103 protein-coding genes, 2 tRNA genes, 1 other RNA gene and 2 pseudogenes (1 of these 108 running past the window's edge) are annotated in these 115343 nt (G+C 47.1%); 64 read left to right on the top strand and 44 right to left on the bottom strand.

Annotation, left to right across the window (positions count from 1 at the left end; translation table 11 throughout):
* From pseC to Q1B04_RS13560, 8 genes and pseudogenes are all read left to right on the top strand, one after another.
* Positions 1–301: the 3' end of a UDP-4-amino-4,6-dideoxy-N-acetyl-beta-L-altrosamine transaminase gene (gene pseC, locus Q1B04_RS13590; protein WP_299759623.1), read on the top strand. 872 nt of this gene lie to the left of the window's left edge; 301 of the gene's 1173 nt are visible here — the last part of the coding sequence; its start codon lies beyond the left edge, outside the window; it ends in the stop codon at positions 299–301.
* Positions 294–989 carry a pseudaminic acid cytidylyltransferase gene (gene pseF, locus Q1B04_RS13585; RefSeq protein ID WP_299759621.1) on the top strand — a complete coding sequence of 232 codons (696 nt, stop codon included), beginning with the start codon at positions 294–296 and terminating at the stop codon, positions 987–989. Before pseC ends, pseF begins: the two co-directional genes overlap by 8 nt.
* Positions 979–2481: a UDP-2,4-diacetamido-2,4,6-trideoxy-beta-L-altropyranose hydrolase gene (pseG, locus tag Q1B04_RS13580; protein WP_299759619.1), complete on the top strand. Its 1503-nt coding sequence runs from the start codon at positions 979–981 to the stop codon at positions 2479–2481. Before pseF ends, pseG begins: the two co-directional genes overlap by 11 nt.
* 18 nt (positions 2482–2499) lie before the next feature.
* Positions 2500–3543: a pseudaminic acid synthase gene (gene pseI, locus Q1B04_RS13575; protein WP_299759617.1), complete on the top strand. Its 1044-nt coding sequence runs from the start codon at positions 2500–2502 to the stop codon at positions 3541–3543.
* Positions 3544–3546: 3 nt separating this feature from the next.
* Complete coding sequence (locus Q1B04_RS13570; RefSeq protein WP_299759615.1) at positions 3547–4824, top strand: hypothetical protein; 1278 nt, start codon at positions 3547–3549, stop codon at positions 4822–4824.
* A gap of 208 nt (positions 4825–5032) precedes the next feature.
* Positions 5033–5152 (top strand): annotated as a pseudogene (locus Q1B04_RS20035) (hypothetical protein); the annotation flags it as partial.
* Between the two features lie 5 nt (positions 5153–5157).
* Positions 5158–6510 carry a hypothetical protein gene (locus Q1B04_RS13565; RefSeq protein ID WP_299759613.1) on the top strand — a complete coding sequence of 451 codons (1353 nt, stop codon included), beginning with the start codon at positions 5158–5160 and terminating at the stop codon, positions 6508–6510.
* Between the two features lie 79 nt (positions 6511–6589).
* Positions 6590–8077, top strand: a complete 1488-nt coding sequence (locus Q1B04_RS13560; RefSeq protein WP_299759611.1) for a polysaccharide biosynthesis C-terminal domain-containing protein — start codon at positions 6590–6592, stop codon at positions 8075–8077.
* A 17-nt stretch (positions 8078–8094) separates the two neighbouring features.
* Here the strand turns inward: Q1B04_RS13560 and Q1B04_RS13555 are convergent, their stop codons facing one another.
* Positions 8095–9216 (bottom strand): DegT/DnrJ/EryC1/StrS family aminotransferase, encoded by a 1122-nt coding sequence (locus Q1B04_RS13555; RefSeq protein WP_299759609.1) that lies wholly within the window; start codon positions 9214–9216, stop codon positions 8095–8097.
* Between the two features lie 157 nt (positions 9217–9373).
* Here Q1B04_RS13555 and Q1B04_RS13550 point away from each other — a divergent pair, with 157 nt between their 5' ends.
* The gene (locus tag Q1B04_RS13550) at positions 9374–10054 is read left to right on the top strand and encodes a hypothetical protein (RefSeq protein WP_299759607.1); all 681 of its coding nucleotides are present in this window, start codon (positions 9374–9376) and stop codon (positions 10052–10054) included.
* A 37-nt stretch (positions 10055–10091) separates the two neighbouring features.
* On the opposite strand, the gene Q1B04_RS13545 is transcribed toward Q1B04_RS13550, so the two are convergent.
* From Q1B04_RS13545 to ffs, 4 genes are all read right to left on the bottom strand, one after another.
* Entirely contained in the window at positions 10092–10802 is a 711-nt protein-coding gene (locus Q1B04_RS13545) for an ATP-binding cassette domain-containing protein (RefSeq protein ID WP_299759605.1), read from the bottom strand.
* Between the two features lie 9 nt (positions 10803–10811).
* Positions 10812–11015 (bottom strand): fructose-6-phosphate aldolase, encoded by a 204-nt coding sequence (locus Q1B04_RS13540; protein ID WP_299759603.1) that lies wholly within the window; start codon positions 11013–11015, stop codon positions 10812–10814.
* A 102-nt stretch (positions 11016–11117) separates the two neighbouring features.
* Positions 11118–11774 carry a fructose-6-phosphate aldolase gene (gene fsa, locus Q1B04_RS13535; RefSeq protein WP_299759601.1) on the bottom strand — a complete coding sequence of 219 codons (657 nt, stop codon included), beginning with the start codon at positions 11772–11774 and terminating at the stop codon, positions 11118–11120.
* Positions 11775–11885: 111 nt separating this feature from the next.
* Positions 11886–11983, bottom strand: an RNA gene (gene ffs, locus Q1B04_RS13530) — signal recognition particle sRNA small type.
* Positions 11984–12274: 291 nt separating this feature from the next.
* Here ffs and guaA point away from each other — a divergent pair.
* The 5 genes from guaA (at position 12275) to Q1B04_RS13505 (ending at position 18235) form a co-directional block, all read left to right on the top strand.
* Positions 12275–13804, top strand: coding sequence for a glutamine-hydrolyzing GMP synthase (guaA, locus tag Q1B04_RS13525; protein ID WP_299759599.1), 1530 nt, complete (start codon positions 12275–12277; stop codon positions 13802–13804).
* 100 nt (positions 13805–13904) lie between these two features.
* Positions 13905–15605, top strand: coding sequence for an ABC transporter substrate-binding protein (locus Q1B04_RS13520; protein WP_299759597.1), 1701 nt, complete (start codon positions 13905–13907; stop codon positions 15603–15605).
* A 33-nt stretch (positions 15606–15638) separates the two neighbouring features.
* The gene (gene hemL / locus Q1B04_RS13515; protein WP_299759595.1) at positions 15639–16937 is read left to right on the top strand and encodes a glutamate-1-semialdehyde 2,1-aminomutase; all 1299 of its coding nucleotides are present in this window, start codon (positions 15639–15641) and stop codon (positions 16935–16937) included.
* Between the two features lie 136 nt (positions 16938–17073).
* On the top strand, positions 17074–17610 hold the full coding sequence (gene dcd, locus Q1B04_RS13510) for a dCTP deaminase (protein WP_299759593.1): 537 nt from the start codon (positions 17074–17076) through the stop codon (positions 17608–17610).
* A 298-nt stretch (positions 17611–17908) separates the two neighbouring features.
* Positions 17909–18235, top strand: a complete 327-nt coding sequence (locus Q1B04_RS13505) for a hypothetical protein (RefSeq protein ID WP_299759591.1) — start codon at positions 17909–17911, stop codon at positions 18233–18235.
* Between the two features lie 103 nt (positions 18236–18338).
* Here Q1B04_RS13505 and gldC read toward each other — a convergent pair whose 3' ends face one another.
* Entirely contained in the window at positions 18339–18692 is a 354-nt protein-coding gene (gene gldC / locus Q1B04_RS13500; protein ID WP_299759589.1) for a gliding motility protein GldC, read from the bottom strand.
* Between the two features lie 53 nt (positions 18693–18745).
* Between gldC and Q1B04_RS13495 the strand changes: the two genes are divergently transcribed.
* Complete coding sequence (locus Q1B04_RS13495) at positions 18746–19813, top strand: endonuclease/exonuclease/phosphatase family protein (protein WP_299759587.1); 1068 nt, start codon at positions 18746–18748, stop codon at positions 19811–19813.
* 176 nt (positions 19814–19989) lie between these two features.
* Here the strand turns inward: Q1B04_RS13495 and dnaN are convergent, their stop codons facing one another.
* From dnaN to Q1B04_RS13465, 6 genes are all read right to left on the bottom strand, one after another.
* Positions 19990–21114, bottom strand: coding sequence for a DNA polymerase III subunit beta (dnaN, locus tag Q1B04_RS13490; protein ID WP_299759585.1), 1125 nt, complete (start codon positions 21112–21114; stop codon positions 19990–19992).
* Between the two features lie 107 nt (positions 21115–21221).
* Positions 21222–22913: a gliding motility-associated ABC transporter substrate-binding protein GldG gene (gene gldG / locus Q1B04_RS13485; RefSeq protein WP_299759583.1), complete on the bottom strand. Its 1692-nt coding sequence runs from the start codon at positions 22911–22913 to the stop codon at positions 21222–21224.
* Positions 22907–23635 carry a gliding motility-associated ABC transporter permease subunit GldF gene (gene gldF, locus Q1B04_RS13480; protein WP_299759581.1) on the bottom strand — a complete coding sequence of 243 codons (729 nt, stop codon included), beginning with the start codon at positions 23633–23635 and terminating at the stop codon, positions 22907–22909. The genes gldG and gldF overlap by 7 nt, the downstream gene beginning before the upstream one ends.
* 65 nt (positions 23636–23700) lie before the next feature.
* On the bottom strand, positions 23701–24618 hold the full coding sequence (gldA, locus tag Q1B04_RS13475; RefSeq protein ID WP_299759579.1) for a gliding motility-associated ABC transporter ATP-binding subunit GldA: 918 nt from the start codon (positions 24616–24618) through the stop codon (positions 23701–23703).
* Between the two features lie 170 nt (positions 24619–24788).
* Complete coding sequence (locus Q1B04_RS13470; protein WP_299759577.1) at positions 24789–25493, bottom strand: SDR family oxidoreductase; 705 nt, start codon at positions 25491–25493, stop codon at positions 24789–24791.
* 222 nt (positions 25494–25715) lie between these two features.
* Entirely contained in the window at positions 25716–26423 is a 708-nt protein-coding gene (locus tag Q1B04_RS13465) for an SDR family oxidoreductase (RefSeq protein ID WP_299759575.1), read from the bottom strand.
* Positions 26424–26535: 112 nt separating this feature from the next.
* Here Q1B04_RS13465 and Q1B04_RS13460 point away from each other — a divergent pair, with 112 nt between their 5' ends.
* A complete protein-coding gene (locus Q1B04_RS13460; protein WP_299759573.1) occupies positions 26536–27267 on the top strand; it encodes an ABC transporter permease in 732 nt (243 codons plus the stop codon).
* A 65-nt stretch (positions 27268–27332) separates the two neighbouring features.
* A complete protein-coding gene (locus Q1B04_RS13455; RefSeq protein WP_299759571.1) occupies positions 27333–28112 on the top strand; it encodes an ATP-binding cassette domain-containing protein in 780 nt (259 codons plus the stop codon).
* Between the two features lie 80 nt (positions 28113–28192).
* Here Q1B04_RS13455 and Q1B04_RS13450 read toward each other — a convergent pair whose 3' ends face one another.
* The 4 genes from Q1B04_RS13450 to Q1B04_RS13435 form a co-directional block, all read right to left on the bottom strand.
* A complete protein-coding gene (locus tag Q1B04_RS13450) occupies positions 28193–29494 on the bottom strand; it encodes a nucleoside transporter C-terminal domain-containing protein (protein ID WP_299759569.1) in 1302 nt (433 codons plus the stop codon).
* A gap of 111 nt (positions 29495–29605) precedes the next feature.
* Entirely contained in the window at positions 29606–30214 is a 609-nt protein-coding gene (locus tag Q1B04_RS13445; protein WP_299759567.1) for a bifunctional nuclease family protein, read from the bottom strand.
* Between the two features lie 19 nt (positions 30215–30233).
* On the bottom strand, positions 30234–31214 hold the full coding sequence (locus Q1B04_RS13440; RefSeq protein WP_299759565.1) for an electron transfer flavoprotein subunit alpha/FixB family protein: 981 nt from the start codon (positions 31212–31214) through the stop codon (positions 30234–30236).
* Between the two features lie 2 nt (positions 31215–31216).
* Positions 31217–31957: an electron transfer flavoprotein subunit beta/FixA family protein gene (locus Q1B04_RS13435; RefSeq protein ID WP_299759563.1), complete on the bottom strand. Its 741-nt coding sequence runs from the start codon at positions 31955–31957 to the stop codon at positions 31217–31219.
* 66 nt (positions 31958–32023) lie between these two features.
* On the opposite strand from Q1B04_RS13435, the gene Q1B04_RS13430 reads away from it, so the two are divergent.
* Positions 32024–32356: a tetratricopeptide repeat protein gene (locus Q1B04_RS13430; RefSeq protein WP_299759561.1), complete on the top strand. Its 333-nt coding sequence runs from the start codon at positions 32024–32026 to the stop codon at positions 32354–32356.
* A 459-nt stretch (positions 32357–32815) separates the two neighbouring features.
* On the opposite strand, the gene Q1B04_RS13425 is transcribed toward Q1B04_RS13430, so the two are convergent.
* From Q1B04_RS13425 to Q1B04_RS13415, 3 genes are all read right to left on the bottom strand, one after another.
* Positions 32816–33112 carry an antibiotic biosynthesis monooxygenase gene (locus Q1B04_RS13425; RefSeq protein ID WP_299759559.1) on the bottom strand — a complete coding sequence of 99 codons (297 nt, stop codon included), beginning with the start codon at positions 33110–33112 and terminating at the stop codon, positions 32816–32818.
* A 59-nt stretch (positions 33113–33171) separates the two neighbouring features.
* Positions 33172–35403, bottom strand: coding sequence for an ATP-binding protein (locus tag Q1B04_RS13420; protein ID WP_299759557.1), 2232 nt, complete (start codon positions 35401–35403; stop codon positions 33172–33174).
* Between the two features lie 178 nt (positions 35404–35581).
* Entirely contained in the window at positions 35582–39025 is a 3444-nt protein-coding gene (locus Q1B04_RS13415) for a pyruvate carboxylase (protein WP_299759555.1), read from the bottom strand.
* 291 nt (positions 39026–39316) lie between these two features.
* Here Q1B04_RS13415 and Q1B04_RS13410 point away from each other — a divergent pair, with 291 nt between their 5' ends.
* The 3 genes from Q1B04_RS13410 to Q1B04_RS13400 all read left to right on the top strand — a co-directional run bounded on the left by Q1B04_RS13410 (position 39317) and on the right by Q1B04_RS13400 (position 42634).
* Positions 39317–40036, top strand: coding sequence for an SDR family oxidoreductase (locus Q1B04_RS13410; RefSeq protein WP_299759553.1), 720 nt, complete (start codon positions 39317–39319; stop codon positions 40034–40036).
* A gap of 44 nt (positions 40037–40080) precedes the next feature.
* Positions 40081–41382, top strand: a complete 1302-nt coding sequence (locus Q1B04_RS13405) for a deoxyribodipyrimidine photo-lyase (RefSeq protein WP_299759551.1) — start codon at positions 40081–40083, stop codon at positions 41380–41382.
* Between the two features lie 190 nt (positions 41383–41572).
* Positions 41573–42634 carry a PA0069 family radical SAM protein gene (locus tag Q1B04_RS13400; protein WP_299759770.1) on the top strand — a complete coding sequence of 354 codons (1062 nt, stop codon included), beginning with the start codon at positions 41573–41575 and terminating at the stop codon, positions 42632–42634.
* A 50-nt stretch (positions 42635–42684) separates the two neighbouring features.
* On the opposite strand, the gene Q1B04_RS13395 is transcribed toward Q1B04_RS13400, so the two are convergent.
* Entirely contained in the window at positions 42685–43572 is an 888-nt protein-coding gene (locus tag Q1B04_RS13395; protein ID WP_299759549.1) for a manganese catalase family protein, read from the bottom strand.
* 262 nt (positions 43573–43834) lie between these two features.
* On the opposite strand from Q1B04_RS13395, the gene Q1B04_RS13390 reads away from it, so the two are divergent.
* The 4 genes from Q1B04_RS13390 to Q1B04_RS13375 all read left to right on the top strand — a co-directional run bounded on the left by Q1B04_RS13390 (position 43835) and on the right by Q1B04_RS13375 (position 47197).
* Complete coding sequence (locus Q1B04_RS13390; RefSeq protein WP_299759547.1) at positions 43835–44626, top strand: FRG domain-containing protein; 792 nt, start codon at positions 43835–43837, stop codon at positions 44624–44626.
* A 90-nt stretch (positions 44627–44716) separates the two neighbouring features.
* A complete protein-coding gene (locus tag Q1B04_RS13385) occupies positions 44717–45826 on the top strand; it encodes a hypothetical protein (protein ID WP_299759545.1) in 1110 nt (369 codons plus the stop codon).
* 295 nt (positions 45827–46121) lie between these two features.
* On the top strand, positions 46122–47012 hold the full coding sequence (locus Q1B04_RS13380; protein ID WP_299759543.1) for a transglutaminase: 891 nt from the start codon (positions 46122–46124) through the stop codon (positions 47010–47012).
* 110 nt (positions 47013–47122) lie between these two features.
* A tRNA-Glu gene (locus tag Q1B04_RS13375) sits at positions 47123–47197 on the top strand.
* A gap of 463 nt (positions 47198–47660) precedes the next feature.
* Here the strand turns inward: Q1B04_RS13375 and Q1B04_RS13370 are convergent.
* From Q1B04_RS13370 to Q1B04_RS13345, 6 genes and pseudogenes are all read right to left on the bottom strand, one after another.
* Complete coding sequence (locus Q1B04_RS13370; RefSeq protein ID WP_299759541.1) at positions 47661–49040, bottom strand: MBL fold metallo-hydrolase; 1380 nt, start codon at positions 49038–49040, stop codon at positions 47661–47663.
* A gap of 380 nt (positions 49041–49420) precedes the next feature.
* The gene (locus Q1B04_RS13365) at positions 49421–49573 is read right to left on the bottom strand and encodes a hypothetical protein (RefSeq protein WP_299759539.1); all 153 of its coding nucleotides are present in this window, start codon (positions 49571–49573) and stop codon (positions 49421–49423) included.
* 57 nt (positions 49574–49630) lie between these two features.
* On the bottom strand, positions 49631–49933 hold the full coding sequence (locus Q1B04_RS13360; RefSeq protein WP_299759768.1) for a hypothetical protein: 303 nt from the start codon (positions 49931–49933) through the stop codon (positions 49631–49633).
* Positions 49934–50086: 153 nt separating this feature from the next.
* Positions 50087–50293: pseudogene (locus Q1B04_RS13355) on the bottom strand (cation-transporting P-type ATPase).
* 322 nt (positions 50294–50615) lie between these two features.
* The gene (locus Q1B04_RS13350; protein ID WP_299759537.1) at positions 50616–52067 is read right to left on the bottom strand and encodes an L-lactate permease; all 1452 of its coding nucleotides are present in this window, start codon (positions 52065–52067) and stop codon (positions 50616–50618) included.
* A gap of 51 nt (positions 52068–52118) precedes the next feature.
* On the bottom strand, positions 52119–53102 hold the full coding sequence (locus Q1B04_RS13345) for a 2-hydroxyacid dehydrogenase (RefSeq protein WP_299759535.1): 984 nt from the start codon (positions 53100–53102) through the stop codon (positions 52119–52121).
* Positions 53103–53680: 578 nt separating this feature from the next.
* On the opposite strand from Q1B04_RS13345, the gene Q1B04_RS13340 reads away from it, so the two are divergent.
* The 4 genes from Q1B04_RS13340 (at position 53681) to Q1B04_RS13325 (ending at position 57898) form a co-directional block, all read left to right on the top strand.
* Positions 53681–54436, top strand: coding sequence for an SDR family oxidoreductase (locus Q1B04_RS13340; protein WP_299759533.1), 756 nt, complete (start codon positions 53681–53683; stop codon positions 54434–54436).
* Positions 54437–54530: 94 nt separating this feature from the next.
* The gene (locus Q1B04_RS13335; RefSeq protein WP_299759531.1) at positions 54531–55367 is read left to right on the top strand and encodes a restriction endonuclease; all 837 of its coding nucleotides are present in this window, start codon (positions 54531–54533) and stop codon (positions 55365–55367) included.
* Positions 55368–55490: 123 nt separating this feature from the next.
* Positions 55491–57002, top strand: a complete 1512-nt coding sequence (locus Q1B04_RS13330; RefSeq protein WP_299759528.1) for a thymidine phosphorylase family protein — start codon at positions 55491–55493, stop codon at positions 57000–57002.
* A complete protein-coding gene (locus Q1B04_RS13325; RefSeq protein WP_299759526.1) occupies positions 56999–57898 on the top strand; it encodes a ribose-phosphate pyrophosphokinase in 900 nt (299 codons plus the stop codon). Before Q1B04_RS13330 ends, Q1B04_RS13325 begins: the two co-directional genes overlap by 4 nt.
* A 45-nt stretch (positions 57899–57943) precedes the next feature.
* Here the strand turns inward: Q1B04_RS13325 and ppsA (Q1B04_RS13320) are convergent, their stop codons facing one another.
* Entirely contained in the window at positions 57944–60361 is a 2418-nt protein-coding gene (gene ppsA, locus Q1B04_RS13320; protein WP_299759524.1) for a phosphoenolpyruvate synthase, read from the bottom strand.
* Positions 60362–61394: 1033 nt separating this feature from the next.
* On the opposite strand from ppsA (Q1B04_RS13320), the gene Q1B04_RS20030 reads away from it, so the two are divergent.
* Complete coding sequence (locus Q1B04_RS20030; RefSeq protein ID WP_366524700.1) at positions 61395–61586, top strand: integrase core domain-containing protein; 192 nt, start codon at positions 61395–61397, stop codon at positions 61584–61586.
* Between the two features lie 57 nt (positions 61587–61643).
* Here the strand turns inward: Q1B04_RS20030 and Q1B04_RS13315 are convergent, their stop codons facing one another.
* On the bottom strand, positions 61644–63104 hold the full coding sequence (locus Q1B04_RS13315) for a T9SS type A sorting domain-containing protein (RefSeq protein ID WP_299759522.1): 1461 nt from the start codon (positions 63102–63104) through the stop codon (positions 61644–61646).
* A gap of 31 nt (positions 63105–63135) precedes the next feature.
* Positions 63136–64557 carry a tail fiber domain-containing protein gene (locus Q1B04_RS13310; protein WP_299759520.1) on the bottom strand — a complete coding sequence of 474 codons (1422 nt, stop codon included), beginning with the start codon at positions 64555–64557 and terminating at the stop codon, positions 63136–63138.
* A gap of 1198 nt (positions 64558–65755) precedes the next feature.
* On the opposite strand from Q1B04_RS13310, the gene Q1B04_RS13305 reads away from it, so the two are divergent.
* The 3 genes from Q1B04_RS13305 to Q1B04_RS13295 all read left to right on the top strand — a co-directional run bounded on the left by Q1B04_RS13305 (position 65756) and on the right by Q1B04_RS13295 (position 70535).
* Positions 65756–66553, top strand: a complete 798-nt coding sequence (locus tag Q1B04_RS13305) for an AraC family transcriptional regulator (RefSeq protein WP_299759518.1) — start codon at positions 65756–65758, stop codon at positions 66551–66553.
* Positions 66554–66631: 78 nt separating this feature from the next.
* A complete protein-coding gene (locus Q1B04_RS13300; RefSeq protein ID WP_299759516.1) occupies positions 66632–68389 on the top strand; it encodes an alpha/beta hydrolase in 1758 nt (585 codons plus the stop codon).
* A gap of 418 nt (positions 68390–68807) precedes the next feature.
* Positions 68808–70535 (top strand): hypothetical protein, encoded by a 1728-nt coding sequence (locus Q1B04_RS13295; RefSeq protein ID WP_299759514.1) that lies wholly within the window; start codon positions 68808–68810, stop codon positions 70533–70535.
* Positions 70536–70813: 278 nt separating this feature from the next.
* Here Q1B04_RS13295 and Q1B04_RS13290 read toward each other — a convergent pair whose 3' ends face one another.
* Both Q1B04_RS13290 and Q1B04_RS13285 read right to left on the bottom strand, forming a co-directional pair.
* Positions 70814–72658, bottom strand: a complete 1845-nt coding sequence (locus Q1B04_RS13290) for a PLP-dependent transferase (protein ID WP_299759512.1) — start codon at positions 72656–72658, stop codon at positions 70814–70816.
* Between the two features lie 65 nt (positions 72659–72723).
* Entirely contained in the window at positions 72724–72879 is a 156-nt protein-coding gene (locus Q1B04_RS13285; protein ID WP_299759510.1) for a hypothetical protein, read from the bottom strand.
* Between the two features lie 310 nt (positions 72880–73189).
* On the opposite strand from Q1B04_RS13285, the gene Q1B04_RS13280 reads away from it, so the two are divergent.
* Positions 73190–74191, top strand: coding sequence for an endonuclease/exonuclease/phosphatase family protein (locus tag Q1B04_RS13280; protein ID WP_299759508.1), 1002 nt, complete (start codon positions 73190–73192; stop codon positions 74189–74191).
* A gap of 184 nt (positions 74192–74375) precedes the next feature.
* Here the strand turns inward: Q1B04_RS13280 and Q1B04_RS13275 are convergent, their stop codons facing one another.
* Positions 74376–75479, bottom strand: coding sequence for an NAD(P)-dependent alcohol dehydrogenase (locus Q1B04_RS13275; RefSeq protein ID WP_299759506.1), 1104 nt, complete (start codon positions 75477–75479; stop codon positions 74376–74378).
* A 376-nt stretch (positions 75480–75855) separates the two neighbouring features.
* Between Q1B04_RS13275 and Q1B04_RS13270 the strand changes: the two genes are divergently transcribed.
* Positions 75856–76944, top strand: coding sequence for an endonuclease/exonuclease/phosphatase family protein (locus Q1B04_RS13270; RefSeq protein WP_299759504.1), 1089 nt, complete (start codon positions 75856–75858; stop codon positions 76942–76944).
* A 148-nt stretch (positions 76945–77092) separates the two neighbouring features.
* Here the strand turns inward: Q1B04_RS13270 and Q1B04_RS13265 are convergent, their stop codons facing one another.
* Positions 77093–78739: an ABC-F family ATP-binding cassette domain-containing protein gene (locus Q1B04_RS13265; protein ID WP_299759502.1), complete on the bottom strand. Its 1647-nt coding sequence runs from the start codon at positions 78737–78739 to the stop codon at positions 77093–77095.
* 499 nt (positions 78740–79238) lie between these two features.
* Here Q1B04_RS13265 and Q1B04_RS13260 point away from each other — a divergent pair, with 499 nt between their 5' ends.
* Positions 79239–81332: a glycoside hydrolase family 97 protein gene (locus Q1B04_RS13260; protein WP_299759767.1), complete on the top strand. Its 2094-nt coding sequence runs from the start codon at positions 79239–79241 to the stop codon at positions 81330–81332.
* Positions 81333–81524: 192 nt separating this feature from the next.
* Here Q1B04_RS13260 and Q1B04_RS13255 read toward each other — a convergent pair whose 3' ends face one another.
* Entirely contained in the window at positions 81525–82082 is a 558-nt protein-coding gene (locus Q1B04_RS13255; protein WP_299759766.1) for a hypothetical protein, read from the bottom strand.
* Positions 82083–82295: 213 nt separating this feature from the next.
* On the bottom strand, positions 82296–83120 hold the full coding sequence (locus Q1B04_RS13250) for an MBL fold metallo-hydrolase (RefSeq protein ID WP_299759500.1): 825 nt from the start codon (positions 83118–83120) through the stop codon (positions 82296–82298).
* Positions 83121–83332: 212 nt separating this feature from the next.
* Between Q1B04_RS13250 and Q1B04_RS13245 the strand changes: the two genes are divergently transcribed.
* Entirely contained in the window at positions 83333–84331 is a 999-nt protein-coding gene (locus Q1B04_RS13245; RefSeq protein WP_299759498.1) for a hypothetical protein, read from the top strand.
* Positions 84332–84409: 78 nt separating this feature from the next.
* On the opposite strand, the gene Q1B04_RS13240 is transcribed toward Q1B04_RS13245, so the two are convergent.
* From Q1B04_RS13240 to Q1B04_RS13230, 3 genes are all read right to left on the bottom strand, one after another.
* A complete protein-coding gene (locus tag Q1B04_RS13240; protein WP_299759496.1) occupies positions 84410–85126 on the bottom strand; it encodes an SIMPL domain-containing protein in 717 nt (238 codons plus the stop codon).
* Positions 85127–85269: 143 nt separating this feature from the next.
* Positions 85270–85617 carry a hypothetical protein gene (locus Q1B04_RS13235; protein WP_299759494.1) on the bottom strand — a complete coding sequence of 116 codons (348 nt, stop codon included), beginning with the start codon at positions 85615–85617 and terminating at the stop codon, positions 85270–85272.
* A 68-nt stretch (positions 85618–85685) separates the two neighbouring features.
* Positions 85686–85961, bottom strand: coding sequence for a hypothetical protein (locus Q1B04_RS13230; protein WP_299759492.1), 276 nt, complete (start codon positions 85959–85961; stop codon positions 85686–85688).
* A 203-nt stretch (positions 85962–86164) separates the two neighbouring features.
* Here Q1B04_RS13230 and Q1B04_RS13225 point away from each other — a divergent pair.
* A tRNA-Glu gene (locus Q1B04_RS13225) sits at positions 86165–86239 on the top strand.
* A gap of 215 nt (positions 86240–86454) precedes the next feature.
* Here the strand turns inward: Q1B04_RS13225 and Q1B04_RS20025 are convergent.
* From Q1B04_RS20025 to Q1B04_RS13210, 4 genes are all read right to left on the bottom strand, one after another.
* Positions 86455–86568 carry an IS3 family transposase gene (locus tag Q1B04_RS20025; protein ID WP_366524699.1) on the bottom strand — a complete coding sequence of 38 codons (114 nt, stop codon included), beginning with the start codon at positions 86566–86568 and terminating at the stop codon, positions 86455–86457.
* A gap of 44 nt (positions 86569–86612) precedes the next feature.
* The gene (locus Q1B04_RS13220) at positions 86613–86942 is read right to left on the bottom strand and encodes a DDE-type integrase/transposase/recombinase (protein WP_299759490.1); all 330 of its coding nucleotides are present in this window, start codon (positions 86940–86942) and stop codon (positions 86613–86615) included.
* 170 nt (positions 86943–87112) lie between these two features.
* On the bottom strand, positions 87113–87283 hold the full coding sequence (locus Q1B04_RS13215; protein WP_299759488.1) for an IS3 family transposase: 171 nt from the start codon (positions 87281–87283) through the stop codon (positions 87113–87115).
* 32 nt (positions 87284–87315) lie between these two features.
* A complete protein-coding gene (locus Q1B04_RS13210; RefSeq protein WP_299759486.1) occupies positions 87316–87606 on the bottom strand; it encodes a transposase in 291 nt (96 codons plus the stop codon).
* 325 nt (positions 87607–87931) lie between these two features.
* Here Q1B04_RS13210 and gntA point away from each other — a divergent pair, with 325 nt between their 5' ends.
* From gntA to Q1B04_RS13190, 4 genes are all read left to right on the top strand, one after another.
* Positions 87932–88651: a guanitoxin biosynthesis heme-dependent pre-guanitoxin N-hydroxylase GntA gene (gene gntA, locus Q1B04_RS13205; RefSeq protein ID WP_299759484.1), complete on the top strand. Its 720-nt coding sequence runs from the start codon at positions 87932–87934 to the stop codon at positions 88649–88651.
* Between the two features lie 30 nt (positions 88652–88681).
* A complete protein-coding gene (locus Q1B04_RS13200; protein WP_299759482.1) occupies positions 88682–89266 on the top strand; it encodes an urea carboxylase-associated family protein in 585 nt (194 codons plus the stop codon).
* A 251-nt stretch (positions 89267–89517) separates the two neighbouring features.
* Entirely contained in the window at positions 89518–90429 is a 912-nt protein-coding gene (locus Q1B04_RS13195) for a DUF808 domain-containing protein (protein ID WP_299759480.1), read from the top strand.
* 222 nt (positions 90430–90651) lie between these two features.
* Positions 90652–91512 (top strand): bestrophin family ion channel, encoded by an 861-nt coding sequence (locus Q1B04_RS13190; protein ID WP_299759478.1) that lies wholly within the window; start codon positions 90652–90654, stop codon positions 91510–91512.
* Between the two features lie 76 nt (positions 91513–91588).
* Here the strand turns inward: Q1B04_RS13190 and Q1B04_RS13185 are convergent, their stop codons facing one another.
* Positions 91589–92401, bottom strand: coding sequence for a hypothetical protein (locus Q1B04_RS13185; protein ID WP_299759476.1), 813 nt, complete (start codon positions 92399–92401; stop codon positions 91589–91591).
* Between the two features lie 284 nt (positions 92402–92685).
* On the opposite strand from Q1B04_RS13185, the gene Q1B04_RS13180 reads away from it, so the two are divergent.
* From Q1B04_RS13180 to Q1B04_RS13140, 9 genes are all read left to right on the top strand, one after another.
* Positions 92686–94566 (top strand): gamma-glutamyltransferase family protein, encoded by a 1881-nt coding sequence (locus Q1B04_RS13180; protein ID WP_299759474.1) that lies wholly within the window; start codon positions 92686–92688, stop codon positions 94564–94566.
* Between the two features lie 474 nt (positions 94567–95040).
* Complete coding sequence (gndA, locus tag Q1B04_RS13175; RefSeq protein ID WP_299759472.1) at positions 95041–96462, top strand: NADP-dependent phosphogluconate dehydrogenase; 1422 nt, start codon at positions 95041–95043, stop codon at positions 96460–96462.
* A 129-nt stretch (positions 96463–96591) separates the two neighbouring features.
* Complete coding sequence (zwf, locus tag Q1B04_RS13170) at positions 96592–98100, top strand: glucose-6-phosphate dehydrogenase (protein WP_299759470.1); 1509 nt, start codon at positions 96592–96594, stop codon at positions 98098–98100.
* 20 nt (positions 98101–98120) lie between these two features.
* Positions 98121–98849 carry a 6-phosphogluconolactonase gene (gene pgl / locus Q1B04_RS13165; RefSeq protein WP_299759468.1) on the top strand — a complete coding sequence of 243 codons (729 nt, stop codon included), beginning with the start codon at positions 98121–98123 and terminating at the stop codon, positions 98847–98849.
* A 154-nt stretch (positions 98850–99003) separates the two neighbouring features.
* The gene (locus Q1B04_RS13160) at positions 99004–99798 is read left to right on the top strand and encodes a membrane or secreted protein (RefSeq protein ID WP_299759466.1); all 795 of its coding nucleotides are present in this window, start codon (positions 99004–99006) and stop codon (positions 99796–99798) included.
* A gap of 186 nt (positions 99799–99984) precedes the next feature.
* Positions 99985–100176: a cold-shock protein gene (locus Q1B04_RS13155; protein ID WP_299759464.1), complete on the top strand. Its 192-nt coding sequence runs from the start codon at positions 99985–99987 to the stop codon at positions 100174–100176.
* A 408-nt stretch (positions 100177–100584) separates the two neighbouring features.
* Complete coding sequence (locus tag Q1B04_RS13150; protein WP_299759462.1) at positions 100585–101040, top strand: cold-shock protein; 456 nt, start codon at positions 100585–100587, stop codon at positions 101038–101040.
* A gap of 259 nt (positions 101041–101299) precedes the next feature.
* Entirely contained in the window at positions 101300–101503 is a 204-nt protein-coding gene (locus Q1B04_RS13145; RefSeq protein WP_299759460.1) for a hypothetical protein, read from the top strand.
* Between the two features lie 21 nt (positions 101504–101524).
* Positions 101525–102268 carry a PRC-barrel domain-containing protein gene (locus Q1B04_RS13140; RefSeq protein ID WP_299759458.1) on the top strand — a complete coding sequence of 248 codons (744 nt, stop codon included), beginning with the start codon at positions 101525–101527 and terminating at the stop codon, positions 102266–102268.
* Between the two features lie 196 nt (positions 102269–102464).
* Here Q1B04_RS13140 and ppsA (Q1B04_RS13135) read toward each other — a convergent pair whose 3' ends face one another.
* Positions 102465–104879: a phosphoenolpyruvate synthase gene (ppsA, locus tag Q1B04_RS13135; RefSeq protein ID WP_299759456.1), complete on the bottom strand. Its 2415-nt coding sequence runs from the start codon at positions 104877–104879 to the stop codon at positions 102465–102467.
* 444 nt (positions 104880–105323) lie between these two features.
* Here ppsA (Q1B04_RS13135) and Q1B04_RS13130 point away from each other — a divergent pair, with 444 nt between their 5' ends.
* The 13 genes from Q1B04_RS13130 to Q1B04_RS13070 all read left to right on the top strand — a co-directional run bounded on the left by Q1B04_RS13130 (position 105324) and on the right by Q1B04_RS13070 (position 115187).
* A complete protein-coding gene (locus Q1B04_RS13130; RefSeq protein ID WP_299759454.1) occupies positions 105324–106667 on the top strand; it encodes a rhodanese-like domain-containing protein in 1344 nt (447 codons plus the stop codon).
* Positions 106668–106813: 146 nt separating this feature from the next.
* Positions 106814–107461, top strand: a complete 648-nt coding sequence (locus Q1B04_RS13125; RefSeq protein ID WP_299759452.1) for a Crp/Fnr family transcriptional regulator — start codon at positions 106814–106816, stop codon at positions 107459–107461.
* Positions 107462–107647: 186 nt separating this feature from the next.
* The gene (locus tag Q1B04_RS13120; protein WP_299759450.1) at positions 107648–108505 is read left to right on the top strand and encodes a sulfite exporter TauE/SafE family protein; all 858 of its coding nucleotides are present in this window, start codon (positions 107648–107650) and stop codon (positions 108503–108505) included.
* A gap of 109 nt (positions 108506–108614) precedes the next feature.
* Positions 108615–110027 carry an MBL fold metallo-hydrolase gene (locus tag Q1B04_RS13115; protein WP_299759448.1) on the top strand — a complete coding sequence of 471 codons (1413 nt, stop codon included), beginning with the start codon at positions 108615–108617 and terminating at the stop codon, positions 110025–110027.
* Positions 110028–110174: 147 nt separating this feature from the next.
* Complete coding sequence (locus Q1B04_RS13110) at positions 110175–110336, top strand: hypothetical protein (protein ID WP_299759447.1); 162 nt, start codon at positions 110175–110177, stop codon at positions 110334–110336.
* A gap of 12 nt (positions 110337–110348) precedes the next feature.
* On the top strand, positions 110349–110522 hold the full coding sequence (locus tag Q1B04_RS13105) for a rhodanese-like domain-containing protein (RefSeq protein ID WP_299759445.1): 174 nt from the start codon (positions 110349–110351) through the stop codon (positions 110520–110522).
* Between the two features lie 58 nt (positions 110523–110580).
* Complete coding sequence (locus Q1B04_RS13100; protein ID WP_299759443.1) at positions 110581–111138, top strand: YeeE/YedE thiosulfate transporter family protein; 558 nt, start codon at positions 110581–110583, stop codon at positions 111136–111138.
* 25 nt (positions 111139–111163) lie between these two features.
* On the top strand, positions 111164–111577 hold the full coding sequence (locus Q1B04_RS13095) for a DUF6691 family protein (protein WP_299759441.1): 414 nt from the start codon (positions 111164–111166) through the stop codon (positions 111575–111577).
* A 202-nt stretch (positions 111578–111779) separates the two neighbouring features.
* Positions 111780–112118, top strand: a complete 339-nt coding sequence (locus Q1B04_RS13090; protein ID WP_299759439.1) for a hypothetical protein — start codon at positions 111780–111782, stop codon at positions 112116–112118.
* A 257-nt stretch (positions 112119–112375) separates the two neighbouring features.
* The gene (locus Q1B04_RS13085) at positions 112376–113014 is read left to right on the top strand and encodes a TlpA disulfide reductase family protein (protein ID WP_299759437.1); all 639 of its coding nucleotides are present in this window, start codon (positions 112376–112378) and stop codon (positions 113012–113014) included.
* Between the two features lie 68 nt (positions 113015–113082).
* The gene (locus Q1B04_RS13080) at positions 113083–113526 is read left to right on the top strand and encodes a rhodanese-like domain-containing protein (protein ID WP_299759435.1); all 444 of its coding nucleotides are present in this window, start codon (positions 113083–113085) and stop codon (positions 113524–113526) included.
* 160 nt (positions 113527–113686) lie between these two features.
* On the top strand, positions 113687–114610 hold the full coding sequence (locus Q1B04_RS13075) for a sterol desaturase family protein (RefSeq protein WP_299759432.1): 924 nt from the start codon (positions 113687–113689) through the stop codon (positions 114608–114610).
* Between the two features lie 139 nt (positions 114611–114749).
* A complete protein-coding gene (locus tag Q1B04_RS13070) occupies positions 114750–115187 on the top strand; it encodes a hypothetical protein (protein ID WP_299759430.1) in 438 nt (145 codons plus the stop codon).
* Positions 115188–115343 lie beyond the last annotated feature (156 nt).

Raw genomic sequence — 115343 nt, 5'->3', positions numbered from 1 at the left:
CACAGCGGCAGAGGCGCTGCAAGGCGGGGAAACAGGCCACGCCTATCACCTATACGTGATCAAGGTAGCCGACCGAAAAGGACTTTACAATTTCCTGCGGGAGCACGGCATCTACGCGCAGGTGCACTACATTCCCGCCCACACCATGCCCTACTACCGCGGCTTGGGCTACAGCAAAGGTGATTTCCCGGAGGCGGAAAGCTACTACGCCGCCTGCCTGAGCCTGCCCATGTACCCGACGCTGACGCAGCAGGAGCAGGAGTTCGTGATCGGCAAGGTCAAGGAGTTTGTGGGTGCGTAACATCGCCATCATACCGGCACGCGGGGGCAGCAAGCGCATCCCCCGCAAGAACATCAAAGGCTTTTTGGGCAAGCCCGTCATCGCCTACTCGGTGGAGGCGGCGCTGGCGTCGGGGCTTTTCGGGGAGGTGATGGTGTCCACGGACGATGAAGAAATCGCGCAAGTGGCAAGGGAGCACGGCGCCAGCGTGCCCTTCATGCGGAGCCCAAAAGCCTCCGACGACTACGCCACCACGGCCCAGGTGCTTGCGGAGGTGCTGGAGAGGTATGAATCGGCGGGAAGGGAGTTTGACCACGCCTGCTGCATTTACCCCACCGCCCCCTTCGTCACGGCCGATATACTTGGAGTTGCTTACGCTAAGCTCACCAAAGGCGGTTTCGACTCGGTTTTCCCGGTGCTGCGCTACTCTTACCCGATCTGGCGAAGCCTGAAGGTGGAGGACGGCAAGGCCGTGATGAACTGGCCCGAGCACCTGAACAGCCGCTCCCAGGACCTGACTGCAGCCTTCCACGACGCCGGCCAATTCTACTGGTTCCAAGCGGGGAAGTTTCTGGAGAGCGGAAAGATCTTTACCGCCAACTCGGGCGTAGTGGAGCTCTCGGAGCTGGAGGCGCAGGACATCGACACGGAAACGGATTGGCAACTGGCCGAACTCAAGTACAGACTGCTGCACAACATTGAACGATAGAGACAAAGATATAGCTAAGGAGAAGCCCCGCATCGTCTTCCGTGCCGACGGCAACAGCCGCATCGGCCTAGGGCACGTGGTGAGGTCTCTGGCCCTGGCCCGGATGCTCCAGGGTGAGTTCTCTTGCGTGTTCGCCATTCAGGAGCCGGAGGAGCCGCTGGTGCGGCAGCTGCGGGAAGTGTGCGCAGATGTGCTTGTGCTGCCGGAGGGAGAGGTGGGTGAGCTGGAAGCTTATTACCTGGCGGAGAAGGTGCTGCGCCCGACGGACGTGGTGGTGCTCGACGGCTACAGCTTCGGAACGGCTTACCAGCAGGTGATCAAGGCCAAAGGCTGCGCCCTTGTCTGCATCGATGACATACACGCCTATCCTTTCGCGGCGGACGCTGTGATCAATATGGCAGGCGGAATCGCAAAAGAAAAGTATGAAACCGCGCCTTACACCAAACTACTGCTCGGGCCCAGGTATGCGCTGCTGCGGCCTCCTTTTCTTCAGGCAGCCACGTCACCACGGGGTTTACCCGCGCCAGGTGCGCGCGCCCTTCTTAACATGGGCGGCGCTGATCCGCAAAATCATACTTTAAAAATCGCTAAAGACCTGGGGCGCATCCAAAATTTAGCTAAGGTTGAGGTGATAGTTGGCAGTGCTTATCAGCATCTTCCCGAACTGGAGGCGTGGCTGCTACAGAACCCAAAATACAGGTTGCACCGGAACCTGAATGACAAGCAGATGTGCCGGCTGATGCAGTCTTGCGCTGTGGCTGTAACTTCTGCCAGCGGCGTGGCCTACGAGTATGCCTCTGTGGGCGGTTTGCTCTACGTGCTGCAGACGGCCGACAACCAGCAGGGGCTTTACGCATTCCTGACGGGCACAGGTGTTGCCAGGAAGTATGAGGAGCTGCAAAGCACAAGCCTCGAAAACCTGACAGCAGAGTTCATTCAGCAGGTGCGGGTGCAGCGGGGATACTTCGACGGAAAAAGCGACGTGCGGCTGCGGGAGGGGTTTCGCAAACTCAGCCTTGCCGCCATCCTTACACTTAGAAAAGCGACAGAAGAAGACCTGCTGCTGGTTTACAACTGGAACAACGACCCGGAGGTGAGGCGGCAGTCCTTCAACCCGAAGCCCATCCCGCTGACCAATCACCAGGCGTGGTTCAGGGCAAGGCTGGTAGACTCCGCCACGCCTCTCTATATCGCCGAGGCGGCAGGTGTGCCCGCAGCCCAGATCCGCTTCAGCCTCTCGGAGGGCAGGGCCGTGATCAGCTACTTGGTTGCCAGCGCGTTCAGGAGCAAAGGGCTTGGGCACGTGGTTTTGCTGAAGGGCGTTGAGAGGCTCCTGCAGGAACATCCTGAACTAGAACTTGTGGAGGGGCTGGTGCAGAAAGACAATATGGCATCCGTTAAAGCCTTCGAGAAGGCCGGCTTTGCATACGGTGCGCCTGATACGGAGCACCCTCAGGCGCACCGTTTCGTGCTGGGGCTATCAAAGAATTAAATTTAAAGAGAGAAAAACATGACTAGCGATATCAACATAGCCGGCCGTTTGGTCGGGCCAAACCACAAACCTTTTATCATCGCCGAGATGTCGGGCAACCACAACCAGTCGCTGGAGCGCGCCCTGGCCCTTGTGGATGCAGCCGCGCACGCGGGGGCTGATGCCATAAAGCTGCAGACCTACACCGCCGACACCATGACACTGCCTGGAGCCTTTACCATCGAGGATGAGAACTCGCTTTGGAAAGGTCGCGAGCTCTATGACCTGTATAAGGAGGCATACACCCCGTGGGAGTGGCACAAGCCAATCTTTGAGCGGGCAAAGGAGCGCGGCATGATCGCCTTCTCCTCCCCCTTCGACGAGACGGCGGTGGACTTCCTGGAGGAGCTCGGAGCGCCGGTTTACAAGATCGCCTCTTTCGAGAACACCGACCATCCGCTGCTGCGCAGGGTGGCCGCCACGGGCATGCCCGTGATCATGAGCACCGGGGCCGCCACCCTGCAGGAGGTGGCCGAGGCTGTAGAGGTGCTGCGCCAGGCCGGCTGCCTGCAGCTCATACTTTTGAAGTGCACCAGCACCTATCCTTCCACGCCCGCTAACACCAACCTTGTCACCATTCCGCACATGCGCGAGCTTTACAACGTGCAGGTGGGCCTCTCGGACCATACCATGGGAATAGGCGCGGCCGTGGCGGCCGTGGCCCTGGGAGCCACGGTGGTCGAGAAACACTTCACCCTCCGCAGGGCAGACGGCGGCGTGGACTCGGCCTTCTCGCTGGAGCCCGAGGAGCTGCATGCGCTGGTGGTGGAGTCGGAAAGGGCCTGGCAGGCCATGGGGCACGTGCAGTACGGCGTGCAGCGGGCCGAGGAGAAGAGCCGCCTGTTCAAGCGCTCCGTCTACGCGGCCAAAGACATTGCCGCCGGCGAGCAGCTGACCGGCGAGAATATCCGCGTGATCCGTCCGGGGCTTGGGCTCGCGCCCAAGCACTACGACACGCTGCTGGGCAAGCAGGCAAAGCAGGACATAAAGGCCGGAACGCCGCTTAACTGGGATTTGGTGTAACACATGCAAAAATGGTATGCTTTATACAACCGTATTCTCCACCTGCACTTTTCGGACGGTTTTTTAAAACTTCCTGAAAGTGCAAAAGCTGCCGTTTCGCCGAGTTCGCTTGTAAAAAGGCTGCTCAAGATGGCAGGCTATACGTTGGTGCGGCTATTCGGAAATTTATTCCGGCAGGTAGAGCGCCCTCAAAAGTTACAGGGTAAAGTATGGCTATATGTTGTAAGTCAAAATAACTACGACAGCCTGCACTTTTTAAAAGATAATTTACCTGAAACTGTTATGGTAGCAGGCCAAAGCAAAAATATTGGCAGGTATAGCAAAGCAGTAGAGCGCATTTCACTCCGAAAGAAGATCCTGTATTACTATAAATTTTTACCGCTATACTTCTGGTTTTTAAAAAACAAAAAATTAAGCACGCAGCGTTTTGCAGACGTGCTGTATGATGCTGTCGGCTTTTACGAAGTATACTTAACTAAACTACGGAAATATAAACCTGCCGCGATCGTTTTCGCAAATGACCATAACCCCGATGCTCGCGCCATGCTGTTGGCTGCGAAAGCATCAGGCGTCAAAACAGTTTATATTCAACATGCGAGTGTCAGCTCTATATTTCCTCCCCTGGAGTATGATTTAAATTTACTGGAAGGCCAGGATGCATGGGATAAGTATAAATTATGCGGCCCGATAACTGGTGAGGTAAGACTGGTAGGCATGCCGAAAGCAGATGCATTTGTACCTTACCGCAACACGAATCAGATTATCAAAACCATTGGTATAGGAAGTAACCTGATGGATGATGTGGCGGAAGTAGAGAAACTGGTACGGCAGCTGACCCGAGAGTTTCCTGAGCTTCAAACCATACTCCGCCCTCACCCGCGCGATACCCGAAACTTTTCCCGGATTGCATCAATAAGCCCTCAAATAACCCTCTCCGATAGCCGAACTGTAACAACATTTGACTACCTGCGCCAGATTGATGTGCAAATAAGCGGTAACTCGGGTATCCACTTAGAGGCGGTACTGTTAAACGTGTGGTCTATTTTTTACGATTTCAGTCCAAACCAAAAATTGAGTGACTACTATGGCTTTATTGAGCACGGGCTTATAGACATAGCAGACGGGCCAGGAAAGTTGATTCATCTGCTGCACAAGCATCTTAATAGCAAGCCTGATACAGTTGAGAGAGCAAAATACTACAATGCCACGGTAGGTACGGCTTATGATGGCTTCAGCGGCACCCTGGTACTAAAGTATATTGATAAATTTATAAATCATTAATGCTTTGATGGACTAATGCCTGGTTTGATTATCATATTCCAGTGGAGCACCGATTATTTTAGAGTCGACAACCCAACCAGTTAAGCAAATGAGGCCTCAAAAATCCCCTCCAAAAAGAAAAGACAGTTTCCGCTTTTTCAGACTTCTGATATTTCAGTAAAACCGCTTTAGCTAAAAAATTTACTAGTGTAGAAAATCTGTATACCAATCCGACCGTTATGACAATAGCTGGTCGGCGGATGGAGCGCCGGCTGGTGTATACTACTATAAGTTTACCAGCAGCAGAACCAGCAAAGTTTATAAGGGCTGGCTCGAAGTAATAAAATAATCATTTTGTATATATACGATTTCACTTTACTGCATTTCCACCTGCTCTACCCTAAGTCTAAAGCGCTTAGTTTTAACTACGGCGCAGGCGGTGCAGCCAAAATCAACATAAAAAAGTATGAGGGGAGTTTCTTTGAAAAGAAGCGCCCGCGCCCGCAGCAGGTTTTCTGGAAAGAGTGGCAAGGCGTTAGGTTGCCACTCTTTTTTGAGGAGGACGACCAGCAAGAGCTTATCACATACCACCCTGACGGCTCGGCAAGTATAAATTATGATATTATAGCCTCAGCCTTTTTCCTGCTCAGCGGGTGGCAAGAGTATTATGGCCCAGAGCGTGACCGCTTTCATCGTTATACTTACAAAGCCAGTGTGCAGGCCAGGTATAACTTTATCACCAAGCCTGTAGTGAATTATTATTTCGAGATGCTGCGGGAAGTGCTGGAGAAAGTATACGGGGCAAACCTGCAGCACGACCATTGGGGCAATAACGGCATGGCCACCTGCCTTACCTGCAATGTGGACCGCCTGCACAGCGCATGGCACGTGGCTGGCAAGCAACTGCTGTACCATGCCAAAGCGTTTGACCTGACAAAAGTGTTGCTGCAGAAAGCAGTGGGTAAAGACGCTTGGTTTAACCTACCAGAGGTAATGGCTACCGCTGAAAAGTATGGCGCAAAGACCACCTTCTTTTTCCTGCCGAGCAACCAGCGCTACAATGGCCACCCCAATGCTGACCACGACCTGACCAAACTCAAGTACCAGAACCTGATGCAAAAAATATCGGACCGGAGACATGAGGTGGCGCTGCAAGGCAGTTTCGGAACGGCTAACGACCTGGTGCAGCTGAAGTCGGACCGTGGCAAACTGGCACAGCAGGCGCAGGGCAACCGCTTTCACTACCTCTGCTTTCAGCCAGAAACTACCCCGCAGGTGCTACAGCAAAGCAATCTTGCCTACGACTCTACCCTAGGTTTTTCAGAGCATATCGGATTCCGAAATTCTTATTGCCACCCCTTCTACCCTTTCGACTTTAAAAACCGGAAAGCGCATACTTATTTGGAACTGCCCCTGATGCTGATGGATGCTTCGCTGTACGATGTAAATTTTATGCATCTGAAACCGAAAGAGGCACTGGAGAAAATACAGCCGATGCTGGAGGAGGTGCAGAAATTCAGAGGGCTGCTCACCATACTTTGGCATAATGAGAATTACTCCAAATACAACGAGCACCCCGTGCCCAAAGGCGAACCAAGCTGGCGCGAAGTGCTGGAGACAATACTGCAGCAACTAAAAGCGGCCGGCTCAGAATTTTATACGTGTGCGGAGGCAGCAGCCATATCAAAAGGCGGGAAACAAGTATAACACATAAATTCCTCTCAAAGCTCAACTAATTATATAGTATCCATCGCATTTACTATTTTTGCGGTTCACTCTTTAGCCAATGAGCAGAACCTTACAGCGCGAAGGAATCTGGAACACCACTATTTCGTATGCCGGCATCCTGATCGGGTATGTAAACACGGTGCTGCTATTCCCGAACTTTATGGACGAAGCGGAGGTGGGCCTTACGCGCCTGCTGCTGTCCATTTCGGTTATGTACGCGCAGTTTTCCGCCCTTGGCTTCGTGAACATGAGCGTGCGCTACTTTCCGTATTTCAGGGATCCGGAGAAGCAGCACAATGGTTTTCTGTTCCTGCTGCTCTCGGTGCCGCTGCTTGGCTTTATACTTACCACAGCGCTTTTTCTGCTCTTTAAGCCAACAGTTGTTGATTATTACATCAACAACTCACCGCTCATCATCGATTATTATTATTACCTGATTCCGCTCTCGCTGTTCACGCTGCTGTTCAACATGTTCACGGCGTACCTGCGCTCGCTCTATAAAACCATTGCCTCCTCGTTTGTGCAGGATTTCCTGCTGCGCATACTTACTACGGCGCTTATCAGTGTGTATGCTTTAGGCGTGATGGAGTTTCATACTTTTGTGCTGCTCTACATTATCGTGAATTCGGTGGGCGCGCTGGCACTGGCTGGCTATATTATCTGGCTGAAGCAGCTTTACCTGAAGCCCTCGCTGGCTGTCATGAGCATCATCCCCATTCGGGAGTTATTTTATTATGGCTTCTTTACGCTGCTCGGCAATGTCTCCACCACCATCATTACCACCGTAGACCAGGTGATGATCTCCTCCTACAGCCTCTCTGACAACGGCATTTACACTACGGCATTCTTCATGACGAGCGCCATACTTGTACCAGGCCGCTCCATACTTAAAATAGCGCACCCGCAGGTGGCAGAGTACTGGAAGGAGAAGGATATGGCGGGTATGGGCAAGCTGTATCAGAACGTGACCATGATCAACCTGATTGTGGGGCTGCTGATCTTCATTGGCATTTGGGCGAACATAGACAACATCTACGAATTTATGCCCGCTAGTTACCGCGCCGGCAAGTACGTGGTGCTGTTTCTGGCGCTGGCCCGCCTCGTAGACCTGGCCACAAGCCTGAACGGGGCTATTTTAGCTACATCAGACAAGTATAAATGGGATCTGGCTTTTAACATGGTGCTGGCCGGCCTCACCATCTGGACGAACTGGTACTTTATTCCGCGCTATGGCATAGAGGGAGCAGCGCTTGCTTCCATGATCTCGTTGGTGACCATGAACATAGCCCGTCTTTTATTTGTAAAATTCATTTATCACATTCAGCCGTTTACTTGGAGCGCGCTACGTATAACCGCTATCGCTGCGGCTACGCTGGGTGGCTCATACCTCCTGCCCTATCTGGGTAATGTTTTTTTAGATATCATTGTACGATCATTCCTGATCTTAGCCACCTATATGGTATTGGCTCTCAACCTGAATATCTACCCAGAGATGAATGCCTGGCTGCGGAAGGTTATTTACGGCATTACCGGCTGGAAACTATAGCTATACTTTCATCTCCATCAACTATTCTGCTTAACATAATTTAGCACATGCTGACAAATATAGGTTAGCTGATCCTCTTTCAGTTCGGAGTGCATGGGCAGGGCAAGCGTACTTTGGCTGAGCAGCTCCGCCACCGGCAGGTCTCCTTTTTTATATCTTAAATTGCTAAAATCTGGCAGCAAGTGCAGCGGCTGCGGATAGTATACCATACTTGGAATAAAATTGTCGCGCAGGTGCTGCTGTAGCCCATTTCGCATGTCGGGAGCCACTTTTATAGTATATTGCTGATATGTATGTGAGCTGTAAAGTGCACGATTAGGCGCTTGGATTTGCTCTGTCTCAGCAAAAGCATTATCATAAAACCGGGCTATCTCCTGCCTCGATTCGTTATAGCCGTTCAGGTACTTGATTTTTACATCCAGCATGGCGGCTTGCAGCGTTTCGAGGTGCGTACTGAACGTATACTTCCCGCCCATACCGTCGGATATCAGCTGTTGCATCCGCTGCGCCAGTTCAGCGTTGCTGGTAAAGGCGGTTCCACCCTCTCCGGCGTCTGCCGTAGGTTTGGTTGGGTAAAAGGAAGCATAACCGATATGGCCTATTGCCCCAGCCTGCTGCGTCTGCTCATCAGGCCATGTATATGTCGCTCCCAAGGCTTGTGTCACATCCTCCAGCACCCATATTTTGTACTTTGCTGCCAGCTCCAGCAGCTCCTGCATAGGGGCGCACTGGCCAAAAAGATGTACCGGCACAATAGCAGCTGTAGCTGGTGTAAGTAAACGTTCTACCGCAGCCGGATCAAGTATAAAAGTATCTGCAGCTACATCCGCAAAGACAGGTTTCAAGCCAAGCTTTGTGATTATTTCAGGTAACGCTTCGTAGCAAAAGGCAGGAAGTATAACTTCGGCTCCGGCGGGCAGCTGCAACGCCAGCAGAGACAGCTCCAGTGCTTCGGAGCCACTGCCACACGGAACCGCTTTTTGCACTTGCAGATAACTCTCAATGCTTCTGGCAAACGCTTGCACCTGCGGCCCCTCCTCCAAACTCATCGTAGCCATCACGACACTGAAGGCAGCATCAAGCTCAGGTTTTAACTTTGCATACTGCGCCTTTGATGCCGTCATTTTAATGTCTTCCATAGCGGGTTATACTTGGGTGATGTAAAGCAAATATAGGAATATGAACGGCAAATGTTCTGAAGTAAACCAGATAGCTCAGGCTCACAAGTGTTTACAGGTATGAAACCCAGCCTGAATTAAGCTCGTTTAGCTAAAACTGAAACAAATTTAAGTAGCTATGTATAAATTTTGGTATATACTTTTAGCCCTCCCGCTCCTGCTTGTCTCTTGCAACGGCCAGGATGCAGAACAGACTGCCGCTACCGAACAAGCCATTACTGATTATCGAGATTTCGTAACTGGTTTTGAGCAAGATAGCTTAAGCGTAACAAAGCTGCGAGCTATGCAGCAAGCGGAAAATGACTCAGTTTCCTGGGAGGAAGAAAAGGAGAACCTTCAGAATGAATACGAGGAACAAAGAAGCCGTCTTGAAGCCAGCCGACAGAGCTTTAGCGCGGAACAGCGCGCAGAGGCTGACCAACTGGACCAACGGTATAATAACGCACTGGAGAAAAGAGGCCAGCAATACCAGGATGCCAGCCACCGCTATAAACTCCGTAAAGAACTGCTGGGGCTGGAAATTCAGAGTGATGACTTAAGCGAAATCACGGCTGGGAACATTGCCGAAACCTATACCCGCTTTACCTCAAAAGTGCAGGAAAACACAGATAAGTATGAAAACCGGGACTGGCTACTGGTTGATGGCTGGTGGAGCGCATTGAACAGCCGTTACAGAACGCTTGAAGCTAACTTGTCTGCCAGTGTGAAACGAACGATACAGCAAGCTCAAAGTCAGTATAAAGAGATTAGGCCAGTGGAAGATTTAGCCCAAGCTGATTCCCAAGCCGTTCAAATGTAAATCTCACTAAAAGCTAAGATCAGCAAGTATAAATTGCCTAGTATTGGTTTACGAGACTAAACTCCTCTACTTTAGAGTCTAGCACGCGGCCCTGCTCGCATTTAAGTACGCGCTGCGGGTAGCGCTGAATAATCTCGTAATTGTGGGTAGCCATCAATACGGCTGTTCCGTGCTTGTTAATTTCCTGGAAAAGCTTCATGATGCCATCCGCCACCATAGGGTCCAGGTTACCAGTGGGCTCATCTGCAAAAAGTATAACAGGCTCGTTCAGCAGAGCACGGGCCACAACCACACGCTGCTGCTCGCCACCGGAAAGCTGGTGCGGCATTTTATTGGCAGCGGCATCTAAACCAACACGCATCAACACTTCCGAGATACGCTGCTTACGCTTCGACTTATCACTCCAGCCGGTAGCCCGCAGCACAAAAGCTAAATTCTCAGCCACCGAACGATCCGAAAGCAACTGAAAATCCTGGAAAATGATGCCCACTTTTCTGCGCAGATATGGAATCTGTTTGCGGCGCAGCTTGCTCAGCTGAAACTCAGCTACGGCGGCATTTCCGGTTTGCAGTGTTAGGTCGGCGTACAGTGTCTTTAGTAGTGAGCTTTTACCGCTTCCCGTGCGGCCCACCAAGTATACAAACTCCCCTTTCTCAACATCAAAATTTACGTTGCTGAGAATGGTGTTTACATCCTGGTAAATTGTCACGTCGCGTAACGATACCACTGGTGAAGAGGAAAAACTCATAGGTACTGGTTAAATATCTAATTTCTGTAGTTTGCCGAACTCAAGCGAGTTGATCAGGGTAGCCAAGGCTTCTTCTTTGCCTTCCAGGCCATACCTATCGAGGTTCTTGAGTGGTCGGTCAGCCCTAAAGTAGGCAATCAGCACAAAATTTTCGTCGCGGAGCTGTATGTAATCCGGAATTTTGGCCTTGCCTTTTACTTTGATGATGTACATGGAGTGAATTACGAATTAAGAATTATGAATTACGGATCAAGCAAGCGTTATCAGAAAGAACAGTATACCTTCTTGATTCGTAATTCGTAACTCGCAATTAACTTATTTGTTTCCTTTGGCGTGATCTGCCAGGAACTTCTCCAGACCGCTATCGGTCAGTGGGTGCTTCAGGAGACCTGTAATAACATTTAGCGGGCAGGTTACCACATCGGCGCCAACCTCAGCGCACTGTATCAGGTGCATAACGTGGCGCACAGAGGCGGCCAGTACCTGCGTTTGGTAGCCATAGTTTCCGTAAATCTGCACAATCTGCTCTATCAGCTGCATCCCGTCAGTGCCCACATCATCCAGGCGACCGATAAAAGGAGAAACATAGGTAGCTCCTGCTTTTGCAGCTAGTATGGCCTGTCCGGCAGAGAATACTAAAGTACAGTTCGTTTTGATGCCTTTTTCGCTGAAATGGCGGATCGCCTTCACACCGTCGCGGATCATAGGTACTTTCACCACAATGTTCGGGTGCAGTTCTGCCAGAAACTCTCCTTCGCGCACTATTCCGTCAAAATCTGTGGCAATTACTTCCGCGCTAATGTCTCCGTCCACTATCTCGCTGATTTGCTTATAGTGTGCTATGACATTATCATGGCCAAAAATGCCCTCCTTAGCCATCAACGATGGGTTGGTGGTCACGCCGTCGAGCACGCCGAGGTCGTGTGCCTCCTGAATTTCCTGCAGGTTTGCCGTATCGATAAAGAATTTCATAGTGTAGAGATGCTTAATGTTATACGTACAAAGCTAAAGCATTAATCCAGAATCCGGAAAGAAATGTTAGAAATTTGCGTGGCTGCGGGAGCCTTGAGGTAGGGGCAAAAAAAAGTGGCAAACCAACATCGCGCCGCTTCAACCATCTACCCTTGCTGCCTTCCGGCCCTGGGGGAGTTCGACGGGAGCTGGCCGTGCCGATTTGCCGTTACAAAAGTACGAAGAATATCATGAACTGCAAATCCTGAAGTATAAAAAATATCAGTTTAAACCTCCGTATGGGTTAATAATACTGAGGGTGAAAGGATTATAGTTGGCTTTTTTTAAAATCGGGGTTTGGTGCAGGAGCTCTAGTTTGCTTTTGAAATCATTACCTTATAAGCATAAGCCGTCACTTCACACTTTGCCCCTATTTTAAAATTAGCCGGCCATTTAATGCCCTACGCGAGTTAACATCAAAATAAATTGCCTTATACCCCCAAACTACCTTACCTTTGCACATGCCAGAAAAAATTCTCATCCTCGATTTTGGTTCGCAGTACACCCAGCTTATTGCCAGAAGGGTTCGCGAACTTAATGTTTACTGTGAGATTCATCCGTACAACCATGTGCCGGAGCTTACAGAAGAAGTAAAAGGCGTGATTCTGTCGGGCAGCCCCTGCTCGGTACGCGACACTGAACACCCCACCATTGATTTAAGCCAGTTCTTAGGCAACCTCCCTGTGCTGGGTGTTTGCTACGGGGCACAACTGATTGCGCATGAGCATGGCGGAGAAGTATCACCTTCCACTATCCGTGAGTATGGCCGCGCCCGCCTAAGCGAGCTGCACAACGCCGACCGCCTGCTGAAGGAACTAACATTAGGTTCTGTGGTATGGATGTCGCACGGCGATACAATTAAGGAAATTCCGGATAACATTGAGGTAATTGCCAGCACTGAGAGCGTACGCGTAGCTGCTTACAAATTAAAAGGTCAGGAAACGTACGGTATCCAGTTTCACCCGGAGGTAACCCACTCAGACGAGGGCAAAACCCTGCTGCGTAACTTTGTGGTGCACATCTGCGGATGCCAGCAAGACTGGACTTCTGAGCAGTTTATTGATGCCACAGTGGCTGAGCTTAAAGAGCAGATCGGCAACGATAAGGTAGTACTTGGCCTTTCAGGAGGGGTGGATTCCAGCGTGGCTGCCATGCTGATTCACCAGGCAGTTGGTAAAAACCTGTACTGCATATTTGTAGACAATGGCCTGCTGCGCAAAGACGAGTTCGAAACCGTATTGGACTCTTACAAGCACATGGGCCTGAACGTAAAAGGCGTAGACGCGAAAGACAAGTTTTACAGCGCCCTTGCCGGACTTACAGATCCTGAGCAGAAGCGTAAAGCTATTGGCCGCGTATTTATTGAGGTATTTGATGATGAAGCGCACCAGATTGAGGATGTGAAGTGGCTGGCGCAGGGCACCATTTACCCGGACGTAATTGAGTCGGTGAGTGTGAAGGGGCCATCTGCCACCATTAAATCGCATCACAACGTAGGCGGCTTGCCAGACTTTATGAAACTGAAGGTGGTGGAGCCACTGAAAACACTTTTTAAAGATGAAGTCCGTTTAGTAGGTAAAGCCTTACATATTGACGATATCATCATCGGCCGCCACCCTTTCCCGGGTCCAGGTTTAGCCATCCGTATACTTGGCGACATCACGCCAGAGAAAGTGCAAGTGCTGCAGCAGGTAGACCATATATTTATCAGCAACCTGAAAAAATCAGGCCTGTACGACGAAGTTTGGCAGGCAGGCGCCATACTTACACCAGTGCAGTCGGTGGGTGTTATGGGTGATGAGCGTACATACGAGAACGTGGTAGCCCTACGCGCCGTGACAAGTATAGACGGCATGACCGCAGACTGGAGCCGCTTACCTTATGAGTTCCTGGCCGATGTGTCGAACGAGATCATCAACAAAGTGAAAGGCGTTAACCGCGTAGTTTACGATATCAGCTCAAAACCACCGGCAACTATTGAGTGGGAATAGCAGTCTATAACAAATGAATAGAAAGGCAAAGGATGAAGGACTTTTTGGTAACAGCCGGGGTCTTTTGTCCTTTGCCTTTTGCCCTTAATAAGTTTAAAGTATGAATAGAAGCTTCTGTAAGAAATTAGCAGGCCTTGCGCTGCTGAGTGCGCTGACTTTGCCTGCCCAAGCGCAAACCCAGGACCCAGCAACTACTTATAACAACGGCAAAGTGCTGCTACAGCAGCAACGCTACGATTTGGCGATGGCTGAATTAATGCCGCTGACTACCCAAAGTAGTAACTATGCTCCGGAAGCTTCCTATTTCTACGCACTGGCCGCTTTAAAATCAGGGAAAACAGAGGAAGCCTACCAGATGCTGCTGCAACTGCAAAACCAGCACCCAGACTGGGAAGGAATGGCAGACGCAGATTATTTGCTCGCCAATGTGCTGTTTGAGCAGAATGAACACGAACGCGCATTAAGCAAACTGCAGGAGCTGCAGGGCTCTTCGCTGGCTCAGGATGCGGAAGGCCTGAAAAGATACTACCTGAACCGGCTAAATGACCGGGCAAAGTATGAGACGCTAATGCGCCGTTTCGGCTCCGATAAAACAGTGGCTCGAATTTATGCCGACAAGTTGATTGGGGGATGGTATCGCCCGCAGGACCGCAGGATACTGGAGAGCCTGGTGCAGGAGTTTAAGCTAGACCGCAACCGCTACCTGAGCAAAGACGCCTTGAACAGGCAAGGTTTTGATGTGGCCGTTCTCCTCCCCTTTCAGCTTAATCAGAACTACGCCACCACCGCCCGAAAAAGCCAGTTTATAACAGACATGTATGCAGGCATGAAGCTGGCTCAGGATTCGCTAAAGCAGCAGGGCATACACCTTAACCTGTTCACCTACGACACCGGCTCAGATACAGTAAGCGTTAAGCAAGTACTGCAGCAACCCGAAATGCAAGGAATGAACCTTATCATCGGGCCAGTTTACAAAACTACGGCAAAGGTGGCAGCGCGCTATGCATCAGAGCATAACATAAACGTAATTAATCCGCTGTCGCAGGATGTGGAGATGGCAGCAGGCAGCGGCAACGTCTTCCTTTTCGAATCGTCGGTGGCCACGCAGGCACGGCAGGCGGCAACCTATGCTTACCAAAATTTCTCGCCTAAAACTGCGGTTATACTTTACGAGAACGCGAAGGAGGACACCACTTTTGCCTACCACTACCGCAAGCAGTTTCAGCAGCTTGGCGGTAAGGTTAGGGTATACAAAAAACTAAGGCCAACGGAGGCAACCGCCACGGCGGCGGCATTCAGAGAGCTTAAGTTAGAAGGAGTCGGCCACATGGCGGTTTTCTCCGATAAAATGATAGCCGCTGTAAATGCCACCAGCCTGCTGCAAGGCAAAGCTCCTGAACTACCCCTGATAGCCTATGACAAGTGGCTGGATATTAACCAGGTTACCCTGCAACAGCTTGACTACCTGCAGGTGTATTTTATCAGCCCTAAATATGTGAATAAGCTTAGCCCGGCCAGCAAAAGCTTCCGGGAGAAGTTTACAAACAACTATAACCTGCCGCCGTCGCAGTACGCGTATGCCGGTTTCGAAATGCTATACTACTTTGGTCAGTTACTGAAGCAGTACGGCCCGCAATTTAACAGCCAGTTGGCAGGAGCTGGCATTCAGCCGGGCGTATTGTACAGCGGCATCGGCTATACAGACCAAAACCTGCGCAACCAGCTACAGGCCGACAACCAGTTTGTGCCTATACTTAAGCTGGAGAACCTGGAACTAACAGTAGTTAATCCGGCACTTTAATCAAGAACATCATCTAAAAGATTATTTATACTTATGATACAAGCACCAATCAGCAACGATCTTTTCCTTCGCGCTCAGAAATCAATTCCGGGTGGTGTGAACTCCCCTGTCCGGGCTTTTAGAGCAGTAGGCGGCAATCCGCGCTTTATGGTATCAGCTAAAGGCCCTTACATGTTTGATGAGGACGGCAACCGTTACATCGATTTAATCAACTCCTGGGGACCAATGATTTTGGGCCACGCTGCTGAGGTGGTAAATGAGGCGGTTCAGAAAGCCATACCTAATTCTCTTTCATTTGGGGCTCCTACCCGCAAGGAAATCGAGATTGCAGAGCTGATTGTAAGTATGGTGCCAAGTATAGAAAAGGTACGTATGGTAAACTCCGGCACGGAGGCCACCATGTCGGCTATTCGTGTGGCGCGTGGCTTTACCGGCCGCGATAAGATTATAAAGTTTGAAGGTTGCTACCACGGCCACGGCGACTCTTTCCTGATCTCAGCGGGTAGTGGCGCCATTACGTTAGGCGTGCCAGATAGCCCCGGTGTAACCAAAGGTACTGCCAACGATACACTTACCGCTCCTTTTAACAACCTGGAAGCAGTCCAGATGCTGATTGACGCTAACAAAGGACAGATAGCGGCTATTATTCTGGAGCCTGTGGCTGGCAATATGGGTTTAGTGACGCCTGCTGAAGGTTTTCTGCAAGGCCTCCGATCCCTGTGCGACAAAGAAGGCATTGTACTGATTTTTGATGAGGTGATGACCGGCTTCAGGCTGTCGGCTGGCGGTGCGCAGCAGCTGTACGGCGTAACTCCGGATATGAGCACCATGGGCAAAATAATAGGTGGCGGCATGCCGGTTGGCGCTTATGGCGGTAAAAAAGAGATCATGGACTATGTAGCTCCTGCAGGCCCGGTTTACCAGGCAGGCACTCTCTCTGGCAACCCTATTGCCATGGCAGCAGGCATGGCCATGCTAACCTACCTGAACGAGCACCCGGAAGTATACACGCAACTGGAGCAGACCACCAATAAGATGGTAACAGGTATGCAGCAGAACCTTCAGAAGCTAGGGTTGACTTATACGATCAACCGCATAGGCTCTATGTTCAGCATTTTCTTTACAGATAAGCCTGTGTTTGATTTCGAGTCTGCCAAGACATCCGATACGGCCTTGTTTGGCCGTTACTTTAACGGCATGCTGCAGCGCGGCATATACCTTGCCCCGTCTCAGTACGAAGCTCTGTTCGTGTCTACAGCCATAGACGATGAACTGGTAAAGCAGTATGTGCAGGCAAACTACGAAGCGCTACAAGAGACAGTACAGCAATAAGGAATACATTAATTTATACCGAAACGGCAGCTCATCAAAAGGCTGCCGTTTTTGTTTCTCCGCTAACAATTCAGCAATTTAACGACTCAAGAATCGAGCAATTTCCTTACTTTTGCATTCCAAAACACCCACCAATATGATTTTATCAGACAAGCAGATACTGGAGGAGATAGAGAAAGGTACCATTCTGGTGGAGCCTTTTGACCGCTCTTGCCTCGGCACCAACTCTTATGACGTACATTTAGGCCGTTACCTGGCGCGTTACAAAGACGAGGTGCTAGATGCCCGTAAGCACAACGAAATAGACGTTTTCGAGATACCGCAGGAAGGTTTTGTGCTGGAACCAGGAAAGTTATACTTGGGCGTAACGCTGGAGTATACCGAAACCCATGCACATGTTCCTTTTCTGGAAGGCAAGTCCAGCGTAGGGCGTTTGGGAATTGACATACACGCCACAGCCGGTAAGGGCGATGTAGGCTTTTGCAACACCTGGACACTCGAGATTTCTGTGTCCCAGAAAGTGCGTATATACCATGGCATGCCTATTGGTCAGCTTATATACTTTGAGGTAAAAGGTGGAATTGAGAACTACTATAACACCAAGCAAAACGCTAAATACAATCGCCGCACCATTACTCCTGTGGAGTCGATGATGTGGATGAACGAGTGGTAATCATACTTCAATAAAATAGAAAAAGCCCGTTTAATTAAGTTTAAACGGGCTTTTTGGCATGGTATCTGCACTATATTAGACATAAAAATATTTGCAGCAGCCGGAATCTTTCACCCTTTTTAGCTCGTTGTAAGTATAAGAAACTAGAAAATAAAACTTAAGAAGGAAGGATAAGATTATGAAAAAAATAGCAATAATGGTTTGTATGATGTTTGGGTGCACGTTTGCAACTAAAGCTAATGGGGATAGGTCTTCTAAGGCAGTAGCTGCAGCCAGGGCACAGAATCTGTCAAATCAAATGATAAAAGAGCTACGTTTGAATAACTTCCAATCCAAAAAAGTAAAGGAAATAAACTTACAGGTTGCAGAGCAAATAACCGCTATCGAGCAGCAGTTTGCCGGTAAGCAGGCTAAAATCGATGACCTTTGCAAGAACATATACGCCGAGCGTGATTTATACTTAGAAAAAGTATTAAGCACTGTGCAGTACAATGATTATTTCGGCGATAGAAAAGTATACAGTGCAGCGGATAAAAAATTTATGGCTACCGTTAATAACCAAAACACTGGTGCCGTAGCCGCTGCTGAAAGCGCTAGCCCTGACATGTCAGTTAGCGTAAACTAATAGCTCCTGTAAGTTTTATCGTAGCATTAATAATATTTCAAAAACACTGAAGCCGTTCCTGACAGGAACGGCTTCAGTGTTTTCATGAGGTGGTAGTAGAAAATTACTGCTTACCTTCCTTATCGTTTTTCAGACGGTCCTGCTCCACATGGTCGGTCAGCTCCTGGCATAAATCACGAATTTTCTGGGCCATTACCTGATCGCTGGTAGCAGTGGCTATACTTTGCGCCATAGCTCCCATTGTATCAATGTAAAAGTACTTCATTTCGTCTACTGGCATATCCTTTGTCCAAAGGTCAATCTTCATAGTGCCAGCCTCATCACGATCCCAAAGTGAGATGTTGATAGCCTTGGCAAAATGGATTTTGTCCCCGGCATCAGTGGCACGCCAGCTAATGGCCTCCGGTATCCGGTTATCGTCTAACGCAATGCTAAAGTATATTTCTGATTTCTTCATGAGCTCAATTTTAAACTTTATAGTATAGGGTTCTCGTAATATGCGTATATCATATGACAGCACAAAGTTACGCGATGCGCCACGGATTTAAAACTCTCTTTCTTTTTTTTACCTTTTTCACCCTCATCGGATGTTCAAAGCTACCTATAACTTCTAAAAAGGATAAGCTGCATACGGTTGCTTTCTACAACACCGAAAAGTTTTTCGACACGAAGGATAACCCAAAAACCAATGACGACCCTTTTACGCCTGAAGGCGAGATGAATTGGACGGAGGAGCGTTATAAGCAGAAGCTAAACAACGTTGCAGCAGTTATTGCAGGTATAGGCGGCAACAATGGCCCGGCTATTATAGGTCTGGGCGAAATAGAAAACCGGTACGTTTTAGATGACTTACTGGCCACCTCTCCTCTTCGCAAACTCGGGTACAACGCCATTCACAAAGATATGGATGACCCTCAAGGTTTAGACATAGCGCTACTGTACAAGCCTAAAATTTTCAAGCCTACTTCTACGCAATACCTTAAGATCAACTTCAAAGATAAAAATTATACTTCGCGTGATATTCTGCAGGTGAAAGGTGAGTTGCAGGGCGAACTGATTACAATTTATATTAACCATTGGCCTCCACGCAGCCGCAGCCGCCGTGGCAGGCAGGATGAAAGTCGCTTGCATGCAGCCGCTGCCACACTGCGCCAGGAAATTGAAAAGCAGCAGAAAGCCGACCCGAATTCAAAAATCATAGTGCTAGGCGATTTTGACGCCGAGCCACGATCCAGTGTTATGCAGCAAACCTTAAAAGCCACAGGCCGCCCTAACCCAGCATATAACAAGGAGCTATTTAACACGCATTACATGGCTTATGTAAACGGCCTTGGCAGTTATACTTACCGCGGTGATTTCCAGATGCTGGACCAGGTAATTATATCAAAATCATTGATTGGCCCAGAGCAAGGGCTTGAGTACGTGCGCGGATCTGCCAAGATCTATGACCCGGTAAACATAAAGTATACGTTGGGCAAGTTTAAAGAGGCACCGAAAAGTACTTATAGCGGCTCTGTATACTTAGGCGGGTATTCAGACCACTTCCCAGTATTCATACAGCTGCGTAAGCAGAGATAATAATTACTTTCAAGCCTGCAAAGTTTGTGCTATAATAATTTTTTGCATTTACTCAGCCATGGCAAACGTAGGCTTTGTTTTAGTTTGAAGTACTACCCTATACTTGTTACAGTATGGTCGCAAACAAAAAAAGGCGAGCCCGAGGGTTCGCCTTTTTCAATATTTATACTTTAAGCTTAAACGTAGTTGTTCAACATTACCGGCATTACCAGCATCAGTACGTCCTCGGCCTCCTCGTTTACAATCGGCATTAGCAAACCAGCGCGGTTTGGTGTAGACAGCTCAAACGTGATTTCGTCAGAATCGATGTTGTTAAGCATCTCCATCAGGAACTTGGCGTTAAAGCCGATCTCCATATCCTCACCATCGTACTGGCAGGTCAAGCGTTCGTTCGCCTCATTTGAGAAGTCAAGATCCTCGGCAGAAACCTGCAGCTCAGAGCCTGACAGCTTTAACCTGATTTGGTGCGTTGTTTTGTTTGAGTAGATAGAGATACGCTTAACAGAGCTCTGTAAGTCTGCACGATCTATAACCAGCTTGTTCGGGTTTTGCACCGGAATTACGTTCTCATAATCAGGATAACGCTCGTCTATCAGGCGGCAAATCATACGGATATTATCGAAGCTGAAGAAAGCGTTAGACTGGTTAAATTCCATCCGCACAGCCGTAGCCTCAGATGGCAACGTAGACTTGAGCAGCGTGAAAGCCTTACGAGGCACGATAATAGATGCTTCCTGAGCCGTGCCAACATCCGTGCGGCGATAACGCAGCAGGCGATGTCCGTCGGTAGCTACGAATGTAACACTCTCTGAACGCAGCTGCACGAAGATACCTGTCATGGCCGGGCGAAGTTCATCATTGCTTACCGCAAAAATAGTTTTGTTGATGGCTCTTGCCAGCACGTTAGACGGTATTTCAATAGAGTTACCACCTTGCACAGAAGGTACACGCGGGAAATCTGTAGCGTTCTCGCCTGATAGTTTGTAACGACCGTTAGAAGAGCTAATCTCGATGGTATACGTCTCTTCGTCTATGGTAAAAGTTACTGGCTGGTCCGGCAGGTTCTTAAGCGTCTCCAGCAGAATTTTAGCGGGAGCGGCAATGCGGCCATTCTCCTTCGCCTCCACTGGCAGTTCTGTGATCATGGATGTTTCCAGATCGCTGGCTGTGATAGTAAGCTTGCTGTTGTTTATCTCGAACAGAAAGTTCTCTAAGATGGGTACAACCGGATTATTGGTTACCACACCATTTATGCTGGATAACTGCTTCAGGAGAGCAGAAGAAGAGACTATGAATTTCATTATGTATACCTATAATGTTATTTAGGCAAAGTTAAAAATATTTCGTTTTTCTCCTAAGCCTTTTGGTACTCGTTTTTTGCTGCAGACTGTGTTATAAGCAGATAATTTCAAAAGCGCTCATACTTGCGCTTGCGCAAATAATATCGAGCCACGCCAAATAAGCCCAACAGCATAATCGGGGCCACCAGGTTCAGCAACTGCCAATAGGTTTTCTCTTCGCGCACCCGCACTTTATCCAGCGGGCGCAAGGCAATCTCCTTGCTGCGGACATTAATCAGCCCCTCCGCATCCAACAGGTAATGCACGGTGTTCATGGCAAGCTCCTTATTGGCAAAGGTCATGTTGTTATACCTGTCAAAACCTAATTCGTAGGCCTGCCCTGTGCGTGGGTTTACATCGTTGCGAACCAGGTCTCCGTCTGAGAAAACAGCAATCTTGCTTTCAACTCCCTGCTCCTGCACGTGTGTTTGCTGTACACCTGCTGGCGCGTTTCGGTTACGGAACAAAGATGTAAACTTGCCCTCCAGTATGTACCCGACCGGTTGTTGCCCCGCCTGGTACTGCGCAGGGTTTACTTCCATGCGTGTTTCCTCGAGGGTGAGCGGCACCGGAGCCTCCATTATGCGGGAGTAGGCAGAAGTATAAACCAGCGGTGCTTTACGGATTCCCTCTGCTTTAACGGTATCCATGGTGCTTACAAACTTGGAATAAACGGCATCCAGGTTACGGGTAGCAGGGTGTTTGCTAAAATTGTTCAGCAACGGGTAAAAGCGCCAATTCACCATCTCTGTCTGCGGCTTATCGCCCAGATAGCCTGTTACCAAAGGTATAAACCCTGAGTTCAAGTCCATGATCAGGTTTGGATTGAGGCGCACACCGTAGCGGAACAGCAGGTCGTCGAGGTTCAGGTTGTACGGCATGGCAAAAGTGCCCCCTGCCCCAACACTGTCCATGTTGGCGTTTATCGGATCGACGAAGAAGACTGCTTTTCCGCCTTTCATGATAAACTGATCAATTTTATACTTGTCGGCTTCGCTGTAAGGCTGTGTGGGTTTGGCTATGATGATGAGATCGAGCCCATCCAATGACGGAATTTGGTCTAACTCGCCACGGGCTACGCGGTAATATTCCTGCAGAGAGCCCAGTAAATCAGTTACCTGCTCTTGCTCCAGCTCACCTTGCCCGGTAATGTAGCCGATAATCTTGTTCCCCTGAAATGCCAGCTTCCGGATAGCCGTGGCCATTTCATATTCCACTCCTTCCACTGATTGGTTCAGGCGCTCATCCGGCGAGGCTGCCAAATTGCCTTTAAGCAGATTTACAGCTGTTTCTTTGCCGTTATACTTTATCACTGCCCCCGGAAAAACCAGGCGCTCCACCTGCTTGCCCTCTTCCGTGGCGCGCAGGTTGGTTGGCATAATGCCCTTCTGCGCCAGCGAAGTATAAAACTCGTTTCGCTGCTGCTCGTCGGTTATCTCTGTTGGGTCAATAAAGTTATAGCGAAGGTTGCCGCCGGCATATATCCGAAACTCATCCAGCGTCTCCCGCACCGACTGCTGCAAGCGCTTAAAGCCTGCCGGAAAATCGCCCTCTAGGTATACATCCACCACAACCTCCTGCTCCAGATTTCCCAGCATCTGCTTGGTTACCGGCGCGATGGTATACCGTTTATCTTCCGTCAGGTCGAGGCGGAAAAAATAGTTGGCTGCAAGTATGTTTAAAAGTATGATGCCTGCCACGGAGGCCAGAAACACCATCACATCGCTGCCGCGTTTGCTCTTGTTTTGCTCCGTTACCATTTTCTGCTCCTCAACACAAGTTTAGTGACTAAGATCATAATGGCGATCACACTCAGAAAGTATAATACATCGCGCGAATCGACCAATCCTTTACTGATGGCGGTGTAGTGGTACGAAATGCCCAGCTGACTGATAAAATAGCTAGAACCGCCCCACATAGGTATAGAGGCAATCGAATCAAAACCGGTGTAAATGATAAAGCATAGAAAGACGGCAATTACAAACGAGATGATCTGGTTATCGGAAATGGCCGAGGCAAACACGCCGATAGCTGCAAAAACACCGGCCAGAAAAACGAGTCCTAAGTATGAGCCAACCACAGCGGCTGAGTCAACATTTCCTTGTGGGTTACCTAATTCGTATACAGAGTAATAGTAGAGTAGCGTGGGCAGCAGCGCAACCAGGGCCAGCAGCAGCGCAGCGAAGTACTTGCCAAGTATAAGTTGCAAGTCGGTAATGGGTTTTGTAAGCAGCAGCTCAATGGTTCCTTCACGCTTTTCCTCGGCAAAGGTACGCATGGTAATGGCCGGAATCAGGAACAGGAAAACCCAAGGTGCCATGTTGAAGAGCGTCTGCATGTCGGCGAAGCCATACTCCAGCACGCTGCTCTCCGGAAACACCCACATAAACATACCGATGGCCACCAGAAAAACCGCTATCACGATGTAGGCGATGAGCGAGTTCAGGAAGCCATTAAATTCTTTTTTTAAGATTGCTAGCATGAATCTTTTCGAACTATGAATGCTGAGTATTGAATGGACTGTAAAGGTTGTCTGTGTTTTTGCGCTTAATTCTCCTGCGTAAGCTGCTGAAAAACTTGCTCCAGGGAGCTCTCTTCCTGCTTTAGCCCCACCAGCGGCCAATTACGCTCAGCAGCGATCCGGAAAACATTGGAGCGAACGTCAGCCTCTTTGCTGGAGGTGATGCGGTACGTATGGTTTTGAGCTATTTCCACGCGCAGGACACCGGCTATACTTTGCAGTGCCTCCGCCTCTACCGCTGCCTCAAACTCCACCAGCGTCACTTTCTCGTTTCTGCCGCTTGTTTGCAGGCTAGCCACATCACTGTCAGCCACCAGTTTGCCACGGTTTATAATCACCACACGATCGCAGATGGCAGTTACTTCCTGCATGATGTGTGTAGAAAAGATAACGGTTTTGTTCTGCCCTATTTGCTTGATCAGCGATCTAATTTCTACTATCTGATTTGGATCCAGTCCGGTAGTGGGCTCATCCAGAATCAATACCTGAGGGTCGTGCACCAGCGCCTGGGCCAGCCCTACTCTTTGTCGGTAGCCTTTAGATAAAGCCCCTATCTTTTTGCCTTGCTCCAGCGTGAGTCCGCAAAGCTCCACCATCTCCTGCACTCTTGCTTTGCCGTATTTCCCCTTAAGGCCATACACCGAGGCTACAAACTGCAGATACTCGTGCACATACATATCAAGATATAGGGGGTTGTGCTCTGGCAGGTAACCAACATGGCGGCGCACAGCTATTGGGTCCTGCACCACATCGTATCCTGCTACTTTCACTGTTCCGGCGGATGGGGGCAAATAGCAGGTGGCAATTTTCATGGTAGTGGATTTACCGGCACCGTTCGGGCCCAGAAAACCCAAAATCTGCCCTTGCTCCACTGTAAACGAGATGTCATTTACGGCATGCTGCGCCCCATAAACTTTAGAAAGGTTCTTTACTTCGACAGACAATGTTCTTAATCTAAGTAGTTTAGATAATTTTTAAACGAAGCGATATCTTCAGGTTCAGAAAGGTTTTTACAGTTAGCCTTAGCGCTATCTAGCACACGCACTACACTACAAACATACTCAAACCCTTAGATTCTGATCCAAAGTTACAAAAGCCTTGCCATACTTATACTTTATTTCTGACGCTTCCCTTTTGGCATCAGCGGTCGAACTTCTATGTCGATGTGGTGGTAATTGGGGTGCGACTCCAGCGCATGTAAAATGGTAGAGGCAATGTCTTCCGGCCGCATCATATTTTCGTTCACCGTTACGCTCTCGATGTTATCAAAAAAGTTGGTTTGCACCGATCCAGGGTAAATGCAGGTCACTTTAATTCCATACTCGCGCACTTCTTTGTATAGCGAATGGGAAATGCCTCTTACTGCATGCTTGGTGCCACAGTAGCCTGACATTTGCTCAATGCCCGTAGTGCCGGCGATAGAAGAAATGTTGATGATATGCCCTTCTTCCAGCTCCTTCATGCCAGGCAGCACCAAGCGCGTGCAGTAAAAAATACCGTTCACATTGGTGTTGAACATGGTGTGCCAGTCATCCAGGCTCATGTCTTCTAAGAAGCCCGCAATACCGAGTCCGGCATTATTTACCAGCACCTGCACATGCGTGCCTAAACGAGCTATGGTTTGGTCAAAAGCAGCTTGGACAGACTCGCTGTGCCGCACATCACACTCAAAATGATGAAAATTATCGTGCTCCAGGTCTGGTGCAGTTCGGCCCCAGCCCGCTACAATGGCACCTTTTTCCAGCAGTAGTTTTACGGCAGCCAGGCCAATTCCTTTGCTTACTCCGGTTACCACTGCTACTTTTCCTTTTAAATCCATAGTTCTACAGGTTAATGATGAACAAGTAATTATTTATTTACGGCTTCTGATCCTGTTACTGATAAGCATTATACTCAAAAGCAGTTACCAGCAATAACAAGGGAAGTATAATCTAAAGCAGACATACCAGCACAAGATCCCCTATACCAGAACGGCCATTTAGCAAGATGAAAGCCAAAAACAGCGCATTTACCGTTGTTTTAAACTCTTAAACTCTCTAACTTAAAGGTCTCCTAGCTGCGGCCTGATCAGTAGTTCTTCCACCACACTATTCTCTGATAACGTGTAAGCTCCCCAAACGGCCATGGCCACATCTTCTGCTTTCACAAATCGCTCTGGCGGCAGGTCCACCCCTTCCCAGCTTGCAGTCAGCGTAGCCCCCGGAAGTATGGCCGTAACCCGCACATTGTGTTCTTTCAGCTCCTCGCGCAGCACTTTGCTCATGCCATACATAGCAAACTTAGAAATGCAGTAAGAGCCTCCGTTTGTGTAAGCCGTTATACTTGCTGTGGAGCACATGTTAAAGATATGGCCAGCGCGGCGCGCAACCATATCATGCACGAAGGCGCGGGTCATATAATAAGCGCTGTACAGGTTGGTGTTGATCATGAAAGGCAGTGCCTCTTCTTCTTCCTCTGTGATTTTACCAGGTATAAACAGGCCGCTGTTATTTACCAGCACATCCACCTGCACATTCAGGCCCTGCACATAGTTAGCAAATCGCTTCAGGGATGTACGGTCGCTTAAATCGGCTTCGTGGTAAAAGACTTTGGAGAAAGTATAATTCTGCTCGATGTCCAGCTTTAACTTTTGCAGATCTTTTTCGTTTCTGGAACAGGTAATAATATGAAAACCTTCTTTGGCGAACTGCTCAATAATGGCTCTCCCGATTCCTTTTGTTCCTCCTGTTACCAAAATATATCGCTGCATGGTCTAGTCTGTTATGTATGTTTTCTAATTTTATCCGTAATATAGGTATTTAACAGTATTTTTGCTTAAGAACGCTGATTTTACCCTGTTTTCAAACCCTGAGTAACGCAAAATGTTGCAGAATTTCGGAAAGTACCTCCTTTTCATGAAGAGCCTCTTCTCCCGAGGAGAATCGCCCAGAATCTTGTTTAACCGCACTATAGATGAGGCGATACTAATCGGAATCAACTCAATCTTCATTGTTGCCATCGTTTCCACGTTTATAGGCGCTGTAACCAGCGTACAAGTTTCCTATAATCTGGTTAGCGCTTTAATTCCTAAGTCCACTATTGGTTTCATGGTACGCGAAATGACCATCCTGGAGCTTGCACCCACTATTACCTCCATTGTACTGGCAGGCAAAGTAGGTTCCAGCATTGCGGGCGGGTTGGGCACCATGCAGATCACCGAGCAGGTGGATGCGCTGGAGGTGATGGGCATCAACTCGGCTTCTTACCTGGTGCTGCCTAAGATTTTGGCTGCCTTGTTTGTGTTTCCGCTGCTGGTTATCATCTCCATGTTTCTGAGCATCTTCGGCGGCTATATAGCTGGCACAGTAACCGGCGAAATCACTGCTCAGGAGTACATCTCCGGCATCCGCAGCGACTTTATTCCTTATAATATACTTTTCGCGCTGATTAAGGCAGTAGTGTTTTCGTTCCTGATCTCTTCTATATCTTCTTTCAGAGGTTATTATACATCCGGAGGAGCCCTGGAAGTAGGTGCGGCCAGTACCTCAGCTGTTACCAACAGCGTTATAGCTGTGCTAATCGCTGACTTTGTTTGCGCACAGCTGCTGCTGTAGCACCTTGTAAAACAGGCTTTAGCAGGTGCGCCCATACTTTATTTTACCGTATTGAATACCCTTACATGATTGAAATACATAACATACACAAAAGCTTTAACGGCAAAAAAGTGCTGGATGGCATTAGCGGTGTCTTCGAGACCGGTAAGACAAACCTGCTGCTTGGTGCCAGCGGCACCGGCAAAAGCGTGCTGCTGAAGTGCATTGTAGGGCTAATTAAACCTGACATTGGCAGTGTAACCTTTGACGGCACTTATTTTACCAACAACAAGCTGGACATCAGGCAGGAAATACGCCGTAAAATAGGCATGCTTTTCCAAAGTTCCGCCCTCTTCGACTCTATGACCGTAGAGCAAAACGTGGAGTTTCCGTTGAAAATGCTGACGGACATGCACAAGGATGAGCGTATGGACCGTGTAAACTTTTGCCTGCAGCGTGTAGGTTTGGAAGGGTCTAACAGAAAAATGCCTTCTGAGCTGAGCGGCGGCATGAAAAAACGTGTAGGTATTGCCCGCGCCATTGCGCCTAACTGCACCTACCTCTTCTGCGACGAGCCTAACTCTGGCCTGGACCCGCTTACAGCGCTCAAGATCGACAAGCTCATCAAAGAGATTACGGAAGAGTATAACATCACTACCATAGTAGTAACTCACGACATGAACTCTGTTATCGAGATCGGAGACAAAATTATGTTTCTGTACGAAGGGAAGAAATTATGGGAAGGCACCAGCGACAACATTTTGGACTCTAATGTGCCGGAATTAAATGACTTTATTTTCGCAAACCGCCTGATGCGAGATGCTAAGAAAGTAGAAGAGGAAGAAGAAAGAAATGAAGCTAGCTAAATAGCCCATTAAAGTATAAAAAAAGGCGTCTCCTGCCGTTTAAGAGCAGGAGACGCCTTTTTTTATACTTGGAAAGCAAGTTAGATGGTATACAGCATACCAGCTATAGTTGCCGTCATCATACAAGCGAGTGATGCACCAAGCAGCGCCAGAAATCCCATCTTAGAAAGGTTTCCTTGCTGGTTAGGAGCCATACTACCGATACCCCCGATCTGAATCGCTATGGAACTGAAATTAGAAAAACCTGCTAGTGCGTAAGTAGACATCACCAGCGCCTTAGGTCCAAGAGATCCCGCTGCTTTCATATTGGCAAGATCAAGGTAGGCCACAAATTCATTTACAGCCGTTTTTTGACCTAACAAGCTACCAACCTGCAGCGTATCCTGCCACGGCACACCCATTATAAAAGCAAATATCCGGAAAACCTGCCCTAGAATATACTGGAAAGAGAAACCGTTGAACTGCCCGTTTGTACTGGCTATTACAAAATCATTCAGGCCTGTTAAGCTGCCTAGCTTTATAAGTATATAGTTTAACAGGGCTATCACTGCTATAAAGGCAAGTAACATACCACCCACGTTTGCAGCAAGTTTCAACCCATCTCCGGCTCCGCGGCTAAGCGCATCAACCAGGTTTACGCCCAGCTGCTCCTCGTTTACCTCTAGTTCGGTGTGAATCTTCTCCGGCTCGGTTTCTGGAACCAGTATTTTTGCCAGAACGATGCCGGCAGGCGCATTCATGATAGATGCTGTAAGCAAGTGTGCCGCAAATATAGCCTGCTGGTTAGGATCATCGCCACCCAGAAAAGCTACATAAGCCGCCAGCACGCCGCCAGCTAGGGTTGCCATACCGCCCGTCATCAAGCACATCAACTCAGACTTAGTCATGCGGGAGATGAACGGGCGAACCAGCAGCGGCGCCTCCGTTTGCCCTAGAAATATGTTGCCTGCCGCCGATAAACTCTCAGCACCAGACATGCGCATGCCTTTAGACATGACCCAAGCTATGCCAAATACAATCTTCTGAAGTACTCCTAAATAATAAAGCCCTGCCGAAACAGTGGAGAAGAAAATGATGGTTGGCAATACCGAGAAGGCGAAGATAAACCCTAACCCTCCGTTATTAGATGGGTTTGCCAAATTGCCGAAGAGAAACTCGGCCCCTGACTGCGAGAAGCTGAGCAGTTTTACAAAAAGCCTACTTACAAAAGCAAAACCATCCGCTACAATAGGCACCTGTGTTACAAGTACACCAAAAAGAATCTGAAGCCCTAGCCCAAAACCTACCAGCCTCCAGTCAATAGCTTTTCTGTTTTTTGAAAAAAGAACAGCTATGCCTACTAATACTAACAGGCCGCCAGCACCCCTAAGAATATCGTACATTTAATGTTGGTTGAAAGACAAAATCGGCCAAAATTAAGCCGATTATCTTATAAAACAAAAAGGTTCGGCACCACAGGGCACCGAACCTTCCGAATTTATACTTTAGGTAAATCAGTTTCGCTTATTCAGCTCATCTCGGATTTTAGCTGCCTTTTCGTAGTCCTCTTTCTCAAGGGCATCGTTCAGCATCTTGTTTAGCTCATCTACAGAGGTTTGGTTCAAAGATTCTTTAGTAGTGCCAGAACTGCTGCTTGCTGATGAGCTGCTTTTCACAGCCATTTCGTCATTTTCCTCTTCCTCCTCATCCAGGTCGCTAAGAATAATTCCTGCCTCTGAAAGTACGCTCTCTACCGTGTAAATCGGCACCCCGAAGCGCAAACCTATCGCGATTGCGTCTGAAGGGCGGGCATCCAGCTCAAATTCTTTAGAGCCGTTTGTGCACACAATTTTAGAGTAAAAAACACCTTCTTTCAGGTCAGAGATCATGATCTCTGTTACGCGTACATCCATTTCCTCGGCAAAAGACTTAAATAAGTCGTGCGTGAGGGGGCGGTTAGGGTTTATCTTTTCAATCTGAATGGCAATAGACTGTGCCTCAAACATCCCGATGATGATGGGCAGCCTTCTGTTTCCTTCTCTCTCACCCAGCACCAGGGCAAACGACCCTGTTTGTGACTGGCTAGAGGAAAGGCCGAGTATCTCTAACTGAATTTTATCCACAGTATCTTTCTTCTAAAGTCTATTTGTCTAAAGCTTTGGCAGCCTCAATTAATTTCGGAACAATCTCAAATGCATCTCCAACAATGCCATAATCAGCGGCTTTGAAGAACGGCGCTTCAGGATCCTTATTAATAACGACAATCACTTTAGAAGAGTTAACCCCGGCCAGGTGCTGGATAGCGCCTGAAATACCAATGGCAATGTACAGGTTAGGGCTAACCGTGATACCTGTCTGGCCAACGTGCTCGTGGTGAGGTCTCCAGTCCATGTCGGATACCGGCTTAGAGCAGGCAGTGGCGGCTCCAAGAGCCTTTGCCAGGTCCTCCACTAAATGCCAGTTTTCCGGGCCTTTAAGGCCTCGGCCACCAGAAACTACTACCTCCGCCTCCGGCAACAGCACACCGCCATCGGTATCCTGCATCACGGTTTCTTTAGGTGCGGCAGCAAAGTCGGCATCTGTCAGTTCAGCTGAAAGGTTCTCTACAGTGGCCGTGTTGCCTGTATTGTGTGCAGCCTCGTAAGAGTTCTTCTTAACAACGATGATTTTCACATCAGAGGTAAGCGCTACATCAGCAAAGGCTTTACCTGAGAACACACCGCGTGTAACCGTGAAAGAACCTCCATCGGTTTTAGGCAGCGATGTTACGTTAGTTGCCAAAGAGCCATTGAGGCGAACGGCTAACTTAGCTCCTACAGCGGCTCCAATGTTGGAGTTAGAGAACACCAGTACTTTGGCGCTTTCCTGCTGCGCGGCTTTCGCGATTACTTTTACATAAGCATCGGCCACAAACTGCGTCAGGCGGTCGTCCGCATCATACAGTACTTTGCTGATGCCCTGCTCCCCTAACCTGGCAAGTGCGTCTTCGTGCACCTCGCCGATAGCTACGGCTGTGGCTGTAGTGCCTAGTTGCTGCGCAACCTGGCCGCCATAAGATGCTGCCTCCAGCGAGGACTTTTTGATCTCTCCGTTAAGACCTTCTACAAATACTAATACAGACATAGTTATAGTACTTTAGCTTCGTTTCTCAATAATGTGATTAGTTCTCCAGCGTTCTCAGGGTCAATCATCTTCACCCCGCCTTTTTTCTCAGGCTTGCTGTAGTTTACGTATTCGGCTTTAGCCTCAGCGCCTGTTGGCTCCTTCACGGCCAAAGGCTTGGTACGGGCCGTCATGATGCCGCGCATGTTCGGGATACGTGGCTCAGACATAGGCTGCTGTGCGCTGGCCACAAATGGCAGCTTCACCTCCACTACTTCCTTACCTCCCTCAATCTCGCGCTCTAGGCGGGCTGTGGTGTCGTCTACCATATCCAGCTTAAAAGCTGGCACTACAGACGGTATACCCAGCAGTTCGCCTACCATGCCATGTACCTGCGAGCCGTTGTAGTCAATCGACTCTTTGCCCATCAGGATCATATCATAGCTGTTTTCTTTGGCAACCGCTGCGATTTGCTGCGCCACAAAGAAGGCATCTACAGGCTTGGCGTTCACTCTGATAGCATCGTCTGCTCCAATAGCCAGCGCCTTGCGGATATTAGGCTCGGCATCTGCCTCTCCTACGTTTAATACTGTTACGGTACCGCCTTTGGCCTCTTTCAGCTCAATGGCTCTTGTCAGTGCGTACTCATCCCACGGGTTGATGACGAACTGTACACCGTTTTTGTCAAATTCCTTGTTATCAGCCGTAAAGTTTATCTTGGATGTAGTATCCGGTACGTTACTGATGCAAACTAATATTTTCATGGTTAGAAATGTTAGCTTTTTAAATTTAGATTTGTGCGAAGTTAATTAAAATATAGCCAATTCGAAATGAACGAAAGCAGATTAGAGCAGCTCTTCAAATTTCTGGAGGACGACCCGAACGACGCATTTACACTATACGCCATCGCGACAGAATATCGTAAAGAACACCCGAAAAAAGCGCAGGAATATTACGAAAAACTGCTGGCCGAACATGAAAACTACGTTGGCACCTACTATCACGCTGCCAAACTATACGAAGAGCTGGGCCAAAATGATGTTGCAGAGCAAACTTATAAGAAAGGAATGCGCATTAGCCGCCAGGAAGGCAACCTTCACGCTTTCTCAGAGCTGCAACAGGCTTACAACAAAATGATGGGCCTGGATTACGAGGATGATTAGCCAGCTGCCAATCTCCTTTAACCGCTTGCTTCAAAAATAGTATGCATGCAGCATATTTACAAGTATACTTCATACTTGCTGCTACGGTTGCGGATTAATTCTTTAACAGCGGGCTTCTACTTTGGTTTTGGAGGAGCAGATATTTGTGCCGGAACGCTTCTCAAGTAAAAGTTATAACCGCTTTAAGTGACAAGTATGCGGCGCGTAAAAAGTTAGTTTGCGGATTATATACCAATCAAAAGCCTCAGGCTCTTCCACTTAACAAAAGGGCCTAGGGCTTTTAACTAGATTCAAGTTTAACCTTCTGATTGACTGAAATTTATACGTAAACCACCATATTACTTATTCTTTATGAACAGAAGCATTTATTCACTTTTAGGTAGGTAGTTAGCACGAGCTGCAAGCTCGCGCCAGCAGAGGAACTGCACTAAGTATAAGTTGTTGCTATACTTTATGCCTTTACTCCCCTACCAGCTCAAAATACCGAACTTTGGTTTTACCGGGCACCAGCTGCAAGCCTTTCGGAATGCCACCATGCGATTCCTTCATGTGGTTCTTGTACCATACTTTATAGCTTTCCTCATCCTCCCAATAAGTCAACAACCATATCTCATTCAGGTTATCCTGGGGCACCATTACATTCATTTTAATAAAGCCGGGGGCATTGTCCACTAAATGCGGCCGGTTAATAAAAGCCTCTCTTACCTCTGGCGCCATGTCGTTGGCAATGGTAAACGTACTGGATGCTATAAACATAAATTTTATTGTAAGTTAATTGAGGATGATTTCAGAACCCCTCTTGAATAAATTAAAGATTACAGGCACACCGTAAAAGTTGAACCCAAGCCGGGTGAACTTTCTACCTTGATGCTGCCACCAAGCGCCTCAGCCTGCACTTTGGTTAAGTATAAACCTAAGCCTTTAGCGTCTTTATTATTGTGAAACGTGTTGTAGAGGCTAAACATTTTATGGCCATACTTTTTCAAATCCAAACCCACGCCATTGTCAGTTACTGAGAAGCAGGCAGCCCCCTTTTCCTCCCAGGATTTGATCGTTATATGAGGCTGCCTTTCCGGTGAGCGGTACTTCAGCGAATTGGAAATAAGGTTGTGCGCTATACTTTCCAAGTATACTTTGGGCGCCTGCAGTTTCTGCACCTGCAGGTCAATATCCACTTTGGCGCCAGTTTCAAGTATAACCGCTTGCAGGTTCTGCAGTTCCTTCTCCACAATTCCTGTCAAACATACTTCCTCGTAAAGTAGCTGCTGCTTTAACTCGCTTTCAAGTATGGTGTTCAGGTCAACAAGGGTTGCCCCCATGTTTCTGATCACGTTATGCATCATGTGCATTACTTCGTGCGCAGTTTCCAGGTCCGGGCTTGCGGCAAACAGGTCACCCAATCCCTCCATGTTGCTTAACGGAGACCGCAGGTTATGGGCAATAATATGGGTGAAGTCTTCTAAGCGGCGATTCTTCGCCTCCAAAATTTCGGCGGTATGGCGCAGCTTGGTATTCAGCTTCTGTAAGTTATCCTTCTGGTTTTTAAGCACAACGGCTATCAGATCTTTTACCAGCTTCTGCGCAATGTCAATCTCGCTATACGACCAGGGCTGTGATTTTTCTTTTACCACCTGCACCCATTTGGCAAAAGATTTTCGGGGATGCATGTAGGTAGCACTTTCCTGGATATGTTTTTCTGGTTTGCCAGCCCAGATACGGGTTTCGGAAATTTCAGGCTTAAAGTATAAAAGGTACTCTTTATTAAACTTGGATATTTCGAGTGCCAGTAAACCACTGGCATACTTCTTTAATTCCGCAGCACCCGTATAAACTGTTGATAGCTGCCTGGTATGAAGCAAGCCGTTCGATACATGATCAGATAGCCAGCCAGCAAGGTCTTTTAAAGCTTTTTCATCTGGCGCATCGCCAGCGGTGTAGTATTGGCCATCAAGCAGCAGCGCGACGCCCGTTGCTTCTGTAAGCCCCAGCAGGTACTGCTTATGCTCTATCAAGCCATCCTGAAAACTATTACTGCTTAACATTTTAGCCAGCAGCTCATCTTTTTTAAGCCTGTACTCCTCCATTTGCTGCAAATCCCTCTGCTCTTCGTGCGCTAGCACCACATTGGCAAAAACCTGCGCAATGTTCAGGCAAAGCTGGCGCTTCCAGTGATTCATGAAAGCAGGCGATTTATGCTGGCAGGATATAATGCCCCAAAGTTTGCCCTCTACAATAATGGATACTGAGAGTGTGGCCTGCACCCCACCCATATTCTGAAGATACTCCAGGTGTATTTCGGATGGGTTCCGTAACTCAGACCGGATAATATTGGAAGGTACTCCGGTTGCCGGGTTTAGGTAGGGTTTTATGTTTACTGCAGTTGCCGCTACGTTAACAATATGTCGAATTGGCTTCTGGAGGAGCAGGTCGCGGGCCTGCGCCGGGATATCCGAAGCTGGAAAATGGTGGTGCAGGTAGGAATGAAGTCCCGGCTTTACTTCTTCGGCAATTACTTCTCCGTTCCAGTCTTCATCAAACTTGTAAAGCATTACGTGGTCATAGGCAGTAATCTCCTGCACAAACTGCACCGTGTGCTGAGACAGTTTTACCAGAGTCGCATTGCGGTTCATCTTGTTAAGGTACTTGCTGTACGTTTCAAGCAGTTCAAAAAGCAACTGGTCTTGCCGTGGCCGCTCGTAAGGCTCGCACTCCAGCACCAAGCTTCCTTCACACATATGCAGATGGCCGAAATACATAGTACCCTGCAGCTGAATCAGCTTTGTGCTCGTCTCCCCCTCCAGTTGCCGCAGTTGCTCTTCCAGCTTTCCATACTCGTCAGAGGTTGTAAGTGATGCAAGTGTCTTACCGATAACATCTGTCAGGTTAGCCTTTAAAAAAGCCCCGATATTCTCACTCGCCTGTTCTACCTTCAGGGTTTGGCTGTTGAGAATAAACAGAAAGCCATGGGGTTGTATCCGTCCGATTATATGAATAGGTTCTTTATCACAGTCGGAGAGATCAACTTTATAGTTTTGGTAATTTTGCATAGAATTTACTGGCACTACTGACGAGGCTGTAATTTACTTATTTAGATTTGAATAAGGGCAACGTGCTTTTATAAGTCTTACTATTTGTTGCTGCTGCGCCTGTTTAAACCTGAGCAGCAAGTATAAAAGAAGGCCAGCTCCTCCTAAAGGAGCTGGCCTTAAAAGTATGTTTCTCCTGCTAAACCAGGGTCAGTACCAGATCATCGGTATTTACCAGCTCGCCCTCAGGCAAGGTTATGCTGGCAACTTCAGCATCGGCCGAAGCAGTGATGGTTGTTTCCATTTTCATGGCTTCTATAATAAAGAGCGGCGTGTTCTTCTTTACCTTCTGCTCTTTCTCCACCAAAATTTTAGACAACATGCCCTGCAGCGGCGCCCCAATCTGTTTCGGGTTGTTTTTATCCGCTTTCTGATGCTCTACACGCTCCACCTTCACCGAGCGGTCGCGCACATCAATGTTGCGGCTCTGCCCATTTAGCTTAAAGAACACCGTACGCATGCCGTCTTCGTTTACATGGCCCATCGACTGGTACTTGATCACGATAGACTTGCCGCGCGCGATATCTATAATAGACTCCTCGCCAGGCTGCAGCCCGTAGAAAAACAGGCGCGTCGGTATTTTAGAGACATCACCATACTGCTCCAAGTGCTTGTGGTACGCCTCGTATACTTTCGGGTAAAGCTGGTAAGACAGAAAATCCGTGAACTTGGCCTCTTTGCCGAACTTCTCCTGAAACTCCGCAAACTCCTTCTCAAAATCAACCGGCTCCAGGTGTTCGTTTGGCCGGTCTGTAAAGGGTTTTTCTTCTTTTAGGATGATGTCCTGTAGCTTTTTCGGAAAACCGCCTACAGGCTGCCCCAGCTCACCTTTAAAAAACGACTGCACCGACTCCGGAAAAGATATCTGCTCGCCTCGGTCCAGCACATCAATGGTGGTAAGACCGTTAGATACCAGGTACAGCGCCATGTCGCCAACTACTTTAGAGCTTGGCGTTACCTTCACCACATCACCAAAGAGTTGGTTTACTTCGGCATAAGTCTCTTTTATCTCTTCCCATTTGGCTCCAAGGCCGAGCGCGTTGGCCTGCGGACGCAGGTTAGAGTACTGCCCACCCGGAATCTCGTGGCGGTATACTTCGGCTGTTCCCGCTTTCAACCCAGACTCAAACGGATAATAATACTCGCGTACTGTTTCCCAGTAGTTGGAGTGCTGGTTCAGGCTCTTCTGATCAAACTCGCGGTGGCGCTCCTGAAAACGCATCACCTCCACCATAGCGTTGAAATTCGGCTGCGAGGTAAGCCCCGACATAGAACCCAATGCCACGTCTACCACGTCTACGCCTGCTTCTATCGCCTTCAGGTACGTTGCCGACTGAACGGAAGAAGTATCGTGCGTATGCAGATGAATCGGGAGTTTGACTGTGTCGCGCAGGGCCGTAACAAGCTCAGCGGCAGCGTAAGGCTTCAGCAGGCCTGCCATATCTTTTACCGCCAGAATGTGTGCTCCGGCATCTTCCAGTTGCTTGGCCAGCTGCAGGTAATACTCCAGGTTATACTTTGTTTTCTTCGGGTTCAGGATGTCGCCGGTGTAACAGATGGTGCCCTCAGCCAACCCTTTAGTACGCTTGCGCACAAAGTTGATGCAGGGCTCTATACTTTTCATCCAGTTCAGCGAGTCGAATATGCGGAAAATATCCACTCCCGTTTCCCAGGATTTCTCAACAAAAGACTCTATCAGGTTATCTGGATACGCTTTATACCCTACTCCGTTGGAGCCCCGGATAAGCATCTGCAACAGTATGTTTGGCACCGATTTCCGGATCTGCGCCAGCCTGTCCCAAGGGTCTTCATGCAGAAAGCGCAGGCAAACATCAAATGTGGCGCCGCCCCATACTTCCATGCTAAAAGTCTGCGGGTGATCTTTGGCGTAGGCCTCCGCAATTTTCAGCATATCAAAAGAGCGCATGCGCGTAGCCAGCAAAGATTGGTGCGCATCCCGGAAGGTGGTATCGGTATAATGTATTTGCGGGTCGTTGCGTAGCCATTTCGAGAACTCATCCGGTCCCAGTTCAGTCAGCAGATCTTTTGTGCCTTTTTCGTAAGGCTTCTGCAGGTTGAAACCGTGCAAATCCGGCTTGCGCAGCACTCTTTCCGGCTCCACCTTTTTCACGTCAGGGTTGCCGTTCACGATCACATCCGAAAGGTAAGTCAGCATCTTGGTTGCCCTGTCCTTGCGCTGCTTAAACACAAACAGTTCCGGGTAGCTCTTCACGAAATCAACGGTGGAATCGCCGGAGATAAACTGCGGATGGTTGATGATGTTTTGCAGGAATTGAATGTTATGTTTCACGCCCCTGATGCGGAACTCGTCCAAGGTACGCGCCATTTTGGTGGCAGCCAGGGCAAGCGTAGGCGCATGCGTAGATACCTTAACCAGAAGCGAATCGAAGAAAGGGCTGATCTTAGCACCTGTGTACACACTGCCCTGGTCCAGGCGGATACCAAAACCGCCGGCACTGCGATAGGCTATAATAGTACCATAATCCGGCTTAAAGTCGTTTTCAGGATCTTCGGTGGTGATACGGCACTGAATAGCTACCCCGTTGGCTCTTATGCTGTGCTGCGGCCCCAGCAGCACCTCCTCGTCATCCAGCCTGTAGCCATCCGCAATGTAAATTTGTGTTTTGATAAGGTCGATGCCGGTGATCATCTCCGTTACCGTGTGCTCCACCTGAATGCGCGGATTCACCTCAATAAAGAAGATGTTTTTAGTGTGCGGCTCCACCAGAAACTCTACTGTGCCCACATTGTTGTAGTTTACAGCCTTGCAAATACGGATAGCGTAGTCGTAAAGCTTCTGGCGCATTTCTTCGTCCAGGCTGATGGCGGGCGCAACCTCCACCACTTTCTGAAAACGGCGCTGCACCGAGCAATCCCGCTCAAAAAGATGCGTGATGTTGCCATAGGTATCAGCTACGATCTGCACTTCGATGTGCTTGGGGTTCTCTACATACTTCTCCAGGAAAACCGTGTCGTCGCCAAATGCTTTGAGCGCTTCGTTTTTCGCCTCAAAAAAGCCCTTCTCCAGCTGCTCATCGTCCCGGATCACGCGCATGCCTCTGCCGCCGCCACCTGCCGCAGCCTTCAGCATGAGCGGGTAGCCAATGCGGTGCGCCTCTTCCAGGGCCGTTTCAAACGTGTCCAGGTCAGGCTCGTTGCTTTGGATAATCGGCACCTCGCAGCTGATAGCTACTTTCTTGGCTGCAATTTTATCGCCGAGCGAGGCCATCACCTCTGGTTTCGGACCGATGAAAATAATGCCGTTATCAGCGCACCGCTGAGAAAAATGCTGATTTTCGGATAAGAAGCCATAGCCCGGATGAATAGCATCCACGTTGTTTTCCTTAGCAATTTTGATGATGCCGTCGATGTCCAGGTAAGGCTGAAGCGGCTGGTTGTCTTTCCCGATCTGATAAGCCTCGTCTGCTTTGTAGCGGTGCAGCGAATAGCGGTCTTCGTAGGTATAGATTGCCACCGTTTCGATGTTCATTTCGGTACAGGCGCGCAGTACCCGAATCGCAATCTCGCCACGGTTGGCCACAAGCACTTTTTTAATTTTCATAGAAGGTGAGATGTAAAAAGTTGATCATTTATACTTGCTAGTGCAGGCTGCTTTAAACTGCAGTCTATGGTTCTCAAGATAATGCTTTTAGGATTAAGAACTATTATATATGGAAGGTTAAATATTGAGCTATAGATCCTGATAATACATGTTTTTCCTTCAGAAGGTTATATAGCACGCAGACCGGTTTTAAGCTGTTTTTTTGTACTTACTGCTTATCTGCTGCAAACAAAGCAAGTGTGCGGAGGTTAAAGTTAAAATCAGAAGACATACTTCCTAAAAAACGCTGCCATGCCATTTAAAGACAAAAACATACTTATTATAGGAGGAACCTCCGGAATAGGATTACAAACAGCCAAATCGCTGCAGGAAAAAGGCGCAAATGTTATCACGGCCTCACGCAAGCAATCTTCAGAAGCGGAGGCTTTGAGTTTACAGCACCTGCCGCTTGATGTTATGCAGTTTGACGACTCTATTTTAAAAGAACTGCCGAACGAGCTGCACGGGCTGGTGTATTGCCCTGGCAGCATCAAACTAAAGCCTTTCGAGCGCCTGCAGGTAGAGGATTTCAGAACCGACCTTGAGTTAAACGTGCTTGGCGCGGTGCAGGTCCTGAAGGCAGTGATGCCGCTGCTCAAGAAAGCGGATGGAGCCAGTGTGGTGCTTTTCAGCACGGTGGCGGCGCAGCTTGGCATGCCTTTTCATACTTCTATAGCCACTGCAAAAGCAGCTGTACAAGGTTTAACAGTGGCACTTGCCGCAGAGTATGCCAACGCTCAAATCAGGTTTAACGCCGTTGCTCCGTCCCTTACCGATACGCCCCTTGCCCAGAGCCTGCTCAGCACACCCGAAAAAGCTGAGGCGTCAGCTAAAAGGCACCCGCTGGGCAGAGTAGGCCAGCCACAAGACATGGCCAGCGCCGCGCTTTTTCTCCTTAGCCAGGATTCCAGCTGGATGACAGGGCAGGTTCTGCACATAGACGGCGGCATGAGCTCCGTAAAACTACTCTAATTTCAGCCTGATTTATACTTCCCATAACGCTTCAGCCTTTACAGATGCTCCTTTTTTGGTTCCGCCGCGACCTTCGCCTGCACGATAACGCCGGATTTTACCATGCCCTTGCCTCCGGCAAGCCCGTGCTGCCGCTCTTCATTTTCGATTGTCTTATACTAGACCAGTTAGAAGATAGAAAAGATGCCCGCGTCACTTTTATACATGACAGCATTACCGAGATGCACCGCAGGTTGGAAGAGCAAGGCAGCACATTGCTTGTAAAGTATGGAAAGCCGCTTGATGTCATCAAAACGCTGCTGCAGCAGTACCCGGTGGAAGGCATTTACACCAACCACGATTACGAACCTTACGCCCATGAGCGGGACACGGAAATAGAAAATTTGCTACATGAGCACGGCCTGAAGTATAAATCTTATAAAGACCAGGTGATATTTGAGCGCAGCGAGCTGATGACCAAAAGCGGCACGCCTTATAAAGTATACACGCCCTACAAAAACGCCTGGAAAAAAGCCTTTGAAGAAAGTATGGCATCACCTTATCCCACAGAAAAACACTTTGATCAGCTTTACGAACATCCCAAAACCCAGGTGCCGCCGCTGGAGAAAATAGGTTTTCAACGGTCTGATATACCCACACTCAAACCAGATCTTACCCCTAAGACATTGAAGGTTTACGACGAAACTCGCAACATACCTGCCCTTGATGCCACTTCCCGCCTCAGCCCGCACCTGCGCTTTGGCACTGTTAGTGTGCGGGAGGCGGTGCAGGTTGCTTTGAAGTATAACGATACATGGCTGCAGGAGCTTATCTGGCGTGAGTTTTTCATGCAACTGCTCCATCATTTTCCGGAATCGGCACAGGAGAGTTTCTCTCCAAAGTTCAGGCACATCAGGTGGCGCAACAACGAAGAGGACTTTGCGAAATGGTGCGAAGGCAAAACAGGCTTCCCGCTGATAGATGCAGGTATGCGCCAGCTCAACGCTACAGGTTTCATGCATAACCGGGTGCGAATGGTAGTGGCAAGCTTCCTGGTAAAAGACCTGCTGATTGACTGGCGCTGGGGCGATGCATACTTTGCCGAAAAGCTGCTGGACTATGAGATGGCAAGCAATGTTGGCAACTGGCAGTGGGCAGCAGGAACCGGCGCAGACGCACAACCATACTTCCGCGTTTTCAACCCAGATAACCAGATCAAAAAATTCGACAAGCAGAACGAATACATTAAGCGTTGGGTACCTGAGTTCGGCACACCTGCTTATCCAAAACCGATGCTAGACCACAACATGGCCCGAGACAGAGCATTAACAGCTTACAAAAAATCGATAGCAGAAGCAGCAGGCTAAAACCATACTTGTATAGTATGAAAAACAGTTTTTTTGCCAACTCACCTGTTTAAAACACATTGTTACGAAAGGGTTTTAGCTCACCTGTTTTAAGTATTACCTATAAAAGGTCCGTCACCTCCAATTTACTCAACACACAACTAATATCATTAGTATATCCAATATAATTAGTAAATATTTGTAAGGTATGATGAAGGCTGATGATTTTTTAAAAGGACGAGGTGCACAGTTTAACCCTGCCAATCCTTACCTGAAACAGGAATACGTTCAAGACCACTTAGAGGGGTTGGACGAGCCAATGGTCAGCAACTCTAAAACGGAGTTTCTGAAGGAGCATCCTAAAAAAGTGGTAAACAAAGTGGATAGTCCGGATCTCGGTCTTGGCTACTCTTTAAACCCATACCAGGGCTGTGAGCACGGCTGCGTTTATTGCTATGCCCGCAACACACACCAGTATTGGGGCTACGGCGCCGGCCTAGATTTTGAGCGCAAGATCATCATTAAAGAAAACGCTGCTCAAACGCTTGCCAAGCAGTTGGAAAGCCCAAACTGGCAGGTGATGCCTATCATGTTGGCCGGAAACACAGATTGCTATCAGCCTATAGAAGCAAAGAAAAAACTGACTAGGACTGTGCTGGAAGTTCTGCTGCAGTACCGCCACCCCGTTAGCATTATCACCAAAAACGCGCTTATCCTCCGCGACCTTGACCTGCTGGAGGAGTTGAACAAGTATGATTTAGTGCATGTGAGCATCAGCATTACGACCTTAGATGAAGAACTGCGACAGAAACTAGAGCCTCGCACCGCCTCTGCTGCCAAAAGGCTGGCGTTGGTAAAAAAGCTGAGTGAGGCAGGCATACCCGTTAATGTGATGACGGCTCCCATCATACCCGGCCTGAACGATTCTGAAATACCGGCCTTGATCCAAGCTGCCGCAGCGGCAGGCGCCAGCAGTGCGGCTTATACTTTGGTGCGGCTGAACGGAAGTATCGGCCCGATTTTCGAAGATTGGATAAAAGAAGCGTTTCCGGACCGAGCTCAAAAGGTGCTGAACCAGATTGCAGACTGCCACGGAGGTCAACTTAACGACAGTCGCTTTGGTGTGCGCATGCACGGCGAGGGACAGTTTGCAGCGCTAATCGCCAATCTATTCAGAATGAGCAAACAGAAGTATATGGCCGGAAGAAGTATGAAACCTTACAACTACACCCATTTCTGCCAACGCAAGGGCAAACAGCTGGGCCTTTTTTAACAAAAAAAGGGGAAGTTTACACCTCCCCTATTCAACCGTTTGCCAAGCTCTTAGGTAAGCTTATCCTTCACTTTATTTAAGACACCGCCCTCACTGCCTGTCATCTGTTCTTTCTGCGCATGTCCGCGTGGGTCAGGTGGGGCAAGCTGCGGCATACCTCCCAGTGGCATAGCAGGTGAAACTTTAAATTCTCCCTTGCCATCTATGGACTGGCCGTTGCCCCAACGGGCGCTTCTCATTTTCTCACCGGATCCCTCATCATCGTTAATCTTAGTTGATACGAAGGCATAGTTAAATTCCTGGTTCTCTTCCGACTGCGGGAACGAGTTTGGAATTGGGTGTACACCGTTCAGCCCTCCTAGCTCTTCCAGCACGGCCAGCCACTGGTTTTGGTGCATGGTATCGCGGGCGATCAGGAACGACAGTAAATCTTTCATGCCTGGGTCATCGGTGGCTTCCCAAAGGCGCGTAGCCAGCACACGGCCAGTCGATTCGGCCATTACATTGGCGTACATATCAGCTGCCAGGTTGCCGCTGCCCACTACCCACGAGCCGTTAAACGGAACTCCGTTGCTATCCACGGCCATGGCTGCCATTCCCGACGAAAGTACGTGTCTCGGATTCATGCCGCCCATCACCGCGCCTATCACCTTGTCTTTTGCCATCTCCTCCTGCAGCGATAGCGGTGCACCTTCCAGGTTAAGAGCAACTGCTGTAGCCAGCATTTCGATATGCGCCATTTCTTCCGTACCCGTTTCCATCAGCATGTCGCGGTATTTCTGAGGCCCTCTCGATCCCCAAGCCTGGAAAAGGTACTGCAGGCAAACCCTGATCTCACCCTCTACACCACCTATGGCTTGCTGTAACATATTTGCAAAAGCAGGGTTTGGCTTCTCAACCCTTACTTTATACTGAAGTTTACTATCATGATAAAACATAAGTTTGTTTTGATATATTGTTAAACATAGTTCAGTCTTACGCTCTGAGTATATTCATGTTATAAATAATATTATACTTTATAAATTTAAAATGAAGTATATTAATATATAGGATTTCAAAAAAATGTACACCAAGTTCATATAAGTAAAACGGTTTTATTGAAGTATATTTAGATCGCATGTAGCTCCTGAAACCATTGAGCAAGGGTGTAGTATATGTGGATCGAGCACCTACGTTTTGTCAGAACTTTAAATTGATTGTGTGGAAACAGGACAGGATATTATAGTTAAAAGTTGGGCTGAGCTTCAGGACGCCCTTTTCAACAACAGTTGGGATGACAAGATTAGCCGTTTCCGTTCCTCTTATGTCTACCGGGGCACCTGGAGCAAATCCTTTGACCTTGGCACAAGTATCATGCGCATCGGCCCGAAGTATGAAGAACTGGAGCCGCACTTGCTGCGCAACTTTCGGAAGTACGCATTCAATAACTCCACCCCCGGAGACTCTATCTGGAACTGGCTTGCCGTAGCGCAGCATCACGGTCTGCCGACCCGCCTGCTCGATTGGACTTATTCGCCATATGTGGCGCTGCACTTTGCCACTGCCGATTTAGATCAGTATGACCAGGATGCCTGTGTTTGGTGTATGAACTATGTTAAGTCGAGCGAGTACCTGCCCTCCACTCTGCGCCATACTTTGCAGGAGGAGGGCTCTAATGTTTTTACCCCAGAAATGCTGGAGCCTGTTGCGCCATCCTTCAAAGCCCTTAAAAGTTTTCAGGATGAGGATTACGTCATATTTCTGGAGCCACCTTCGCTGGATGCCCGTATTGTGCACCAATACGCGCTCTTCTCCATGATGTCTGATGTAAAAGCGGAACTGAGCAAGTGGCTCCTCCAGCACCCTGATCTGTATTTCCGTGTCATTATCCCCAAAGAGTTGAAATGGGAAGTCCGTGATAAGCTGGATCAGGCAAATATTACGGAGCGTGTACTGCTACCTGGTTTGTCCGGTTTAAGCCAATGGTTGAAGCGCCACTACACCCACTCCTGATATTTTATCCTTAATTTAGGGCATAGGATAAGTATAAGTGCTGGAAAATGTATAAATTAATGGTCTCTTATACTTTTAAAACACGAGTTGATGAATCTGTGCCGAATGATGCGTTTATACCCTTTCTCACGCCTAACCAAAACAATAACACCCATTACACCTAACAATAACCGCTCTTTAGTTCGTTATACTTCCGGTGTAGCCATATTTTGCGCTTTACTCCTGAACACAGCGTGTAACCAGGAGCAGGATGCCAATGCCGCCGCGCTGTCTGCAGCCCCACCCGATAAAACAGCCACCACTGCACAAGACAGGTCAGCCGCTGTTACTGCAGTGGCAACCACTGAAACAGCAGCTGCCGCACCTGTTATAGAAGAAAGCGTTGAATGGAATTACCCGGGCCCAAAGCCTTTGCCAGGTGCCGTGCTTCCGGGTAAAAGGATCGTCGCTTATTATGGCAATTTGCTGTCCAAACGCATGGGCATACTTGGAGAACTGCCGCCCGAGCAAATGCTGGCAAAGCTGGATGAGGAAGTGGCAAACTGGACAAAAGCAGACTCGCTCACCCCTGTGCAACCTGCTTTGCATGCCATTGTTGTTACTGCCCAAGGCCACCCCAGCGCAGGGGGAAAATATAGGCTGCGGATGACGCATAAGATGATAGATGATGTGCTGGAGCTTGCTAAACAGAGAGATGCCATTGTATTTCTGGATGTGCAGGTTGGCCACAGCACCCTGCAGGAAGAGCTGCCGCAGCTGGAGAAATATCTGAAACTACCACATGTCCATTTAGGCATAGATGCGGAATTCTCAATGAAAAACGGCAAAGTTCCGGGTCGAAGCATCGGAACCTTTGATGCGGAAGACATAAACTACGCCACCAGCTACATGGCCGGCTTGGTAAGAGAGCACCAACTGCCCCCTAAATTGCTCATTGTCCACCGCTTTACACAGGGCATGATCACAAACTCTGACAAGATAGAACTAAGGCCTGAGGCACAGGTCGTTATGCACATGGACGGATGGGGCTCTCCTGCCTTGAAAAAGGACACTTACCGACGTTATATTCAGAACGAACCGGTACAGTTTACAGGATTTAAAGTTTTCTATAAAAACGACCATCGGAAAAGCCCGCGCCTCATGACGCCGGAGGAAATCATAGCGCTCACTCCTACTCCTCTGTACATTCAGTATCAGTAGTATAGATGCGGGTTTTACAACGCTGATTGAAGTTGAGAACATTCATACTTAGAGCATCAATTAGCTTATAATTTGATGACTCAACATGCATAATCAACTATAAAGCAACGCGTTAAATATCATATCAACCTATATTCAAACAGTCTGAATATCGGCTGAGAAAAAAAACCAAAAAATTAGGCTTTAGATGGAGTAAAAAGGCCTGGAATTTGCGTTAGATCAATAGAGAGTATAAAGTTTTACCAATATTACCCGACTCTCTTCCGACGCTCCAAACCTTCTAAACAGGATAAACATGACGCACTACCTACGCCAAAACATTATGAACTTTATAGTGCGGTTCATCCAGATCATTATTGTCTTCCCGATGGCCGTATTGCTGAGCTTCTACATAGAACCTCTCGGCAGCATGAACTATGAACTGCACTTTTTGCTGTGCCTAATGGCCGCTGCCGCTACCTCAGTTATTGTTACAAAGTATAGCCGTAAACTAATTGTACTGATGTTTATAGGTATACTTGGCATGTTTGCTTTCAACAGCACTTTTAAGGCGCAGACGTTTGAAGGCATGTATGATGACTACAATGCTATGCTTGTAAACATGACAAGCAACCCGCACAAAGTATCCTATTTTAAACCGGTGCGAGGCACTTATTTCCAGAACCAGCGGGTTAAAAGTGCTATGCAGCCTACGCACCCTAAAGTACGAGCCTTCGCAGTAGAAAACTCGACTCGCTATTTTCATGATGAGTATTACCGTAAGTTTGGTAAAGTGACACGGTATTTTTCATTGTTCAAGCACATCCGCCAGAGTTGGAGGTATGTCAATGATCCGCTTGGAATGGATTACTATTCCCCACCCACTGAAAGTATGCAGCTCCTAGCCGGCGACTGCGACGACTATTCTATATTGATGGCATCGTCTATTATGGCAATTGGCGGTGAGGCTAGAGTAGTTATTTCTCCAAGCCACATGTATACAGAAGTGAAGCTTGGACACGTGGATGACCTCGAAAAAATCAGTTATGCAGTAAGAACGCTGTTCCCTGATGAGGTAGCCGGAGGTAAAATCCACTTCCACGAAACAGGCGATGATCTTTGGATTAACTTCGATTATACAGCAGAGCACCCAGGCGGCCCTTTCCTGGAGCCGGAGCTTTACAGTGTTATTTCTTTTGAGAGATAAAATTATTTGTTTGTAAATCAGCAGCTTTCACACTTTGTGCACTTTTTTATTGCCAAGGCTATTGCAGTTAAAAAAACACCCGCTATATTTGCACCACAATCAGACAGAACGGCCCGTTCGTCTAGGGGTTAGGACGCCAGATTTTCATTCTGGTAACAGGGGTTCGATTCCCCTACGGGCTACCAGGAGGGAAAAGTGATTATTGTGATCGCTTTTCCCTTTCATTTTTAGGCTCAAAACCCTTGTACTTGGCTGGAAAAGGCAAAAATCCATTTACCCTTGCGGTACGATAACGCTGACTTGCACTTTTCCAGATTCTACTCGATTTCCAGTAGCTCTATCTTAAGCTCCGAACTGAACCTGACAAAGAGATATTTCTCGCTTTCCCAAAAGCTTAACGTTTTACAAGGGTATTCAGCCTCTTTTTTGAGCTCAGCATGTTGGGTCTGCAATCGATTTTCTTTTCCTGTTTTTTCTGAAGACTATTCTAGTATAGTAATGGTGCGGGTCGAGACTATTGAAGATGATATAATAATATTTTTTCAAGTAAAATTTAAAAGTAACAGAAACATCAATCTCCTTTGATCATCTAAAAAATAAAGGTAAGAGCAGTCATAAGATTTAATAAGTACAATGTCGTATAACTGATTACTCCAGTTTATAGGTTCTTCCTTGTTCTGCTACAGTTACTGGCCATTTAAAGGTATCAGTTATTTTAAGTCTAAGTGCTTCCATGGCCTGTGGTTCCCCGTGATTTAGAAAAACTTGTTTCGGTGATCTATCAAAATTACTCAACCACCAAAGTAGATCTGCCTGATCGCCATGCGCAGACAGTGACCCTATTTGCCGAACTTCTGCTTTTACCTGATAATATTTGCCACGAATTTTAATTTCATCAGCACCACTGCACAACAGGCTGCCTCTTGTACCGGGTGCTTGAAAACCAACCAGTAATACAGTATTCTCTTTTGCACCCAATAGGTTTTCTAAGTGGTACAGCACACGGCCACCCGTAACCATACCACTGCCGGCAATAATGATCTTAGGCCCATGTTTATCAAGTATACGCTGTGAATATTCCATTTTCCGAACGATATGAATATTCCGCATCATTAAAGATGAATCGCCTGGGGTTAAACTGTGCCAATCACGGTGATGCAGGTAAAGGTCGCTTACGTTTATACCCATAGGGGTATCTAGATACACAGGGACAGACGGAATTGTTCTATCGCTACGAAGTGTGTTAAGTATAATCAAAAGCTCTTGCGTTCGCTCTACAGCAAAGCTCGGGATGACCAGTACTCCACCTTTCTGGTACGTATGATTTACAACCTCTGCCACTTCTTGATAAGGTGAAGCTTTACTATGCAGCCTGTCGCCGTATGTAGACTCTAATACAACATAATCAGCATCTTTTACAATTGCTGGAGGCTCCATGAGCAAAGGTCGCCTTCTGCCAATATCCCCGGAAAAGACCAATTTGATATGCTTGCATTTCAGCTCGATAATAGCTGATCCAAGAATATGCCCGCTTTTACGAAAGCAGAATTCAAAATCATTATTTAATCTAACCCAGATCCTGTCTTTCTGGGTTTTAAAAAGAGCCATTGTAAGATCAACGTCATTCTTGTCATAAAGTGGTTTGGCAGGATCATGTTTTGAATAACCTCCTTCATTTGCTAACATGGCTTCCTCTTCTTGTATCTGGGCACTGTCCCGCAGTATAACTTCGGTTATATCCCGGGTGGGGGGAGTGGCATAGATTGGACCTTTGAAACCATTCCGGACAAGCACTGGAAGATACCCGCAATGATCCAGATGGCCGTGGGTCAGAATTATGGCATCTATTTGATTAACCTCTAAAGGCAGTGTCTCCCAGTTCTGTTGTCGTAATTGCTTCAGCCCTTGAAACAAACCACAATCTATTAATACCTGATGCTTATTAGTCTTAATTAAAATCTTTGAGCCGGTTACAGTTCCTGCACCACCTAAAAACTGCATACGAACGTCTGTTAAATCATCAGTCATAGTGGTAATTAGAATAATTATTAAGTAAAACCAGGTACAAATGGGTTCATTTGTCTTTCATCGAACATGAGTATGCAGTCTTGTTTTGTAACGGACTCTTTATGTAGAAGGGCAAATACTAACGTAGTTTGTTATGCGTAAAAAAAAGAGGCAAGTTACACAACTAAACCTTTTCGCTGATATTACTGAGACTCTATTACTGGGTAGATTGGTTGCCTCTAATGCTTGTTTTGTAGGAGAGATCTTCGAAGTTTAGTCAAATTATCAAACACCCCTCTACCCTCTTCCACTGCTCCTTCAATGGATGAGAAATTGTCGTTTGTGAGTAACATATCGGCCGCTTCCTTAGCTACATCGGTGCCTGTAATTCCCATTGCTATTCAGATGTTTGCCTGCTTCAGTGCAAGACCATTGTTTACGCCGGCACCGGTCATGGCTACAATCTTACCCTTTGCCTGCAACATTCTTACCAGCCACAGTTTCTGGTCAGGCGCCACTCTGGCAAACACGATAGCTGCTAATACCAGAATCACCCAGAGCAGCAAATGGCTGAACTTTTTGATCTTTTTAGTAAGCGGTGTCTACAGTACTTAGGCGACAGCTATGGACTTTTGTATTTTACCAACCTCCGTATTATCGCCGGTTCCTATTACAGTCCCTCTGCTCTGGCCGTATGTACCTAGCGTGGAGCTAAACCCGAGGCAGAACTGGTCTCCTATCATTACGTCTTCCGGTACAGGTTTAGTGTTCTTCACCTCCGCTACAGACTCTTCGGTTGATGCCGACTCGTCTACTCTTATATATCTTAGCTGTACCAGGCGCAGGTCAACCGGAACCTTATCACCTGATTGCACTAATACGATATCGCCGGGCACCAGTTCACTGGCATCAATGTTCGTTTTTTCCCATCTCTGACAACCAACGCGTGCAGGGCCATACTTTTTAACAGTGCATCGATAGCCCTTAATGCTTTAGACCACTGTAGGAAACCTATCAAAGCATAATGAAAACAACGGCAAATATTACAAGGGCATCAAGATACTCCCCTAGAAAATGGTGATAACTGTTGCCGCTAACAGAAGATAGATAAGTGGCTGATGAAACTGCAGCAGAAACCGGACAAAGGCATATTGTTGTTATCTGGGAGTTAGCACATTACGCCCATACTTTTTTAGTCTTTCTGCAGCTTCTGCACTGCTTAAACCTTCTTCTACGTACACACTCAAAATCTCCTTTACTTCATCAGCGCGCAGGCTATGTCAGTTCTTATCCGTTATTTTTTGCATGTGCTCAGTGTTAATAGGTTAGCTACCTTAATCAGTAACTGCTGTAGAGTTTACTGCCTATCAATTTAGTACGATGTACAGCCTAAAAGATATTATAAATAATGCCCATAGATAAGCTTGTCTGTTAAGGGAAAAAATGAGTCTGGTTAAAATCGATTCTGAATGAGTACATGTTATGAGCTTCGCTACTTTTTACAGGACATAAGGCAATTGCTTGGCTTATGCTATTTGACAATACTCATGAATTGCGGTAAAATGAACCATATAGTAACAGTTTACAATTTACTGTTTACAAAGCCAGTAAGGCCATACCCAGCATACCTGCCAGCAGCGCTGCTACCGTGGCAGGCACAAGGTTATTTGAAAGTATCGCTTTATAGTTTTTAATATCAGCCACTGAGGCAGCGGCAATAATATTGAACATGCAAACAGCATTACCCAACGAAGCACCCACCAGCTGCAGTGCCAGTATTGTGTTGGAATCCAGGTTTAGGGATTGGGCGGCTTCATGCTGCGTTGCGCCAAAGACCAGATTTGATATAGTAGTACTACCCGTAATAAATGCACCCAACACCCCTATCAAAGGCGAAAATAGAGGGTAAGCCTGACCAAGCGAACCCAGCAATGCTGCAATATTACGCACCATAGATGGCTGTTCAACACCAGAGAAGATCATGAGCTGCGCAATGGCTACAGAAGGGAAAAGCACAACGAATACATTCAACATTTTACCAAGCGGCTCACTTAGGTAGAGAGAGGTGGTTTTTTTAAAGTAGGCTACGCCAAGCCCTACAACTACAAAAGGGATGAACGGTGATTGTAACGGCTTAATACCTCCACCGATGCCTGAACCGAACATATTTTCAAAGCTTAGTTCCAGGTCAATCCATTCTTTCAGGGGCCAGAAGAGCTTAGGCAACAGGAGCAAAACGGCCAGTACCGCATAAGGCAGCCATGGCCAAAAGTTAATAGTAGGACTATCTTTTTGCCGCAGGTATAAGACAGAAAGCCCCAGCATGGCAAGCGCAGAGAAGACAGTGGCAAGTTCAGGAGCCAGCCAGGCTATGGCGCAAAACGGGACCATAATAAAAGCATACAGTACCACAACCTGCTTTTTGTATGTTATCGGCGCGTGCTGCCTGTCTACCATTCTGAACACAAACCAAAGCACCAGTAGTCCAGTTATACTTAAAAGTAAAGCAGCCGTAATTCCAATAGCTTGTACCTCGGTGGCTGAAAGCCCCAGAGGCAACTGCAGCCCGATAAGTATAGGCGTACCCACTGCACCGAACAAGGCAAACAACCCATTCAGCAGCAGCACCACCGACACCGATAAAACAGCATTAAAACCCAGCGCAATAAGTATAAGCGGCACTATGGCCCCGGGTGTGCCGAAACCTGCCACTCCCTCAAAGAAAGCTGTAAGGCCCAGGGCTAGCACGAAAAAGCGAAGCTCTTTAGAGGGGTGTAATTTATCTAAGGAGCTTATCAGCTGCTCAACCATACCCGTATGGAACATTATGCTGTAAAGGAAAACAGCACCGAGCACGATGAGCAAAATATTGACAGTAGTTAAGAATGCCACACCCATTGCACCCATGTAATGCGCTGCACCGGCCCCCCAGTAAAAAAACAGAACAGAAGTAACAGCCCAACTTGCCAGTACAGCAGGCTTTACCCCCCGGGTTAAGGAAACAACTATAAGTAAAAGTATAGGCAGCAGCGAGAGCAGGTAAATCATATGGCCAGCTTATCGGATTATAACAACTATGCTTCAGGCAGCTAAAACCCGCTAAGGCAGCAACTTATTTACCAGGTCTTTTCCTTGTTCTAAGTCTGTTATATTCTGCAAAGTTATCTGGACTATACTTTCGAGGGCATTTGTAGTAAAAAAAGCCTGATGGCCGGTTATTAATACATTGTTGAAAGACAGCAGGCGCATAAAAATATCATCCTGTATCACTTTGTTCGATAAGTCTTCAAAAAACATGTCTCCTTCCTCCTCGTAAACATCCAGTCCCAGATAACTTATCTTTTCGGTTTTCAGCCCTTTTATAACGGCCACAGTATCTATGATGGCACCACGGCTGGTATTGATCAGCATTACTCCATTCTTCATTTTAGAGATGGATACTTCATTTATCAAATGGTGAGTCAGAGGGCAGTGCAGCGAAATAATGTCTGATTGCGCATACAGGTTATCAAGATCTGTAAAATCAATACCTATCTCCTCTGCTTCCGCGCTCTTTTTGATGTCGTATCCCAGTACTTTACAACCGAAACCTTTGAGAATTTGGGCTGTAACCAGGCCTATCTTACCTAAACCTATCAATCCAACAGTTCTGCCATGCAGATCGAAACCCATAAGACCATTGAGCGCAAAATTCCCTTCCCTGACACGGTTATAAGCTCGATGGGTCTTTCGGTTTAATGTAAGTATGAGTGCCAATGTGTGTTCAGCCACTGCATATAGAGAGTAAGCAGGCACACGCGCCACTTTGATACCTGTTTGTACTGCAGCATCAAGATCTACATTATTATAGCCGGCACAGCGTAAAGCTACCATTTTCACACCTGCATCAGCCATAATTTGTAACACCTTCGCATTAACAGTATCATTTACGAAAACGCAAACTGCAACATGCCCTTTTACAAGTACAGTTGTACTTTCGTTTAGCGGCACTTCCAAAAACTTGAGGTGATGCCTATGCTGCTTATTAGCTTCTTTAAAGAAATGGGCATCGTATGGTTTAGAACTGAAGAATACAACATTCATACGTTGGAGTTTGAGAATAGTAAGTGCCTAAAACACGAAGGGTAGTACAGGATAAATCCATACCAATGCCACCTGTTACTGATATATTGTACCTATACCATATAATGCCAATACGGTTATTATAACAAGCGTTTCCATGTTATAGAACTCGCTTAAAAAATCATTTGCCGCCAAACTTTATTTTCAGCACAACTAACAAGCTATACCTGCATCACAAAAGAAGAAGCAAAGTCCTAACTAAACATGCTGCTCATTTGCTGACTTTCTTTAAAGTTTAGTGCTTGTTGATAAAGAAGGTTGCGAAAATTTGATAGATCGTTCTTGTAATACATAGTTTATCTAGATCATACTTCAAAAAGCACAGTATCTGACGTAACAAATTAATCCTGTTTGTTTTACAGTCAAATTTGCATACCCTTCGTATTGTTAAACATATAATTATTAGAAAAAATCCAACAAAGACTGTTGCTTGACAGCAAAGTATAGCCTACCCCTCACCCTGTCTGTTTATAAGTAAAGCAGTTACTGTTTTAATCAGACATAACAGTAAAGGAGATAACAACCTAAAATTTCAAACTATGGAAAAGCAGTTTCAGGATAAAGTAGCCATTATAACCGGGGCAAGCTTTGGAATTGGCAAGGCTACAGCAATATTGTTTGCAAAGCGCGGTGCTAAAGTAGCCGTAGTGGATTGGAAAGAAGACGATGAGACAGTAAACAGTATCAAGTCTGCTGGCGGGGAAGCTATCTTCATCAAATGCGATGTTTCCAAGGACAGCGAGGTGAGGGCAATGGTAGAACAAACCATAAGCACTTATGGCAGGCTTGATTATGCTTTTAACAATGCCGGCATAGAAGGCGAATCTGCTCCTACACACGAGGTAACAGAAGAGAATTTCGACAGGGTAATCGGCATAAATGTGAAAGGCGTTTGGCAATGCATGAAGCACCAGATACCGCACATGCTGCAACAGGGAAAAGGCGCTATCGTTAACTGCTCCTCCATTGCAGGGGTTATCGGGTTTCCGGGTATACCTATCTATACCGCCTCAAAACACGCAGTTATCGGTATCACAAAAGCTGCGGCCCTGGAGTATGCACAGCAAGGGATACGGGTAAATGCTATTTGCCCGGGAGCTATCCAGACAGCCATGATCGACAGGTTTATAGATAAAAACAAGCTCACAAAAGAAGCTATGGTAAGCGGAGAGCCGATAGGCCGGTTTGGGGAGCCGGAAGAAATTGCCGAGGCAGCCATCTGGCTTTGCTCCGACGCCTCCTCGTTTACCACAGGGCATGCCCTATTGGTTGATGGCGGCTGGGTAGCGCAATAAAATAACAACTAAACCTTCTTGATTTTGTGCCTCAAACTCCGGAACTTGATTATGCTGCACAATACAAACAAATCCCACTTGCATGGCTGAAACGATGGAACAGCTGATCATAACAAAGGCTTCTGGTGATAAAGTGCTTTACTCTGTTGGCAAACTTACAATGTCCCTCCGTAAGTCCGGAGCCAGCGATGAGGTTGTACAGGATGTTCTCCGTCAACTGGAACCGATGCTCTTTGAGGGTATATCAACCAAAAAGATCTACAAACATGCTTTCGGAATTCTTAAAAAACTATCCAAAAGCACCGCCGCCAGGTACAGTTTAAAACAGGGTGTTATGCAGCTAGGCCCGTCAGGTTTCCCATTCGAGAAATTTGTGTCTGAACTACTAAAAGTACAGGGTTATGCTACTGAAATTGGTGTTTTTATTGATGGCCAGTGTGTCCGGCACGAAATAGACGTTGTTGCCTCTAAAGACGGGAAACGTTACATGATCGAATGCAAGTACCATAACCTGCACCATAACAAATCGAACATAAAGATCCCAATGTACATACAGTCCAGGTTTAAGGACGTGGAAAAAGTTTGGCCTTCAGAACATGAGTTTGAGGTGCGTTTTCACCAGGGGTGGGTAGTAACCAACACGCGTTTTACCGAAGATGCCATACGGTATGCCAACTGCGTAAACCTGCACCTGGTCGGGTGGGACTTCCCGCACAAAGGCGGCATAAAAGACATGGTGGATTCTTTTGTGCTTTACCCACTCACCTGCCTTACAACACTATCCCATACCGAAAAACAAACGCTGCTGGACATGAGGATTGTGCTGTGCAAAGAGCTGCTAGACAACGAAGCGCTGCTGCACAAAGCAGGAGTACGGGATAATTGCATACATAGTACATTAAGTGAAGTAGAGAACTTATGCGGCACCTAATATGCACGAAAGCAACGGCAACATGATGCGCTTACGCAGGCTGGGCATCGATACGCATACCGAGAACATCATCTTTCATACATAGTACATTAAGTGAAGTAGAGAACTTATGCGGCACCTAATATGCACGAAAGCAACGGCAACATGATGCGCTTACGCAGGCTGGGCATCGATACGCATACCGAGAACATCATCTTTATGCGTTCCGATTCCCCGGTTTGCCGCTCTGAGGGTTTTACAGCCAATACTAGGGTAGCTGTTAACTATGGTTCGCATACCATCATTGCCACGGTGAATGTAATTACATCCGGACTAATAGAGCATGGGGAGGCCGTTTTATCGGAAGAGGCATTTAATAAACTCGGAGCAACAGAAGGCGACCTGATAACTGTTACGCATTTACAGCCTATACTTTCATTCAGTGAAGTAAGGGCTAAGATGTTCGGTAAAAAATTCAATGAATCGGCCATTCAGCACATCATCGCGGATGTAACACAAGGCTTATATTCTAAAATAGAAATAGCGGCTTTTGTCACAGTCTGCTCCGGAGATAACCTGGCACTTGATGAAGTGATCTACCTTACTAAAGCCATGATAAACTCAGGCTCAACGCTGGAATGGGACGAGCCCCTGATCATAGACAAGCACTGCGTAGGGGGATTACCGGGAAACCGTACCACCCCCATCATTGTACCCATTGTAGCAGCAGCCGGACTTATCATACCCAAAACTTCATCCAGAGCCATTACTTCACCTGCCGGAACTGCCGATGTGATAGAAACCATGACACCTGTAAACCTTTCGCTGGAGCAGATAAAGGATGTGGTAAGGCAGGAAGGCGGTTGCATGGCCTGGGGTGGCGCCGTAAAGCTAAGCCCTGTAGACGATGTGATCATATCGGTGGAGAAAGCGCTTGACGTAGATAGTGCTGGTCAGATGATCGCATCAGTGCTTTCTAAAAAAGCAGCAGCCGGATCAACGCATGTAGTAATAGACATTCCTGTTGGTGAAACGGCTAAAGTAAGGTCAAAGGAAGAAGCTTTTTTGCTCGAATATTATTTAAGGGCTGTGGGCCTGTCCATAGGAATGGGTGTAGAGGTGCTCATAACTGATGGTACCCAACCGGTGGGGCGAGGCATTGGTCCTGCACTGGAAGCCATGGATGTGCTGGCTGTACTACGCAACGAACCAAATGCTCCCGCCGACCTGAAAGACCGGGCTGTACAGCTTGCCGGCCTTATGCTGGAAGTTGCAGGTGCCGTACCAAAAGGGAAAGGAGCTGAGCGCGCGCGCAATTTATTGGAAAGCGGCCAGGCCCTTGACAAATTCTACCGGATATGCGAGGCCCAGGGCGGGTTCAGAGAACCGGTGCCTGCTGCCATACAACACGATGTGCCCGCCATGGCAAGCGGTGTGGTGCAGGCTATCGACAACCGGAAATTAGCCAAGGTAGGTAAGCTTGCCGGAGCACCAAATTCTCCGGGTGCGGGCATACTTTTTAAGGCGCCTATCGGGAAACATATCCATAAAGGAGAGCCACTTTTTACGATCTACGCAGCGTCTCAGGGTGAGCTAAGTTATGTCCTCTCCTATTTACACAGTTCCAACCATATTGTTCAACTGGCAACATCATGAGCAGGATATTATTTGCCTTACCCGGGAATGAAGTGCTCACACAGTCACTTGCAGCTACACTTGAGGCTGAAGTTGGAGAGACAGTGATTAGGCATTTCCCGGATGGCGAGACCTATGTGCGCATACTTTCAGATGTGCATCAGAAACAGGTTATACTTGTCTGCACCCTGCACCAGCCTGACAGTAAACTGCTGCCTTTATATTTTCTTGCCAGAACAGCCCGTGAACTGGGCGCTGGCAGCGTTTGCCTGATCGCGCCGTACCTGGCTTACATGCGCCAGGATATTCAGTTTAATCCTGGAGAGGCAGTAACCTCCAGGTACTTTGCAGACCTGATTCCAGGCATTGCAGACAATCTTGTAACTATAGATCCGCACCTGCACCGCTTCAACCACATGCAGGAGCTTTATACTATACCGGCCATTGCGCTACATGCCGCTCCGACTCTGGCCAATTGGGTTAAAAGTAATATAGCGAAGCCAGTGCTGATAGGCCCCGACGAAGAAAGCATGCAATGGGTAAAAGAGGTTGCCACCCTGGCTAAAGCGCCTTTCTTAGTACTTAACAAAACAAGGCTAGGCGACAGAGAAGTACAGGTAACTCAGCCCGAAATGGCCAAATACGAGGATCATACACCGGTTTTAATAGATGACATCATATCAACGGCCCGCACTATGATCGAAACAATACAGCAGTTAAGAAAACTAAGCCCCTTACCGCCTGTGTGTTTAGGTGTACACGCCGTATTCGCGAAAGGTGCCTACGAAGCCTTGTTGCAGGCCGGAACAGCACAGGTAATTACCTGCAATACCATACCGCATATGTCTAACGGTATCTGGGTTGATGAATTGTTAGCTGAAGCGATACAATCAACTACATCTCAGCGTAAAGTATAACACAGCACAAATTTGGTTCTGAGCAAAGTATACCCAAAAGATATGTCATGAGGATACATTAACCCCTGCTGCCTTCTCTGCCTCTAACATGTTTTCCAATCCTTTAAAAAAGGCGTCCGGGTTAAAAGAGATGCTGTTGATGCCATTCTCTACCAGAAAAGCCGCATATTTTGGATAGTCGCTGGGTGCCTGGCCGCATAAGCCGGCTTTAGTGCCGGTTTTCTTTGCCTTCTCCAGCGTCATCATGATCAGTTGCTGCACTGCCGGGTCGAACGGCGAGAAGATATCACTCAACAAGGCAGAGTCTCGGTCAGCGCCGAGGGTAAGTTGTGTCAGGTCGTTGGAGCCTATCGAAAAACCATCAAATACTTCTGCAAACTCTTCGGCAAGCAGTGCGTTGCTAGGTATTTCAACCATTACGTATACTTCCAGTCCGTTATCACCCCGCTTTAAACCATACTCTTCCATTAAACCGATCACTTTACGGCCTTCGTCCACGGTCCTGCAGAATGGGATCATAAGCTTTACGTTTGTCAGCCCCATTTCTTCTCTCACCTTTTTCATAGCGCGGCATTCCAATTCAAAGCCTTCCTGGTACAGTGGGTGGTAGTAACGGGACGCACCACGCAATCCGATCATGGGGTTAGACTCCTCAGGCTCAAACTTCCTGCCCCCTATCAGGTTCGCATACTCATTCGACTTGAAATCACTCATCCGCACGATCACATCCTTGGGGTAAAAGGCAGCCGCAATAATAGCTGTTGCTTCTGCCAGCTTCTCTACAAAGTAGTCTTCCTTGTTAGCGAAATAATGTGTGAGCTGCTCTATCTTTTCCCGGGCCTCCTTGTCCTCTACCTTCTCAAAATGCTTAAGCGCCATCGGGTGTATTTGTATGGAGTTGTTGATAATAAACTCCATCCGCATCAACCCTACTCCATCGTTTGGCAGGAAAGAGTATTTAAAGGCCTGTTCCGGATCGCCAAGTATAAGCATAGCCTTCGTATGGGGCTTGCCAAGTTTGCTCATGTCTGTTTTTTTCTCGTCCCACTCCAATATGCCCTCGTACACGTAGCCGGTTTCTCCGCCTGCCGTTGATACGGTAACCTGTTGGCCATCCTGTATTGTTCGGGTGGCATCGTTGGTGCCAAGCACCGCAGCAGCTCCTACCTCACGGGCTACAATAGCGGCGTGGCTGGCACGCCCTCCTTGTTCTGTTATTATGGCAATGGCTTTTTTAAGAATAGGGTCCCAGTCCGGGTCTGTTTTACGGGTAACAAGTACTTCTCCTTCCTGCAGCTTATCTATCTCTTTGGGTGAGCTAAGTATGCGGGCCGCCCCTGTTACAATGCGGTTACTGAGGCCTATGCCAGAGCTTAGTATTTTACCTTCTTCCTTTAAAGTATACTCCGTGAAAAAGGCCTGATCTTTATGCTGGCTTTGCACGGTTTCCGGCCTGGCCTGCACGATAAACAGCCCCCCGTTTACACCATCCTTTGCCCACTCCACATCCATGGGTTGTTTATAATGCTCTTCAATCCTTTTCCCCCACTTTGCAAGTTGTATCACCTCATCATCCTGCAGTACAAAAGCTTCCTGCTTTTCGGGTTCTGTGTCCAGGTTTATGATAGCATCTGTGGGTAGCTGGAGTTCATCCTCTTTCTTTTTAGCATATATCATAGTTTTGGCTTTGCTTCCAAGTTTGCGTGAGATGATGGGTTGTTCGGCTTTATCAAGCATCGGCTTAAAAACCACGAACTCATCGGTATTCACAGCTCCCTGCACAATGTTCTCTCCTAAACCCCAGGATCCCGAGATTACAACTACATTTTCGAAACCCGTATCAGGGTCCAGGGTAAACATCACGCCCGAGCAGGCCTGATCAGACCTTACCATAGTTTGCACTCCCACCGACAAAGCTACCTGCATGTGCTCAAACCCATTGTCTACTCTATACTTAATGGCCCTGTTCGTGAAAAGGGAAGCATAGCTGTGGTGACAGGCTTTGTACAGGTTGTTCAGGCCGCTTACGTTCAGGTAAGTTTCCAGCTGGCCGGCAAAGCTGGCCGTGGGCAGGTCTTCGGCAGTGGCGCTGCTTCTTACAGCCAATGATATCTCATCGCCATATTCTTTTTTGAGGTAGTTATACCCGGCTTCTATTTCCTGCCTTATCTCCTCCGGAAACCTGGCAGAAAGTATAAGCTCCCTTGCCTTCTCTCCTACTTCATTCAGGTTATTAAAATGTGTTGTATCCAGGCTGTCAAGTATGGCTGTTAGCTGTTTTTTCAGGTTGTTCTGCTCCAGGAAATACCAATAAGCCTCGGAGGTAGTAGCATAACCATCCGGCACCTGTATGCCTTCCGGATTAAGCTGGTTATACATTTCACCCAGCGAAGCATTTTTGCCACCCACTTTGCTAAGGTCGTTATAACTAATGTCTTTGAACAGCTTAATGTATGTAGCCATAGGTAAGTCTTAATTAGGGAACCTGAACATTACAAGAAGATAAAGGGAAGGGTGAAAGGGTAATTTATACTTCGCTTTCCTTTCATGAAGTGCAAAGTATGGAGGAAATAGGCTTATGGTAAATCAAGGACCAATATGGTTATCAGATGTAGTTATGCTTGATTTACGTATTTTAATAACGGGTATCACATAAACCGGTTGCTGAGTTTTCCAAGCCAGTTTAATGATAGCAGCCTTTAAAGTACAGAAGCTACACAGTTTCCTGTGCTTCAATTATAAAACTATTTTTACTACTTCCTCTCCCATTTGTAGATAAGCTTCCAACATGATCAAATCTCTGTGGAAATAGTTCGATAATTCCATCCTACGGGCTACTTGAAAGGCCGCTCAATTAACGTTGAGGGGCTTTTTTTATGCACTTCAGACAAAATCCGAATTCTAAAGCACCTTCCCTGCTACAAAGGAGCGTCAAGAAGCCCCTGCTGGTCTATACATCCGGAAATAGGCCACAGGTATGTTCTCAACCCAACTGTCTTCGCTACTTTGCCGATCTTAAATTTTAGGGACTAGCTCCGTAGGCTTAATCATCATACCTTCATTTTTGTGTCTAACTTACTCATCTCTTACAACATATTAATTTTTTTATTCATGAGGCTCCAAAATGAGAATCCAGGCTCACAAATATGCACAGTAGTCAGTATAGATCTCAGCAAATAGCCGTTTTCCAGGACTTAATTGTTTAACTCATTCCTATGTCAATAATGAGTTTTAATCGCGTATCGGGGATTATAGATATATCATTGAAACATGAATGAAGTAGAAATATTCAAGGCTCTGGCAAACGAAGCAAGATTGTAAATCCTCAACTGGCTAAAAGGCCCAGAGGCAAATTTCAGGGATGAAAAACAGGGAAGCAATTTTGAACATGGTGTCTGCGTGAGCCTGATACAAGAGACAGCCGGCATCCATTCGGGTGGACAACGGGCCGGAGTTCACCAGCGCCGATTTCACCTTGCGGTGAGGGCGGGAAAAGATTGCGATTAAGTGCACGCAGCCGGTAAAGCCGATGCAAAACGGCTATATCGAGCGATTTAACTGCAGCTACCGCGGGTGCCTTCATGACGGTTTTATGTGGCCAAGAATCTGTTCCCCAGATGTTACTTTCCTTTCTTTAGCTCCCTTCAGGCAGCCGCGACCGGGACAGCGCCGGGAAGTTTTCCACTAAGGGAATAGGTAAGCGAAAAAATGCCCGGCAACTCCACAGGCGCCGGGCTTAGCCACTTTACTCCTTTAGGACCTTGAATACCTTAGTAGTCCCTTCGGCGGTAATCTCCAGCAGGTAGAGGCCTACTGCCAGATCGGACAGTCCGTCCAGGACCACGCAAACATCTCTCATCTCCAACTGCCTGTGGTAGAGATTCTTGCCCTGAATGTCGTACAGGCGGAACTGAGCTTTTCCCATAGGCTTGTTTACACTTACCGTCAGCTCCCTGGAGAAGGGGTTAGGGAAAACTGCAATCTTCAGCCCGTCTATTTCGCCCTTCCTGCTCACCGCAATCACCTTGCTGTATTCAAACTTTCCGTCCAGATCTACTTGCCTCAGCCGGTAGTACAGCGTGTGGCCCTGCACCGGCAGGGCGCTGTCAGTGTACCGGTATTGCAACTTAATGGTGCTGTTGCCGGCAGCGGCCAGCTCTGCCACGCTGTGGAAGTCACGGCCATTGACAGCACGCTCCACAAAGAAAGACTCAGTGTCCCTCTCGGAGGCAGTAGCCCAGCTTAGCTCAGTCCCCTTATCGGTAGCCTTGCCGCTAAAGTGCAGCCAGGTTACCGGAAGCGGGGTTATCTCATCGGCGACTGTCCAAAGGAAAGCGGAGTTGGTCTGTACTGTAACGCTTCGCACATTCCCGTTCGTAGTGATGGGCTTCAAGCCTTCTACCCGTATCCAGGTTGATCCGTCGTCTTCACTTCTCCAGACCTGAGCCTGGTTGCCGGGGAAAGTCAGGCCATTGTCTTCTTCTGTAAACCAGCTTAACGTGAGGGAAATGGTTTTACGGTCTGGTCTTAATTCAGGGGCAATGCTCCAGTTACGGTTGATGCCCTGTATACTGGGCGAGTTGGGGTTTGAAATATAGCTGCCCGGACCTGTATGGCGGATGACTGTTACATTGCCCCAGTTACCGCCATCAGTGTTATCAAAACTAATGCCTATATTCCCGAAGCTGCTGGATGCTGTTACGGCAGTAACCTGAACCGTCTTCGCCAGCGCGCCCTCATACATATGATCAGGTGTTTCAGAAATGGCGCCTTCCAGGTTCAGGGTTTTGCCGGCAGCGGCCGTCAGGTTTCCATCCGTAATGGTTAAATTTCCGGTAACGGTAAGGTTATCCAATTGCGTTACGCCAGCGGGATTGTTTACTGTCAGGTTGTGAACCATAGTGCCGGAAATCTGCTGCGCGCGGGTGCCGTTCAGTTCTAAGGTGCCGGTACCGGTATGTAAAGCCGGACTCCCGAGTTGCCAGTTTTCCGAGACCTGGATGGTCCCGTTGTTCTCTACGGAAGGCGCGGCGGCCCCGCTGACGCTGCTCACGAAACCGCCTCTCACGGTAAGCACCGCCCCGTCAGACACAGAAATGGAGGCACCGCTATTCGAGATGATGTCTTGGGCCTGCCCCTCAGAGTCAAGCCAACCCAGGCAAACAGAGAAAAGCACCGCTGCTTTCATTCCTTTTAAAAATCGCATAAGCTAGTCGCCTGATTTGTTTTCCTGAAAACTATTTCTTGGCTTGAACTCCTGCCGGTAGTTCACCCGAGAGCTTGGCCATCTGCTCTTGCAGGTGTTGCAAATCGGCATCGGTTTTCTCGGCTTTGGCTTTCAGCGTGGCATTCTGAAGAAGTAGCTGCTCTATCTGATTTTGCAGCTCCGTTGTTCTTTTTTCCAGTGCCTGGATGGCAATTAAGTTTACGCCGTCGAAATCGGCTTGGCTAATGGTGGTGTCGTTGCCGATGGTGCCGAAGGAATCAGTACCGAAAGCGGCGTAAAAATCCTGAGCCATGGGGCCGTAGTGGCGCATGCTGTCCGCGCTTTGCCCTTTGTAGTTCCAGGAGGTTAACTTGAACCGGGCAATCTTGGCAAGGAAGTCTTCGCCATTTACCGGTGCAAAATTCTCTTTGCGGGTGCTGTCTGAAACATAGCTCCAGGAACTGCCCCCCGCGGCTAACTCTAGGCCAGAAGTACCATTTGCACTGGTGTATAGACTATAACCACCTGCAAAGCGCATTGTCATCGTATTATTGGCATATGATGTAGTAATTGTTTCAGGATTGCTGTGGTCGCCGATAATTACTGCGCCTTGCCTAATACCTGTAGATACCCTTGAACCTATGGCAGTACTATAGTGCCCGGAAGCTGTTGCATCCTGGCCTGATGCAAATGAATTTTCACCGGTAGCTCTTGTTCCGTTACCCAAGGCAATGGCGTTATTGCCCGAAGCCACGACGTCAGAACCCATCCCTACCGAATGACGGCCCACGTTTGCGCCATCCCACTGGTCACCGCTTACCTGACCCACCCTGAAAGCTGCCCTTTCCGGCGACCAGAGCAATCTGGTGCCAGCACCTGCTATAGAATTGAAATTACCATCATACTTGAATGTTCCGGTAGAAAGGATACCGGCTCCAGTATGTTCCTCCAGCCCCGCATAAACCGGAGCCTCCCGTTTGGTGCCTATGTTCACCTTGCCGTCAGAATCTACCCGTAAGCCGGTAGTGCCTATAGCCGCAGCAGGAGTTGTTTGCCCCACCAGCACTTTATCGGACAGGTTCAGGTTTTGAGTAGCCGTGTGGTTGCCTAAATTATCGCCGCCGGGGCTTAGAGACGTCCAGCCGCTGGGGCTAACATAGTACCAGAAGCCTACGAAAGAGCCGTCGGTCTGGAAAACCATCAGGCCGGTAGCTGGGCTGGCAATAGCCTGGCGCTGCACCTCAGTAAGGCGCGGAATGAGCAAACCTTTATCGGCAGCAGAAATGTCCAGCATGGCGCTGGGGTCCGGCGAAGCAGCGGGACTGGTTCCTATGCGCACACCCGTTGATTGGCCTAACGTTGCGGGGCCATACCCCAGCGCAAAAATTACCAGTAGCATACTAAACAGGGCTCTGATTTTGCCTGAGTTGATAGGTGTCAGGTGTCTTTTCATGTATTTTTTAATAAATCTAAAGAGACTGCTATAAAATTGTTTTCTATACCGGACCTAAAGATAGTCTTTAAAGAATGGACTGGAAACAAAACAAGTTTAAATTGAAAGTTTTAAATATTTTCTAAAAAATAATGCCTTAGCTTCTTGCCAGCACTGAGAAAAGAAATCTGGTAGTGGTTTAAAAGTATGATGGTTGACAATCTGCTTATTTAGGTAATGAAACACACTGTGCAGGGATGTAATTTATGAAAATGATGATGGTAAAAGAACGGCTAAAATGTTTACTGACTTCCATTCTGGCCGTCTCTGGTTAATGCTGTTCCCACTAGCATTTTTTCTAAATATAACCCTAAGATTTGATTTAGTAGAAAAGAAGAAAGTTGTCGTTGTAGAACCAATTAAAAACAACCGAACAACAGCAAGGCATACCAAGACTTATCCCACAATACTAAGCCATAGAGGCAATTCCCCCATTGATTAAGCTTTATTTTAATCGTTAGGAACTACTAGGCAACTGCTGGAAAAATTTACCGCTTCTCTCCACCCCCTAGGCAACTATTCACTGCCATCAAATCCATGTGGATAAGGTTCGATAATTCACTCCTAGGGACTACTACAGTAAAAAAGCCGCTCTACGTAACATGGAGCGGCTTTTTCGTTTCGATAAATTCCCTCTTCGATCACGCGATCTCTGTCTTTAAACAATTTCCGACTGCTTTTGTCCACCCTTTCTACTTGTTACTTTGAAGAAATAAAATCTGCATTTTGTCAAAAATAATAGTATCTTAACAAACTATAAGTAATCAATGGTTAAGGCCCAGCATAGAGATAAGTCTGTTTAAAAGATACAGGCTTTGCCTACTGCCTTACAAACCTTTTGCATTTCATGCAGTTTCCCTTTAGTATCTTTCTGGTTATTTTCTCACTGGTCGCTTTTTAATCGCTCGTATTAAGTCTTCTAATCCTCTGTAAACGATCACAAAAAAGACACAGTTATTACCTCGGCTTCTTACTACTTGTCTTTTCCCTGGCGAGTCTAAAAATCATCTTACTGGAAGTCATACCTGACTTTCATAGCATCTTTAGGCTCCCTATCATTTATAAGTTTGTTTCAGGCCCTTTGCTCTACCTGTACGTAAGGGATTTTCTATATAAAAACACGCAGCCGTTACGTAAAATAGCCCCACATTTTATACCTGTGCTGGTTCTGGATATAGCTTACCGTTCCGGATTTCATTTATTTGGATTTCGGAATAGTGACAATATAATTCAGCTTATCAACTTTTATACGGATATAGGGGCAATAGTAAGCTGCATCTTATACGGCGTGCTTGCGCTGCTGCTTTGGTTAAAGTTCAAATCAGCCACTAAGACAAGCCAATCAGCAGCTACGCAACGTGCTTTATTCTGGACTAGAGCACTTATTCTGGTGGATTTATTAACTACTGTTGCAGCCATCGGATACGTAGCCTTAACCATTTATAATGATGGATTTGTGATTGGGCAGATCAAGACATACTACCATCCTTATGTGGCACTGACGTTCTACGTCTACTTCCTGTGCTACATGTGTTATTTCCTCCCTGAGATAGAGATTCTCTCTCCGGCACTAATGGAGCAAAATAAGAAAAACACCAGCCATGACTACAGTAAGATAATAGCGCTTATCCGGCAGAAAATTGAGCAAGACAGACTTTATGCCGATATTGATTTGAGTGTACAGAAGCTAGCTGATTCCCTTAGTATACCTGTACGTGAAATCTCAGCTGCTTTGAACTATGGTGTCGGCAAAAACTTTAACGACTTCGTCAACGCATACCGGGTCGGATATTTTAAGCAACTCCTGATGCACGAAGAAAGCAACAGTTACTCCATAGAAGGTTTGGCCTACGAAGCAGGCTTCAAATCAAAAGCTTCCTTTTACAGGGCCTTCAAAAAAGAAACCGGCCAAACGCCGCTCCAATATCAGAAAGGGATAGAACAAAAATTGGTATAATGTGTCTCAAATTCAGCATTTGAAACGCTGCACTCTTCTCTTTTTCTCATTTTTGCTGCAGATCAAAATTATACCAGCATGAAAAAACTAATATCAAGGTTAAGCTTTATTCTAGCAGTTATTATTCAGTTTGGGGCGGGTGTATTGCCAATCAGGCATTCAGACCAAACGATTAGAATTACTGTGAATGTCAAAAATTCAACTACAGAATTCATATACCTTGAGAATGTATCTGGAGTTTTAGATAAGGCTGGAAAAGTTGAATTTGAGATACCACTCGAAACAGCCAGGTATGTTAAATTGGTAGTGAAGGAAACGGAGATCTTGCTATTCGCAGAACCCCGAAAAGATATTCATATTTCATTCGATGAAAGAGATATTGACAATACCATTCAATTCAAGGGAAAGAACGCTGCAGTAAATGAGTTTCTGTATAAGCAGCGCGATGTAGGTCAACGCTTTAACCAATACTTCAACAGCCACATCAACACATACCTTTCGAAGTTGCCGGAGAAGGAATTTGTTGCCAAAATGGACTCTCTGCAAAATGGTTTCTTAGCCCCATTGGACAGATTAACCAAGCACTACCCTAATATAAACAAAACTTTTTTAAGAGAGTACAGGACAGACATTGAGCTAAGTTTCTTAGCCTTTTTGGCTGACTACCCGCTCATACACCTAAAAAACACTGGTAAGACTATAAGCTTAAGCAAGGATACTAAAAATAGGCTGGAAGCTATTAACCTGAATGACCATACATTGCATAAGTATGATGGTCTGCAAGGCTTGCTAAAGAACTTCCTGTATCAGAAAATCAAAAAGGAGCTTACAGTGAGAGATTATAGCTACAGTGACAATAAAAGTTTGGATGCAGGCTTCGCAGTAATTAAGAGATCCTTTACAAATCAGGAAGTATTCGATAAGGTAATTCATGGATTTCTCCTTAACCATATCGAAAACCTAGGCATCAAAAACATAGAAGATAATATGGCTTACTTCAATGAGCACTGCCAGAACCAGGCCTATAAGGAGGAAATAAACACCCTTTTTAAAGATGCCAGTAAGAAAAGAGAAAGTCATTTGGTAACTACTTACAAAGAAGTAAACGGCCTTAAGCTGGATGCCCACATCTTTATGCCTGACTCTGTGATGGAGGGCAAGAGACATCCTGTGATTGCCATGTTCCATGGAGGCAGCTTTTATGAGGGAAAACCGGATTGGTTTTTTTCTTCCTGCGAAAGCTACGCAAAAAAAGGCTGGGTAGCGGTGGCAGTGGAGTACAGAGTGGCTGACAGGCACAACAACTTACTCCCTGAGGCCATATCAGACGGTAAATCATTAGTGAGGTACTTAAGAGCGAATGCAGAGAATCTCCAGATCGATACATCTAAAGTTATGGTAGCAGGCAACTCGGCAGGGGCAACAATTGCTCTGGCCCTGGCAACACTTGACGAGAAGTTGGACGAGTCATCAGAAGATAGATCCATTAGCTCCCGTCCCAATGCTATTATGGCCAATGCTGCATTGGCTGACCTGACGGGGAGTGGTCACCATTGGTGGCATAAACACTATGATGCTGATTTTATAGAAGCCATATCTCCCCTGCACCAAGTCGGAGAAGACATGCCTCCAATGCTCCTCCTCCACGGCACTAAAGACAACTCAGTCGACATCAGCTCTATCAGGCAGTTTGCTCTACGTGCTAATGAAATGGGTAAGCAGGTTAGTTATCATGAGCTGAAAGGAGCTCCGCACATAATCTGGCTGATCCCATATTTCTCAAAGAAAGTAGAAAAACACCGTCAAGAGTTTATTGAAAAACTAAATTGGGAGTAAATAATAAAGTGCACCGACACTCAATATCTAGCTACATCTTACTTAGCAAAAAGCTCGATAATTTGATCCTTTGGTTTACTAAAAGCCGCTTCAGGTAAAACTGGAGCGGCTTTTTTCATTCACTTCGGATACTACTCTAACATTAAGCCTATTAATTTTTACTAAAACAAATTACCCTGCTCCGAAGCTGGCTCCAGCAATCGAGGAGAATCATGAGTTAGAGCGTTAACGGGCGGATACACAGGATAGAACTTTATCTCCTCACTGAGGCAAGGTTTGAGCACGAATCGAATATTACACTCCCGCTCATCAAAAAACCACAGTTTTTACTCTTTCGGATTTAGCAGCACCTGCATCTTATTATGCAGCCAATTAATATTTGTCAGGATCATGACATTGTATAGATTAAACCAAATCTGTGACGTTGCAATTAGGTTTATCCAAACAAAGTACTCTATCAATAGGTATAGCAGGAACAAAATTGAGCATTCAAATTTTGAGCAAAACCTTTAGCAGCAGCTGCACTTCTATTTACCATGCCAAAAACAGTATGACCTCAGAGAACACTCGGCAAAAAAGATTTCGCATGCTTTACATGCTGGAGGCCTGGCTGGAAGGCCCTATGTTCTTGCTCTCAATTCTGTGGCTGTACTTATTTATTATGGAGCTGGCACAGGGCTTATCTACCTTTCAATCAAGACTGGTTACGCTGATATGGCTTCTGTTTGTGCTGGAGTTTGCGATAAAGTTGGTGCTCTCTGCTGACAAATTAAATTATGCTAAAAAGAACTGGCTGACAATACTGGCTCTTTTTATTCCTGCCTTCCGTGCATTTCGGCTACTAAGGGCTATTAGGGTGTTGCGACTTAGCCGTGTCGCAACTACAGCTACTTTCGTAAGAGGTCTTACATCCTCTAAGCGCTTTTGGGATGAACTAAAGGATGCCCAAGGGAAAAGACCAGACGCAGAAATGCATGTAGGCGTACTCCTTGCCTACAGCCCTGCTGTTACACCCGAGGGTATGCAGCCTTTCCTGAAACAGCTGATACTTGATGTACAGCCGGAGATGAGTTTAGCCACCCAAATACCGTGGTCATTCCATTTGGTGGAACCGATAGCCTTGACGACTGACAAGACGAGAGAACCTTCAGATTTCTTAGATGCCGCTACCATGCGAATGGCTGAGGGGCCTTACGACATCGTGGTGGTAATTACTGATGTCACTTTAATTTCCCGCAAAGACAAGATCGAAGCCGGGCTCGCCTCTCCCATTACATATACTACCGTAATTTCTACTCAACGACTAACCACAACACCCAGAGGTAAACCTGTTCGTACCCTAGAGGCTGAGGCAGTTCGAGTTAATGCTGCCACGCTTCTGTTACACTTGCTTGGCCACATTAGCGGCCTACCTCATACAGCAGTTGGAAAAAGAGGCGTGATGGCTCCCTTCTCTTTCCGTGAGAGAAGAACGTCGCATTCCCGATTTAATGATCAGGAACGCTTGCTGCTTAAAGAAAAAGTGAAACAACTGCCAGAAAGAGAGCTTCATGGAGGTACCAGTCTGGAAAACCTCATATTTCACATGATTATGGCTACTAAACACTTAAATGCAGTTTTTAGCCCGTTGTTGCGTAATTGGGCGATCTTGCTTCCTTTATCGTTGCCGAGGTTGGCCACAGCAGCGGTGGCTCCTAGCCTCCTGCTAATATTCACGGCAGAGATTTGGGATGTAGGGCTCAACATGGAAAACAGAACTGCGGCTTTCTTTGCAGCTGCCAGTATATTGGGGGCTTCCTTTTACCTGATTAAGATCCAGTCTCTGTTTCTACCCAGAAAGGAAAAGAACGTGCTGACAGAGCATCAAGCAATAGCCAATGTAGTCATCTTCCTCAGCATTCTCTTAGCCTGCATAGGGCTATTTCTAATGATAGGTGGCCTTATGATGATCATTGAGCTCTATGTTTTCCCAGAAGGGCTCATCAGTACCTGGCCCACACTGGATAAGCCTATGGTAGGGCTTTCTGACAAGTTGCGTTTGGCAGCCTTCATCAGTACAGTAGGTGTAACGACAGGTGCTTTGGCTGGAGGTCTGGAGAAGAAAACCGTCATACAGCACCTGGCCTTGTTCCTTGATAAACCTTGAATACAATGCATTTATGGCTTATATTTACCCATTTTAATACTCTCAATTCTACGCTAGATTTTGAAATAATGGCTTTATTATTCCGACATCTACCCAAATAGAAGCGGCCTTCAGTTTACTGAAGGCCGCTTCTATTTGGGTAGAGACACTCGTGCTTCTATTATTATAATTGCACCTGTTTATCTTGTCTTTCTAGGTTCTTTCTTTTGTTATATAAGCAAAGTAGAGAACTCGTTAATTATAACACCCCAGAAAATTAAACACCACAACAACCAACATTAAAGCTGTTTCACAAACTCCAAAAAGATTTCTTTATGGAGTTCCAGATCCATGTCAGGAGACAGGGCTACGCGGGCAATGTAATCTTTGTCGTCTTCTTTTGTTGTGCCTTGCGTGGAGGTTGCGGGTATTGTCCAGTAGCAACCCTTTAGCTGTCCGTAGCTCACACAGTACTTGCTTTCCTGAGGTATTTCCTTGATCATCATGTTGATCAATTTATTGTTCAGTTCTCTTTTGTAAGCCTCCCTTTCCTGGTCAGTTTTTCCTTTGGTAGGAAGGTCCAGTGAAAACACGGATGGAGTGAAACCTTCCTGAGCCAATTCTTCTGAAACAAAATTGATTTTCGCCTCCGGTAAGGCATCTTTGATAAAGTTTACAAATTCACGTGTGTTCTTATAGGCAGCTGCTATCCTTCGGTTCATGGAGGGCAGCTGCTGAGCCAATATTTCGGTCTGAAGTGCTGTAGCCTTGTTGTCGCAAAGTATGAGATGCTTTTCTATTTTTTGCAGCAAGTCTGCTGCTTTTGTATTGGCCACACAATAACCGGCAGTACTTTTCCCTCCGCTCGGGAACTTAGATCCGCTAACGTATGAAATGGTCCTGATGCCTGAAAAAACTCCGTCTTCGCTCAGAAATTGTACATTGGGGCAGAATGTCTGATCAAGTATAAAAACCGGGTCAATTGCTGCTTCGCCAGTTGCAGTTTTACGCACCATGCTTAAAGCCTCCTTCAGCTTTAACAGGTCCGGAACTTCAACTCTTGGGTTTGTTGGTATCTCAGCGATAATGTAGGGAATAGCATCTTGATGGGCAATTTCCTCCAGCACAGTATCTATACTTTGAACCATGTCGTTGTCACCGTCAACCAGTAAATCCACTACTTCGACATTCGCTATGCAAGCAGCTACCCGCCTTGCCTGGTCATTTGTACCGCCATAACAATTTGGAGGAACCACGAGCTTGATGTCTTTGCCTTTGTGCTTTTCCAAAGCATCGTGCACGAGGCCCATCATGATGGCATACTGAATAGAAAGTCCGGAGGAGCCCAGCAGCGCATCTGTTTCTGTGCCGGTTATTTTTTTGATTTCAGCTAAGACAAGCGCTTTGTTTCTCTCAAAGTTACTCTTCTCATTATCTGAAGAAGATTTACCAATCAACTGCTGCAAGGCAACAAAACAATTGACTGGTGTCATAGCGATTGTTTCTCGCCTTCTTACGTGCTGGATTTCAGAGATGTAGCTTTCATTCTGTTCACCATTCACCAATAGTATACTTCCAAGGTGTGGGTGAATACTGATATAAAAATCAATTTTAGAGTCAAGGTCGGCATGACCAATTTTATCCTGCTGTGAAACGAAAACAGTGCTGCCATTGAAGTCAGCAATATCTTCTACTTTCTCAACCTGATTTAATTCGAATTTATAACCGTAAACATTCCTTAAAACTTCGGCATCAAAGGCATCCGGCAGCTCACCGGAATAAGCAATTTGGGTGTGCTTATGGTCTAGCAAGTTTTTTCTTAGAATGGCCAGAATAGGAACCGTCTTGGATGAGAAACTTATGACACCCTCCGGCTTTAGGTTATTTAACTTGGCAATCGCCCACTCCAGCACTGAAGATAAAGGGTGCCCCAATCGAATATAATCAAAAGCAGTGGGTAACTCGCTGAGCGCTGACGTTTCAGAATTATGGTCTTCGAAGAGTTTTTCGAACTGCTCAAGAAATTGGGTTTTGGCTAAACTTTCATCATAAATATCCAGTCGATGAGTTGTTAGTTTCAACCAGTCATCGGGCATATTTTCTAAAACCTCTTCAATGTATTTTACTATTTTATTATTTTCCATGGTTTGTAACTTGAGATAAGGCGATAAGATACAAAGTTGCAAAAAATATAACTTCCTGCTTAAACTTAGCTCTTGGGTATCTTATCAATTTCTTCTCCGTCTTTAGATGAATCGCGTTTGGCTTTTCTTGCCGCAGCTTTAAGAGCCTCTTGGTGTGACTTTTTTTCCTTGAACTCTTTTTGCCGCTGCTTCTTTTGCTGATCTCCTGATCTGGTACTCATTATTGATTTAATTTTCCAGTAAATAAAGTTTATTCCTGATATCCTTTTGTTTATACACTTAAATAAAATTTAACTTATTCCCGCTTCAGGTATTTACTTGCACTTTGATTAAGTTTCAAAATATAAGGCTATAAAAGCCACTTTAGTTAAAACTGGAACGGCTTCTTTTGTTTCAGAAATTACTCCTTTTCTTACTTTATACTTTAACGTTATACTTCACAAATCGGCCTTCTCCGCTACCTATCTATAATCACTCTTCTGTGGGCTCACCTACAACCCTAACATCATTTCCGCTGTACTAAAGCATAGCATGAAAACCGCAAAAAAAGTTATCTATTACGTTACATTGGTTGTAGGCACGCTACTCATACTAGCAACTATGCTCTCCCTGCTGTATGACCTGCCATACTGGTACATAAAAGCGCTTGATTTCCCGAGGGTACAGGTTTTGGTAGGGTTAATTATATGCCTGATCCTGTTCATACCCTTCAACAAAAAGTGGCAGTTCCCATCTATTGCCTTTGTGGTGGGGATAGTGAGTGCTATAGTCGTTCAGTCCACTTATATTTTACCCTATACTGTTTTGGTTGATAAAGAGGTAAAAACTGCTGAGCTCTCAGCAGAACAGAAAAACCATACTTTCAGCCTGATGGTGGCCAACGTTTGGATGAAAAACCGGCAAGCAAAACAGTTTCTGCAACTCGTACAGCAGGCAGACCCGGACCTGGTGCTGGCTATGGAAACAGACCAATGGTGGGTAAATCAGCTCAGTCCGCTACGTAAAAAATATGCAAATGTAGTTTCCTACCCGCTGGATAATACCTACGGCATGGTGCTCTACTCTAAACTCCCTCTGAAAGAAACAGAGATTATGTTTCTGAAGCACCAAACAGTTCCATCCATCCACACCAACGTTGTACTGCCAAACGGTAAAGAATTTATACTTCACGCCATGCACCCGGTCCCTCCCAAGCCAAGTAAATACCCCGATAACGTAGGCGGCAAAGAAGTGGCGTTACTTAAGGTAAGCAAGATGGTCAGCCAAACCGGCAAACCTACTGTGGTGGCCGGCGACTTTAATGATGTAGCCTGGTCACGCACCTCCCGTATGTTCAATTCGCAAAGCCGGCTTCGGGACGTGAGAGTGGGCAGAGGCCTTTACAACTCCTTCGGCGCAAAGAATATCATGTTCCGTTACCCGCTTGATCATGTGTATGTTTCGGAGGAGTTTCAGGTGCTGGAAATGGAGCGATTGCCTAAATTTGGCTCAGATCATTTTCCTATACTTGTGCAGCTTTATTTAGATGAGTAAAAGGAGTGGTAATAAAGTATAACTTGCCGTTTTTTATACTTAGTAAGTATAACTGGTTGCATTGTGTCCTTGAAGTAAATAAAGCACAAAGCCGCTCCAGTTTTTCCTGAAGCGGCTTTGTTGCAGAAGTATTAAAATGCTATACTCTCCAGCTAATATACATGAAGCAAGACCTGAGCACTTACTAGTCTTTTTTATTTTTCAGTGATGCCATATCAATAACAAATCTATACTTTACATCGCCTTTTAACAGACGCTCATAGGCTTCATTTATTTGCTGAATCTCGATCATTTCAATATCTGAAACAATGTTATGCTTGCCGCAGAAATCGAGCATTTCCTGCGTCTCTGCAATGCCACCTATTAGCGACCCTGCAAAGCTTCTCCGGAAAGGAATAAGACTGAACGCAGCCACCGGGAGCGGTTGTTCCGGAGCACCCACTAACACCAATGAACCGTCGACTCGTAACAAACGCAGGTAAGCGTTGATGTCGTGTTGTGCCGAAACTGCGTCCAGAACAAAGTGGAGTTTGCCTGTATACTTTGCCATCTGCTCTGCATCTTTCGACAGCACCACATCGTCCGCGCCCAGCCGTTTCGCGTCTTCTACTTTGGAAGGGGAAGTAGTAAACACAATCACATCTGCCCCCATAGCCTTTGCCAATTTCACAGCCATATGCCCTAGGCCGCCTAAACCAACTACTCCCACTTTTTGGCCGGGGCCCACATTCCATTTTTTCAGTGGTGAGTAAGTTGTGACGCCGGCGCATAGCAGCGGCGCAGTGGCAGCAAGATCAAGGTTATCAGGCACCCTCAGGACAAACCCTTCATTTACCACTATGCTTTCTGAATATCCGCCAAAGGTATGCCCACCCAGGTGCGTGTCAGGTGAGTTATAGGTACCGGTGTTTCCCTCCTGGCAATACTGCTCCAGGCCTTCGTTGCAGTAGTCGCATTCACGGCAGCTATCTACCATACAGCCAACAGCTGCAAGATCGCCTGCTTTAAACTTCGTGACATGATCGCCAACCCTGGTGACTTTCCCTACAATCTCGTGACCGGGCACACAAGGATAAACCGTGCTATGCCACTCGTTTCTGGCTGTATGCAGGTCAGAGTGACAAACACCGCAATACAGTATCTCTATCTCCACATCGTGCGGCGTAGGGCTTCTTCTCTGAATATTTAGTTGTTCCAAAGGTGCTTCGGCGGCTTCTGTGCCGAACGCTTTCACCTCGCTCGCTTTAATTGGAATTGCTCCCTCTGCTGTTGCTTTTACTGTTTCCATATCTTGGTTTTGTATTTAGTAGGTTATAAGTATAAATCAGTTAATTTGTTCTTTAATCTCTCATCTTACTGGCAAATATTATCTCAGCCTGTTTTTAACTTTGATTCTAAAGAATAAAGAAATCGCGGCCACGAGGAGTGCGTAGCAGTAGCAGACTACTTTAGTTAATTGCTCATTTATACTTATTCCAGGGATAGCAGTTTAAAATTTTCTACAACTTAAAAGCTGTAAAATCAAACACTTATACTTTACATATTTTTACTATCGAAATCATAGCTGCATTTTCACTTATAATAATCTCCTCTCCTGCCGCTGCAACGTATCATCTCTAAGTTAAACTAAATTTGCGCAAAGACTTTATTGAAGGTAACAGCCGATGATATACGAAATATTGGTTGCACTAACGTGTATACTTGCCATAATTACCGTTTTACCGCTTTGGCGGCATGATGCCTGGTGGGTTCGGGCATTTGACTTTCCACGGCTCCAGTTTTTGATTTTGGCGCTATTTATACTTGTGGCCGACACCGTTGCCCTGGGTTTTCCGGAACAGAGCTCGTGGGTTTTAGCTGCTGTGGCCTTTACCTGCTTTTGCTACCACGCCGTCTGGATTTTGCCTTACACACGGCTGTTTCCGGTGGAAGTAAAGCAAACCCGCAATCAGCAGCGCACAGGCAGCCGCATTAAGATTATGACTGCCAACGTACTGACACCCAACCGCAATTATCAGGGGCTTTTGGATTTGGTAATCAAGCACCAGCCAGATGTGCTGGTAACGCTGGAAACAGACCATTGGTGGCAGGAAAAGTTAAGCATCATCGAAAAGGAGTACCAGCATACCATGAAGTGCCCGTTGGATAACAAGTATGGCATGCATGTATACTCTAAGCTGCCTTTGGAGGATACTGCCATTCAGTTTTTGGTGGAGCCGGATGTTCCTTCTATGCACGCGCTGGTAATTTTGGACTCCTACATCAAAATCCGAATTCACTTTTTGCACCCGGCACCACCCAGCCCTACTGAGAACCTTGCCTCCTCGGAGCGCGATGCGGAGCTTTTGGTTGTTGCTAAAAGTGTGTCTGACGAGGACTGCCCCATCATCGTAACCGGTGATTTGAACGATGTTGCCTGGTCGGCTACCACTCGCTTGTTCAGGAAAACGAGCGGCTTATTAGACCCTAGAATTGGCCGGGGCATGTTTAACACGTTTCATGCAGACTATTGGCTTGCCCGTTGGCCCTTAGACCACCTGTTCCATAGTGAGCACTTTACGCTGGTTTCGTTAAAAAGGCTTCCATACTTTGGCTCTGATCACTTCCCAATGCTGGTTGAGCTGGAATATGACACAACCCATGGAGCAGACCAGGAAGGATTGCAGGCTGACGAAGATGACCTGGAGTGGGCCGAAAGCAAAATGGAGGAGCACGAGGTGGAGGAGTCTGACGTGCATGAGCCGGGCAAATAGCTAACCACCATATTCGGCTATAAATGAAGAAGCTCCATACTTCTGTTCCTGGCAGAGCAGAAGTATGGAGCTTCTTTCAGAATAATATTATTTCAAGTTGATCCGCAACATATCAACACAAAAAAGTAAGATTATACTTTGCGGCTCTTTAGTTTTTTACGGCAGTTCTCTCAATTTCCCGCAGGTTCTCCAGCTTCTTATTTCTCAGGAAGCCATTAATGTCCTCGAAATGCTCCCGAATACGCTTGTTGCCAAACTCGAACACTTTAGTCGCCAGGCCATCCAGAAAGTCGCGGTCATGAGAGACAAGTATGATGGTGCCGTCAAACGCTTTGAGCGCGTCCTTCAGGATATCTTTTGTTTTGATATCCAGGTGGTTGGTAGGCTCATCCAGTATCAGGAGGTTAACCGGCTGCAGCAATAGCTTGATCATGGCCAAACGCGTTTTTTCGCCACCCGAGAGTACTTTCACCTTCTTCTCTACCGTTTCGCCACTAAACATAAAGGCTCCCAGCAAGTCTTTTACCCTGGTGCGCACATCGCCAACGGCAATCTCGTCGATCGTTTGGAATACGGTTAGGCTCTCATCCAACAGCGAAGCCTGGTTCTGGGCAAAATACCCGATCATGCTGTTGTGCCCCAGTTGCAGGTTGCCTTCATACTCCAGCTCGCCCATGATAGCCTTTATCAGCGTGGATTTACCTTCGCCGTTCTTGCCTACAAAAGCCACTTTTTCGCCACGGTTAATGGTAAGCGAGGCATCCTGAAATACAGTGTAATCGCCATACTTTTTAGTAAGCCCCTCCACAATAACAGGGTAATTGCCAGAGCGTGGCGCCGGCGGAAACTTAAGGTTAAGCGCAGAAGTATCCACTTCGTCTACCTCAATAATCTCCATCTTTTCCAGCATTTTTACCCGCGACTGCACCTGCAGTGTTTTAGAGTAAGTGCCCTTGAAGCGCTCTATAAAGGCAGTGATTTCAGCAATCTCCTTTTGCTGGTCCTCAAACTGCTTCTGCTGTTGCTCGCGCCGCTCTTTGCGCAGCTGCAGGTATTGGCTATAGTTAACTTTATAATCGTAAATGCGCCCCATTGTTACTTCTATGGTGCGGTTGGTGATGTTATCAACAAAGGTTTTATCGTGCGAGATCACAATAACGGCTTTGGCGTTGTTCACCAGAAAATCCTCCAGCCACTGAATAGACTCAATATCCAGGTGGTTGGTAGGCTCGTCCAGCAGGATCAGGTCCGGTTGCTGCAGCAGTATTTTAGCAAGCTCAATACGCATGCGCCAGCCCCCGCTGAATTCTTTGGTGGGGCGGGTAAGATCTTCTCTGGAAAAGCCTAACCCTTTTAAGGTCTTTTCTACCTCTGCATCATAGTTTATTTCCTCTACGGAGTAGTACTTTTCGCTCAGCTCAGACACCTGCTCAATAATGGCATAGTATTCTTCAGACTCATAGTCGGTGCGTGTTTCCAGCTCAGAGTTCAAATACTCCATCTGCTTTTTCATCTCCAGGATCTTGGCGAATGCCTTGGAAGCCTCCTCGAACACGGTGCAATCGTCGGTGGTGAGCAGGTGCTGCGGCAGATATGCGATAACAGCCTCTTTGGGAGCCGATACTTTGCCGCGGGTTGGTTTGTTTACACCTGCAATTATCTTCAGCAGGGTAGATTTTCCCGCCCCATTTTTTCCCATCAGGGCAATTCGATCATTCTCGTTGATGTTAAAAGTAACATTGCTGAAAAGAGCTGCCCCGTTAAACTCCACTGCAACCGCGTCTACTGAAATCATATGCTTTGTTTTTAAGGCTGCAAAGATACTACATATTTTCGCGTATGCCTCCATCAACCACAAAGTTCTCCTGCAGGTAAACGAACAGCCTACTTTATGTAAACAATTAACTACTAAGGCTATTTTCCTGTTTTAAGCTGGCTTTGGCCTTGGCATTCTGGCGCTGCCAAACAACTCAATACTAGCTTTTCAATTTTATATGCTCCCTAGCGGGATAAAATTCACGTTGCAGCGCTATTACAGTTAATATGGCACTCAACCTGCCGCCCTTACACAAGATGGTGGCGCGCAAGAGGAAGTATAAATTTTCCGATATTTGCGGTGCACCAGAGAGACGCAGGCGCAAAACAAAGTATAAACCAGAGAACCACAATCTATTAAATAATTAATGACCAATAAGTATAACATGAACCTTAAACAAACCCAAAGACGCAGCAGGCAAGCTGGCCGCAGCGTGCGCAGGATGTTTCTCCTCCTGTTTCTCTGCACCTTTACCACCATGGTAAATGCGCAGACAATTACCTCCCCGGATAAGAACTTTACAATGAAGTTTGAGCTTACGGCCAAGGGAGAGCCTACTTACCAACTCACTTACAAAAAGAAGCCGGTAATTAAGCAGAGTAAACTGGGAATAGCCACGCAGGATGTTCCTTCTTTTATGGAGGGTTTTACTGTTGCCGACACAAAGCAGACATCGGTAAACGATACCTGGGAGCCTATTATGGGCGAGCAGAAAACCATTCGTAACAACTACAACGAGTTGCTGGTAACCCTGGCTCAGAAAGACCAGAAAGGCCGTCAGATGCTTGTTCGCTTCCGTTTGTTTAACGACGGACTTGGTTTCCGTTATGAGTTTCCGGAGCAGCCGGAGCTAAGCTACTTCATCATCGAAGAGGAGCACTCGGAGTTTAACCTCAACGGCGATCATAAAATCTTCTGGATCAGAGGCGATTATGACACAAACGAATATGCCTACACTACCTCGCAGATCTCAGAGATTCCGTCGCTGATCGAAAAAGCTACACACGATGTGCACGCGCAGCACCCAATCGATACGCTGTCTGTGCAAACGCCGTCTATGATGAAATCTTCGGATGGTCTGTACATCAACATACACGAGGCTGCGCTGGTAAATTACCCGGCCATGCACCTGAACGTGAACCCGAAGAACTTTAAAATGAGCTCGCACCTGACGCCGGACGCAGTTGGCAACAAAGGTTATTTGCAGACAGATGCCCATACGCCTTGGCGCACGATTGTGGTGAGCGATAAAGCGACTGATATTCTGGAGTCGAGACTTATACTTAACCTGAACGAGCCTACCAAGTATGAGGACGTGTCCTGGATAAAGCCGGTAAAGTATATCGGTGTATGGTGGGAGTATTTTGTGGCCGGTAAAAGCACCTGGGCCTATGGTACTGAGACTAACGTAAAACTGAGCGATGACTTTACTGAACTAACGCCAAACAACCGCCACGGCGCCAACACTGAAAACGTGAAAAACCGCATCGATTTTGCCGCCAAGCACGGTTTTGATGCTGTACTGGTAGAGGGCTGGAACATTGGCTGGGAAGACTGGTTTGGTAACTGGAAAGAGAACGTATTCGATTTTGTGACATCTTACCCTGATTTCGACGAGAAAGAGCTTCAGAAGTATGCCGCAGATAAAGGCGTAAAACTAATGATGCACCACGAGACTTCCGGCTCTGCTACCAACTACGAAAGACGCCTGCACGAGGCCTTCCAGTTTATGGAAGACCACGGCTATAACTCGGTAAAGACCGGTTATGTAGGCAAAATTATTCCGCGCGGTGAGCACCATGACGGGCAGTGGATGGTAAACCACTACATTCATGTGGCTGAGACGGCCGCCAAGTATAAAATCATGATTAACAGCCACGAGGCAGTTCGCCCGACAGGCGTGCACCGCACCTACCCGAACTGGATTGCGCAGGAGTCTGCCCGCGGAACTGAGTTCGAGTCGATGGGTGGCCTTGCCCCTGACCATACAACCATTCTGCCATTTACCCGCCTGATGGGAGGCCCGATGGACTATACGCCAGGTATCTTCCAGACAGACCTTTCTTACTACGGCACAGGCAGCAACCAGCGCGTTAACACAACGCTGGTGAAGCAACTGGCTTACTACGTTACTATGTACAGCCCGCTGCAAATGGCAGCCGACCTGCCAGAGAACTACGAGCGCTTCCCGGATGCTTTCCAGTTTATCAAAGATGTAGCCCTGGATTGGGACGATACGTGGGTGCAGGAAGCTGAGCCGGGCGATTATGTAACCATAGCCCGTAAGGCAAAAGGCAAGAATGAGTGGTACATTGGCGGTGTTACAGACGAGAACTCCCGCACAGCCACTATCCGCTTCGATTACCTGCCTAAAGGCAAAGAATACATTGCCACTATCTATGCCGATGCAAAAGATGCCAGCTGGAACAAAAACCCGCAGAAATACGAAATCCGTAAGGTTAGAGTTAACTCTAAAAGCGTGCTGAAGCAGTATTTAGCACCAGGTGGCGGTGTAGCTGTTAGCATTAAAGAAGGCAGCAAACAGGACTTAAAAGGCCTGAAGAAGCTTTAATTAGAATAGATTAAAAGTATAAAAAGGGTAGGCGCGTATATTGCGCCTACCCTTTTTTCTTTAGCAATATGTACGGCAGCAGATATAGCACCTTCGCAAAGTATAAACTATCCACTCCGTTCTGCTTTATGCTGAGTTTCTTAAAGTATAAACGTTGCCATACTTTAACTCCAGTATCAGAAAAAGGTGCAGTTAGTTACGTGGCGGGTTTATCATGATGTGGGCTCCGTGCGTGCCCGGATACATGATCCAGGGCATGGCTGGTGCGTTAGGTTTTAGGGGCAGGCCCGTGCTTTCAGAAGTGGCGTACGGAATATAAACCACGTAACGCAGATAGCCGTTTTTCACATCGCCAGTAGCGGCATTAAAATCTTCTGCTGAGGCAGTATAAACAAACAAGGTAGTGGGCTGCTTCGGCATTTTCATTTTGCCGCTTTTCGCCTCCTGCTCCCTGGTCGCAAAAATTTCCTCTGAGCTTTTCCCTGCTTTTCTCAATTCGCGGCCTCTGGCCATAAAAGGCTCCAGATCTTTGTGGTAACAGGACACTGATATACCTTCCTGCATCGGGTCATCGGCCAGGCAGATCATTTCGTTGCTGCCTTTGCGCAGTAGTACAAACTTGCCATCGGCGTCATAGCCGTACACGGCGGCACCGTCGCGATTATCGGCGGGTGCCGCAAGCAAGGCCGCTTTAATTTGTGCTTCAGAGGATGTGGCTTTCTGCTGCGTCTGGGCTTGCGCGCCAAACATAGTAACAGCCAGCAATAATGTCAGTAATGTTGCCTTCATTTCACTTTTAAAGTTTAGTTTGAACTATACATGCTGCCATACAAAGCACATACCTTGCACGAGCTATTCATGCTAACGAACCTCCTCAGATAAGGATAACTTTTTGAGTATGGATGAATTTTAAAAGTGTAAAGTAGCAATAACACGTAAAAATTTTACTGATACAAATCGCTACTATGCAATGGCATCAAACAGGCTGGTCTGAATACCTATAGGGCTTACGGGCAAAGGTTTGTTGGTGATAGTATAAACTGGTGTCTCCTCAAAACGAGAGGCTACCACCACCTCAGTGCCGTCGGCATGCAGCGTAAAAAGGTTTTTCACCAATTTAGGGCAGTTGTTGTCTTTAGAAAGGTGCGAGAGCAGCAGGTGGCTCATAAACGGTGGCTTATAAGCAGTAAAAAGGCTCAGTGCCTGCCTATTGGATAAATGCCCTTTGCCTCCCCGGATGCGGTTTTTGAGGTAATACGGGTAACGGCCTTTGTCCAGCATTGCCTCATCATAATTTGCTTCCAGAAAAACAGCGTGGCATTGCTGAAAGTGCTCGATAACATGGTGGCAAGGCACACCGATATCCGTAAAAACGCCTACACGCACCTTTTGGCCAGAAACTATAAAACTGTGCGGGTCTCGGGCATCGTGGTACTTCGGAAAAGCCGTAACGCTTAAGTTACCTACCTGCACCTGCTCATGCGCCTGAAAAGGTATCACCTGCACACCAGTAAAATCCAACCTGGAATTCTGGAGCGTATCCGGCGTAATATAAACCGGCAGCTTATACTTACGGGCCAGCACAGGCACTCCTTTTATGTGGTCAGCGTGCTCATGCGATACAAAAACAGCTTTCACCTTGCTCATCGAAAGTCCCAGTCGGCTCATGCGCTTTTCGGTTTCCCGGCACGAAATACCCGCGTCCACCAGCACTGCCTCGCGATGGTTGCCGATGTAATAGCAGTTGCCGTTGCTTCCGGAATTAAGAGATGTGATGAAGAGCTGCATGAACTGCAAAGTAACCATTATTCCTGCTGTTATTCAACCTATGTTATCTACCATACTTTTAAAACGTGCAAATACCTGCGCTGCAGCTTTATAAAGGCGGTTTTAATAAAAAAATTTATACTTTGCCAGCAGCCTTTTCGGCTTCTGGAAGGCAGTCTTTTCGGAAGTCGCTCAGGCTTCTGTATCTTTGTGTGGTAGAACCGAAATTAAGTATGATCGACCTGACACTATACGACCCGTTTGAGCGAATGCAGTTTACCGACACCAACTGCTTCCTGTGCGGAACTATCATAACCAAAGAGCATCGCGCTCCTGTGTTTGCCGAATGGCTGCAGCAAAAGTATAACTTACAAAACAAAGAGCTCCTGCTGCTCGATAAAAGCGTCACCACATTCAGCCAACTCAGCATCCCCTGCTGCGACCGTTGCCATACACATTACCTGCTTCCTCTGGAGCACGAGGTGGAACAGGCTGCCGCAAAAGGCATGGAAGGTTTGCAGGCACTTCCGCCCCAGCGCCTTTTTCAGTGGATAGGCAAAATGTACTATGGCTCTTTGGTAACAGAGTTGATTAAGGAGACCAATCCGCTGGTGATGCCGGAATACGCGGTAAGCGAAGACCCGAAGATGCTGGGCAAATTCCGCTCATTCTATCAGGTGCTGCAGTCGCTGCGGGTGCCGATGGTGTTTGATGGCTTTCTACCTTGCTCGCTGTTTCTGCTGCAGGTGAGTCCCACAGAAGACAGTCTTCCTTTTGAGTTTCAGGATGAGCTGACCACCATGTGCTTCAGCATTAAGCTTGGCTCAGTTGCCATTGTGTGCACGTTGCTTGATAACGGCATCATTAAGAAAGCGCTTGGCAGGCTGTACCAGGTAGCGGAGGAAAAGCAGTTGCACCCTATTCAGCTGGCGGAGTTTAAAGCGCGTGTTTTCTATGCGGCTTACATTTTTAACGTGGTGCCAGAGTACTTTATACGTCCCGTAAAACCAGAAGACGACTACCTGGTGCTGGATACGCTGATAGACGACGTAACAAATGAAATATTTAACCCTTGGGAGATGCCAGCCTACGCACACATGCTGGAGGAAATGCTAAAGCCCTGGAATATACGCGAGCAGCAGATCCTGCAAAACCCGCAGCAGCCACTCAGCTTTTTGCTGGATGAGCACAACCAGTTTAAGCCAATGGAGCGTTATCTAAAGCAAGTATAGCAACTGCTTTAAAGTATAAAATGGCAGCGGCGGCACTTTTAAAAGTGCCGCCGCTGCCATTTTATACTTTAAAGCAGTTTATTCTATCACAAAGCTTACATCAACGTTAGCTGATATAATTACTTCACCGCCTGCTATAGTTGGGCCTCCCGCACTATCATAGACAGCAGATTCCATAACGGCCATTTTATACATTGGTCTGGGGCCGCCGTTGCTGCTGCCCTCTCCAATAGCGTACACTCTTCCTAGTTTAGCGCCTAGCTCCGAAGTAAGCATTGAAGCCTTATCTTTTGCATTAGCCACGGCTTTCTTTCTTGCCTCCGTTTTATATTTTTCCATGTCTGACACCTGGAACTGCACACCGTCCACATGATTGGCGCCAACCTCGTACAAGCCCGAAAGCAGTTCATCAAACTTGTCCAGTTTTTTAACGATAACCGTCATACTTTTCTGTGCCATATAAAAATCAGGAGACGTACGGCCATACTCGCCGCTGGTATATACCGGGCGCAGCGTTACAAACGATGTTTGAATATGCTTTGCCTCCACACCTTGCTTCTTGAGGTAATTTATGATGGCGGCAGCTTTCTTATCGGTCTCTTTACGAGCCTCGTCCAGCGTTTTTCCTCGTGTTTCCACCCCAAGGTTTACCACAACCTCGTTTGGCTGCACCCTTACTTCGCCAGTGCCGTTTACGCTTACCAAAGGTGGCAAAACCTGAGTTTGCTGCGCCTGCACCGACAGAGCGGAGAAAACAAGCATGCTCAGGAACAGGACTAGATTCATCTTTTTCATAGTAGTAGATTTAAGTTTAGTTTAACGAATATATAGTAGATAGCTATATAAAGCACTTTGCAAACCTTATGCCACAAGTATAGCGCACAATAAAAAAACCCTTAACCTGTTGGGCTAAGGGTTTCTTTTTATAAAGCAGAAGATTATTCTGCGTCGTAATCATACTCATCATTTGCACTGTAGCGCGACACCAAAATAGCACCGACTGTAAGTGCGCCTGCAGCTACTATAAGTTGGGTGGTGGTAAAGCGTTTGGATGCCTTTATAATAATGTGCCCCAGGTCTTGCATCAGGTCCGGCAGTTTCTCATGTCGCCCCTGAAATACGTGCATCGCAGATTCCACTGTCCTGGACATATCGTGCGGCTGCAGTATTTGCATCACGTTACCATCCTGCTTTTTCTCTCCGCTTTTCTGCTGGCTGCTGTTGCTGTTTTTATTATTGTTATCGTTGTTGCTATTGTTCTGACTTTGAGATGTATTGTTTTCCATAGTTTTATAAGTGTTTTTGGATTGATTTAATAGTATACGGGATGGATAGGAAAAGTATATTGCTGCGCCTAATGCTGCGGCCTTCCGCCGTGTTGCACCATAAGCTCATCCATACGGGCCTGCAATGTATCTAGGCTTATCATCATACTCGCCGGGAAACCTACATCCAATTTATCAAGCTTAAGCACTTCCGCATCAGGGTTATACTCATACATTCCTGAAACGCCTTTCTCGCTGAAACTGCCGTTATTTGATTGCAGGTTTATACCATACGTTTTCAGCTTGTTTTTCAGTTGGTCGAAAGCCTCGGGTTTCACGCCTTCGTATTGCAGGTTTTTAGCCATTTCTGATAAGATTTTTCGGTTTAGAGATTAGGTTATTAGTAACGCAAGAAGGCATTATTGGTTAACATTTCCGAACATGAGCTACTGCACCAAAATTTAGCGATTGATAATCAAGCACATCCTTTTAAGCTTGAAAAATATTTCAGAGAGGCTATTGCACTTAAAAAAACACCCGCTATATTTGCACCACAATCAGACAGAACGGCCCGTTCGTCTAGGGGTTAGGACGCCAGATTTTCATTCTGGTAACAGGGGTTCGATTCCCCTACGGGCTACCAAGAGGGAAAAGTAAGTTTCACAGCTGCTTTTCCCTTTTTCTTTTTCCCTCACTTTCTGCTCCAGCTCCTTGGAAAGGGCGAAAAAGGAATTGATGGGCTGGGTTCGATAACTCTCCTTTTCCCGGTCATAAGCCACCCCCTGCGGAAACACTGCTGCCTGCAGCCTCCTGCGCTGGGCGTTATCTGGAATTCCCACAGTTTACTGTAGGCTTTTTTCAGGCAGCCACACTTTGTTGATATAACCACTCTTCATATTGACAGGGAGTCAGATAGCCCAGTGCTGAGTGCCTCCTTTCCCGGTTGTAGAAGCCTTCGATGTACTCGAATATGGCCAGTCGGGCCTGTTGCCTGGTGGTAAACTTGCGGTGGTAGACTACTCTGTTTTCAATGTTTTAAAGAAGCTCTCAGCCACGGCATTATCCCAGCAGTTGCCTTTCCTACTCATGCTCTGCACGACAGGTAAGTCCTGTAGTTGCCTCCTGAAGGCGCTGCAGGCATACTGCACGCCCCGGTCCGAGTGAAACAGCAGAGACGCTGTCACAGGCCTGTTTCTCTTGGCCATCTGGAAGGCCGCCACCGTGGTGGATTCCGCCTCCATGGTCTCACTCAGCGCCCAGCCCATCACCTTCCGGTCGGCCAAGTCCAGCACGGCTGTCAGATACAGCCAACCTTCCCCGGTTTTGATGTAGGTAAGGTCAGACACTCATTTCTGAGCCAGCCGCTCTGCGGTAAAGTCCCGGTTCAGGTGGTTCTCTGCCACTGTGAACAAGTGCTTGGAGTCGTGGTCTGCACCCGGTATTTCCTGCGTATAATGCTCCTTAGCTGATACTTCTGCATCAGACGGGCTACCCGCGGACGCGAAGCCCTGATGCCTTAGTCCCTCAGCTCGAAACTAATGCGGGGAGAGCCATAGCGACACTTACTCTGCTCATAGACCCGTTGGATCTGCGCCACTAGTTCCTGCTCTTTGTGCTCCCGCTGGCTCATCGGGTTTTTAAGCCAGAAGTAATAGCCACTTACGCTCACTTGCAGCACTTCGCACATCTTCTCTACGGGATATTGGCTCCGGTGCTCTTTTATGAATCTGAATACCGCCCGTCTCCCCTGGAGAAGATGCTGATAGCTTTTTTTAGGATATCACGCTCCAGCTGCGCCTCCTTCAACTCTTTCTGTAATCGTTTTATCTCTCTTTGCTCGTCTGTCAGTCCTTCGGTGGGCCGGGAAGGAGAGCTGTCCTTTTGCCGCCACTTGCTCAATCGGCCGGGATCAATGCCCATCTCATCGGCTACCTCTTTCACTGACCTCCTGGCATAGTATAGATCAATGGGCATCCGCTTGAAGGAGGCGTCATACACTAGTTTTTCCATAACAGTCAAATGTAACACTTTATCTAAAGCTGCCCTTCTTAAACCCTCCAGTCAAATGTAGCAAGTTCAGTTTGTTTTAACTCATAAAAATTGCACCCTTTTCAGCCATCTTGAGTATAAAGCTTTATCAACGGAAACGCCAATGGTCCGGAAAAGCAGTCGCTGAAGCTGGCAAGGAAACGCTCTGTTTATATTCAGAATCTTATTAGGAGCTTTTTAACACTGCACCTTTACTTGTATACTTTCCTCGCTTCTCCTGTTACATAGTACGGTACCACACCCGCCTAGAGGAAATGGCAAACCCGGCAACCTTTAATAAAGCAGCATGAGCACCCAAAATACTAAAACATACTTCACGCCAGAAGAACTGGATACAGCTGAGCATGAAGACTTAAAAGACATTTACCAAAGCTTTACTGATAAAATAAGCGATATGGAGTACCCCTGCGTTGGGGCTAAGGCGGCATTAAACTCCAAACAGATTCGGTTGGGACTGTACGATAGTATGGCCACTGCAGAAACCACTGAGCAGCTTGGCAGAGACCTGAAACACTATATTGCAGAGACAATTGCAGCCGAGAGCGAGTACATGACCATGGTGGCTGTTTTCAAAGATGAGAAGCCGGCGACAGAGCTATCATTCGAAAAGAAACTGTGGGAGCAGCTGCAGTTTCTCCACAACAGCGACGACAGCCCCAACCCCTGGGACCCAGAGGTGAGCAGCAATCCATCAGACACAAATTTTAGTTTCAGCTACAATGGTACGGCTTTTTTTGTGGTGGGCTTACACCCTAACGCAAGCCGAAAAGCCAGGCAAACCGGTTACACTGCTATGGCCTTCAACCTTCACCGGCAGTTTGAGCAGCTACGCGAAAAAGGTGTTTACGATAACATGAAAAAGGTAATCCGGGAACGGGAAGTTGCCTACGATGGTGCCATAAACCCTATGCTCGGTGACTTTGGAGAAGGCTTGGAAGCCCCACAGTACAGCGGCCGCCAGGTTGACGAGAGCTGGAAATGCCCTTTTCTGGCAGGCAAACTTTAACCACTTAGACAAGCAATTTTAGAATAAGGAATGATTGAAACTATAGCCAAACAAACCGGTGCCGCTTTTAAGTTAAAGAAAGGCGATAAACTGAAAGTGATTGACCCGCAAGGGGAACAGGTTAGCGACATGGTACTGTTTAACGCCGAAGACAGGCGCGAGAAGCTTTCTTCAGGTAAAACGCTGGATTTTGAGGAGACCATACTCATCACCAAAGGTCATCATCTCTGGAGTAACCGAAGCCACAAAATGATGGAGATACTGGAAGACACGAATGGCCGCAACGATTTCCTGCTGGCACCCTGCAGTCCCGAGACCTTCCAGATTATGTACCAGAACCCGGAATACCATCCAAGCTGTTTCGAGAACCTCTACACCAACTTATCCAAGTATGGCATAGAACCCGACGATGTACCTACTGCCTTCAACATTTTCATGAATGTGCAGTTTGCATCGGATGGTAAACTTACGGTATCGCCCCCTACCAGCAAAGCAGGCGATTATGTGCTTCTGGAGGCTAAAATGGACTTAATTGTAGGTTTAACAGCTTGTTCAGCGGAGCAATCAAACAACTATAGTTTTAAGCCGATACAGTTTGAGGTGATACCCGCATAGCATTAAACCCTTGCTATAGCACACTCCCATTGCACCAGCAGCGTAGGCAATATTTGCCTACGCTGCATTTTTATAAAGTATAAACTATCAATGTTTTAAACCTGCACGAGCCTTAGCAGACCTGATCTTCGGGTAGAGGTATAGTTAAAATATTTGCAGGTCGCTTCAATTTCACGTTATTTACCATTCTAATTCCTCTATATAAGGGATTATACAAGATAACTAAACTCTTTTATACTTTACCAAAAGCAATGGCTACAGGACTACTTGCGCTACTTGATGATGTGTCTGCCCTCGTGAAAGCAAGCGCGGCAAGCTTAGATGATGTTCCAACCCAAGTGGCGAAAACTACAAGCAAAGTATCCGGAATTGTAATTGACGATACCGCCGTAACGCCCAAGTATGTCGTTGGTCTGGATCCCTCGCGCGAGCTTTCCATCATCTATCAAATAGCTAAGAAATCACTGATAAATAAGTTATTTCTGCTGAGCCCGGCCGCACTTGTCTTAGGCTTTTTCGCTCCTTGGGCCATCCCTCCTATACTTATGCTGGGTGGTGCTTACCTGTGTTTCGAGGGCTATGAGAAAGTGCATTCCATGTTCAGTAAGTCACCTGCTGGGCACGATGCAGGAGCGCAGCCTGAAGTAATTACGCCCGCAGAATTAGAGCAGGAAAGGGTAAAAGGCGCCGTCCGCACAGACCTAATATTATCTGCCGAGATTGTAGCCATCACCTACGCCACTGTAGCTGACAACCCATTGATGAACCAGATTGCCGTAATGCTGGCAGTAGGCATTTTTATTACTGTTGCCGTCTACGGTTTTGTTGGCCTTATTGTAAAGGCAGATGATATTGGGATGCATATGGCAAAAGATGATCATCACCCACAGGTAAGGAAAATCGGGCACGGAATCGTAAAATTTATGCCTTTATTTCTGAAGATACTGAGTTATGTAGGCACAGCAGCCATGCTTTGGGTAGGAGCTGAAATTATTGCGCACGGCATTCCGTTCTTAAGCCATGCCTTGGATAACCTGGCGCACTCTCTTGCTGATATCCCTCTACTTGGCTGGCTTGCAACAGTTGTAGTCAGTATGCTGGGAGGATTAATCTTAGGGGCAATCATAGAAAAAATCGTGATGCTTGTACGCAAGCTCGTTTAACCTTTCCCAGAATTTGAGCTGATATTTACAAGTATAATACTTCCTAAAAATCCTCTTCAGGTGTTCTTGAAGAGGATTTTTACTTTTATGCCTAAAGTAATTTCGGCAAATACTTCTCCCCGCTTCTTTTTCGTCGCCTATACTTTATGCGCTATTGCCTTATCTTTGGCTAAAGTATAAACTTCTCTTATCAGCCAAAAGCTCGCGGAAAAACTTTGTAGCATGATTAACTATAACCCGAAAGACTGGTTCATTTTTATCTTCAGGTTCACGAAAGCTGATACTTTTAGAAGGCTGCTGCCGCTCATGCTGGCTGTAAGTGTATATTCTGGCGCTATCGCTTATTTTGAACTGAACTACCTTAACCTGGCCGAATCTCAGTATATCCGCAACATCGGGTTGATGCACAGTGTTTTGGGCTTCGTTATTTCCCTGCTTTTAGTGTTCAGGACCAACACGGCATACGACCGCTGGTGGGAAGGCCGCAAAATTTGGGGAGGCCTGACAAACAGCTGCCGCAACCTGGCAATTAAAATTCAGGCGATGACGACCGACGAGAAAGACAGGCAGTTTTTCCGGCTGATGATTCCGAACTACGGCTTTGCCTTGAAAAACCTGCTGCGCGAAAACGAGAACTTCCATGAGCTGGACCCGGTGCTGGACCTGAAAAGAGAAAAGCACCTTCCCAACCAGCTGGCTGCCGGCCTCTACACCCGAATCAACGCCATGCATACAGAGGGCAGACTAACCACTGCCCAAATGCTGATACTGAATGAAGACGTGAAAGCGCTCACAGACCACTGCGGCGCCTGTGAGCGCATCAAAAACACCCCTATCCCCTTCACCTACAGTGTATTCATAAAGAAATTCATCTTCTTTTATGTGATGACACTGCCCTTTGGCTGGGTGTTTAGCATGGGCTACTTTATTGTACCGGTTGTGGTGCTTATACTTTACGCCTTGGCCAGTTTGGAGCTGATTGCAGAAGAAATTGAAAACCCGTTCGGAACCGATGCAAACGACCTGCCTATCGACCAGATTTGCCACAACATCCGCAAACACGTCGGCGAACTCCTGACGTAGCGATGAAATAAATTCATACTTTTAATTGAAACTGTCTCGGCTAGTTTGGTAGATCCATTCACTTGTACTAAAGTTTTCAATGTAGATCAAGGGACTTTTTGCGTGTTCTTACATTCAACACAAGTATAGCCAGCACCGCCAAAGCTACAAAAGACATACTTAGCCACGCAGCAAATATTATCTCTGAGCTTGATGCCAGTTGCAACTGCTGGTGCTTTAAAATAATGCCATACAAAGCCCAGAGGGTTACAAGCCCTACAAAAGGATTCCGGCGTACTAGCACCACGAACAACGTCAGCAGTGTGGCAGCCACGATCATCACGACAGCCCAGAAGGCGTCACTCAGGCCCCAACCATCCCAGCCCACGCCTGTTAGCACGGCACTGATGTTAGCAATGGTGGCAATGCAGATCCAGCCAAAGTATATGCTCAGCGGAAACTGAGTGAACCATTTAGAGGCAGCAGAGCGTGTCGCATCGTAAATCCCCAGCCTTAAGTTCATTGCCAGCAGCGTAACCAGTTGTACAAGCATCAACGCAACAGAAACAATAAGCCACTCATACACCCAAACGATGGTCCAGGCGCCGGTAGCTAGGTTGTTAAGTATAAACAGATACTCTATCCGCTGCAGATCCTGATTGGCCTCGTGTGCGGCATCAGCCTTAAAAGCCTTCACCAGGTGGAAAATACAAAACGCTGTTAACGCCAGGTAAATAACTCCCCAGATTGAGAACGTAATGCCGGCAGGCGTGAACAGTGTGGGGTATTGGGCGGATACATCTCCTATAGTCTGGTTATTCAGCAGTTTAAACTGGCTAAGCTGCGACGGCACCAGGTGCACCAGGAAAAACACAGCATTAAGTATCGCTAAGGATTTAATGTTTTTCATTGTTATAAATTGGTAGAACAGGCTTTTATACTTGCTTTCGGGAATCTACGACGAATTGGCACAGAATAACCAGATTGGCTCAGGCGCAATCGAAGTATAAAATTTTTAAAGTCCACAGGTTTACGGATAAAGCACAAGAACTACGAAGCATTTTCTGGATGTATAAAGACTTTGATTTGCAGGTAATTCACTATCTTTCTTAGCTTGAGCTGCGCGAGGACTTAAAATGATTATCTCTTAATCGCTCTGTGCTTTTAAACCTTAGCTACAAACACTGTACTTCTATGAAAAACCTTTTACTACTTATTGCTTTACTAGTTGCACCCTTCGCAGCCTCTGCGCAACAAACCCAGAAACCGGTGCTCCACGGCAAAAACTGGATGGCGATTACAGGTAAACCTTTGGCTGCCACCGCAGGCGCCATGACGTTTCAGAAGGGTGGAAACGCCGTGGACGCTGCCTGTGCGATGCTTGCTGCCACCTGCACCATGTGGGATGTACTGAGTTGGGGCGGTGAAACACAGGCGCTGATTTATAATCCTAAAACAAAAAAAGTATTAGCCATTAACGCCCTTGGTGTTGCGCCAACTGGTGCCACGCCTGAGTTCTTCAAAAGCAAAGGCTATAATTTTCCGCCTGAAAACGGACCATTGGCCGCTACCACACCCGGAACAGCCGGTGGGCTACTGTACATGCTGGCTAACTACGGCACCCTGAGCCTGGAGCAGGTACTGGCACCCGCTATAGAGATGGCTGCCGGCTACCCCATAGAAGCACAAACGGCCAATAGTATCGAACGGAATAAAGAGCTTATAAAGCAGTGGCCTTACAGTAAAAAAGTATTCCTGACGCACCCCGGTGAGGAGAGGGAAGCCCCTGAGGCCGGGGAAATTTTCGTGCAGAAAGACCTGCTGCAAACGCTCAACAAATTGGTAGAGGCCGAACGTACAGCGCTAAAAAAAGGCAAGAGCCGCAAAGAGGCCATCATGGCTGCTTACAACCGCTTCTATAAAGGCGATATCGCCAAGGAATTTGTACGCGGGAGCAAAGAGCAAGGCGGCCTTATTACGATGCAGGACCTTGCAAACTGGCAGCCAATAGAAGAAGAACCGCTTGCCGTAAACTATAAAGGTATAGAAGTATACAAGCTACAGCAGTGGACGCAGGGCCCAACCATGTTGCAGGCGCTGAACATACTGGAAAACTTTGACCTGAAAGGGATGGGCTACAACAGCGCCCCCTACATCCATACGCTTTACCAGACGATGAACCTTGCCTTCGCAGACCGGGACTTTTATTACGGCGATCCATACTTTGCACCGCAGGAACCCATGAAAGGTCTGCTCAGCAAAGATTACGCAAAACAACGAGCAGCACTGATAGATACTAATAAAAATAATCCGCAAATTGGGCCGGGAAACCCTTATCCGTTTGAAGGCAAAACGAATCCTTACTTAAAACTCCTGAAAGAAAGAGGTTTTGAGCTGGATACAACCAAACGCAACTTTGTACCCGCACACGACATCCGTAACGGTTCCTCTATGTCGGAGTACCAGGACAGGCTCTGGAGAGGCACCACCACCATTGAGGCTGCCGATAAAGAAGGTTGGGTGGTGTCTATAACGCCAAGCGGAGGCTGGATTCCGGCTACCATTGCAGGCAATACCGGTATAGGCATGAGCCAGCGTATGCAAAGCTTTGTGTTGGATAAATCGCTCAATCCTTTTAACGTGGTGGAGCCAGGCAAGAGGCCAAGAGTAACCTTAACGCCTTCTATGGCTTTGAAAGACGGAAAACCCTACCTTTCTTTTGCTGTGCAGGGCGGCGATACGCAGGACCAGAACCTCTTGCAGTTTTTCCTGAATGTGGTTGAGTTTGGGATGAATGTGCAGCAAGCCGCTGAAGCTGCCAATTTTAACACAAACCAGCTCTGGCTCTCTTTAGGAGGAACAAAAACGGAGGATAGGCAACCAAAGCCAGGCCACATCCTGCTGCACGACAGCACGCCGGAGGAAGTGCGCTCCAAACTGAAGCAGATGGGCTATACCCTAACTTTTGACGACCGCACCAGCGGCCCAATCAATGCCATCTACTTTGACTGGAAACATAACAGCTTCTGGGGCGGCTCCAGCAACCATGGCGAGGATTACGGAATAGGCTGGTAGTTTACAATCTGCTGCTAATAAGATTCTGCTAGCAGGAAAAACACCCAACGCTTCATAATAGCAACTGCTTTCTCTTTTGTTGATTTAAGGCTCCTGCAGAAAAGCTTTTTTACACTTGCCCATCAGGTGCATACTTCTAAAGTATAAACCTGATGGGCAAGCCTTTTTAAGGCATTCGAATATTTCCGTTGGCATGCTGTAAACAAGATGCGCGCAACACAATTCCCAACTTTAGAAGGTAAAATCCTGAAATTTCAAAAGTTGTTAAAGAAAGTATAAAGCGCCAAAAACCTGCTTTTCAGGTATAGATTACAATGATTTAATGTATAGATTTATTTTATGTTGTAGCTTTACCTCATAAAATAAGTAAGTCAAAAGGGGCTTGCGACTACCGCTCTACTTTCGGCTGATGCCTTAGAAATACGGTTTACTTTATATAATCATTAGCTTAGACTCTTAACAACACTCCTGCATATGAATAACTTGCAATACGAATTCGGAATGGTTGGCCTGGGTGTTATGGGCAGAAACCTGGCCCTTAACATGGCTGATCATGCTGTTTCTGTCATTGGCCTGGACCTGGACCCCGCGAAAGCTGCTGCACTTGAAACAGAAGCAGGAGCCGGAAAACAAGTAAGAGGCACTACCTCCGCTGAGGAATTTATAAACGCTATCCGTCGCCCGCGAGCGCTGATGCTGCTGGTACCGGCGGGTAAGCCCGTAGATGCCTCCATTGCAAGCCTGCTGCCTCTCCTGGAGCCCGGCGATATTATAGTGGACGGCGGAAACTCATACTTCCCCGACACTGACCGACGTGTAACAGAGCTAGCCGATAAAGGCATTCATTTCTTCGGAATGGGTATTTCTGGCGGGGAAAAAGGCGCCCGCTTCGGCCCCAGCATGATGCCGGGTGGCAACCGCGAGGCTTACGAAAGACTGCGCCCTACCTTTGAGGCCGTGGCCGCCAAAGTAAACGCAGAGCCATGTGTAAGCTACCTGGGCAACGGCTCTGCCGGCAACTATGTTAAAATGGTGCACAACGGCATCGAATACGGCATTATGCAGTTGATCGCTGAAACGTACGATCTGCTGAAGCGCGGACTAAATTTCTCAGATGATGAGCTGCAGCGCGTTTTCCAGCAGTGGAACCAGACAGAGCTACAGTCTTTCCTGATCGAAATTACCGGTGAAATTTTGCAGAAGACGGATGAGGAAACAGGTAACCGTTTGGTAAGTATGATTTCGGACAGAGCCCGCTCCAAAGGAACTGGAAAATGGACCTCCCAGAACGCGATGGACCTGCAAGTACCGGTGCCAACCATTGATACGGCTGTGCTCATGCGCGACATGTCTAAGTATAAAGAGGAACGTGTGCAGGCGGCAAAACTACTGCCAAACCATACTTTGCAGGCCGATGCACCAACAGACCGAAACGAGCTTGTAAACCAAATGCGCCATGCGTTCTACTTTGCTATGATTGCAACTTATGCGCAAGGGATGGCTCAATTGCGCGTGGCTTCCGAGGCTTATAATTACGGGCTGCAACTGCAAGAAGTGGCTAAGATCTGGCGCGGCGGCTGCATTATCCGTGCGGTTTGCCTCGAAGATTTCCGACAGGCTTACGAGAAGAACAGTGAATTGCCGAACCTCCTGCTTGACCCTAAAATCGGGCAAGATATGATGGACCGCCAGCAGGACACCAGAGCAATACTGAAACTGGCAATTGATAAAGGCATTCCAATGCCTGCCTTCATGGCCTCTCTCAGCTACTTCGACGCCTACCGTAGCGAAACCTTACCTACTAATTTGATACAGGCGCAGCGCGATTACTTTGGGGCGCATACCTATGAGCGGACTGACAGAGAAGGGATTTTCCATACTCTTTGGAACGTGTAGCTTACATATCAGGCCAGCTTTAAGGCAGCCAGATGCGGAATAACATGTAACCATACTTTACCTTTGCACCAATACCGGGCAACTGATGCATCAGTTTGCTCCGATTATCATCCAACAATACTATACCTGATGAAAGAAACCCAAAAGACGGGACCAACTATAGCAGTAATTTTTGGTGGTACAGGAGATTTGGCGAAACGAAAACTCATACCTGCCTTTTATAACTTGTTTCTGGATGGGTGGCTACCGGAGCAGTTTGCCGTAATCGGTCTAGGGCGCTCAGAACCTGACAATAACGATTTTCAGCAGCACCTGCGCGAAGGGTTAAGCCAGTTCTCGCGCAGCGGCATGCCAACCGACGAGCAGTGGGAAGCCTTCCAGAGTTCCATCTACTACCTCCCTTCCGACATCAACGACCCGGAATCTTACCGGCAACTGGCTGATAGGATTGAAGGCATTGAAGCCATGTGGGGAACCCGCGCCAACAGGCTATTTTACCTGTCTGTGTCGCCAAGGTTTATAGAGGCAATAACGGTGAACCTGGGCTTGGTAGGCATCGCCAGCAACCCGGAACTGGACCGTATTGTGGTGGAAAAGCCTTTCGGACATGACCTGAAATCTGCCAAAAAGCTAAACCAACTGCTCACCCGCACTTTCCAGGAATCCCAGATTTACCGCATAGACCATTACCTGGGCAAAGAAACGGTTCAGAATATTCTGGCTTTCCGCTTTGCCAACGCCCTTTTTGAGCCACTCTGGAACCGGAATTATATTGAGTACGTGCAGATAACGGTGGCCGAGGAAGTGGGCGTAGAAGACCGTGGCGGCTATTACGAAGGTGCCGGCGCTCTGCGCGATATGATTCAGAACCACCTCCTGCAGCTGCTTTGCATGGTAGCCATGGAGCCGCCCATTTCTTTTGAGGCGGAGGAAATCCGTAACAGGAAAGTAGATGTGCTGCATGCCATCAGGCGCTTGTCCCGCGAGGAAGTCGGCAAATATGCTGTTCGCGGCCAGTACGGCCCAGGTTGGATGAAAGGCAAACAAGTACCAGGCTACCGCCAGGAAACAGGCGTAGATCCGAACTCGACAGTAGAGACTTATGCAGCCGTTAAGTTTTACCTGGACAACTGGCGCTGGCAGGGCGTGCCTTTCTACCTGCGCACAGGCAAGCGCATGCAGGAGAAAAGCTCATCCATCACAGTGCAGTTCAGGTCAGTACCGCACATTACGTTTCCGTCTGCCATGTCGGATAACATCCTGCCGAACCGCCTGATCATCAACATACAGCCCCAAATGGATATCCGCCTTCGTTTTATAGCCAAAAAACCGGGCTTGGACATGGCGCTGACTCCGGCTGAAATGGTGTTCGATTTTAATGCTTACTCGCATCAGTCGCTGTCACCGGAAGCTTACGAGACGTTGTTGCTGGACGCAATGCAGGGCGATGCCACTTTATTTATGCGTTCGGATCAGGTAGAAGTTGCCTGGGATGTCATCACTCCGATTCTGGAAACATGGGAGTCCAGGCCTTCGTTGGAGTTCCCGAATTATGCCGCCGGTATGTGGGGCCCTGAAAACGCAGAGGCTTTAATTGCACGCCAAGGCCATACCTGGACGGTATCCGTAACCAAGTAAAAACTTAGAAAGAAAGCATCATGGTAACTGTTTTTAAAGATACGGCCTATCTTAGCCAAAAGGCAGCCGAGCTATTTGTACAGACTGCACAGGAAGCGGTGCAGAAAAACGGAAGGTTTACGGTAGCCTTAACCGGAGGATCATCTCCCAAAATGCTTTACCAATTACTGGCCCAGTCGCCGTATACCGAGCAGGTGCCATGGGATAAAACCTTTATTTTCTGGGGAGACGAGCGATGGGTGCCACTAAGCGATGAGCGCAGCAACGCGAAAATGGCGAAGGAAACGTTACTGGATCAGGTGCCCGTGCCGCAGGAGCAGATTTACCCGATGTGGGAGGATATGGAGCCGGAGCAGTACGCTCAAAAGTATGAGCAGCTCCTAAAAGATCATTTCAAAGACCAGGTACCGGCTTTTGACCTTATTCTGTTGGGCATGGGCGACGATGGACACACAGCTTCCTTGTTTCCGGGCACGGAAGTGCTGCACGAACAAACCAGTTGGGTGAAGGCCTATTACCTTGCGCCGCAATCCATGTACCGCATTACCCTGACTGCCCCTTTGATCAATCAGGCAAAAAAAATCCTGTTCCTGACCTTTGGTAACAACAAGGCTGAAGCACTGTATCAGGTACTGGATGGGGAAAGAAACCCTGAAAAATATCCTTCGCAGCTCATTAAGCCGGAGCACGGCGAGATTTATTGGTTTGTTGATGATAAAGCCGTTTCGAAGCTACTCAAGTATAACTAAATTTTACAGCGAGCGCCTCTTATATTTTATAAGAGGCGTTCGTTTTTTGTGGCTACTCAGAGTATGTAAGCTAATTGCTGCACACTACCTCCCCTGCCCCACCAACCTGAAAACATGAGCAACGTTTAACAGGCTGAACCTAAGCTTTATACCGATGCACTTAATTCATACTTACACTATTGTTATGATGGCTGCGATACTTAACGGCCTCTCTCCGGAGCTAACGTTGAAGCTGGCAGATAAAAAACTCGTAACGCAGCACCAACAACAGACAGAACTTCTGAAAGGCAGCTGGCAACTAACCACTGGCGCAGCACGATTTACACAGTTACCTGCTGGCGCAACAGCTGTAGCCACGTTGGAGGACGGTTATTTTACGGTTGCGTACTTTGATAAAAGCAATAAGGAATTTTTGGGTACCTACGGCGGCACCTATACGTTGGGAGATAATACGCTTACGCAGCATTACGAATACAACACGCTTGATACCGCCCTGGTTGGCACCACAGATAAACTGAACTATACGTTGCAAAAGGGGCAGCTCCAACTAAAAAACAGCAAGGTACAGCAGACGTGGGATAAGGTAGACGAAACTGCTGCAGCATCTCCCCTCCAAGGCACCTGGCGAATTACAGGTCGGGCTGGTCAAAATAGCGAGATTAACCAGATGCGCCGCGGCCCACGCAAAACGCTCAAAATTCTATCCGGTAACCGCTTTCAGTGGATTGCCTTTAATACCGACACAAAAGAATTCTCCGGAACAGGCGGCGGCACCTATACCGCAGAAAACGGCAAGTACACAGAAACGATCGAGTTCTTCTCCCGCAACTCTAGCCGCGTGGGTGCAAGACTTGAGTTTAACTTTGAAGTTGAAGACGGAAAATGGCTGCACACCGGGCAAAGCAGCACCGGCAAAGAAATAAATGAAGTATGGGAGCGGGAGCACTAAAAATAATTCTTCCTGCTAAAGTAGCGCAAAACCTACTGTACAAGCTGTATACGCTGTTTCCTTTAAAATAATAAACTTCATCAGCGGACTAAAAGCTGGGATTATAAACTTTTTATCGTACATTGTAAGAAATAATGAACAAATACATCTTCTAAAATGTAGTAGATGTATAATAATCAAAATAATATGAATCAAGGAACAGTAAAATTCTTTAATGACCTGAAAGGGTTCGGGTTTATTAAGGAAGCAAATTCAGATCAGGAGTACTTCGTACACGTATCAGGCTTGGTACACGAGATCAAAGAGAATGACGAAGTTACTTTTGACCTGCAAGAAGGAAGAAAAGGACTAAACGCAGTTAACGTTAAGCGTGCTTAGTTTTAACATACAAGTCATCAGTGAAAGAGCCTTACGTTCAGTAAGGCTTTTTTATTTAACTGCGGCTAATCATTTATTCCCCGTTCCTATTAACCAACTTATTACCTAATCCGATGAACAGAAAATATATCGTAAATACCTCCACACGAGAATACTTATGCGTAGCTTTAAAAAAGGGCCAGGATTGGGTACCAAGTAACCAAGACATGCTGCCGAACTTTATGAGCTCGCACGCTACTGAAAGCCCTGCTGACACAGAATTAGTGTCTGGAGAGTTTAATGACAATACTTTTTTTGAAAAATGGATACGCAATGGAACAAACTTCTTGTTCCGTTATTAGTAAAACTAAGTATGTACTCCTTTCTTAGGAGTTTTTAATAAGCAAAATCAAAGATCAATAATAATATATGGGTAGATCACAGGAAACCTTTAGTAAAAAAGAAAAAGAGAAGAAAAGACTTAAGAAAAGGCAGGATAAGGAGCAGAAGAAGGAAGAGCGCAAAGCCTCATCCAACAAAGGCCAGGGACTAGACGAAATGTTAGCCTACGTAGATGACGAAGGTAACATCACCTCTACGCCGCCAGATCCGACCAAGAAAAAGAAAGAGGTAAAGCAGGAGGACATCCAGATTGGTGTGCCGAAGCAGGAAGACCTTGACCCGGCTGACTTAACCAGAACAGGAACCATAACTTTCTTCAACACCTCGAAAGGCTACGGTTTTATCAAAGACAGCGAAACACAGGAAAGTATCTTTGTGCATCAGAATGACCTGGGCAGCCCGGTTAAAGAGAATGACAAGGTTACGTTTGAGGTTGAGAAAGGCTTGAAAGGCCTGAACGCTGTGAATGTAAAGCTCGTCTAGCTTATTAGCTTCCATACTATAACCTCACATGGTCTTGCAGGCCTGTGAGGTGAATCTATATAAGGTGCTCCACTGGGCACCTTTTTTATTTTAGCAGCCATCTCAAAACCATTTTGTCAGACTGCTTGCCTACCTCCTCCTGCCGCTCTACCTCCTCTTCAACATATATCACTTTAACAGCGTATTACCATCACTGTTTAGCACCTGCAATTTACAGTGTGCAGAGGCAACTGAAACTATGATAAAAATGATCTAAAAAATGGCAGAGATAAATATTGAGCGCAAAAAGAAATCTATGTGGCCTTGGGTAATCCTGCTACTCGTCATTATTGGCCTGATTGCCTGGGCTATTTATGAACTAGTAGACGAAGAAGAGCGAGTAGAGTATGAAGAGGTTCCCGCAACCGGCATGGTAGTTCCGCTAAAGCAGGAGCAGGTGCCTACTGCCATCACGACTGTATAAATTGATTAAAAAAAAGAAGCTATGAATAACGATAATTTAAGAAATGAGCGATTGTTACCGCTCAGCGCAATGAAGGATTTTCAGATCGCCAAAGATAATCCGGATGTGCTCGGTTGGCACGTGATTGGAGCAGACGGAGAAAGTATAGGAATGGTAAAAGACCTTATTGTGGACCAGCAGGCGATGAAGGCCCGCTACCTCTCTGTAGTGGCTGACCGCAGGTACTTTAACACAGATGCCGACCAATTCCTGTTACTGCCCATTGGTGTGGCAGCTCTGGACAAAAAAGGAAAGAAAGTTTTTGTGTCGGCTATAGATTCCAGGTCTCTAGGCAACTACCCTATTTACCCAGGCGGCCCCATCACCGACAATTACGAATATGCTGTCAGGGATACGCTGCAGAGGTCGCAGCGCGATACGCTGGCCAACACCTCGCAAGATTACAAAGCAGAATTTGAGGAGGCGCTGCACCAGAACGAGCCACGCCAGAGCAATATCTCTGATGATTTCTATGATGACAGCACATTTGACGAAAACCGCTTTTATACCTCAGACCAGGAGGTGCATCGGGAGAAAATCTACTCCTCGAGAGATTACGACAATTCAGATGACTATGCTGCCGCCAACTTGCAGCAGGAAAACAGAAGTCCTAAGTCTGTGGAAGATTCTATCGCAACCATCGAAAGACTTGAGCAGCTGCGGGAAAAAGGTTCTATAACCGAGGAGGAGTTTATACTTCTCAAAAAAAGAGCATTAGACTTGTAGCAATAATCTCAGCTCAAAAATTAAGTAATCCGCCCTGGCTGCTAATATTCTATGAAGCGGGCAGGGCGGATTACTTGGTTTTTGACTAATTTATACTTTGTTAAATACCTTAATCTCAGGTATATTTATTGTCTTTAGTGCGTGTTGCTGTTTTATACTTGCTGAAGCGAATTGTTCGGTTCGCTGCGCCTGCAGCTTATTTTGCATCTTTACCCAGCTCCTGCTCTACCTGAAGCATATTTTCCAATCCTCTGAAAAAGGCATCCGGGCTAAAGGAAATGCTATCAATTCCATGCTGCACCAAAAAAGCCGCATATTCCGGGTAGTCGCTGGGTGCCTGGCCACACAGCCCAACTTTGGTGCCGGTTTTACCAGCCTTCTGAAGCGTCATTATAATCAGTTGCTGCACTGCCGCATCAAATGGCGAAAAGATATCGCTCAGTAAACCAGAATCTCTGTCTGCTCCTAAAGTTAGTTGCGTAAGGTCGTTGGAGCCGATTGAAAAACCGTCAAAGTGTTCGGCAAATTCTTCGGCCAGCAGGGCATTGCTGGGAACCTCAACCATCACGTAAATTTCCAGTCCATTATCACCTCGTTTCAGGCCATACTTCGCCATCAGGTCTGTTACCTTTTCTGCCTCTTCTATGGTTCTGCAAAACGGTATCATCAGCTTAACATTTGTTAATCCCATGTCTTCACGCACCCGCTTCATGGCACGGCATTCTAGCTCAAAACCTTCTTGGTACATGACATGGTAATAACGGGAGGCACCTCTTAAACCAATCATCGGGTTAGATTCTTCAGGTTCAAACTGCCGTCCGCCCACCAGGTTAGCATACTCATTGGATTTAAAATCGCTCATGCGCACAATCACATCTTTGGGGTAAAAAGCTGCCGCAATTATACTTGTGGCTTCGGCCAGCTTCTCTACAAAGTAGTCTTCTTTGTTTGGGTAGTGATGCGTGAGCTGTTCTATTTTTTCACGTGCCTCGGCGTTCTTTACCTCAGCGAAGTGCTTCAGCGCCATCGGATGTATCTGTATAGAATTGTTGATGATGAACTCCATCCGCATGAGTCCTACGCCATCGTTCGGTAGAAAAGAGTATTTAAATGCTTGCTCAGGGTCTCCAAGTATAAGCATAGCTTTGGTTTTAGTTTTACCCAGTTTGCTCATGTCGGTCTGTTTTTCACTCCATTCCAGTTTGCCTTCATACACATAACCGGTCTCCCCTCCTGCCGTAGACACGGTAACTTCCTGCCCGTCTGCTATTGCCTGGGTGGCATTGTTGGTGCCGAGCACAGCTACCGCCCCTACCTCACGGGCTACAATGGCGGCATGGCTGGTGCGCCCCCCCTGCTCGGTGATAATAGCAACAGCTTTTTTTAGGATAGGGTCCCAGTCCGGGTCTGTTTTACGGGTAACCAGCACCTCCCCCTCCTGTAATTTGTCGATCTCGGCGGGCGAATGCAAAATGCGGGCAGTGCCAGACACTATGCGGTTGCTTAGCCCAATGCCTGCACAAAGCACTTTGCCTTCTTCCTTTAAAGTATACTCTGTAAAACAAGATTGATCTTTATGCTGGCTTTGCACGGTTTCGGGCCTGGCCTGCACAATAAATAACTCTCCGGATAAGCCATCTTTAGCCCATTCAATATCCATTGGTTGCTTATAGTGCTCCTCAATGCGTTTGCCCCATTTTGCTAGCTGCACCACCTCGCTGTCCTGCAGCACAAAAAGCTCTTGTTTGTCTTTTGGGGTATCCAGGTTGAGGATAGCCTCAGATGGCTGCTGCAGCTCTCCTTCCTTTTTCTCGGCATACACCATCGTTTTAGCTTTGCTACCTATCTTATGAGAAATGATAGGCTGCTTTGCCTCGCCTAAAAGTGTTTTAAAAACCACGAACTCATCGGTGTTTACGCTACCCTGCACAATATTTTCTCCTAGGCCCCAGGAACCGGAAACAACAATGACATTCTCGAATCCCGTATCAGGATCCAGGGTGAACATGACTCCGGAGCAGGCTTCATCGGAGCGGACCATGGTTTGCACTCCTACTGACAGTGCAACCTGCATATGCTCAAACTTATTGTCTACACGGTACTTGATTGCTCTGTCTGTAAATAAAGACGCATAGCTGTGGTGGCAGGCATTGTAGAGGTTATTAAGCCCGATTACGTTCAGGTATGTTTCCAGCTGGCCGGCAAAACTAGCAGTCGGCAAATCTTCGGCAGTGGCACTACTACGTACAGCCAACGATATTTCATCGCCATATTCTTTCAGTAAGTACTGGTATCCTTTTTCTATTTCTTGCCTGATCTCCTCCGGAAACTTACACTGCAGTATAAGCTCACGCGCTTGCCTGCCTACTTCCGCTAAGTTACTGAACTGGTGTGTGTCCAAGCTGCTCAGCACCTCTCCCAGCCGCTCCTTTAAGGTGTTGTGTTCCAGAAAGTACCAGTACGCATCAGCAGTGGTGGCATACCCATCCGGCACATTTATACCTTCCGGATTCAGCTGGTTGTACATTTCTCCGAGAGAGGCATTTTTACCGCCTACCTTGCTCAAATCCTGGTAATTGATATCTCTAAAGTACTTGATGAATGGCTCCATAGCGGTAATTTTAAGTATGCAGAAAAAGGTTTGCGGCGCTGATTTTTGAATGGATCAAATTAAAAAGCTCTTCGTGCATCGTGTGTACTTATTCTACTAACGCTTATACTTTTATCAGGTTCACATCATACTTTATAACAAGACAATTGTCGCTTTATTTTAGTTATTTACCTCGCTTATTGCTGATTATAAGACGTATACATAAAGCACCAAACCTATAATTTCAAATTTAAAAATCCCGCCTTCACTCTCACTATCTGGCTTTAAGGCTTGTAATATATGTGTGACTTAGGTCACTGTATAAATTGTGATCAGCTTGTAACTTTGTAAAAGTTAAGCCTGCAAGCACACCCAAAATTGGGTTAGAGGCACTAACAGCGGACAATAAAAACTTGCTTATAACTTGTTAAGTATAAACAAACTAGAAGCACAAAGACCTGACTTATGAAAATAAAACAATTTGAAGACAAAGGATTAGCTCACTACTCCTACGCTATATTAAGTGAAGAAACGAACGAGGTGGTACTGGTAGACCCAGCTCGCGACCCACAGCCATACTATGATTTTGCAGAAGACGCCAAGGCAAAGATTGTAGCCGTAATAGAAACGCACCCGCATGCCGACTTTGTGAGCTCTCATTTGGAGGTGCACGAGAAAACCGGTGCTACAATTTATGCGCATAGTATGGTAGGCGCTGATTATCCGCACAAGCCGCTCGACGAAGGTGCGGAGCTGCAGATAGGAGAAGTTAAACTGAAATCGCTGCACACGCCCGGCCACTCGCCAGACGGCATCAGCATTGTGCTGGAGCACGAAGGCAAGAACAAGGCTGTGTTTACAGGCGATACGCTGTTTATAGGTGATGTTGGCCGCCCCGACCTGCGAGAGAGTGCCGGTAACATTACGGCAAAGCGCGAGGAGCTGGCCCGCCAGATGTATAGCAGCACCCGCGAAAAACTGATGAAGCTGGCCGATGATGTGACAGTTTATCCTGCGCACGGAGCGGGAACACTTTGCGGCAAAGGACTCAGCGAAGCCAACAGCAGCACCATCGGCGCTGAGAAAAGGAGCAATTACGCCCTTCAGCAGATGACCGAGGATGAATTTATTAAGTTACTCACAGAAGATCAACCTTTTATTCCGAAATATTTTGGCTATGATGTTGGCCTCAACAAACAGGGGGCACCGGCTTACCTCAAAAGTATAAAAGGCGTTGCCAGGTTGGAGAAAAACTTCACCCCTGATCCTGGTACTATTATTATAGATGCCCGAAGCGAGAAAATTTTCAAAAAAGGACACCAGAAAGGCGCCATCAACATCCAAAACGGTAATAAATTCGAGACTTGGCTGGGCAGTATAGTCGGGCCTGATGAAAGTTATTACCTGGTGGCTGAAAACGAAGAGGAACTGTCTGAGCTGATTAAGAAGGCGGCGAAAATTGGTTATGAACTTCTGGTAAAAGGCGCTTTTGTAATGGACGAGGAAGCGGAAATAAACTCCCCGCAGCTCGATGTACAGAAGTTCAAGCAGCACCAGGATAAGTATACGATTGTGGATATCCGTAATGAGTCTGAAGTGAAGAAGGGCAAGTTCTTTGAACATGCCATCAACATTCCGCTACCGGAACTGCGTGAGCGTGCGCAGGAAATCCCGACTGATAAGCCAGTGGTAGTGCACTGCGCAGGCGGCTACCGCTCAGCAGCAGGCAGCAGTATTGTAGAGGCGGCTCTGCCCGATGTGAAAGTACTCGACCTTAGTGAGGCTGTAAACGACTTCCAGAACATGTAGCATTTAGCCGAATTTAACTTATCAGACCAGTGCATGTGCCTAAAGCGCATGCACTGGTTTTTTATTTTAATGCTTAACTTCGGACATCATACTTACCGCCCTTACCTGAAGCGATTTTAAGGGCTGTGCCACATTAGCTTACAACTATGGAAATATTAGATAAAGAAAGTATACTGCAGCAGTTCCCGCAGCTAGAACAGCCCCTGCTGGATGAAGTGATAAAAAACAGCACCCTGAAAGCGGTAGCAGAAGGCGAAGAAGTGATGCGTACCGGGCAATACATTAAATCTACGATACTCTTGCTGAGCGGCCTGCTGAAAGTATACCGCGAAGACGATGAAGGCAATGAGTTTTTGATGTACTACCTGGAGCCCGGAAACGCATGCGCCATGTCTATGATGTGCACCGCCCGCAACGAGAAGAGCCAGATTCTGGCCAAAGCCGTACTGCCCTCAGAAGTTATACTTATACCGTCGCATCTCTCAGAAGTATGGTTAGGCAAGTATAAAACCTGGCACAACTTTGTGATAGCATCTTACCGCCAGCGCTTCGAGGAGCTGCTGCAGACGTTGGATAGCGTTGCTTTTAAAGGTCTTGATGAACGCCTCCTTTTTTATCTGAAAAGACATGTACAGGTAAGCGGCAAAGAAATCAGGCTGTCGCACCAACAGATTGCGGTAGAGTTGAACAGCTCCCGTGAGGTTATTTCCAGGCTGCTTAAAAAACTGGAGCAAACAGGTGCACTTACCCTGCACCGCAGCTACATAGAAGTCCACGACCTGGAAAACATCTGACAAACCTCCTCTCAGTATACTTGAAACAACTATAAAAACGGCTAATAAGTTAAGCAGAGCGTATTGCAGAGCAACTAGCAGGCATTTAAACCTATGTTTTTCCCTCTGTGATAATAGTCACTGTGTTAACAACTGGCATACTTTACTTTTGTAGCAGTCATACAAAAAACTTAACATTCTTAACAAATGGAAATATTAGGATACATGGCAGCCTTGGTTATTGGCCTTTCGCTTGGCCTGATCGGGGGCGGCGGTTCCATACTTACTGTTCCTGTGCTTGTATATTTGCTCGGTTTAAGCCCGGTTATTTCAACAGCTTACTCTCTTTTTATTGTTGGACTAACCAGCCTTGTCGGCTCTTATAAGTTTTATAAAAGCGGTTTAGTGAGCCTGAAAACTGCGGTGGTTTTTGGTATACCTTCCATCATAGCGGTGTACATAACACGTCGGTACATCGTGCCGGCCATTCCGGAGAATATTTTTTCGGTGGGAGATTTTATGGTAACCAAAGGTGTGCTGCTAATGCTGCTCTTTGCAGGCCTTATGGTATTTGCCTCCATCAGTATGATCCGGAAGAAAAAAGCGCCTGCCAAACCCGTTGATCCGGTGGATGAAAACATTGATACTGCGCTTCATGTGGAGCAGGAGAACCCCAATGCACCGCATCCAAAACCAAAATTCAACTATGGCGGCATATTGGCAGAAGGCGTTGTGGTTGGCACACTTACAGGCTTGGTTGGAGCTGGCGGAGGCTTCCTGATTATACCTGCTTTGGTGCTTTTCAGCAAGCTCGACATGAAGATGGCAGTGGGCACTTCTTTGCTCATAATTGCGGCAAAATCGCTTTTTGGCTTTATAGGCGATATCTTTAACTATGAAATCAACTGGCTTTTCCTCGCTATTTTCTCCAGTATCTCAATTGTAGGTATCTTTGTGGGTTCTTACCTGTCAACTAGGATTCATGCCGATAAACTGAAAACGTCTTTTGGCTGGTTTGTACTGTTGATGGGCATTTATATCATTGCAAAAGAACTTCTTTTTTAAATAAGCATTTTGTTTTAAGTCGCTAAAAAGACTTTTAAGCAGCGCTGTTAAATTGGTCATCCTGAAAGAAGGGCGGCCCTGGAATTTTAAAATACTAAGTATACTCATCATGAAAGTAGAGCAGATCTATACCGGATGCCTGGCACAAGGCGCTTACTACATCGAGAGCAATGGCGAAGCTGCTGTCATCGATCCGTTACGTGAGGTAAAGCCATACATTGACAGAGCCGAGAAAAACGGTGTAAAAATAAAGTATGTGCTGGAGACGCATTTCCACGCCGATTTTGTGTCCGGCCACCTGGATCTGGCTAAAGCGACTGGTGCTGAGATTGTTTTCGGCCCCAACGCGCAGCCTTCCTTTAAAACGCACATCGCCACAGACGGAGAAGAACTGAAGCTCGGAAACGTTACAATAAAAGTGCTACACACGCCTGGCCATACTATGGAGTCTACTACTTACCTGCTGAAAGATGAGACCGGGAAAGACTACGGCATCTTTACAGGCGACACGCTTTTTATAGGTGATGTGGGACGTCCGGACCTAGCCGCAAAATCCAGTATGTCAGAGGCGCAACTGGCAGAGCACCTTTACGACTCGCTGCGCAGTAAAATAATGCCGCTTGCTGATGATGTGGTTGTTTACCCGGCACATGGGGCTGGTTCTGCCTGCGGCAAAAACATGAGCAAGGAAACTACTGATTTACTGGGCAATCAGAAAAAAAGCAATTACGCCCTCCGCGCCGATATGACGAAGGAAGAGTTTGTGAAAGAAGTGACAGATGGTTTGCTGCCTCCTCCGGGCTACTTCCCGATGAACGTGAAGATGAACAAGGAGGGCTATGCCAACATAGACGAGGTAATGCTTAAGGGCCTGCAGGCGCTTACGGCAGAGGCTTTTGAGGCCGCAGCTAACGAAACAGGGGCTTTGGTGCTTGATACCCGGAAGCCCGGTGACTTTGCGAAAGGCTACATTGCGAATGCCATTAACATTGGCATAGACGGTAATTTTGCCCCTTGGGTAGGAGCGCTCATACCGGACATTCAGCAGCCAATCCTTTTCATAGCCGATGAAGGCCGTGAGGAAGAGGTGGTAACAAGACTGGCCCGGGTTGGCTACGATAACGCAATCGGTTACCTGCAGGGAGGAATGCAGCAATGGGAAAACACCGGCAAAGAGACAGATACAGTTAGCTCTATTTCCGCTACCGAGTTTGCCAAACGTTATGCGCAAAATAACAGCCTGCAGGTAGTGGATGTGCGTAAGCCGGGTGAGTTTCAGGCGGCGCATATGGCAACAGCACAGAGCACTCCGCTGGATTACCTGAATGATCACTTGGCAGAGCTTCCTAAGCAAGCAGAAATGTACCTGTACTGCGCCGGTGGTTACCGCTCCATGATTGCAGCCTCTATCTTGAAAGCCAGAGGGTATGACAATGTGGTGAACGTAGAAGGCGGCTATAAGGCCATTGCCGAAACCGATGTCCCCCAAACAGCCTTTGTTTGCCCATCCACACTCAAGTAGAATCCCTAAGCCGGGGTTTGCAGTTTGATAGCAAACCCCGGCCATATCTTACTATTCCCGCCTCTATAAAAATAGCCGTTACGTGACCAAAGTCACTGAACCGGGCCTGCCATCTTCCGATCTTTGTAAAGAATAAAAAATAGTTATGTGCCATTAAAAGATCAGGCAGTGTTTCATCTATTCAGGAAAAACGCGAAGAAATACGATGACCTTACTGGCAGCACCTTTAAAAAGGAGTTTGAGAGCAAGCCAACGGCTATACTTATTGACGTAAGAAGGCCCAGCGAATTTTCGGCAGGCACACTATAGGGAGCGCATAACATGGATGTTACATCTGTACAGTTTCAGCAAACCCTGAAAAAGCTAGATAAGGACAGAGCATACTTCCTGTTCTGCCGCAGCGGTAGCCGCAGTGGCACAGCCTGTAAGATCATGTCTGTGCACGGCTTAACCGTATACAACCTTGCCGGAGGCATCAGTGCCTGGCCCCGGTAATATCTCCTTTACTGGCACCTGGTTACAAGTATAAACACCATCGCTTAATTTAAATATTATGATAGAATTTTTGAGCCAGCCATGGCCATGGTATACGTCAGGCACTTTGATTGCTTTGGTCATGGTGCTGCTGCTGTTCTTTGGTAAGTCGTTTGGCTTTTCCTCTAACCTGCGCGTCATTTGCTCCGCCTGTGGCGCCGGAAAGCATGTTAAGTTTTTCGACTTTAACTGGCGCAGCCAAGTATGGAACCTGCTGTTTCTGGTAGGTGCTGTTTTAGGCGGTGTCATTTCCTCTCAGTTTCTGGCCGGAGACGCTCCGGTAGCTATCTCGCAGGAAACTATCCGGGACCTCAGCGCACTAGGTTTCTCTGCACCAGACGATCTGCAGCCGGAAGAGATTTTCAGTATGGAGGCGCTGTTTTCAGTTAAAGGCTTTTTGTTGCTACTGGTGGGCGGTTTTATGATTGGCTTTGGCTCACGTTATGCTGGCGGCTGTACCTCAGGCCATGCCATCAGCGGTTTATCTAACCTGCAGCTGCCATCGCTCATTGCCGTAATAGGATTTTTTATAGGCGGGCTTATCACCACCTATTTCCTGCTGCCCCTAATTTTCTAAGCATCACTTAAAAAGAACTCAACCCGTGAAAGGATTAAAATATATATTAGCCGGCATCTTGTTCGGCATTGTCATGAGTAAGTCAGAAGCCATTTCGTGGTACCGCATCCAGGAGATGTTCCGCTTCCAGGCTTTTCATATGTATGGCATTATTGGTACAGCCGTGGTGTTGGGGGCGCTCGCAACTTATATCATCAAAAAGTATAACCTCCGCGATTACCAAGGTAACCAGATCGTGTTTACGCCGAAGGAGAAGTCTGTGTCGCGCTACCTTTTTGGAGGTACTATCTTCGGACTGGGCTGGGCGCTGACAGGGGCTTGCCCTGGCCCGATGTTCGTAAATATCGGCCATGCCTATTGGGCCATACTGATAGCGGTGGCGGGCGCAATTGGCGGGACGTTCTTTTATGGCGTAATCCGAGATAAGCTGCCTCATTAACAATAGGCTTTAAAGCAGGAGCAAACAGGCAGGTTAATGTCTGTTTGCTCCACAACGTATGATTCTTTAAATTTACGATATCTGCTATGGCTGTACAGCAGCAAGTATAATTGCCTCCAGCTATTTCAGGTTTAAAGCAATTGCTCCAGGCACTTGTTAAAGATTGTTTATGAGAACCTACCTGCTCTTATTTCTTAGTGCTATGCTTTTGCTCTTTGTTTTGCCAAACTCGGGCAGAACCGGAAGTGAGGTGTCTGGTATGGAGCACGGTTTCATAAAAAAGTCGTGTGCGGCTAAACGCCTTGCAAAACGCGCCTGCGTGAAAGGCTGCTTAAAGCATCAGACGCATTCAGATAATCAGCAATCGACTAACACAGTTACCGACTGCAGTCAAACCTTTTATGCTGTTGTTGCTCAAACTCAGGAGCGCAGCAAATTCGTAACGCTACCTCAGCGCCAAAAAGGCTCCCCAGTTTTTACGGAGCACCTCCCTCCTTACCTAAAAGCAGAGCGCAAGCCGCCTCGCTTTACCAAAGTATAAATTTTGAGTATGCACTACCTTTGAAATGGTGTGTGCCTAAGCTGCTCTACATTTAATGTTTATTTTGGTAATTGTTGTGCTTGCAATGACTTCTGATGCAGCATTTTTTAGGCGGCTAAAAAGTTATTTATACTTTAAAAACTGCTCCAGATGCGCAAAATCAGGGGCAGGATGCAATTCTTTTAGGTAATCATCTGCTTGCAAGGCTATACTATTTAATAGCTGGTAGATGCAGATATCAATTAAAACCACTCACAATGAAGAAGCAAAAATTCTCCTTGAAAAATATACCGGGTTGGGCTGTTATGCTTGCCGTATTCGGGATTTTATACTTAACCGGACTGCACACAGAGGCCATTGGGCAGGTGCAGCGCCTCCTGCTGGCAACAGGCATCCGGAACGCCGATGTACCGGAAATACCTACGCAACAGCCAAACAACGCCGCCGTCGTGCATAACGCTGCAACAACCGGAACGGCTATGGCTGGAGCCGGCTTTAAGATGGTAGATTTAGATGGCAAGCAGGTAAGCTTTGAAAGCCTGAAAGGCAAGGTAGTGTTTATGAACATCTGGGCTACCTGGTGCCCGCCGTGCGTAGCCGAAATGCCTAATATACAGAAGCTATACGAGAAGGTTGGCTCTGATAAAATTGCTTTTGTGATGCTGTCTGTAGATGAGGGCGGCATGGAGAAAGTAAAGAAGTTTATCGACAAGAAAGGCTTTACGTTCCCGGTTTATATGCCGGCCAGCCAGCTTCCGCGGGAGTTTTACTCCAACGCCATCCCAACTACCTTCATACTATCACCGGAAGGAAAAATAGTGGCAAAGCAGGAAGGAATGGCCGATTACGACACCAAAGAAGTACGTGAGTTCCTGCAAGGAATGGTTAAAAAATAGATAGCAAACAGGCAGTCTGCTCCGCTTTGGGCAGGCTGCTTTTTTAAAATTTATACTTCATACTGATCATGAAAAAGCTAGTCGCCATTGGTGTAATTACAGTCTTGTTTTCATCCTGCGGCACAGAGCAAACAACAAATAATGTAGCGGCCACAGGCGCTGTTACAGATTCAGAAATTGGCAAGGTGGTAAAGGTGCAGCCAATTGGCAGCCAGGATGCTAAAAACCTGCTGGCTAAACAGCAAGACATAGTCATTCTGGATGTACGCACTCCGCAGGAATTTAACAGTGGCCACTTAACCAATGCACAGCACATTGATTTTTTTGCCCCTGATTTTGCACAGCAGCTTACAAGCCTGGACACCAGCAAACCCTACCTGGTATACTGTGCCGTAGGCGGCAGAAGCCGTAAAGCCGTTCGCGTGATGCAGGAGCTGGGCTTTAGTGTGGTATATGATGCCAACGAAGGATATGCCGCTCTCCAAAGGGCGGGTATAGCTGTAGAGCAGTAATAAATTTCACGCAAGTATACTTTAGAACCAACGCAACAGGCGCAGTTTTTGCCTTAGTGGGTAATGGTATGAATGCAGCAAAAACGGCCTCAGCAAGTCATTCAGCTGTGCAAAATAATCCTGAGGCTGATCTCTAATCTCAGGTTAAATGAAAGGATATATGGAGAAATACTGGAACATTTTCGTTTCGTCATTCACGGATTATGGCGGCTACCTGTGGCGCGAAATACTGAACCCGGGTTGGGGCAATTATTTCTACTGGCTGGTGGGCATCTCGCTTTTCTTCTGGTTACTGGAAATCATACTTCCGTGGCGGCAGCAACAAAGCAAGATCCGGCAGGATTTCTGGCTCGACAGCTTTTACATGTTCTTCAATTTTTTTCTGTTCTCGCTTGTCGGTTTCAACGCCATCTCCAACATCGGCGTGCAGGCTTTTAATGATTTTCTGGCGCTGTTCGGCATCCGGAACCTGGTAGCGTTTGAGGTACAGTCGTGGCCGGTTTGGGCGCAGCTGCTAACGCTTTTCGTGCTGCGCGACTTCATTCAGTGGAATGTGCACCGCCTGCTGCATCGTTCTGATTTTCTGTGGCGCTTCCATAAAGTGCACCACTCGGTGCAGCAGATGGGTTTTGCCGCACACCTCCGCTTCCATTGGGGCGAAACAGTTGTTTACCGCACGCTAGAGTATATTCCGCTGGCAATGATCGGTTTTGGTATTCAGGATTTTTTTCTGGTACACATTTTCGCCACAGCCATCGGGCACTTTAACCACTCAAATTTTCACCTTCCGCTGGGGCCTTTCCAGTATATATTCAATAACCCGCAGATGCACATCTGGCACCATGCCAAACACATGCCGCGGCGCTACGGGGCAAATTACGGCATCAGCCTAAGCGTGTGGGATTATCTTTTTGGCACAGCCTATATGCCAGAAAATGGACGGGATATTGAGCTTGGTTTTGAAGAGGTGGAGCAGTATCCGAAGTCATTTATAGAGCAGCAGCTGCATCCTTTCAGAGATAAGACAACCGAAGTGAGAGACACCGCAACGGCAGAGGAGCCGCAGAAACTACAGAACGCCTGAATATTAAAGAATTTGCTGTGATGTATTGATGCCTTTACACTTTCAGCAAACCACCGAATACGAGCAGCAAAGCAGATAATTACAGCTGCTTTTAGCGTTTAATTTCTATATTTACACCAGACATCAATCAAACAACAGCATGTATCTAGGATTACAGCATTTACACTCTTACATGGGCTACCTGGTGCTCTTGGGGTTGCTCATCAGCTTTGGCACTGCGCTGGCAGGCTTATCTGGCAACAAAGTCTTTACCGATAAAGACAGAAAACTGGGCCTTCTCGGCCTAATTCCAACTCACCTGCAGTGGGTAATCGGGGTTATTTTATACTTTGTGTCGCCGCTGGGCATGAAAAACTTCTCTGGCGAGGCTATGGGAGATTCAGTTTCCAGGCTATACATTCTGGAGCACCCGCTTACCATGATCATTGCCGTTATTCTGATTACGGTAGGCTACTCCCGCGCGAAGCGCCAGATCGGAACCGACAGCAAAGGGTTTAAAAGTATTGCCATTTTCTACGGCATCGGCCTGTTACTTATACTTCTTCGTATTCCGTGGAACGCCTGGCTAGGTAACTAAGTCTATTTTAGAAATCAAGAATTTACAGCCGCTCTGCCACCACGCAGGGCGGCTGTTTTTATTTAGAAAGGTATAAAAGTACTAGAAGCTATCTCATAAATTGTTTAAGCAGAATCAGCATACAAGCCAGCAGAATAAAAGCCTTGAAGTTCTCTT

Source organism: uncultured Pontibacter sp. (assembly GCF_947495565.1).
GTDB lineage: Bacteria > Bacteroidota > Bacteroidia > Cytophagales > Hymenobacteraceae > Pontibacter.
The sequence above is the reverse complement of the archived record's forward strand: the minus strand, read 5'-3'. Positions and strand labels throughout refer to the sequence as shown.

What these genes read in the sequence shown, in the direction of transcription:
- gldG (WP_299759583.1), bottom strand. Translation starts at nt 22,913, where the DNA reads ATGGTAACGGAGCAAAACAAGAGCAAACGCGGCAGCGATGTGATGGTG.
- Q1B04_RS13250 (WP_299759500.1), bottom strand. Translation starts at nt 83,120, where the DNA reads ATGCAGCTCTTCATCACATCTCTTAATTCCGGAAGCAACGGCAACTGC.
- Q1B04_RS13560 (WP_299759611.1), top strand. Translation starts at nt 6,590, where the DNA reads ATGAGCAGAACCTTACAGCGCGAAGGAATCTGGAACACCACTATTTCG.
- Q1B04_RS13545 (WP_299759605.1), bottom strand. Translation starts at nt 10,802, where the DNA reads ATGAGTTTTTCCTCTTCACCAGTGGTATCGTTACGCGACGTGACAATT.
- Q1B04_RS13195 (WP_299759480.1), top strand. Translation starts at nt 89,518, where the DNA reads ATGGCTACAGGACTACTTGCGCTACTTGATGATGTGTCTGCCCTCGTG.
- Q1B04_RS13150 (WP_299759462.1), top strand. Translation starts at nt 100,585, where the DNA reads ATGGGTAGATCACAGGAAACCTTTAGTAAAAAAGAAAAAGAGAAGAAA.
- Q1B04_RS13100 (WP_299759443.1), top strand. Translation starts at nt 110,581, where the DNA reads ATGATAGAATTTTTGAGCCAGCCATGGCCATGGTATACGTCAGGCACT.
- Q1B04_RS13350 (WP_299759537.1), bottom strand. Translation starts at nt 52,067, where the DNA reads ATGATTTACCTGCTCTCGCTGCTGCCTATACTTTTACTTATAGTTGTT.
- Q1B04_RS13090 (WP_299759439.1), top strand. Translation starts at nt 111,780, where the DNA reads ATGCTTTTGCTCTTTGTTTTGCCAAACTCGGGCAGAACCGGAAGTGAG.
- gldF (WP_299759581.1), bottom strand. Translation starts at nt 23,635, where the DNA reads ATGCTAGCAATCTTAAAAAAAGAATTTAATGGCTTCCTGAACTCGCTC.
- Q1B04_RS13265 (WP_299759502.1), bottom strand. Translation starts at nt 78,739, where the DNA reads ATGATTTCAGTAGACGCGGTTGCAGTGGAGTTTAACGGGGCAGCTCTT.
- Q1B04_RS13275 (WP_299759506.1), bottom strand. Translation starts at nt 75,479, where the DNA reads ATGGAAACAGTAAAAGCAACAGCAGAGGGAGCAATTCCAATTAAAGCG.
- Q1B04_RS13550 (WP_299759607.1), top strand. Translation starts at nt 9,374, where the DNA reads ATGTATAAATTTTGGTATATACTTTTAGCCCTCCCGCTCCTGCTTGTC.
- Q1B04_RS13255 (WP_299759766.1), bottom strand. Translation starts at nt 82,082, where the DNA reads ATGTTTGGCGCGCAAGCCCAGACGCAGCAGAAAGCCACATCCTCTGAA.
- gntA (WP_299759484.1), top strand. Translation starts at nt 87,932, where the DNA reads ATGAGCACCCAAAATACTAAAACATACTTCACGCCAGAAGAACTGGAT.
- ppsA (WP_299759456.1), bottom strand. Translation starts at nt 104,879, where the DNA reads ATGGAGCCATTCATCAAGTACTTTAGAGATATCAATTACCAGGATTTG.
- Q1B04_RS13080 (WP_299759435.1), top strand. Translation starts at nt 113,083, where the DNA reads ATGAAAAAGCTAGTCGCCATTGGTGTAATTACAGTCTTGTTTTCATCC.
- Q1B04_RS13180 (WP_299759474.1), top strand. Translation starts at nt 92,686, where the DNA reads ATGAAAAACCTTTTACTACTTATTGCTTTACTAGTTGCACCCTTCGCA.
- Q1B04_RS13400 (WP_299759770.1), top strand. Translation starts at nt 41,573, where the DNA reads ATGAAGGCTGATGATTTTTTAAAAGGACGAGGTGCACAGTTTAACCCT.
- Q1B04_RS13405 (WP_299759551.1), top strand. Translation starts at nt 40,081, where the DNA reads ATGCTCCTTTTTTGGTTCCGCCGCGACCTTCGCCTGCACGATAACGCC.
- Q1B04_RS13270 (WP_299759504.1), top strand. Translation starts at nt 75,856, where the DNA reads ATGATATACGAAATATTGGTTGCACTAACGTGTATACTTGCCATAATT.
- Q1B04_RS13325 (WP_299759526.1), top strand. Translation starts at nt 56,999, where the DNA reads ATGAGCAGGATATTATTTGCCTTACCCGGGAATGAAGTGCTCACACAG.
- Q1B04_RS13215 (WP_299759488.1), bottom strand. Translation starts at nt 87,283, where the DNA reads ATGTGCGAAGTGCTGCAAGTGAGCGTAAGTGGCTATTACTTCTGGCTT.
- Q1B04_RS13505 (WP_299759591.1), top strand. Translation starts at nt 17,909, where the DNA reads ATGATAAAAGAGCTACGTTTGAATAACTTCCAATCCAAAAAAGTAAAG.
- Q1B04_RS13570 (WP_299759615.1), top strand. Translation starts at nt 3,547, where the DNA reads ATGCAAAAATGGTATGCTTTATACAACCGTATTCTCCACCTGCACTTT.
- Q1B04_RS13160 (WP_299759466.1), top strand. Translation starts at nt 99,004, where the DNA reads ATGCACTTAATTCATACTTACACTATTGTTATGATGGCTGCGATACTT.
- Q1B04_RS13125 (WP_299759452.1), top strand. Translation starts at nt 106,814, where the DNA reads ATGGAAATATTAGATAAAGAAAGTATACTGCAGCAGTTCCCGCAGCTA.
- Q1B04_RS13290 (WP_299759512.1), bottom strand. Translation starts at nt 72,658, where the DNA reads ATGGAAAATAATAAAATAGTAAAATACATTGAAGAGGTTTTAGAAAAT.
- Q1B04_RS13345 (WP_299759535.1), bottom strand. Translation starts at nt 53,102, where the DNA reads ATGAATGTTGTATTCTTCAGTTCTAAACCATACGATGCCCATTTCTTT.
- zwf (WP_299759470.1), top strand. Translation starts at nt 96,592, where the DNA reads ATGAAAGAAACCCAAAAGACGGGACCAACTATAGCAGTAATTTTTGGT.
- Q1B04_RS13075 (WP_299759432.1), top strand. Translation starts at nt 113,687, where the DNA reads ATGGAGAAATACTGGAACATTTTCGTTTCGTCATTCACGGATTATGGC.
- Q1B04_RS13555 (WP_299759609.1), bottom strand. Translation starts at nt 9,216, where the DNA reads ATGGAAGACATTAAAATGACGGCATCAAAGGCGCAGTATGCAAAGTTA.
- Q1B04_RS13120 (WP_299759450.1), top strand. Translation starts at nt 107,648, where the DNA reads ATGGAAATATTAGGATACATGGCAGCCTTGGTTATTGGCCTTTCGCTT.
- pseI (WP_299759617.1), top strand. Translation starts at nt 2,500, where the DNA reads ATGACTAGCGATATCAACATAGCCGGCCGTTTGGTCGGGCCAAACCAC.
- Q1B04_RS13130 (WP_299759454.1), top strand. Translation starts at nt 105,324, where the DNA reads ATGAAAATAAAACAATTTGAAGACAAAGGATTAGCTCACTACTCCTAC.
- Q1B04_RS13380 (WP_299759543.1), top strand. Translation starts at nt 46,122, where the DNA reads ATGACGCACTACCTACGCCAAAACATTATGAACTTTATAGTGCGGTTC.
- Q1B04_RS13190 (WP_299759478.1), top strand. Translation starts at nt 90,652, where the DNA reads ATGATTAACTATAACCCGAAAGACTGGTTCATTTTTATCTTCAGGTTC.
- Q1B04_RS13145 (WP_299759460.1), top strand. Translation starts at nt 101,300, where the DNA reads ATGGCAGAGATAAATATTGAGCGCAAAAAGAAATCTATGTGGCCTTGG.
- guaA (WP_299759599.1), top strand. Translation starts at nt 12,275, where the DNA reads ATGCCAGAAAAAATTCTCATCCTCGATTTTGGTTCGCAGTACACCCAG.
- Q1B04_RS13435 (WP_299759563.1), bottom strand. Translation starts at nt 31,957, where the DNA reads ATGAAAATATTAGTTTGCATCAGTAACGTACCGGATACTACATCCAAG.
- Q1B04_RS13395 (WP_299759549.1), bottom strand. Translation starts at nt 43,572, where the DNA reads ATGTTTTATCATGATAGTAAACTTCAGTATAAAGTAAGGGTTGAGAAG.
- Q1B04_RS13540 (WP_299759603.1), bottom strand. Translation starts at nt 11,015, where the DNA reads ATGTACATCATCAAAGTAAAAGGCAAGGCCAAAATTCCGGATTACATA.
- hemL (WP_299759595.1), top strand. Translation starts at nt 15,639, where the DNA reads ATGATACAAGCACCAATCAGCAACGATCTTTTCCTTCGCGCTCAGAAA.
- gldC (WP_299759589.1), bottom strand. Translation starts at nt 18,692, where the DNA reads ATGAAGAAATCAGAAATATACTTTAGCATTGCGTTAGACGATAACCGG.
- Q1B04_RS13340 (WP_299759533.1), top strand. Translation starts at nt 53,681, where the DNA reads ATGGAAAAGCAGTTTCAGGATAAAGTAGCCATTATAACCGGGGCAAGC.
- Q1B04_RS13115 (WP_299759448.1), top strand. Translation starts at nt 108,615, where the DNA reads ATGAAAGTAGAGCAGATCTATACCGGATGCCTGGCACAAGGCGCTTAC.
- Q1B04_RS13385 (WP_299759545.1), top strand. Translation starts at nt 44,717, where the DNA reads ATGAATCTGTGCCGAATGATGCGTTTATACCCTTTCTCACGCCTAACC.
- Q1B04_RS13310 (WP_299759520.1), bottom strand. Translation starts at nt 64,557, where the DNA reads ATGAAAAGACACCTGACACCTATCAACTCAGGCAAAATCAGAGCCCTG.
- Q1B04_RS13455 (WP_299759571.1), top strand. Translation starts at nt 27,333, where the DNA reads ATGATTGAAATACATAACATACACAAAAGCTTTAACGGCAAAAAAGTG.
- Q1B04_RS13520 (WP_299759597.1), top strand. Translation starts at nt 13,905, where the DNA reads ATGAATAGAAGCTTCTGTAAGAAATTAGCAGGCCTTGCGCTGCTGAGT.
- Q1B04_RS13235 (WP_299759494.1), bottom strand. Translation starts at nt 85,617, where the DNA reads ATGGAAAACAATACATCTCAAAGTCAGAACAATAGCAACAACGATAAC.
- Q1B04_RS13430 (WP_299759561.1), top strand. Translation starts at nt 32,024, where the DNA reads ATGAACGAAAGCAGATTAGAGCAGCTCTTCAAATTTCTGGAGGACGAC.
- fsa (WP_299759601.1), bottom strand. Translation starts at nt 11,774, where the DNA reads ATGAAATTCTTTATCGATACGGCAAACCTGCAGGAAATTCAGGAGGCA.
- Q1B04_RS13230 (WP_299759492.1), bottom strand. Translation starts at nt 85,961, where the DNA reads ATGGCTAAAAACCTGCAATACGAAGGCGTGAAACCCGAGGCTTTCGAC.
- Q1B04_RS13410 (WP_299759553.1), top strand. Translation starts at nt 39,317, where the DNA reads ATGCCATTTAAAGACAAAAACATACTTATTATAGGAGGAACCTCCGGA.
- Q1B04_RS13260 (WP_299759767.1), top strand. Translation starts at nt 79,239, where the DNA reads ATGGTAAATGCGCAGACAATTACCTCCCCGGATAAGAACTTTACAATG.
- Q1B04_RS13285 (WP_299759510.1), bottom strand. Translation starts at nt 72,879, where the DNA reads ATGAGTACCAGATCAGGAGATCAGCAAAAGAAGCAGCGGCAAAAAGAG.
- Q1B04_RS13465 (WP_299759575.1), bottom strand. Translation starts at nt 26,423, where the DNA reads ATGCAGCGATATATTTTGGTAACAGGAGGAACAAAAGGAATCGGGAGA.
- Q1B04_RS13300 (WP_299759516.1), top strand. Translation starts at nt 66,632, where the DNA reads ATGAAAAAACTAATATCAAGGTTAAGCTTTATTCTAGCAGTTATTATT.
- Q1B04_RS13155 (WP_299759464.1), top strand. Translation starts at nt 99,985, where the DNA reads ATGAATCAAGGAACAGTAAAATTCTTTAATGACCTGAAAGGGTTCGGG.
- Q1B04_RS13460 (WP_299759573.1), top strand. Translation starts at nt 26,536, where the DNA reads ATGTTGCAGAATTTCGGAAAGTACCTCCTTTTCATGAAGAGCCTCTTC.
- Q1B04_RS13315 (WP_299759522.1), bottom strand. Translation starts at nt 63,104, where the DNA reads ATGCGATTTTTAAAAGGAATGAAAGCAGCGGTGCTTTTCTCTGTTTGC.
- gndA (WP_299759472.1), top strand. Translation starts at nt 95,041, where the DNA reads ATGAATAACTTGCAATACGAATTCGGAATGGTTGGCCTGGGTGTTATG.
- Q1B04_RS13140 (WP_299759458.1), top strand. Translation starts at nt 101,525, where the DNA reads ATGAATAACGATAATTTAAGAAATGAGCGATTGTTACCGCTCAGCGCA.
- Q1B04_RS13450 (WP_299759569.1), bottom strand. Translation starts at nt 29,494, where the DNA reads ATGTACGATATTCTTAGGGGTGCTGGCGGCCTGTTAGTATTAGTAGGC.
- Q1B04_RS13495 (WP_299759587.1), top strand. Translation starts at nt 18,746, where the DNA reads ATGACAGCACAAAGTTACGCGATGCGCCACGGATTTAAAACTCTCTTT.
- dcd (WP_299759593.1), top strand. Translation starts at nt 17,074, where the DNA reads ATGATTTTATCAGACAAGCAGATACTGGAGGAGATAGAGAAAGGTACC.
- Q1B04_RS13210 (WP_299759486.1), bottom strand. Translation starts at nt 87,606, where the DNA reads ATGGAAAAACTAGTGTATGACGCCTCCTTCAAGCGGATGCCCATTGAT.
- Q1B04_RS13420 (WP_299759557.1), bottom strand. Translation starts at nt 35,403, where the DNA reads ATGCAAAATTACCAAAACTATAAAGTTGATCTCTCCGACTGTGATAAA.
- pgl (WP_299759468.1), top strand. Translation starts at nt 98,121, where the DNA reads ATGGTAACTGTTTTTAAAGATACGGCCTATCTTAGCCAAAAGGCAGCC.
- Q1B04_RS13470 (WP_299759577.1), bottom strand. Translation starts at nt 25,493, where the DNA reads ATGGATTTAAAAGGAAAAGTAGCAGTGGTAACCGGAGTAAGCAAAGGA.
- Q1B04_RS13085 (WP_299759437.1), top strand. Translation starts at nt 112,376, where the DNA reads ATGAAGAAGCAAAAATTCTCCTTGAAAAATATACCGGGTTGGGCTGTT.
- Q1B04_RS13330 (WP_299759528.1), top strand. Translation starts at nt 55,491, where the DNA reads ATGCACGAAAGCAACGGCAACATGATGCGCTTACGCAGGCTGGGCATC.
- Q1B04_RS13070 (WP_299759430.1), top strand. Translation starts at nt 114,750, where the DNA reads ATGTATCTAGGATTACAGCATTTACACTCTTACATGGGCTACCTGGTG.
- Q1B04_RS13425 (WP_299759559.1), bottom strand. Translation starts at nt 33,112, where the DNA reads ATGTTTATAGCATCCAGTACGTTTACCATTGCCAACGACATGGCGCCA.
- Q1B04_RS13105 (WP_299759445.1), top strand. Translation starts at nt 110,349, where the DNA reads ATGGATGTTACATCTGTACAGTTTCAGCAAACCCTGAAAAAGCTAGAT.
- Q1B04_RS13240 (WP_299759496.1), bottom strand. Translation starts at nt 85,126, where the DNA reads ATGAAAAAGATGAATCTAGTCCTGTTCCTGAGCATGCTTGTTTTCTCC.
- Q1B04_RS13245 (WP_299759498.1), top strand. Translation starts at nt 83,333, where the DNA reads ATGATCGACCTGACACTATACGACCCGTTTGAGCGAATGCAGTTTACC.
- ppsA (WP_299759524.1), bottom strand. Translation starts at nt 60,361, where the DNA reads ATGGCTACATACATTAAGCTGTTCAAAGACATTAGTTATAACGACCTT.
- Q1B04_RS13440 (WP_299759565.1), bottom strand. Translation starts at nt 31,214, where the DNA reads ATGTCTGTATTAGTATTTGTAGAAGGTCTTAACGGAGAGATCAAAAAG.
- Q1B04_RS13415 (WP_299759555.1), bottom strand. Translation starts at nt 39,025, where the DNA reads ATGAAAATTAAAAAAGTGCTTGTGGCCAACCGTGGCGAGATTGCGATT.
- dnaN (WP_299759585.1), bottom strand. Translation starts at nt 21,114, where the DNA reads ATGAAATTCATAGTCTCTTCTTCTGCTCTCCTGAAGCAGTTATCCAGC.
- Q1B04_RS13200 (WP_299759482.1), top strand. Translation starts at nt 88,682, where the DNA reads ATGATTGAAACTATAGCCAAACAAACCGGTGCCGCTTTTAAGTTAAAG.
- Q1B04_RS13335 (WP_299759531.1), top strand. Translation starts at nt 54,531, where the DNA reads ATGGAACAGCTGATCATAACAAAGGCTTCTGGTGATAAAGTGCTTTAC.
- Q1B04_RS13280 (WP_299759508.1), top strand. Translation starts at nt 73,190, where the DNA reads ATGAAAACCGCAAAAAAAGTTATCTATTACGTTACATTGGTTGTAGGC.
- Q1B04_RS13370 (WP_299759541.1), bottom strand. Translation starts at nt 49,040, where the DNA reads ATGACTGATGATTTAACAGACGTTCGTATGCAGTTTTTAGGTGGTGCA.
- Q1B04_RS13185 (WP_299759476.1), bottom strand. Translation starts at nt 92,401, where the DNA reads ATGAAAAACATTAAATCCTTAGCGATACTTAATGCTGTGTTTTTCCTG.